110 protein-coding genes and 2 tRNA genes (1 of these 112 only partly in view) are annotated in these 112,056 nt (G+C 68.6%); 69 read left to right on the top strand and 43 right to left on the bottom strand.

Annotated elements, in window-relative coordinates:
- The 3 genes in view from JI746_RS19670 to JI746_RS19660 are tightly spaced (at most 9 nt apart) and all read right to left on the bottom strand, a layout consistent with a single transcriptional unit that may run on beyond the window.
- Positions 1–894, bottom strand: partial view of a sensor histidine kinase gene (locus JI746_RS19670; RefSeq protein ID WP_201691973.1) — the 5' portion only. Its footprint begins 810 nt before the window's first position; 894 of the gene's 1,704 nt are visible here — the first part of the coding sequence; it begins with the start codon at positions 892–894; its stop codon lies off the left edge, out of view.
- 9 nt (positions 895–903) lie between these two features.
- Positions 904–1,146 (bottom strand): PP0621 family protein, encoded by a 243-nt coding sequence (locus tag JI746_RS19665; protein WP_201691972.1) that lies wholly within the window; start codon positions 1,144–1,146, stop codon positions 904–906.
- Complete coding sequence (locus tag JI746_RS19660; protein ID WP_201691971.1) at positions 1,146–1,943, bottom strand: cytochrome C assembly family protein; 798 nt, start codon at positions 1,941–1,943, stop codon at positions 1,146–1,148. The genes JI746_RS19665 and JI746_RS19660 overlap by 1 nt, the downstream gene beginning before the upstream one ends.
- A 62-nt stretch (positions 1,944–2,005) precedes the next feature.
- Between JI746_RS19660 and ffh the strand changes: the two genes are divergently transcribed.
- Entirely contained in the window at positions 2,006–3,370 is a 1,365-nt protein-coding gene (gene ffh / locus JI746_RS19655; protein WP_201691970.1) for a signal recognition particle protein, read from the top strand.
- 248 nt (positions 3,371–3,618) lie between these two features.
- Positions 3,619–4,332, top strand: a complete 714-nt coding sequence (locus JI746_RS19650) for a hypothetical protein (RefSeq protein WP_236599983.1) — start codon at positions 3,619–3,621, stop codon at positions 4,330–4,332.
- 91 nt (positions 4,333–4,423) lie between these two features.
- On the opposite strand, the gene JI746_RS19645 is transcribed toward JI746_RS19650, so the two are convergent.
- The 6 genes from JI746_RS19645 to JI746_RS19620 form a co-directional block, all read right to left on the bottom strand.
- Entirely contained in the window at positions 4,424–5,272 is an 849-nt protein-coding gene (locus tag JI746_RS19645; protein WP_236599982.1) for an outer membrane beta-barrel protein, read from the bottom strand.
- 419 nt (positions 5,273–5,691) lie between these two features.
- Entirely contained in the window at positions 5,692–7,014 is a 1,323-nt protein-coding gene (gene miaB / locus JI746_RS19640) for a tRNA (N6-isopentenyl adenosine(37)-C2)-methylthiotransferase MiaB (protein ID WP_201691967.1), read from the bottom strand.
- 7 nt (positions 7,015–7,021) lie between these two features.
- Positions 7,022–7,465: a hypothetical protein gene (locus JI746_RS19635; protein WP_330893042.1), complete on the bottom strand. Its 444-nt coding sequence runs from the start codon at positions 7,463–7,465 to the stop codon at positions 7,022–7,024.
- A 118-nt stretch (positions 7,466–7,583) separates the two neighbouring features.
- Positions 7,584–8,525 carry a hypothetical protein gene (locus JI746_RS19630; RefSeq protein WP_201691965.1) on the bottom strand — a complete coding sequence of 314 codons (942 nt, stop codon included), beginning with the start codon at positions 8,523–8,525 and terminating at the stop codon, positions 7,584–7,586.
- 429 nt (positions 8,526–8,954) lie between these two features.
- Positions 8,955–10,022 (bottom strand): sensor histidine kinase, encoded by a 1,068-nt coding sequence (locus JI746_RS19625; RefSeq protein ID WP_330893041.1) that lies wholly within the window; start codon positions 10,020–10,022, stop codon positions 8,955–8,957.
- A 195-nt stretch (positions 10,023–10,217) separates the two neighbouring features.
- Positions 10,218–11,186: a plasmid recombination protein gene (locus JI746_RS19620; protein ID WP_201691963.1), complete on the bottom strand. Its 969-nt coding sequence runs from the start codon at positions 11,184–11,186 to the stop codon at positions 10,218–10,220.
- Positions 11,187–11,568: 382 nt separating this feature from the next.
- On the opposite strand from JI746_RS19620, the gene JI746_RS19615 reads away from it, so the two are divergent.
- On the top strand, positions 11,569–12,030 hold the full coding sequence (locus JI746_RS19615; protein ID WP_201691962.1) for a helix-turn-helix domain-containing protein: 462 nt from the start codon (positions 11,569–11,571) through the stop codon (positions 12,028–12,030).
- Positions 12,031–12,034: 4 nt separating this feature from the next.
- Here the strand turns inward: JI746_RS19615 and JI746_RS19610 are convergent, their stop codons facing one another.
- From JI746_RS19610 to JI746_RS19595, 4 genes are all read right to left on the bottom strand, one after another.
- Positions 12,035–12,370, bottom strand: a complete 336-nt coding sequence (locus tag JI746_RS19610) for a hypothetical protein (protein WP_201691961.1) — start codon at positions 12,368–12,370, stop codon at positions 12,035–12,037.
- Positions 12,371–12,436: 66 nt separating this feature from the next.
- A complete protein-coding gene (locus JI746_RS19605) occupies positions 12,437–13,762 on the bottom strand; it encodes a site-specific integrase (RefSeq protein WP_201691960.1) in 1,326 nt (441 codons plus the stop codon).
- A gap of 87 nt (positions 13,763–13,849) precedes the next feature.
- Positions 13,850–13,926: transfer RNA gene (locus tag JI746_RS19600), tRNA-Met, on the bottom strand.
- 102 nt (positions 13,927–14,028) lie between these two features.
- Positions 14,029–14,808 (bottom strand): enoyl-CoA hydratase, encoded by a 780-nt coding sequence (locus JI746_RS19595; RefSeq protein ID WP_201691959.1) that lies wholly within the window; start codon positions 14,806–14,808, stop codon positions 14,029–14,031.
- Positions 14,809–14,908: 100 nt separating this feature from the next.
- Here JI746_RS19595 and JI746_RS19590 point away from each other — a divergent pair, with 100 nt between their 5' ends.
- The 3 genes from JI746_RS19590 (at position 14,909) to paaK (ending at position 17,525) form a co-directional block, all read left to right on the top strand.
- Positions 14,909–15,712 (top strand): enoyl-CoA hydratase-related protein, encoded by an 804-nt coding sequence (locus tag JI746_RS19590; RefSeq protein WP_201691958.1) that lies wholly within the window; start codon positions 14,909–14,911, stop codon positions 15,710–15,712.
- 83 nt (positions 15,713–15,795) lie between these two features.
- Positions 15,796–16,233, top strand: a complete 438-nt coding sequence (gene paaI / locus JI746_RS19585; RefSeq protein ID WP_201691957.1) for a hydroxyphenylacetyl-CoA thioesterase PaaI — start codon at positions 15,796–15,798, stop codon at positions 16,231–16,233.
- Positions 16,230–17,525, top strand: a complete 1,296-nt coding sequence (gene paaK / locus JI746_RS19580; RefSeq protein WP_201691956.1) for a phenylacetate--CoA ligase PaaK — start codon at positions 16,230–16,232, stop codon at positions 17,523–17,525. The genes paaI and paaK overlap by 4 nt, the downstream gene beginning before the upstream one ends.
- 142 nt (positions 17,526–17,667) lie before the next feature.
- Here the strand turns inward: paaK and JI746_RS19575 are convergent, their stop codons facing one another.
- Genes JI746_RS19575 through JI746_RS19560 form a run of 4 tightly spaced genes read right to left on the bottom strand, consistent with a single transcriptional unit; the run spans position 17,668 to position 22,410 of the window.
- A complete protein-coding gene (locus tag JI746_RS19575; RefSeq protein ID WP_201691955.1) occupies positions 17,668–18,777 on the bottom strand; it encodes a DUF3108 domain-containing protein in 1,110 nt (369 codons plus the stop codon).
- Positions 18,756–20,513, bottom strand: coding sequence for a M61 family metallopeptidase (locus JI746_RS19570; RefSeq protein WP_201691954.1), 1,758 nt, complete (start codon positions 20,511–20,513; stop codon positions 18,756–18,758). Before JI746_RS19570 ends, JI746_RS19575 begins: the two co-directional genes overlap by 22 nt.
- The gene (locus tag JI746_RS19565; RefSeq protein ID WP_201691953.1) at positions 20,510–21,283 is read right to left on the bottom strand and encodes a DsbC family protein; all 774 of its coding nucleotides are present in this window, start codon (positions 21,281–21,283) and stop codon (positions 20,510–20,512) included. The genes JI746_RS19570 and JI746_RS19565 overlap by 4 nt, the downstream gene beginning before the upstream one ends.
- The gene (locus tag JI746_RS19560; RefSeq protein ID WP_201691952.1) at positions 21,280–22,410 is read right to left on the bottom strand and encodes an FAD-dependent monooxygenase; all 1,131 of its coding nucleotides are present in this window, start codon (positions 22,408–22,410) and stop codon (positions 21,280–21,282) included. The genes JI746_RS19565 and JI746_RS19560 overlap by 4 nt, the downstream gene beginning before the upstream one ends.
- Before the next feature lie 64 nt (positions 22,411–22,474).
- Here JI746_RS19560 and JI746_RS19555 point away from each other — a divergent pair, with 64 nt between their 5' ends.
- Complete coding sequence (locus JI746_RS19555; protein WP_201691951.1) at positions 22,475–23,335, top strand: MOSC domain-containing protein; 861 nt, start codon at positions 22,475–22,477, stop codon at positions 23,333–23,335.
- 61 nt (positions 23,336–23,396) lie between these two features.
- Positions 23,397–24,491 carry a redox-regulated ATPase YchF gene (gene ychF, locus JI746_RS19550; protein WP_201691950.1) on the top strand — a complete coding sequence of 365 codons (1,095 nt, stop codon included), beginning with the start codon at positions 23,397–23,399 and terminating at the stop codon, positions 24,489–24,491.
- A gap of 157 nt (positions 24,492–24,648) precedes the next feature.
- Here the strand turns inward: ychF and JI746_RS19545 are convergent, their stop codons facing one another.
- Positions 24,649–26,019 (bottom strand): anaerobic C4-dicarboxylate transporter, encoded by a 1,371-nt coding sequence (locus JI746_RS19545; RefSeq protein ID WP_330893040.1) that lies wholly within the window; start codon positions 26,017–26,019, stop codon positions 24,649–24,651.
- Between the two features lie 166 nt (positions 26,020–26,185).
- The gene (locus tag JI746_RS19540; protein ID WP_201691949.1) at positions 26,186–26,656 is read right to left on the bottom strand and encodes a YqaA family protein; all 471 of its coding nucleotides are present in this window, start codon (positions 26,654–26,656) and stop codon (positions 26,186–26,188) included.
- Between the two features lie 121 nt (positions 26,657–26,777).
- Here JI746_RS19540 and dusB point away from each other — a divergent pair, with 121 nt between their 5' ends.
- The 3 genes from dusB to purH are packed head-to-tail and all read left to right on the top strand — an operon-like array spanning position 26,778 to position 29,731.
- Entirely contained in the window at positions 26,778–27,818 is a 1,041-nt protein-coding gene (gene dusB, locus JI746_RS19535; protein WP_201691948.1) for a tRNA dihydrouridine synthase DusB, read from the top strand.
- 49 nt (positions 27,819–27,867) lie between these two features.
- Positions 27,868–28,104, top strand: coding sequence for a Fis family transcriptional regulator (locus JI746_RS19530; protein WP_201691947.1), 237 nt, complete (start codon positions 27,868–27,870; stop codon positions 28,102–28,104).
- Between the two features lie 55 nt (positions 28,105–28,159).
- Entirely contained in the window at positions 28,160–29,731 is a 1,572-nt protein-coding gene (purH, locus tag JI746_RS19525; protein WP_201691946.1) for a bifunctional phosphoribosylaminoimidazolecarboxamide formyltransferase/IMP cyclohydrolase, read from the top strand.
- 228 nt (positions 29,732–29,959) lie between these two features.
- Here purH and hemL read toward each other — a convergent pair whose 3' ends face one another.
- Both hemL and thiD read right to left on the bottom strand, forming a co-directional pair.
- Entirely contained in the window at positions 29,960–31,267 is a 1,308-nt protein-coding gene (gene hemL, locus JI746_RS19520; protein ID WP_201691945.1) for a glutamate-1-semialdehyde 2,1-aminomutase, read from the bottom strand.
- On the bottom strand, positions 31,251–32,177 hold the full coding sequence (gene thiD / locus JI746_RS19515; RefSeq protein ID WP_201691944.1) for a bifunctional hydroxymethylpyrimidine kinase/phosphomethylpyrimidine kinase: 927 nt from the start codon (positions 32,175–32,177) through the stop codon (positions 31,251–31,253). The genes hemL and thiD overlap by 17 nt, the downstream gene beginning before the upstream one ends.
- Before the next feature lie 93 nt (positions 32,178–32,270).
- Between thiD and JI746_RS19510 the strand changes: the two genes are divergently transcribed.
- From JI746_RS19510 to JI746_RS19480, 7 genes are all read left to right on the top strand, one after another.
- The gene (locus tag JI746_RS19510; protein WP_201691943.1) at positions 32,271–32,444 is read left to right on the top strand and encodes a rubredoxin; all 174 of its coding nucleotides are present in this window, start codon (positions 32,271–32,273) and stop codon (positions 32,442–32,444) included.
- Positions 32,445–32,474: 30 nt separating this feature from the next.
- Positions 32,475–32,897 carry a response regulator gene (locus JI746_RS19505; protein ID WP_201691942.1) on the top strand — a complete coding sequence of 141 codons (423 nt, stop codon included), beginning with the start codon at positions 32,475–32,477 and terminating at the stop codon, positions 32,895–32,897.
- Positions 32,898–32,917: 20 nt separating this feature from the next.
- The gene (locus JI746_RS19500; protein WP_201691941.1) at positions 32,918–33,283 is read left to right on the top strand and encodes a response regulator transcription factor; all 366 of its coding nucleotides are present in this window, start codon (positions 32,918–32,920) and stop codon (positions 33,281–33,283) included.
- A gap of 30 nt (positions 33,284–33,313) precedes the next feature.
- Positions 33,314–33,844, top strand: a complete 531-nt coding sequence (locus JI746_RS19495; protein WP_201691940.1) for a chemotaxis protein CheW — start codon at positions 33,314–33,316, stop codon at positions 33,842–33,844.
- 25 nt (positions 33,845–33,869) lie between these two features.
- Complete coding sequence (locus tag JI746_RS19490) at positions 33,870–36,122, top strand: methyl-accepting chemotaxis protein (protein ID WP_201691939.1); 2,253 nt, start codon at positions 33,870–33,872, stop codon at positions 36,120–36,122.
- A gap of 103 nt (positions 36,123–36,225) precedes the next feature.
- Entirely contained in the window at positions 36,226–42,342 is a 6,117-nt protein-coding gene (locus tag JI746_RS19485; protein ID WP_201691938.1) for a hybrid sensor histidine kinase/response regulator, read from the top strand.
- A gap of 125 nt (positions 42,343–42,467) precedes the next feature.
- Positions 42,468–42,830 (top strand): PA2779 family protein, encoded by a 363-nt coding sequence (locus JI746_RS19480; RefSeq protein ID WP_201691937.1) that lies wholly within the window; start codon positions 42,468–42,470, stop codon positions 42,828–42,830.
- A gap of 10 nt (positions 42,831–42,840) precedes the next feature.
- Here the strand turns inward: JI746_RS19480 and JI746_RS19475 are convergent, their stop codons facing one another.
- On the bottom strand, positions 42,841–44,295 hold the full coding sequence (locus JI746_RS19475; RefSeq protein WP_236599978.1) for a cryptochrome/photolyase family protein: 1,455 nt from the start codon (positions 44,293–44,295) through the stop codon (positions 42,841–42,843).
- A 19-nt stretch (positions 44,296–44,314) separates the two neighbouring features.
- On the opposite strand from JI746_RS19475, the gene JI746_RS19470 reads away from it, so the two are divergent.
- Genes JI746_RS19470 through JI746_RS19445 form a run of 6 tightly spaced genes read left to right on the top strand, consistent with a single transcriptional unit; the run spans position 44,315 to position 48,945 of the window.
- Entirely contained in the window at positions 44,315–44,911 is a 597-nt protein-coding gene (locus JI746_RS19470; RefSeq protein WP_201691935.1) for a YqgE/AlgH family protein, read from the top strand.
- Positions 44,904–45,326, top strand: coding sequence for a Holliday junction resolvase RuvX (ruvX, locus tag JI746_RS19465; RefSeq protein ID WP_201691934.1), 423 nt, complete (start codon positions 44,904–44,906; stop codon positions 45,324–45,326). Before JI746_RS19470 ends, ruvX begins: the two co-directional genes overlap by 8 nt.
- On the top strand, positions 45,323–45,844 hold the full coding sequence (pyrR, locus tag JI746_RS19460) for a bifunctional pyr operon transcriptional regulator/uracil phosphoribosyltransferase PyrR (protein ID WP_201691933.1): 522 nt from the start codon (positions 45,323–45,325) through the stop codon (positions 45,842–45,844). Before ruvX ends, pyrR begins: the two co-directional genes overlap by 4 nt.
- A 13-nt stretch (positions 45,845–45,857) precedes the next feature.
- Entirely contained in the window at positions 45,858–46,829 is a 972-nt protein-coding gene (locus JI746_RS19455) for an aspartate carbamoyltransferase catalytic subunit (protein WP_201691932.1), read from the top strand.
- Positions 46,826–48,127 carry a dihydroorotase gene (locus JI746_RS19450; protein ID WP_201691931.1) on the top strand — a complete coding sequence of 434 codons (1,302 nt, stop codon included), beginning with the start codon at positions 46,826–46,828 and terminating at the stop codon, positions 48,125–48,127. Before JI746_RS19455 ends, JI746_RS19450 begins: the two co-directional genes overlap by 4 nt.
- Entirely contained in the window at positions 48,124–48,945 is an 822-nt protein-coding gene (locus JI746_RS19445; protein WP_201691930.1) for a lysophospholipid acyltransferase family protein, read from the top strand. The genes JI746_RS19450 and JI746_RS19445 overlap by 4 nt, the downstream gene beginning before the upstream one ends.
- 89 nt (positions 48,946–49,034) lie before the next feature.
- Here the strand turns inward: JI746_RS19445 and JI746_RS19440 are convergent, their stop codons facing one another.
- Positions 49,035–50,159 (bottom strand): ABC transporter ATP-binding protein, encoded by a 1,125-nt coding sequence (locus JI746_RS19440; protein WP_201691929.1) that lies wholly within the window; start codon positions 50,157–50,159, stop codon positions 49,035–49,037.
- An 82-nt stretch (positions 50,160–50,241) separates the two neighbouring features.
- Between JI746_RS19440 and JI746_RS19435 the strand changes: the two genes are divergently transcribed.
- The gene (locus JI746_RS19435; RefSeq protein WP_201691928.1) at positions 50,242–51,873 is read left to right on the top strand and encodes an ABC transporter permease; all 1,632 of its coding nucleotides are present in this window, start codon (positions 50,242–50,244) and stop codon (positions 51,871–51,873) included.
- Here the strand turns inward: JI746_RS19435 and JI746_RS19430 are convergent, their stop codons facing one another.
- The 3 genes from JI746_RS19430 to JI746_RS19420 form a co-directional block, all read right to left on the bottom strand.
- Positions 51,874–52,104 carry a hypothetical protein gene (locus tag JI746_RS19430; protein ID WP_201691927.1) on the bottom strand — a complete coding sequence of 77 codons (231 nt, stop codon included), beginning with the start codon at positions 52,102–52,104 and terminating at the stop codon, positions 51,874–51,876.
- Positions 52,105–52,382: 278 nt separating this feature from the next.
- Positions 52,383–53,903, bottom strand: coding sequence for an aldehyde dehydrogenase (locus JI746_RS19425; RefSeq protein WP_201691926.1), 1,521 nt, complete (start codon positions 53,901–53,903; stop codon positions 52,383–52,385).
- A gap of 35 nt (positions 53,904–53,938) precedes the next feature.
- A complete protein-coding gene (locus JI746_RS19420) occupies positions 53,939–54,619 on the bottom strand; it encodes a GntR family transcriptional regulator (protein ID WP_330893039.1) in 681 nt (226 codons plus the stop codon).
- 198 nt (positions 54,620–54,817) lie between these two features.
- Here JI746_RS19420 and JI746_RS19415 point away from each other — a divergent pair, with 198 nt between their 5' ends.
- From JI746_RS19415 to JI746_RS19375, 9 genes are all read left to right on the top strand, one after another.
- Positions 54,818–56,065: an ABC transporter substrate-binding protein gene (locus JI746_RS19415; RefSeq protein ID WP_201691924.1), complete on the top strand. Its 1,248-nt coding sequence runs from the start codon at positions 54,818–54,820 to the stop codon at positions 56,063–56,065.
- Positions 56,066–56,095: 30 nt separating this feature from the next.
- Positions 56,096–56,956 (top strand): branched-chain amino acid ABC transporter permease, encoded by an 861-nt coding sequence (locus tag JI746_RS19410; protein WP_201691923.1) that lies wholly within the window; start codon positions 56,096–56,098, stop codon positions 56,954–56,956.
- On the top strand, positions 56,953–57,954 hold the full coding sequence (locus JI746_RS19405) for a branched-chain amino acid ABC transporter permease (protein WP_330893038.1): 1,002 nt from the start codon (positions 56,953–56,955) through the stop codon (positions 57,952–57,954). Before JI746_RS19410 ends, JI746_RS19405 begins: the two co-directional genes overlap by 4 nt.
- 25 nt (positions 57,955–57,979) lie before the next feature.
- The gene (locus JI746_RS19400) at positions 57,980–58,717 is read left to right on the top strand and encodes an ABC transporter ATP-binding protein (protein ID WP_330893037.1); all 738 of its coding nucleotides are present in this window, start codon (positions 57,980–57,982) and stop codon (positions 58,715–58,717) included.
- Complete coding sequence (locus JI746_RS19395) at positions 58,707–59,426, top strand: ABC transporter ATP-binding protein (RefSeq protein WP_201691921.1); 720 nt, start codon at positions 58,707–58,709, stop codon at positions 59,424–59,426. The genes JI746_RS19400 and JI746_RS19395 overlap by 11 nt, the downstream gene beginning before the upstream one ends.
- 10 nt (positions 59,427–59,436) lie before the next feature.
- The gene (locus tag JI746_RS19390) at positions 59,437–60,243 is read left to right on the top strand and encodes an alpha/beta fold hydrolase (RefSeq protein WP_201691920.1); all 807 of its coding nucleotides are present in this window, start codon (positions 59,437–59,439) and stop codon (positions 60,241–60,243) included.
- 39 nt (positions 60,244–60,282) lie between these two features.
- On the top strand, positions 60,283–61,095 hold the full coding sequence (locus JI746_RS19385; RefSeq protein WP_201691919.1) for an alpha/beta fold hydrolase: 813 nt from the start codon (positions 60,283–60,285) through the stop codon (positions 61,093–61,095).
- 175 nt (positions 61,096–61,270) lie between these two features.
- Positions 61,271–61,483, top strand: coding sequence for a hypothetical protein (locus JI746_RS19380; protein WP_201691918.1), 213 nt, complete (start codon positions 61,271–61,273; stop codon positions 61,481–61,483).
- 46 nt (positions 61,484–61,529) lie between these two features.
- Positions 61,530–61,604: transfer RNA gene (locus tag JI746_RS19375), tRNA-Arg, on the top strand.
- Positions 61,605–61,725: 121 nt separating this feature from the next.
- Here the strand turns inward: JI746_RS19375 and JI746_RS19370 are convergent.
- Genes JI746_RS19370 through JI746_RS19355 form a run of 4 tightly spaced genes read right to left on the bottom strand, consistent with a single transcriptional unit; the run spans position 61,726 to position 65,293 of the window.
- The gene (locus JI746_RS19370; RefSeq protein WP_201691917.1) at positions 61,726–62,916 is read right to left on the bottom strand and encodes a vWA domain-containing protein; all 1,191 of its coding nucleotides are present in this window, start codon (positions 62,914–62,916) and stop codon (positions 61,726–61,728) included.
- 10 nt (positions 62,917–62,926) lie between these two features.
- Positions 62,927–63,523: a GNAT family N-acetyltransferase gene (locus tag JI746_RS19365; RefSeq protein ID WP_201691916.1), complete on the bottom strand. Its 597-nt coding sequence runs from the start codon at positions 63,521–63,523 to the stop codon at positions 62,927–62,929.
- Between the two features lie 8 nt (positions 63,524–63,531).
- Positions 63,532–64,446 carry a hypothetical protein gene (locus JI746_RS19360; RefSeq protein ID WP_201691915.1) on the bottom strand — a complete coding sequence of 305 codons (915 nt, stop codon included), beginning with the start codon at positions 64,444–64,446 and terminating at the stop codon, positions 63,532–63,534.
- A 4-nt stretch (positions 64,447–64,450) separates the two neighbouring features.
- Entirely contained in the window at positions 64,451–65,293 is an 843-nt protein-coding gene (locus tag JI746_RS19355) for an AAA family ATPase (RefSeq protein ID WP_201691914.1), read from the bottom strand.
- A 94-nt stretch (positions 65,294–65,387) separates the two neighbouring features.
- Between JI746_RS19355 and JI746_RS19350 the strand changes: the two genes are divergently transcribed.
- Positions 65,388–66,140, top strand: a complete 753-nt coding sequence (locus JI746_RS19350; protein ID WP_201691913.1) for a c-type cytochrome — start codon at positions 65,388–65,390, stop codon at positions 66,138–66,140.
- A 358-nt stretch (positions 66,141–66,498) separates the two neighbouring features.
- Here JI746_RS19350 and JI746_RS19345 read toward each other — a convergent pair whose 3' ends face one another.
- Positions 66,499–66,930, bottom strand: a complete 432-nt coding sequence (locus tag JI746_RS19345; RefSeq protein WP_201691912.1) for a DUF1841 family protein — start codon at positions 66,928–66,930, stop codon at positions 66,499–66,501.
- A 141-nt stretch (positions 66,931–67,071) separates the two neighbouring features.
- Here JI746_RS19345 and JI746_RS19340 point away from each other — a divergent pair, with 141 nt between their 5' ends.
- The 13 genes from JI746_RS19340 (at position 67,072) to JI746_RS19280 (ending at position 80,953) form a co-directional block, all read left to right on the top strand.
- On the top strand, positions 67,072–68,031 hold the full coding sequence (locus JI746_RS19340) for a TAXI family TRAP transporter solute-binding subunit (RefSeq protein WP_201691911.1): 960 nt from the start codon (positions 67,072–67,074) through the stop codon (positions 68,029–68,031).
- Between the two features lie 7 nt (positions 68,032–68,038).
- On the top strand, positions 68,039–70,090 hold the full coding sequence (locus tag JI746_RS19335) for a TRAP transporter permease (RefSeq protein WP_201691910.1): 2,052 nt from the start codon (positions 68,039–68,041) through the stop codon (positions 70,088–70,090).
- A gap of 109 nt (positions 70,091–70,199) precedes the next feature.
- Entirely contained in the window at positions 70,200–71,135 is a 936-nt protein-coding gene (locus JI746_RS19330; RefSeq protein WP_201691909.1) for a dihydrodipicolinate synthase family protein, read from the top strand.
- Positions 71,136–71,142: 7 nt separating this feature from the next.
- Positions 71,143–71,544, top strand: a complete 402-nt coding sequence (locus tag JI746_RS19325) for an OsmC family protein (RefSeq protein ID WP_201691908.1) — start codon at positions 71,143–71,145, stop codon at positions 71,542–71,544.
- 210 nt (positions 71,545–71,754) lie between these two features.
- Positions 71,755–72,456 (top strand): 3-oxoacid CoA-transferase subunit A, encoded by a 702-nt coding sequence (locus JI746_RS19320; RefSeq protein ID WP_201691907.1) that lies wholly within the window; start codon positions 71,755–71,757, stop codon positions 72,454–72,456.
- A gap of 1 nt (position 72,457) precedes the next feature.
- Positions 72,458–73,099, top strand: coding sequence for a 3-oxoacid CoA-transferase subunit B (locus tag JI746_RS19315; protein ID WP_201691906.1), 642 nt, complete (start codon positions 72,458–72,460; stop codon positions 73,097–73,099).
- 15 nt (positions 73,100–73,114) lie between these two features.
- Positions 73,115–74,320, top strand: a complete 1,206-nt coding sequence (pcaF, locus tag JI746_RS19310; RefSeq protein WP_201691905.1) for a 3-oxoadipyl-CoA thiolase — start codon at positions 73,115–73,117, stop codon at positions 74,318–74,320.
- 264 nt (positions 74,321–74,584) lie between these two features.
- Positions 74,585–75,508, top strand: a complete 924-nt coding sequence (locus JI746_RS19305; RefSeq protein ID WP_201691904.1) for an NAD(P)-dependent oxidoreductase — start codon at positions 74,585–74,587, stop codon at positions 75,506–75,508.
- 25 nt (positions 75,509–75,533) lie between these two features.
- Positions 75,534–76,493 (top strand): tripartite tricarboxylate transporter substrate binding protein, encoded by a 960-nt coding sequence (locus tag JI746_RS19300; RefSeq protein WP_201691903.1) that lies wholly within the window; start codon positions 75,534–75,536, stop codon positions 76,491–76,493.
- Between the two features lie 45 nt (positions 76,494–76,538).
- Positions 76,539–77,600 (top strand): maleylacetate reductase, encoded by a 1,062-nt coding sequence (locus JI746_RS19295; protein WP_201691902.1) that lies wholly within the window; start codon positions 76,539–76,541, stop codon positions 77,598–77,600.
- A gap of 91 nt (positions 77,601–77,691) precedes the next feature.
- Positions 77,692–78,966: a serine hydrolase domain-containing protein gene (locus JI746_RS19290; protein WP_201691901.1), complete on the top strand. Its 1,275-nt coding sequence runs from the start codon at positions 77,692–77,694 to the stop codon at positions 78,964–78,966.
- Positions 78,967–79,074: 108 nt separating this feature from the next.
- On the top strand, positions 79,075–80,259 hold the full coding sequence (locus tag JI746_RS19285; RefSeq protein ID WP_201691900.1) for an SGNH/GDSL hydrolase family protein: 1,185 nt from the start codon (positions 79,075–79,077) through the stop codon (positions 80,257–80,259).
- 22 nt (positions 80,260–80,281) lie between these two features.
- Complete coding sequence (locus tag JI746_RS19280; protein ID WP_201691899.1) at positions 80,282–80,953, top strand: OmpW/AlkL family protein; 672 nt, start codon at positions 80,282–80,284, stop codon at positions 80,951–80,953.
- Positions 80,954–81,084: 131 nt separating this feature from the next.
- On the opposite strand, the gene JI746_RS19275 is transcribed toward JI746_RS19280, so the two are convergent.
- Genes JI746_RS19275 through JI746_RS19265 form a run of 3 tightly spaced genes read right to left on the bottom strand, consistent with a single transcriptional unit; the run spans position 81,085 to position 84,351 of the window.
- Positions 81,085–81,726 carry a dihydrofolate reductase family protein gene (locus JI746_RS19275; RefSeq protein ID WP_201691898.1) on the bottom strand — a complete coding sequence of 214 codons (642 nt, stop codon included), beginning with the start codon at positions 81,724–81,726 and terminating at the stop codon, positions 81,085–81,087.
- A 17-nt stretch (positions 81,727–81,743) separates the two neighbouring features.
- Complete coding sequence (locus tag JI746_RS19270; protein WP_201691897.1) at positions 81,744–83,420, bottom strand: FAD-dependent oxidoreductase; 1,677 nt, start codon at positions 83,418–83,420, stop codon at positions 81,744–81,746.
- A 4-nt stretch (positions 83,421–83,424) separates the two neighbouring features.
- Positions 83,425–84,351 (bottom strand): LysR family transcriptional regulator, encoded by a 927-nt coding sequence (locus JI746_RS19265; protein ID WP_201691896.1) that lies wholly within the window; start codon positions 84,349–84,351, stop codon positions 83,425–83,427.
- A gap of 115 nt (positions 84,352–84,466) precedes the next feature.
- Here JI746_RS19265 and JI746_RS19260 point away from each other — a divergent pair, with 115 nt between their 5' ends.
- The 3 genes from JI746_RS19260 to JI746_RS19250 are packed head-to-tail and all read left to right on the top strand — an operon-like array spanning position 84,467 to position 86,960.
- On the top strand, positions 84,467–85,306 hold the full coding sequence (locus tag JI746_RS19260) for an intradiol ring-cleavage dioxygenase (protein ID WP_201691895.1): 840 nt from the start codon (positions 84,467–84,469) through the stop codon (positions 85,304–85,306).
- Positions 85,303–85,614, top strand: coding sequence for a Dabb family protein (locus tag JI746_RS19255; RefSeq protein WP_330893036.1), 312 nt, complete (start codon positions 85,303–85,305; stop codon positions 85,612–85,614). Before JI746_RS19260 ends, JI746_RS19255 begins: the two co-directional genes overlap by 4 nt.
- 2 nt (positions 85,615–85,616) lie before the next feature.
- Complete coding sequence (locus tag JI746_RS19250) at positions 85,617–86,960, top strand: amidohydrolase family protein (protein WP_201691894.1); 1,344 nt, start codon at positions 85,617–85,619, stop codon at positions 86,958–86,960.
- A gap of 22 nt (positions 86,961–86,982) precedes the next feature.
- On the opposite strand, the gene JI746_RS19245 is transcribed toward JI746_RS19250, so the two are convergent.
- Complete coding sequence (locus JI746_RS19245; RefSeq protein ID WP_201691893.1) at positions 86,983–87,195, bottom strand: hypothetical protein; 213 nt, start codon at positions 87,193–87,195, stop codon at positions 86,983–86,985.
- Between the two features lie 81 nt (positions 87,196–87,276).
- Here JI746_RS19245 and JI746_RS19240 point away from each other — a divergent pair, with 81 nt between their 5' ends.
- Positions 87,277–87,918, top strand: a complete 642-nt coding sequence (locus JI746_RS19240; protein WP_201691892.1) for a DUF938 domain-containing protein — start codon at positions 87,277–87,279, stop codon at positions 87,916–87,918.
- On the opposite strand, the gene JI746_RS19235 is transcribed toward JI746_RS19240, so the two are convergent.
- From JI746_RS19235 to JI746_RS19225, 3 genes are all read right to left on the bottom strand, one after another.
- Positions 87,899–88,579 carry an ankyrin repeat domain-containing protein gene (locus JI746_RS19235; protein WP_408004117.1) on the bottom strand — a complete coding sequence of 227 codons (681 nt, stop codon included), beginning with the start codon at positions 88,577–88,579 and terminating at the stop codon, positions 87,899–87,901. The genes JI746_RS19240 and JI746_RS19235 overlap by 20 nt on opposite strands.
- A 1-nt stretch (position 88,580) precedes the next feature.
- The gene (locus JI746_RS19230) at positions 88,581–89,705 is read right to left on the bottom strand and encodes a hydroxyacylglutathione hydrolase (RefSeq protein WP_201691891.1); all 1,125 of its coding nucleotides are present in this window, start codon (positions 89,703–89,705) and stop codon (positions 88,581–88,583) included.
- Between the two features lie 82 nt (positions 89,706–89,787).
- Positions 89,788–90,240, bottom strand: coding sequence for a tellurite resistance TerB family protein (locus tag JI746_RS19225; protein ID WP_201691890.1), 453 nt, complete (start codon positions 90,238–90,240; stop codon positions 89,788–89,790).
- 134 nt (positions 90,241–90,374) lie between these two features.
- Between JI746_RS19225 and JI746_RS19220 the strand changes: the two genes are divergently transcribed.
- The gene (locus JI746_RS19220) at positions 90,375–90,791 is read left to right on the top strand and encodes an RcnB family protein (RefSeq protein WP_201691889.1); all 417 of its coding nucleotides are present in this window, start codon (positions 90,375–90,377) and stop codon (positions 90,789–90,791) included.
- A 396-nt stretch (positions 90,792–91,187) separates the two neighbouring features.
- Here JI746_RS19220 and JI746_RS19215 read toward each other — a convergent pair whose 3' ends face one another.
- The 4 genes from JI746_RS19215 to JI746_RS19200 are packed head-to-tail and all read right to left on the bottom strand — an operon-like array spanning position 91,188 to position 95,538.
- Positions 91,188–92,378 carry an alpha/beta hydrolase family protein gene (locus JI746_RS19215; protein ID WP_201691888.1) on the bottom strand — a complete coding sequence of 397 codons (1,191 nt, stop codon included), beginning with the start codon at positions 92,376–92,378 and terminating at the stop codon, positions 91,188–91,190.
- A gap of 25 nt (positions 92,379–92,403) precedes the next feature.
- Entirely contained in the window at positions 92,404–93,375 is a 972-nt protein-coding gene (locus JI746_RS19210) for a Bug family tripartite tricarboxylate transporter substrate binding protein (RefSeq protein WP_201691887.1), read from the bottom strand.
- Positions 93,376–93,403: 28 nt separating this feature from the next.
- A complete protein-coding gene (locus tag JI746_RS19205) occupies positions 93,404–94,633 on the bottom strand; it encodes a cysteine peptidase family C39 domain-containing protein (RefSeq protein WP_201691886.1) in 1,230 nt (409 codons plus the stop codon).
- 14 nt (positions 94,634–94,647) lie between these two features.
- The gene (locus tag JI746_RS19200; RefSeq protein ID WP_201691885.1) at positions 94,648–95,538 is read right to left on the bottom strand and encodes a polysaccharide deacetylase family protein; all 891 of its coding nucleotides are present in this window, start codon (positions 95,536–95,538) and stop codon (positions 94,648–94,650) included.
- Between the two features lie 200 nt (positions 95,539–95,738).
- On the opposite strand from JI746_RS19200, the gene JI746_RS28245 reads away from it, so the two are divergent.
- From JI746_RS28245 to JI746_RS19185, 3 genes are all read left to right on the top strand, one after another.
- Complete coding sequence (locus JI746_RS28245) at positions 95,739–96,512, top strand: IclR family transcriptional regulator (protein WP_201691884.1); 774 nt, start codon at positions 95,739–95,741, stop codon at positions 96,510–96,512.
- Positions 96,513–96,725: 213 nt separating this feature from the next.
- Complete coding sequence (locus tag JI746_RS19190; protein WP_201691883.1) at positions 96,726–97,514, top strand: class I SAM-dependent methyltransferase; 789 nt, start codon at positions 96,726–96,728, stop codon at positions 97,512–97,514.
- 257 nt (positions 97,515–97,771) lie between these two features.
- Positions 97,772–98,158, top strand: a complete 387-nt coding sequence (locus tag JI746_RS19185; protein ID WP_201691882.1) for a hypothetical protein — start codon at positions 97,772–97,774, stop codon at positions 98,156–98,158.
- Positions 98,159–98,171: 13 nt separating this feature from the next.
- On the opposite strand, the gene JI746_RS19180 is transcribed toward JI746_RS19185, so the two are convergent.
- Complete coding sequence (locus tag JI746_RS19180; RefSeq protein ID WP_201691881.1) at positions 98,172–98,768, bottom strand: hypothetical protein; 597 nt, start codon at positions 98,766–98,768, stop codon at positions 98,172–98,174.
- Positions 98,769–98,978: 210 nt separating this feature from the next.
- Between JI746_RS19180 and JI746_RS19175 the strand changes: the two genes are divergently transcribed.
- From JI746_RS19175 to JI746_RS19115, 13 genes are all read left to right on the top strand, one after another.
- Entirely contained in the window at positions 98,979–99,866 is an 888-nt protein-coding gene (locus JI746_RS19175) for a dioxygenase family protein (protein WP_201691880.1), read from the top strand.
- Positions 99,867–99,922: 56 nt separating this feature from the next.
- Positions 99,923–100,714, top strand: a complete 792-nt coding sequence (locus JI746_RS19170; RefSeq protein WP_201691879.1) for a citryl-CoA lyase — start codon at positions 99,923–99,925, stop codon at positions 100,712–100,714.
- Between the two features lie 10 nt (positions 100,715–100,724).
- Entirely contained in the window at positions 100,725–101,873 is a 1,149-nt protein-coding gene (locus JI746_RS19165; RefSeq protein ID WP_201691878.1) for a CaiB/BaiF CoA transferase family protein, read from the top strand.
- A 69-nt stretch (positions 101,874–101,942) separates the two neighbouring features.
- Complete coding sequence (locus JI746_RS19160) at positions 101,943–103,139, top strand: amino acid ABC transporter substrate-binding protein (protein WP_201691877.1); 1,197 nt, start codon at positions 101,943–101,945, stop codon at positions 103,137–103,139.
- A gap of 14 nt (positions 103,140–103,153) precedes the next feature.
- Entirely contained in the window at positions 103,154–104,014 is an 861-nt protein-coding gene (locus JI746_RS19155) for a branched-chain amino acid ABC transporter permease (RefSeq protein ID WP_201691876.1), read from the top strand.
- Positions 104,015–104,022: 8 nt separating this feature from the next.
- The gene (locus tag JI746_RS19150) at positions 104,023–105,858 is read left to right on the top strand and encodes a branched-chain amino acid ABC transporter ATP-binding protein/permease (RefSeq protein ID WP_236599977.1); all 1,836 of its coding nucleotides are present in this window, start codon (positions 104,023–104,025) and stop codon (positions 105,856–105,858) included.
- Positions 105,851–106,564, top strand: a complete 714-nt coding sequence (locus JI746_RS19145) for an ABC transporter ATP-binding protein (protein WP_201691874.1) — start codon at positions 105,851–105,853, stop codon at positions 106,562–106,564. Before JI746_RS19150 ends, JI746_RS19145 begins: the two co-directional genes overlap by 8 nt.
- Positions 106,565–106,634: 70 nt before the next feature.
- Positions 106,635–107,252, top strand: coding sequence for a nuclear transport factor 2 family protein (locus JI746_RS19140; protein WP_201691873.1), 618 nt, complete (start codon positions 106,635–106,637; stop codon positions 107,250–107,252).
- 121 nt (positions 107,253–107,373) lie between these two features.
- Entirely contained in the window at positions 107,374–108,135 is a 762-nt protein-coding gene (locus JI746_RS19135; protein ID WP_201691872.1) for a sulfite exporter TauE/SafE family protein, read from the top strand.
- 698 nt (positions 108,136–108,833) lie between these two features.
- Positions 108,834–109,067 carry a colicin E3/pyocin S6 family cytotoxin gene (locus JI746_RS27800; RefSeq protein ID WP_201691871.1) on the top strand — a complete coding sequence of 78 codons (234 nt, stop codon included), beginning with the start codon at positions 108,834–108,836 and terminating at the stop codon, positions 109,065–109,067.
- 34 nt (positions 109,068–109,101) lie between these two features.
- Positions 109,102–109,374, top strand: a complete 273-nt coding sequence (locus tag JI746_RS19125; RefSeq protein ID WP_201691870.1) for a hypothetical protein — start codon at positions 109,102–109,104, stop codon at positions 109,372–109,374.
- Between the two features lie 2 nt (positions 109,375–109,376).
- Complete coding sequence (locus tag JI746_RS19120; RefSeq protein WP_236599976.1) at positions 109,377–110,354, top strand: ImmA/IrrE family metallo-endopeptidase; 978 nt, start codon at positions 109,377–109,379, stop codon at positions 110,352–110,354.
- A gap of 557 nt (positions 110,355–110,911) precedes the next feature.
- Complete coding sequence (locus JI746_RS19115; protein WP_201691868.1) at positions 110,912–111,640, top strand: AbiV family abortive infection protein; 729 nt, start codon at positions 110,912–110,914, stop codon at positions 111,638–111,640.
- The last annotated feature ends 416 nt before the right edge of the window (positions 111,641–112,056 follow it).

Here is a 112,056-nt window from a genome sequence, read left to right as displayed (position 1 = left end):
GGTGCGCACGCGCAGGTGCAGGCGTTCGCCGGCCGTGAGTTCCAGCGCGAGTTCGGCGCTCTGTGCCTGCTGCGAGCTGAAGGTGCGCTGGGCGATCGCGGCCAGCGGGCGCCAGCCCGGGCGCGAGACCAGCGCCAGCGATGCCGGGGCCTCGGGCGCCTGCCACGCCAGCAGGTTGCGCGCCGCGGGATTGGCCGCGTGGATGCGCCAGTCCGGCCCGACCACCAGCAGTCCGTCCGTCAGCGTCTCGATCACCAGTTCGTTGACGTGGGCCTGCGTGCGCGCCGCCGACAGGCTGCGGCGGGCGGCCTCCTCCTCGCGCGCCAGGCGCGTGGCGAGCTCGTTGGCGAGCAGCGCGGCGACGAAGTAGCCGCAGCCCGTGAGGCCGGCCTGCACGATGCGGGCGGTGTGGTCCGGGTCCAGCGCCTGCAGCGAGGCGTGGACCAGCAGCAGCAGCGTGGCGGCGGCCGCCGTGCCCAGCCCCAGCAACATCGAGCCCAGCACCGACGCCGTCAGCACCGGCAGCGCGTACAGCGGCGAAAAATTCAGGTTGGCCGCCTGCAGGAAGTGCAGCACCGAAAACGCCAGCAGGTCGACGCCGACGATGTAGACCCATTGCGGATCGAAGGTGCGGCCCGGCGCCACCGGGCGGCCGAAGAATCGCACCGCCAGCGAGGCGGCGAGATAGCCGCCGCACAAGGCGAGCTGCCAGTCGCTCACCTGCACCATGCCCAGCAGGCGCATGCCTCCGAGCAGGATCAGCAGCACCAGGCCCACGCCGATGCGCGCCGTCATGAAGCCGCGCCAGAGGCGCTCGAAGGCCGACGTTCTCGGCGGCTGCGGTACCACCGGCGCGTCCCAGGTCCAGGTGGAATGGCCGGAAGAGGACGCCATGGCCATGCGCTAGCCGCCGGCGCGCAGCCGGTGCTCGTTGCTGCAGTAAAGCAGCCCGCCGGCGCCGGGCACCGCTTCCGAACGGGGCAGGTGCACGCCGCAGACCGGGCAGCTCACCATCTCCTGCGGATCCCCGGGGCGCCGCGGCGGCGGGGGTGGGGGCGGGCGCGACTCGCGGTCGTCGCGGATGCGCGCGTTGCGCCACAAGGTATAGGCGACGAACAACAGCACGATCAGCAGCAGGTACTTCATCAGGTGGCGCGCCTCAGGAGGACTTCCAGCACGAAGCGCGAGCCGACGTAGGCCAGCAGCAGCAGCAGCGAGCCGACGTAGATCACGCGCACGGCCTTGCGGCCGCGCCAGCCGAAGCGGGCCCGACCGAGCAGGAGGAGGGCGAACGCCACCCACGACAGCACCGAGAACACCGTCTTGTGGTCCCAGCGCCAGGCCTGCCCGTACAGCACCTCGGAAAAGAAGATGCCGGCCAGCAGCGTCGCCGACAGCAGCACGAAGCCGGCGGCCGCAAAGCGGAAGGTGAGGCGCTCCAGCGTCAGCAGCGGCAGGCCGGCGTGCGGTTCGGTCGCCTGGCGCATGGTCTGCTCGGTGCGCTGCATCAGCCAGGCGTGGACGACGGCGGCGGCGAACAGGCCGTAGGCCGCGATTCCCAGCGCCCAGTGCAGCGGCAGCCAGGGCGACTCGGCGACGTGCATCGGCGTGCCGGGAAAGGCCAGGGCCAGGAGCACGGCGAGCGAGCCGAGCGCCGTGAGGGCCCAGCGCGCCTTCAATTGCGGAAACATCTGGCGCTCGATGGCGTAGACGGTGAGCACGAGCCAGGCGGTCATCGAGACGGCCGGCGCGAAGCCGAAGCGCGGCGCGTCGCCCAGGAGCCCCCAGGCGAGCGTCAACCCGTGCAGGATCCACGCTGCCAGCAGTGCCCGGCGTGCCGCCTGCTCGCTCAGCCGGGAATGGCCGGCCGCCGGCATCGCGTAGGCCGCGGCCGTGGCGACGGTCAGGGCGACACTGGCCGGAGACACGCTGGATAGAATCATGTTAGAAGTTTAGCCCCTGCCGTTCCGTGCGAACCGGTCACGCGGCACAACCCCACCTCCTCATGGCCTCCGCCCTCTCCGACAAACTATCCCGCCTCGTCAAGCAGATGCGCGGCCAGGCCCGCATCACCGAAGAAAACGTGCAGGAAATGCTGCGCGAAGTGCGCATGGCGCTGCTGGAGGCGGACGTCGCCTTGCCGGTGGTGCGCGACTTCATCGCCCGCGTGAAGGAGAAAGCGCTGGGCAAGGAGGTCGTGGGCTCGCTCAACCCCGGCCAGGCGCTGGTCGGCATCGTGCACCGCGAACTCGTCTCCACCATGGGCGAGGGCGTGGCGGACATCAACCTGGCCGCGCAGCCGCCGGCGGTGATCCTGATGGCGGGCCTGCAGGGCGCCGGCAAGACCACCACCACGGCGAAGCTGGCCAAGCACCTGATCGAGAAGCGCAAGAAGAAGGTGCTGACGGTCTCCGGCGACGTGTACCGGCCGGCCGCCATCGAGCAGCTCAAGACGGTGACGAAGCAGGCCGGCGCCGAGTGGTTCCCGAGCACGCCGGACCAGAAGCCGGTGGACATCGCGCGGGCCGCGGTCGATCACGCGCGCAGGCAGTACTTCGACGTGCTGCTGGTCGACACGGCGGGCCGCCTCGCCATCGACGAAGCGATGATGCGCGAGATCAAGGAACTGCACGCGGCGCTGAAACCCGTGGAGACGCTGTTCGTCGTCGACGCCATGCAGGGCCAGGACGCGGTGAACACGGCCAAGGCCTTCCGCGAGGCGCTGCCCCTCACCGGGATCGTGCTGACCAAGCTCGATGGCGACTCGCGCGGGGGCGCGGCGCTGTCGGTGCGGCAGATCACCGGCGCCCCGATCAAGTTCGCCGGCGTCAGCGAGAAGATCGACGGCCTCGAGGTGTTCGATGCCGATCGCCATGCCGGCCGCATCCTCGGCATGGGCGACATCGTGGCGCTGGTCGAACAGGTGCAGGCCGGCGTCGACATGGAGGCGGCGCAGAAGTTCGCTGCCAAGGTCAAGAGCGGCGAAGGCTTCGACCTGAACGACTTCCTCGCGCAACTGCAGCAGATGAAGCAGATGGGCGGCCTGTCCACGCTGATGGACAAGATGCCGGCGCAGGTGCAGGCCAAGGCCGGCAACGTCGACATGGAGAAGGCCGAGCGCGACATCCGCCGCAAGGAAGGGATCATCTGCGCGATGACGCCCACCGAGCGCCGCAAGCCGGACATCATCAAGGCCACGCGCAAGCGCCGCATCGCCGCCGGCGCCGGCGTGCAGGTGCAGGAAGTCAACCGCCTGCTCAACGAGTTCGAGCAGATGCAGACCATGATGAAGAAGATGAAGGGCGGCGGGCTCATGAAGCTGATGAAGCGCATGGGCGGGGGCAAGGGGATGCCAAAAATGCCGTTCTAGGCCTTCGGCCTGGAACGGCATTTTCGGCCTCCTGCCGGTATCAGGAACCCCCTCTCCCCAGCCCTCTCCCCCGGGGGGGAGAGGGGGCGCATCGTTGAGATGTAGGCCATCGTCGGGGCTGTTTTCGCGGACGTCGCCTACTTGCAGCGAGGCTTGCAGAGCCACACGCTCTCCCTCCGTTTCCCAACAATTTGGGGCTCGGAACAAGGGAGGCGTCCATGCTGTTTTCGGGCTCGAAGACCCGGTCGATGATCCAGGCACTCGTGGGGCAGGGCCTGCTGGCGCTGGTGCTGTCCAGCCCCGGGCTGCTGCCAGCCGCGCACGCTGCGAGCGCGACACCCCTGGGCGCGGCCAAGCTGGCGGACCTGCGCGGCGAGCGGGCCTCGCCGGACGTGCGCCACATCGCGGACTGGGCCGTGGACTCGGGCGACCCGGGCGGGCTGCCGTTCGTGATCGTCGACAAGAAGGACAGCCGCGTGTTCGTGTTCGACGCCGCCGGCCAGTTGCGTGGCGCCAGCCCGGCCCTGGTGGGCGCCGCGCACGGCGACGACTCGGTGCCGGGCATCGGCCAGCGCGCCATCGCGAGCATCCAGCCGCAGGAGCGCACCACGCCGGCGGGGCGCTTCTCCGCGGTCATGGGATTCGGCCCCAAGGGCGAGGACATCCTGTGGGTCGACTACGACTCGGCCGTCGCGCTGCACCGCGTCGTGACGCACAACCCGCAGGAGCGGCGGTTGCAGCGCCTGGCCAGCAAGGTGGCCGCGGAGCGCCGCATCACCTATGGCTGCATCAACGTGCCGGTCTCGTTCTACGACGACGTGGTGCGCCCCACCTTCAGCGGCACGCGCGGCATCGTCTACATCCTGCCGGAGTCGCGCCCGGCGCAGGAGCTGTTCGGCTCCTATGACGTGCGCCACCAGGTGTCGCACGCGAGCGGCATGACGCAGGTGTCGGCGCACTGATTCCCGCCTCGCCTGCCGGCATGAAAAAACCCGCCGCGGCGGGTTTTTCCGTCGGGACCCGCGCAAGCGGGTCTCGTGGCTGCGCCGACCGTCAGTTGCGGAACGGCCGCGTCGGGGGAGGCGGCGGCGGCGGCGGTGGCGGGGGCGGCGGCGGCGCGACCGGCGGCGGCGGAGGCGGCGGCGGGATCACGCGCGGCGGCGGCGGAGGAGGCGGCGGCGGCGGGGGCGGCGGAGGCGGCGGAGCCACCGTGCGCACCGGCACCACGGCGGGCGCGCCGAAGCGCCACACCAGGCCGATCGAGGCCATGTCGATGTCGTCGCGGCCGCGCAGCGGATCGCGCACGCGGTAGCGTTCCCACTCGGCGCGCACGCCCAGCGTCGGCGTGATCGCGTACTCGAGGCCCAGGCCCACCTTCGGACCCCACTTCCTTTCCCGGTCCGAGATGGTCGCGGCGCCGAGGGCACCGCCTCGGGTGGCGGTCGAGCGCGCCTGCGTCCAGGCCGCACCGATGCGGCCGAAGACGGAGAAGCGGTCGAACACCGGCCAGCCGGCCACCAGGTCGATGTTGGCGCCGCGGAAGCGCGTGCTGGCGTCCAGCGTGCCGACGGGCGCGACGGTCGTGAAGCCGAAGTCGTACGTGCCGAGGTGGAAGAAGCCCGCCTCGAAGGCAAAGATCCGATTCAGCTGGTAGCCGCCATACAGCTTGTAGCCGGTGGCCGAGTCATCGTCGCGGAACGACGCCACGGCGGCGGGCGGCACGAGCCCGAAGGTGTCGTCGTTCTCGAACTGCGAGTTGGTGCGGCCCACGTTGCCGCCGACGTACCAGTGTGGCGTGGCCAGTGGCTGCGCCAGTGCCGGTGCGCCCGTGGTCGCGCCGAGCACGGCGAGGGTGACGGCCCCCAACCGGTACCCCATGGAGGAATACTGTCGTGTTGTCAATCGGTTCTCCCATAAGCAAGAGCGGCAAAGTATGTGGATGCCGCTTGTGCGTGTGGGCGCAGACGCACAAAGTCGGTACAAAAACAACGCCCGAATTTGCAACCGGTTTTTGTTGTGCTGGCCGCGGAAGTGAGTTTCCGCCGCGCCTCGTCCCCGGTCGTGACCCACGAGCGCGAGGCGCGCTTCGCCGCCGAAGTGATGCACGAGCTCGTCGGCACCGAGCAGCGTGGACGAGCAGTTCCCGCCTGCGCGGGAATGACGGCTCCGCCTCTCGCCGGGAATGACGGCTCCGCCTCTCGTCGGGAATGACGGCTCCGCCTCTCGTCACCCCCGCGAAGGCGGGGGCCCAGGGCACGCGCGCAGCGCGTGAGTGCTGGATTCCCGCCTGCGCGGTAATGACAACGAGGAGCGCCGCCGCCTCAGCGCACGACCACCTCGCCCCGCAACGAATGCGGCAGCGCCTGCGTGATGCGCACGTCGATCATCTGCCCGGCCAGGCGCTGCGAACCGGCGAAGTTGACGATGCGGTTGCACTCGGTGCGGCCCATCAGCTCGTTCGGATCCTTGCGCGAAGGCCCTTCGACCAGGATGCGCTGCACCGTCCCGACGCGGCTGGCGCTGATGCGGCGGACGTTTTCTTCCAGCACCGCCTGCAGGTGCTGCAGGCGTTCGAGCTTCACCGCGTGCGGCGTGTCATCGTGCAGCTGCGCCGCCGGCGTGCCCGGGCGCGGGCTGAAGATGAAGGAGAAGCTCGCGTCGTAGCCGACGTCCTCCACCAGCTTCATCATCTTCGCGAAGTCGTCCTCCGTCTCGCCGGGGAAGCCGACGATGAAGTCCGAGGACAGCGAGATGTCCGGCCGCACGGCCCGCAGCTTGCGGATCGTGCTCTTGTATTCCGTGGCGGTGTAGCCGCGCTTCATCGCCATCAGGACGCGGTCGCTGCCATGCTGCACCGGCAGGTGCAGGTGGCTCACGAGCTGCGGCACCTTGCCGTAGACCTCGACCAGGCGCTGCGTGAACTCGTTGGGATGACTCGTGGTGTAGCGGATGCGGGCGATGCCGGGGATCTCCGCCACGTACTCGATCAGCAGGGCGAAATCCGCGATCTCGCCCGTGTCGCCCATGGGGCCGCGGTAGGCGTTGACGTTCTGCCCGAGCAGCGTCACTTCCTTGACGCCCTGGTCCGCCAGGCCGGCGATCTCGGTCAGCACGTCGTCGAAGGGCCGCGAGACTTCCTCGCCGCGCGTGTACGGCACGACGCAGTAGCTGCAGTACTTGGAGCAGCCTTCCATGATCGACACGAAGGCGGACGCGCCTTCCACCCGCGCCGGCGGCAGGTTGTCGAACTTCTCGATCTCAGGGAAGCTGATGTCCACCTGCGGGCGCTGCTGGCGCTCGCGTTCGGCCAGCAACTGCGGCAGCCGGTGCAGCGTCTGCGGGCCGAACACCACGTCGACGTAAGGCGCGCGCTCGATGATGGCGGCGCCTTCCTGGCTGGCCACGCAGCCGCCCACGCCGATCAGCACGCCCTTCTTCTTCAGGTGCTTCACGCGCCCGAGGTCCGAGAACACCTTCTCCTGCGCCTTCTCGCGCACCGAGCAGGTGTTGAACAGGATCAGGTCGGCCTGCTCCGGATCCTGCGTGGGCTCGTAGCCCTGCGCCGCGTTCATCACGTCCGCCATCTTGTCCGAGTCGTACTCGTTCATCTGGCAGCCGAAGGTCTTGATGTACACCTTCTTCATGCCGGCCTCATCGCAGCAGGAAGGCGGTGCGGGCGGCCCAGATCAGGTTCAGCAGCTCGGCGAAGCGCTTGTAGCCCTCCCCATCGCCGCTGTACTTGCCGCTGACCTTGCCGTATTCCTCCTCGTTCAGCAGCCAGACCTCGTGCACGAGGCCGGCGCTGTCGCGGCGGTAGACGGTGTACAGGCTCTTGCCGGCGAGGGCGCCGGAGAGCACCAGCATGTTGTTGCGGTCGCGCACGCGGGCGCCGGGCGAGAGGCGGTCTTCCTTGCCGTCGACGGTGATCAGGGGCGGCGTCGCGCTCACGGCGATGATGGCGGGCTTGACGTCCTTCGGCGCTTCGCGCACGAAGTTCTGCGCGAAGGCGACGTTGGCGCAGAGCGAGAGGCCCACGAGGGCGGTTCGGGTCCAGCGGTGCATGGTGTAGATCCAGGGGCTGTGGTGCAGGGCCACTGTGCGGTGTCAGGGCCCGGGGTGTCAACGCGCGCTGTTGCGTGGATGCGAGTGCGTGCGGCAGGAACGGAATTATCCCATGGCGCTGCGCACGGGCGCCCCGTGCCTGCGGCCCGCATCAGGCCGTGAGCAGCTCGTGCAGCGCGTCGACGGCGGGGTAGCCGCTGCAGGGCGCGTCCAGCGGCAGCACCGCCGCGCCGCAGGCGGCGCGCAGCTCCTGTGTCGCCCAGGCGCGGCTCGCCGGACACGGGCACATCAGGTGCATCCACGGGCGCGCGGGCAGGCGGGAGACCAGGCGCGCGACGTCCGCGAGCAAGGAGGAGTGCTGCGCGGATTGCGGATTCACCAGCAGCACGAAGCGGTCGATCCGGCCCAGCCCCAGCAGCTGGATGCCGGTGCCGAGGGCGCGCGGCGACAGCGCCTGCACCCGCGTGCGCAGCGCCGCGCCGGCCTCGATGTCCACGTACGCGGCACCGACGTCGCGGCGCTGCAGGTCGCTGCCCGCGTAGCGCTGGTAGGCGACGCGCGCGCCGAACTCGCTGGCCAGGCCGCGCAGCAGTTCCACCGCCTCGTTGTCCTCGGAGACCAGGGCGACCACTTCGCGCGCACCGACCAGGCCGGGCCGCCAGGCGCCGGGAAGCTGGCAAGGCGCGCAGAGCGACTGCCACACCTGCATCGGCTCGGCGTCCCAGCCGTCCTCGTGCTGCCGCTGCAGGTATTGCAGGCGCCGCAGCATGTCGCCGTGGGGATCCGACATCTGCAGCGAGGCGAGCTGCACCGGTTCCGTCAGGAAGCCCGGGCCGTGGCTGCCGTGCAGCAGGCGCGGCGATGCAAGCCCGAATTCGGCCTGCATCGCGTCGCGCTGGGTCGTGATGGCGGCCGCCGGCCCTTCATGCCACTGCACCAGCCAGCCCTGCGAGGACAGCAGTGCGGTACGCACGCCATTGGCGATGGCCTGCTGCAGCAGCCTGGGGCGCAGGCGCAGCATGGCCTCGACGGCCGAACCGGGCTGCCTCCACTCGCTGGCGCCCAGCATGCGAACGACGGGGGATGGGAACATCAGGCAGGCGGGGGCCGGAGGCGGATACTTCAAGTCTCAAGAAACGGCGGAGCATAGCAAAGCCGCATCGGCACGGGTGCGATGGCGCGCTCGCATTCCGTGCATTCCGCTCGATGGCGGCGTCCGATCGGCAGGTGCGGGATTCCTTCACGGAATCGTTGCTGCGAACGCGCCCTCGTGGGTCGCAAGGCGGCCGCCCAAAGGCAAGTCCGCGGCCGGTGGTCAGGAAACAGCGGGCCAGAGAAAAAGGGTGCATCGCTTTCGCAATGCACCCTTCGTGAGCTGGTGGCGCTTCAGGGAGAGGAGGCCCCCCAATGCCAGAAGCGGTGCCGCTCAGTCGGAAACTCCGAGGCACTGCGTTCGCAGCGGGCAAGAGTTGATCGGACCATTGATTGTGCCAGACGGTGCACCACAGGGCCCGGATGCAGCCTACTTCGCTGGCCCTTCGGACGCCGATGGGCTTGCGTGTCTCCGCACGCTGATCGTGAAGACGCACCCCTTGCCGGGCAAATCTCGCACCGTCAAGGTGCCTCCAACTGCCTCCACATTCTGTCGGGCGATGGAGAGTCCGAGCCCGAGTCCACTTTTGTCCCCATGGCGACGAATGAAGGGCCTGAACATCACCTCGGCTACTCCGGGTGGCAGGCCGCCGCAGCCGTCCTCGACCTCGATCGACACAATCCCATCAGGGGTCGCGTGCGCGTTCAGCGAAACCTCAGTTCCTGGGCGCGTGAACTTGAAGGCGTTCTGCACGAGGTTGATCACCGCTCCGAGAAGAAGCTGACGGTCAGCTTTGATTTCGATATCGGGGTCGATGGTGTTCCGCACGACGAAGGAGCATCCCCGCGCATTCGCGTCGAGCAGGGTGGCGCTTCCTGCATCCGCCAAGAATGGGGCGAGCGGGAAGACTTCCTTATCGTTTGAAAGTGCCGCGCCAAGGCGCACCTCATCCAGCGCATGCTTGACGAGGGAAGTCAGCGCCACCAGGCTGCGTCGCAACACCCCTCCGGTTGCACCCGCGATCGACAACTTGCCGGTTTCGAGGGCCGTCAATGCCAGAGTGGCGGTATGCAGGGAGTTGCGCAATTCGTGGAGGAGAACGCCCTGCCGCTCGTTGGCTTCGTCCGCGTAACGGCGTGCCGTCGCAAGGTCGCGTTGGGCGCTGAACTCACTTACGGCCTCGGCGATGGCATTGTCCAGGCAACGGTTGAGCGTCCTGAATTCATCCGGCGTGAATGGCGCATCCCGCTCGACCGCCATGTCGCTGATGGCCTGACACAGGTCCCCATAGCCGTGCACGACATCATCTACGGAGTAGCCGAGTTCCAGCAGTTGCCTGCCGTGCGCAGTAGCACTCAGACCCATCTCGGACAGCGCACTCGATGAGCCGCCGCCGGATGCACCGGAAATCCGGAGGCTCTCTCCGGACTCGCCTTCCGACTCCGCCTGGAGTGTCCGTGTCAACTGCTCCAGAAAAAGCGGAATCCCGTTCTTCAATTGCTCCGGTGTGGCAGCACGGGGTGGGCGGAGCGCAACCTTTGCCTTGCACCGCTCTATGAGCTCTACGCGATTGTGGATTAAGAATTCGTGCATGACCTCTCCCTTGGCCCACCGCGTGATGGAATCTGAGTGTGCTCCGTTTCCGGACCCATAGATAGCTCTGGCGGAGCGGTGCCCCCACTGGCGCGGGTGCTACCGTGCGGGCGGAGGTCTGGACCTTGGTTGCAATCTGACTCCGCTCGGACGAGCTGGCAGAGGCTTGCGCTCCACGGGGTGGCCCTTGCGGGCGAGCGGCGCGAGAGACGCAGCAGCTCGCATGACCTGCCACCCGTGTTCGTTCCGTTCGTTGATCGAGCGGACCTCCTGTCGCCAGATTGCGAGCTGCTGGCGGTGAGCTCGCATGGCGCGGGCGTGGCCCGACTCGATTCCGAGAACATCCAGCACCTTGGACCAGACCCGCGCCGCAAGCTTGCCCGGCGGCATCGGCGCCTTGGGCGCGGGCGGGAGCGGTGCTCGCTCGGGCATCTTCTTCGCAGCTTGCACGACGCCATAGAACTGCTTCACCTCCGAGTGCTTCGCTTCGCTGCCCGGTTCGCCTCTGCGGATGCCGAGCGGGGCGAGTGCCTCCGCATACGAAGACTGCAATTCGCGCAGCCTCGCACGATCGAAGAGGGCCTTGCTATTCAACTTCCAGCCCGCACCGGCACGCACGCGAGGGACCACGAGGATGTGGCAATGCGGGGTTGACTCGCGACCGGCGCCGTGTAGCACGATGGAGGCGACCTGATCAGGCCATTGGCGCTTCACCCATGCGAGTGTTGCGATGGTCCATGCCTTCAATCGTTCAGGGTCGGCAACTCCCGCTTGCTCCTCTCGTCCTGGCCGAAAGTAGCTAGGACTCGCGCACAGCACCACCTCTCGACAAAGCACAGTCTCGCGGTTCCGGCGCTCAACGCCTTGAAGGAGGTGGCGAGCTGCCTGATACGGAGTCTTGCCCGCTGCAAGGTGCAGCACCAGCGGCCGACCCGCACTCGGGTCGTGGTGCGGGGAGGGCTCGTTCTGCATGTGATGTTCGGACGCGGCGGAGATCGCGGCCATGGTCTTCGCCTTCCTGGCGTGCACGCGGAGCACGGCGTATGCGGGAGCGATCGGCGAAGCCATGAGATATGCATACCGCACCAAAGCCAAGATGACACGACCGCCCGGCAGGTCGGTCTACTCACTACACCGAGCAGGCTCGGTTGTTCGCCCTGCCAGGGGCAGGGATCAACAGCCCCGATGCATGCCAGCACGAACAACGCGACGCGTTGATCGTGCTCGCGAGCGGCAGCGAGCCGACGGCTTCCGATGCAACGAGCGGCACCGCCGCTCGGGATGTCGCTGCTGCACGCCTGTGGGAGGAGTGACGCAACGGCTGCATAAGCCATTGCGTCACTTCCATAGGCATAAAGAGAAAACAACTTTCAGAGGGAGCACTTGACTTCGTCGGTATCGCGTGAGATTCCTATGAATCTTCACGGATACCAACCAGAGGAGGCGAGCAATGAAGACGAAGCAAACGACGCGAGTGAAGCTGCTTGACAGCGATACCGGAGAGGTGATTGATGATGGGGACATGGTCTATGTCCCACGACGACTGCGGATGAAGGAGGGCTGGTTTATGGCGATGCAAGATGGCTTGGCAATGTTGGCGAAGCAGCCGCTTCGAGGTGAGTCGATGCGAGTCCTGTTGTATCTCATGAGCGAAATGGAATTCGAGAACTACGTTCGCCCGACGCACAGCGAAATCGCGGCAGCTTTGTCAATGCAGCGACCGAATGTTTCGCGAGCTATTCGGGAATTGCGTGAGCGCCATGTGTTGATCGATGGCGAACATGGGTCGCTACGGTTGGAGTCTTCGTATGGATGGCGAGGCAAGGTGAAATCGCTTCGCGATCACCAGCAGGTGCAGCAGCGCGAGTGCGAGAAAGAGGCGAAGGCAGACGCCGAAGCCGCGATGGCGTAACGGATCAAGCGTCCAAACGCGAAGGCCGGCACCCACTGCCGGCCTTCTCACTTTCGGCCTGCCGTGCCGCATCGAGCCACGCAGCGGCGACGCGCAGGGCGCATAGAAGGTCGAGGGCATACGGCAACTTTGCTTGCACCTTGCGAATCAACCGGTCAAGGTTGGCGGCTGCCGTAAGGCTGATGTGGGGTCGCAGATGTCGCGATTCGACCAATGCGGCGAGCACAGCACGCAGTGCGTCGATGTGTTCCTGCAAGTCCTCGGCGGGCATCGACTCCATCTGGACGCGCAGCAGGTCCACCGCGAGCAGATCGGGGCTCGGTTCGGGTGCGGTGCTCACTTGCCAGTCCTCCTGAGCACCAGCCTCGCAGCGAGCGGCAGCGGCTGTCAACGCCGCCGGGCAGCGTCAGAGCGTCAGAGGAATCTTGGTGTCGAACAGGTCGATGGTGGACTGCAACGCCATCAACAGCTTCGTGCCCTGGTAGTTCTTGAAATGCGGGCTGCTCAGGTCCACGGCGGTCTGCTCGTAGTGGCCAACGAGTGCCATCAGCATGCCGGGGTTGACGTTCAACTCGGTCATGCGTGTGATGAAGGTGGAGCGGAAGCTATACAACCGCTTGGTGCTCTCGGTGATCCGCAGTTGCGGCAAGTAGCTCTCATTGAAACGCCGAGAGACGTTCTTGCAATAGCCGTTCTTGCTCGGAGACAGGTCGGGGAACAGCATCCCGCCGGGGTCCATCTTCCGCCGCATCTTCACGTATGCAGGGAATCCGGAGTTGCGAATTGCCTTGTGGAAGGGAATCTTGCGGATGCTGTTCGAGTTCTTGCCGGATGCAACGGCGAAGTAGTCAATGCCGCCCTCGCTGCGGATGTTGTCCAATGGCATGCTCGCGAGTTCCTCGGGGCGAGCACCGGAGTAGAGCAGCAGAAGCGGCAACCAGTGGAAGTGAGCTTTCGTCGCGTAGTCGGGATAGGTCTTCGGGTTGAAGATCAACTTCAATTCGCCAGCGGTGAAGGGCTCATACGACTGCACGCCCTTCACCAGCTGCGACTTCTTGCCGATCCGCGTGCCGGTGAACGGGTTCGCATCGGCGAAGCCGTGCCCGATGGCCCAGTCGAAGAACACGGACATGTGTCCGATCTTCGTGTTGACGCGACCCGCTCCTGCGTTCTTCAAGTGAGCTTCCTTGAACGCGAGCACCATGGCCTTGTCGATTTCGCCGCACTTCGGGTTGTTGAACTGGGTGGCGAACTGCTCGTAGGTCGCTTCCTTGTCCTCGATGCCCTTGGCCTTGTGCAGCTTCGAGGTCCGCAGCTCCTTGACGAATGCCTTCGTCGCCGTGCGAAGCACCGGGCCGAGTGTGCGAGGCGCCTCAGGAATTGTCGCCCGAGCCGCGATGGGCTGAGAGATCGGGCCGATGTTGGCGAGCAGCTCCTTGGCCCTTCGCGCGTCGTCGTCGTTGTTGATGTTCTTCAACTTGACGCCGTTGGGCAGCTCCACATCGAATTGCTTGATGCGGCCCTCGGAGAGGGCTTGCTGTATCTCGGCAACGGTCGGCTCGATCCTGCGGTTCATCGCATCCCATTCGTAGTTGAGGCAAGCTGCTCGCATCGTAGCAAGCTCAACATTCTTCGTCCGCAGGGACCGCTTGATGGTTTTCCCGGCGTCGGTGATGCGGAAGTAGAAGGTTCCGTGGCGGTCGCGGTGCAGGTGCGGGACGGCGTTTCGCATGGTCGGCATTGGCCCACCGCTTGGACCACCGGCCTCAGAAGTGAAAAACCCGCCCCAGCGTGTGCTGGTGCGGGTTTCCGGGCTGATTGGTGGCGCTTCAGGGACTCGAACCCCGGACCTGTGGATTATGATTCCATCGCTCTAACCAACTGAGCTAAAGCGCCGAGCCCCGGATTATAGAGGAATTCGGAATCCCGGCGGAGTGCGCCAGCCGTCGCCCGCTGCTCCTGGCAGGCTCTTCGGTCCACGGGCGCACGGGAGCGGGCTCACCGGTGCTTGAACGCCGCCTTGCGCTTGTTCACGAACGCATCCATGCCTTCCTTCTGGTCCTCGGTGGCGAACAGGGCGTGGAACAGGCGGCGCTCGAACATCACGCCGTCGGACAGGCCGCCTTCGTAGGCCCGGTTGACCGATTCCTTGGCCGCGAGCACAGCGAGCTGCGAGTAGTCGCAGATCTGCAGCGCGGCGCCCAGGGTTTCCTCCATCAGCTTTTCCAGCGGCACGACGCGGCTCACGAGGCCGGCCCGTTCCGCTTCGGCCGCATCCATCATGCGGCCGGTCAGCACCATGTCCATGGCCTTGGCCTTCCCGATCGCCCGCGGCAGGCGCTGCGTGCCGCCGGCGCCGGGGATGATCCCGAGCTTGATCTCGGGCTGGCCGAACTTCGCGTTGTCCGCCGCGATGATGAAGTCGCACATCATGGCCAGCTCGCAGCCGCCGCCCAGGGCGAAGCCGCTGACGGCGGCGATCACCGGCTTGCGCACGCTGCGGATCGTCTCCCAGTTGCGCGTGATGTAGTCGCCCTTGTAGACGTCGGCGAAGCCGTAGCTCGCCATCGCGCCGATGTCGGCGCCGGCGGCGAACGCCTTTTCGCTGCCGGTGATCACCATGCAGCCGATCGCCTCGTCGGCGTCGAAGGCCTTCAGCGCGGCGCCGAGCTCGTCCATCAGCTGGTTGTTCAGCGCGTTGAGCTGCTTGGGCCGGTTCAGCGTGAGCACGCCCACCTTGTCCGCTTCCGTGCGCACCTGGATCAATTCGTATGCCATGGCGACCTCCTCTATGTTGGAGCGACTATAACCAAGGGAAACCGTGCCCCGGACGCGCGCAGCGCGGGTGATAGATTCGGCGCCCGGGAAGGAGACCACGATGAGCGAACCCACCGTCCTGTTCGAGGCGCGCGCCAGCGTCGCCCTCATCACGCTGAATCGCCCGCAGGCGCTCAACAGCTTCACGCGCGCGATGCACGAGGAACTGCGTGCCGCGCTCGATCGCATCGCTGGCGACAAATCCATTCGCGCGGCAGTGATCACCGGCGCGGGCCGCGGCTTCTGCGCCGGGGCCGACCTCGCGGAGTTCGACGTCAGCCCGGGGCCGAACCGCGTCGAGCGCGCGGATCCCGGCCCGATCATCGAGCAACTGTTCAACCCCACGGTGCGCAAGCTGATGGAGCTGCGCGTGCCGACCATCGCGGCGGTGAACGGCGTCGCCGCAGGCGCGGGCGCATCGCTCGCCATGACCTGCGACCTGGCCATCGCAGCCTCTTCCGCCGTCTTCATCCAGGCCTTCAGCAAGATCGGCCTGATTCCGGATGCGGGCGGCTCGTGGTTCCTCGTCAAGAAGCTGGGGCTGGCGCGGGCCATGGGCTGCGCCCTGCTGGGCGACAAGGTCGCCGCGCAGGACGCCAAGGAGTGGGGAATGATCTGGGACGTGGCCCCCGAGGGGCAGGACTGCGTGGAAGCGGCCGTCAGGATCGCCCAACGCCTGGCCACGATGCCCACCACCGCCCTGGTGCAGACGCGCAAGCTGCTGCGTGCCGCGGCGACCAGCGAGCTCGATGCGCAGCTCGATCTGGAGCGTGCCACGCAGTCGGCCCTGGGCCGCACGCACGACTACCTCGAAGGCGTCACGGCCTTCCTCGAGAAGCGGCCCGCGCAGTTCAAGGGGGAGTGAGGAATGGCCTCCCACGCTCGCTTGCGCCCGCTGCCCCCCCGAGGGGGACTCGGCCTCCTCGGGGCGGCCCGGCGGAGCCCGGCATGCTGACGCCCGCCGCCCTGGCCGCCCGAGTGGGCGAGGCCATGTTCGCCGCCGACGCCGCGTGCCGGGATTTCCTGCGGATCGAACTGCTCGCCTGCGAGCCGGGGCGCGCCCGCATGCGCATGACGGTGCGCGAGGAAATGCTCAACGGCCACCGGATCTGCCACGGCGGCCTGATCTTCACGCTGGCGGATTCGACCTTCGCCTACGCCTGCAACAGCCACAACAAGGTGACCGTCGCAGCCGGCTGCAGCATCGAGTTCCTCAAGCCCGCGCACCTGGGCGACGTGCTCACCTGCGAAGGCGTGGAGCAGGTCCTGCAGGGCCGCCACGGCGTCTACGACATGCGCGTGAGCAACCAGCGCGGCGAGGTGATCGCCGTGTTCCGCGGCAAGAGCACCAGCATCCAGGGCACGGTGATCCCGGAGGGCGCATGAACACCTTCCCGCTGGAGCCCATCGAGAAGGCGGGCGTCGACGAACTCCGCTCGCTGCAGTTCAAGCGCCTGAAGGCGTCGCTGTGGCACGCCTACCGCAACGCGCCGGCGTACCGGCGCAAGTTCGATTCCGCCGGCGTGCATCCCGACGATTTCAGGAGCCTCGCGGACCTGCGGCACTTCCCCTTCACGACCAAGGCGGACCTGCGCGAGAACTATCCCTTCGGCATGTTCGCCGTGCCGCGCGAGCAGTGCGTGCGCATCCACGCCTCCAGCGGCACGACGGGCAAGCCGACGGTGGTGGGCTACACGCGGGGCGACATCGAGATGTGGTCGCACGTGATGGCGCGCAGCATCCGCGCCGCCGGTGCGCGGCCGGGCGACCTGGTGCACGTGAGCTACGGCTACGGCCTGTTCACCGGCGGGCTGGGCGCGCACTACGGGGCCGAGAAGCTCGGGCTCACGGTGGTGCCCTTCGGCGGCGGCCAGACCGAGCGCCAGGTGCAGCTCATTCACGACTTCCGGCCCGACATCATCATGGTGACGCCCAGCTACGCGCTGGCGATCGCCGACGAATTCGAGCGCCAGGGGCTGGACTCGCGCGAGTGCAGCCTGCGCCTGGGCATCTTCGGCGCCGAGCCGTGGACCAACGACATGCGGCAGAACATCCAGCGCCGCCTGGCGATCGACGCGGTGGACATCTATGGCCTGTCGGAGGTCATCGGCCCCGGCGTGGCCAACGAGTGCCTGGAGACCAAGGACGGGCCGACGATCTGGGAGGACCACTTCTATCCCGAGATCGTGCACCCGGACACGGGCGAGCCGCTGCCGGATGGCGAATTCGGCGAGCTGGTGTTCACGACGCTCACGAAGGAAGCGCTGCCGGTGATCCGCTACCGCACGCGCGACCTCACGCGGCTGCTGCCCGGCACGGCGCGCACCATGCGGCGCATGGAGAAGATCACCGGCCGCAGCGACGACATGATGATCGTGCGGGGCGTGAACGTCTTCCCGACGCAGATCGAGGAACTGATCCTGAAGCAGCCGGTGCTGGCGCCGCACTACCAGTGCATCCTGACGCGCGAGGGCCCGCTGGACCACCTGACGGTGGCCGTCGAAGCGGGCGCCGGCCTGCCGCCCGAACACGAAGACGTGCGCTCGGCGGCGGAGCGCCTGGCGCACGAGATCAAGGTCTACATCGGAACCTCGGCCCACATCGACGTGCGCCCCGCGGGCGGCATCGAGCGCAGCATGGGCAAGGCCAAGCGCGTGGTCGATCAGCGGCGGCTGTAGAAGGCGGACAACCGGAACGCAGAAGCCGCAAAAGTACGCAAAAGCCGCAAAAGGAAACTTCCTCGATGGATGTCCTTTTGCGGTTTTTGCGTACTTTTGCGGCCTTTGCGTTCTGGATGTTCTGGATGTCTGCGGCCCGGATTCACCGCTGCTCGATCCGGTCCACCACCAGGTCCAGCCAGGCCTCGGTGCCCATGATCACCTTGATCTTCACCGGCAGGTACTGCAGGCTGGGCGCGAACCACATTTCGGCGGTGATGTTGCCGCGCGGGTTGACCAGGGCGCGCGGTTTCAGATGGAAGGTTTCGACGTCGCCCATGAGCGGCAGCGACAGCACCTCGCGCTCGGTGACGTCGTAGGTCCACTCGTCGACGCCGCCCGGACGCGCCAGCCACATCTTCACGGTCCGGCCGACGGCGAGCACGTCGCGACCGGTCGCGAAACGCTGCGCCAGTTCCACGAACTGGCTCGCCGTGTCCTGCACGCCGGCGGGCCGCGGCACCGTCGTTCCGTTGCCCAGCACCACCACCTGGTCGCCGAGCTGCGTCACGCGCCGCTTGCCGCCGGTGCGCATCTCCTCGTAGGCCCGCGGGATCAGGCCCGCGGGCGTGACTTCGCCCTGGCTGGTGAGCGTCTGCGTGATCGGCACGACGACGCGGATGGTCACGTCCAGCCGCACCTGGTAGCGGCTGCCGTCCCGTTGCCATTGCACGTGCGCGGTGCCGGAGACCGGGTTGCGGTACTCGCCGGTGACGTCGTAGGTCAGGCGCGTGTCGGTGGGCCACTGGTCCAGCGCTGCGGCTTCGCCGGCCGGTGCGCTCGCCGCCGCCACGGTTGCGGAGGCGGCCGGCTGCGGTGCCGAAGCCGCCGCCTCGGGTGCGGACGCCGGCGGCTCGGGCGCCTGCGCCACGACGTCCTCCGGCGGCGCGGGGGCAGGCTCCGCTGGCTGCGCCACCGGCTCCACGGGCGGCTCCTGCGGCTTCTTCTCGGGGCGCTCCTTCGCGCTGGACGCCGCCGGCCGTGGCTTGGGCGCGGCCGCTGCGCGCGGCTTGGGGACGGGCGCCGGCAAGGTCACCGCCACCACCGGCGGCGGGGCCGCGGGCCTGAGCATGCGCGTGTACATGGGCGGCGCCATGATCGTCAGCCCGGAGATCGCGTCGGCCTGCCGCGCCAGCCATTCCAGCGAGGCGAAGTGCGCCAGCCCGACCAGCAACGCCAGCAGGGCGAGGGTCAGTTTTGCGGGCCGAACCACGCCTGCGCCTGTGCCGGATCGCGCAGCACCAGCCGCCAGGTGGTGATGCCGGACGGGATCGCCAGCTCCAGCCGCAGCAGTCGCCGGTCGCGGGCGACGATGGCCGTGACCTTGCGGTGGCTGCCGGCGTAGAGCAGCAGGTCGTCCAGCTTGGCCAGCCGCCATGCCGTGCCGGCGACTTCGACCGCGAGCCATTCGTCGTTGGCGGCGAAGCCGGCCTGTTCCGCGGCGCCGCCGCGCAGGACGTTCTTCAGCACCACCGAACCCTGCGACTCGCCCACCCGGATCCCGAGGCGCTGCTGCATCTGCGCGGGCTCTTCCATCACCGTGATGCCGTGCTGCTCCAGCAGCTCGCGCAGCGGCAGCTCGCGCGTGCCGTGCACCCACGCGCCCAGTTCGCGCGTGAAGGCGCGGCCACCGAGTTCCTTCAGCACGGCGGCGAAATCCGCCTCCGCCATGGGGCCTGCCTTGCAGCGCAGCCACAGCGCGCGCATCACCTCGTCGAGGTTCGTGTGGCCTTCCAGGCGCAGCGTGAGGTCGAAGCACAGCGCCACCAGCGAGCCCTTGGTGTAGTAGCTGACCGTGGCGTTGGCCGTGTTCTCGTCCTGGCGGTAGTACTTGACCCAGGCGTCGAAGCTCGCCTGCGCCACCGACTGCACTTCGCGCCCGGGCGTCTGCTGCACCTGGTTCACGGTCTTGGTCAGCAGCTTCAGGTAGGTCGCGTCGTCGATCAGCCCCGCGCGACGCAGCAACAGGTCGTCGTAGTAGCTGGTGAAGCCCTCGAAGAACCACAGCAGCTGCGTGTAGTTCTCGCCCGCGTAGTCGTAGTGGGCGAACTCCGCCGGCCGCAGCCGCTTGACGTTCCAGGTGTGGAAGTACTCGTGGCTGATCAGGCCCAGCAGCGTCGTGTAGCCCTCGCCGGTGCGCGCCTCGCCCACGCGCGGCAGGTCGCGCCGCGAGCAGATCAGGGCGGTGGAATTGCGGTGCTCGAGGCCGCCGTAGCCGTCGTCCACCGCGTTGAGCATGAAGACGTAGTGCTTGAAGGGCGGCTTGCGGCGCTCGTGCCAGAAGCGGATCTCCGCCTCGCAGATCTTCTGCGTGTCGGCCACCAGTCGGTCCGCGTCCAGGGATTCGGTGGCGCCGGCGATCACGATGCGGTGCGGCACCCCGCACGCCCGGAACTCCGCGCTGAAGAAGGGCCCCAGCTCCACCGGGCAGTCCACCAGTTCGTCGTAGTTCTCCGCGCAATACGTGCCGAAGCCGCGCTTGCCGGTCTTCAGCGGCTCCAGGCCGGTGGCCGCTTCCCAGTGGGGGTAGGCCCGCGGCGCGACCAGTTCCAGGTCGTGCCGCTCCTGGGCCTGGCCGTGCACCCGCAGGCACAGGCTGGTGCCGTTGAAGAAGCCGCGCTGGGTATCGAGCCAGGCCGCCCGCACGGAGTTGTCGAAGGCGTAGACCTCGTAGGTGAGGACCAGCGGGCTCGAAGGCATGCAGTCGACCTGCCAGCTGGCCTTGTCGACCTGCTGCACGGGGACGGGCTTGCCGTCCTGCCGCGCCGCGAGTCTCTGCAGGTGGCGCGCGAACTCGCGCACCAGGTAGCTGCCCGGGATCCACGCCGGCAGCGAAACGCGCTGCCCCGCCTGGGGCTGCGCGATCGTGAGGGTGACGTGGAACAGGTGGGCGGCGGGATCGACCGCCTCGACCCGGTAATGCGGGCCGTCCGCGCGCGCAGCGATCACTTGGCCGCCAGCATCCTCTCGATGTCCGCGGTGCCGATGGCGCCGGGCACGCGCGAGCCGTCGGTGAAGATCAGGGTGGGGGTGCCGGTGATCTTGTGCTTCTTGCCGAATTCGAGGTTGCGGCTCAGGGCCGTGACGTCACAGCTCGCCTCGGCGTCGCCCGGCGTGTCGTTCTTCAGCATCCAGTCGGACCACGACTTGGCCTTGTCCTTGGCGCACCAGATGTTGCGCGACTTCTTGGTCGAATCCGGACCGAGGATCGGGTACAGGTACATGTAGACCGTGACGTTGTCGATCTTCGACAGGTCGCGCTCGAACTTCTTGCAGTAGGGGCAGTTCGGATCCTCGAACACGGCCAGCTTGCGCTTGCCGTTGCCGCGCACCATGACGAAGGCGTCCTTGGTCGGCAGCGAGTCGAAGTCCACCGCCAGCAGCTTGTCCATGCGCTCCTCGGTGAGGTTCTTGCGCGCCCTGGTGTCGATCATCTGCCCCTGCAGCAGGTAGGCGCCGTCGGCGTCGGTGTAGAACAGGTCGGTGCCCACGCGCACCTCGAACAGGCCGGGCATGGGCGTGCGGCTGATCTCGTCGATGCGACCGATGCTGGGCAGCCGCTCGGTGAGATTCTTGCGCAGCAGCTGGTCCTGCTCCTTGGTGACCTGGGTGGCGGCGTTGGCCACGGTCGGTGCCTTGTCGCCGGGGGCGGCGACGGCGAGGAGCGCGACGGCAGCCAGGACGGCGGCAAGCGTGCCGCGGATCGCATTCGATTTCATGTTCTTCCCGTTCTCAACTGATTCGTGGCATGCCCCATGGCCTGCCGCACCACCCAGCGCTTGACCGGGCCGCTGTGGTCGAAACCCCGCATGCCCCAGTTGCGCAGCAGGGCCCAGGGTTCGGCGGGCTGCGCAAACAACTGCTGCAGTCCGTCCGTGGTCCAGGCCATCGCCAGCACGTCCATCTTGCGCGATCGCTCGTAGCGGCGCAGCAGCTTCACGTCGCCGGGGCTGCGCCAGTATTCCCGCTCGTGCAGCACCTGTGCGAGCTTTTCCGCGTCCGCCAGGCCGAGGTTCAAGCCCTGGCCGGCCAGCGGATGCACGTTGTGCGCCGCGTCGCCGGCCAGCACCCAGCCGGGGCCGCACCAGCGGTCGGCCTGGGCTCGCTGCAGCGGCCAGGCCATGCGTTCGGTGGCCAGCGTCATGCGACCCAGCTCGCTGCCCGAACACGCCGCCAGGCGGGCGCAGAAATCCTCCGCCGACAGGGCCAGAAGCTCGTCCGCGCGCGACTCCTGTACGGACCAGACCAGGGCCACGGAGTTCCCCTGCGCCCCGCCGAGCGGCAGCAGCGCCAGGACGTTGCCCTCCTCGAACCACTGGTGCGCCACGCCACCATGCGGTTTTTCACACTCCAGCCGCGCCGCGATGGCGCGCTGCGGATAGGAGGTGACGTCGAAGTTGACGCCGAATTCGTCGCGGGTGGCGCTGGTGCGGCCTTCGCACACGACGGTGAGAGCCGCCGGACGCGGCTGCGGCAGCACTTCCACCTGGGGCTGGAAGCGCACCGCCTCGCCCAGGCGCGCCAGCAGCGGCTCGACGTCGACGATCCAGGCCAGGGCCTCCACGTCCTCGTCGCCGGCGGCGAAGCGCACCCGCCCGCCGTCGTCGCCGCGCACGTCCATCGCCTGGACGGCGGTGGCGTGCTGTTCGTCCGGCCAGGCGCGCAGCCGCAGCAGCAGGTCGCGCGAGCGGGCGTTCAGGGCATAGGCGCGCACGTCGGAATGCGGCGGCGCGGCCGGCGGCGTGTCGACCAGGCCGACGCGCAGGCGGTCGCGCGCGAGCAGCAGGGCCAGCGTGCGGCCCACCATGCCCGCGCCGCGGATACAGACATCGAGAGGAGCGGCCATGAGGGGGATTGTAGGAGGCGGGCACAATCGCGGGCTGCAACCCATCCCTTCCCCTTCCCGCCCCATGAGCACCGCCCCCGACCTGACCGCCGCCATCGCCCGCCTGTTCGTGTACCCGGTGAAGTCCTGCGCCGGCATCGAAGTGCGCGAGGCCCTGCTGACCGAGACCGGCTTCGACCTCGACCGCGCCTGGATGGTGGTGGACGAGCACGGCACCTTCGTCAGCCAGCGCGAGCTGCCGCGCATGGCGCTGGTCCGGCCGCAGATCCGCCTGAGCGACGTGGTGCTGCGCGCCCCCGGCATGCTGGCGCTGCACCTGCAGATCGACACCGTGGAAGAGCCGGTGAAGGTGCGCGTGTGGGACGACGAGGTGCAGGCCTACGACATGGGCGCGGTGGCGGCGCAATGGTTCTCCGATTTCCTCGGCCGCAAGCTGCGGCTGGTGCGTTTCGATCCGGAGCAGCGCCGGCTGGCCAGCCGGGAATGGACCGGCGACGCGGAGGCGCCCAACCAGTTCCAGGACGGCTACCCGCTGCTGGTGACCAGCACCGCCTCGCTGGACCTGCTCAATGCGAAGCTCGCCGCGGCCGGGCACGGCGACGTCGGAATCGAGCGCTTCCGTCCCAACATCGTGCTGTCCGGGCTGGAGGCGCACGACGAGGACCGGCTGGAGGCGATCCGCATCGCGGCCGACGACGGTGAGGTGCAGCTGCGGCCCGTCAAGCCGTGCTCGCGCTGCACGATCCCGGACGTCGACCCGGCCACGGCGCAGACGGGCCACGCGGTGGGCGACACCCTGCAGGGCTACCGCCGCGATCCGGTGCTGGATGGGGCCGTGACCTTCGCGATGAACGCGATCATCGTGACCGGCGTCGACCGCACGCTGCGCGTCGGGCAGCCGGTCGCGGCCACGATCCGGTTCTAGGAGCCTGGGCCGCCCGGCGGCCCATCGCATACACTTTCCGCCTTCGTTTGCGGGAACTGACATGAGTTTGAAGTGCGGGATCGTGGGGCTGCCCAACGTGGGCAAGTCCACCTTGTTCAATGCCCTGACCAAGGCCGGGATCGCCGCCGAGAACTATCCCTTCTGCACGATCGAACCCAACGTGGGCGTGGTGGAACTGCCGGACCCGCGCCTCGATGCCCTGGCCGATATCGTGAAGCCCGAGCGCATCGTGCCGGCGATCGTCGAGTTCGTCGACATCGCCGGACTGGTGGCCGGGGCCAGCAAGGGCGAAGGCCTGGGCAACCAGTTCCTGGCCCACATCCGCGAAACCGATGCCGTGGTGAACGTGGTGCGCTGCTTCGAGGATCCGAACGTCGTGCACGTGGCGGGTCGCGTGGATCCGGTCTCCGACATCGAGGTGATCCAGACCGAGTTGTGCCTGGCCGACCTGGGCACGGTGGACAAGACGCTGGCCCGCTACAGCAAGGCCGCCAAGTCGGGCAACGACAAGGAAGCGGCGAAGATGGTGCAGGTGCTGCCCAAGGTGCAGCAGGCGCTCAACGAAGGCCGGCCCGTGCGCACGCTGCCGCTCACCGAAGACGAGAAGGCGCTGCTCAGGCCGCTGTTCCTGATCACGGCCAAGCCGGCGATGTTCGTGGGCAACGTCGACGAGAACGGCTATCACGACAACCCGCACCTGGATCGCCTGCGCGAGTACGCAGCGACGCAGAACGCGCCCGTGGTGGTGATCTGCGCCAAGATCGAATCCGAGATCGCCGAGATGGCGGAAGAGGACAAGAAGATGTTCCTGGCCGAGATCGGCCAGGACGAGCCGGGCCTGAATCGCCTGATCCGCGCGGCCTTCAAGCTGCTGGGGCTGCAGACCTACTTCACCGCCGGCGTGAAGGAAGTGCGCGCCTGGACGGTCCCGGTCGGCGCCACCGGGCCGCAGGCCGCCGGCGTGATCCACACCGACTTCGAGCGCGGCTTCATCCGCGCCCAGACCATCGCCTACGAGGACTTCATCGCCTTCAAGGGCGAGCAGGGCGCCAAGGACGCGGGCAAGATGCGCAGCGAAGGCAAGGACTACGTCGTCAAGGATGGCGACGTGATGAACTTCCTGTTCAACGTCTGAGCACGGAGCGCGGGCCGCGTCGTGCGGCCGGGGATGCGGGCACGCGGTAGGCTGGCGGTGACGCGCGAGAGCGCCGGAACCCCAGCGATCCCGGCGCCCGCAGATAGCGCTGGGGTTTCCGGCGCGCGTTGCGCGCGGTCACCACCAGCCTACGTTCTCAGACCAGCCCGCGCAGGGTGGAGAAAATCAACCCCGCCACGCACGACGTGAACACCCCGATCAGCCCCGGCAGGATGAAGCTGTGGTTGATCACGTACTTGCCGATGCGCGTGGTACCCGAGCGGTCGAACTGGATCGTCGCCAGGTCGCTCGGGTACGTCGGCAGGATGTAGTAGCCGTAGGCGGCGGCGGCGAAGGCGACCACGTAGCCGGGCGGCACGCCGATGGCCAGCGCCACCGGCACCAGCGCGCTGATCGCGGCCGCCTGCGAGTTGACGAACTTCGAGACGAGCAGCAGCGCCAGGCCGTAGGCCCAGGGATGCGTCTTCACGGTGTCGGCGAGCGAGGCCTTGAGCTGCGGCAGGTTGCACTCGAACACGGTGTCGGCCATCCACGCGATGCCGAAGACGGCGATCACGGCGATCATGCCGGCGCGGAACACCTCGCTCTTGCCGATCGCGACCGGATCGGTCTTCGTCAGCACCACCATCAGCGCGCCGGCGGTGAGCATGAACATCTGGATGGTGAGGATCATGGAGACCGGCTTGCCGCCGGACAGCGGCCGCAGCGTGTCGAAGGCACCGAGCAGGGCGACCACCACGATGCTGCCCAGGAAGATCCACATGGCCGCCCACTGGCTGGTGGCGAGCTTCCTGCCAAGCAGGGTGGTGGAGTTGCCGTAGATGCGCGCGCGGTTCTCCGGGTCGGCGATGCGGGCCTGGAATTCGGGATCCTGGCTGAGGTCCTTGCCGCGGAACCAGCTGAAGATGCCGATCGCGAGCACGCCGAGCAGCGTGGCGGGAATCGAGATCGACAGCAGCGTCACGAAGCTGATCACCTCGCCGTTCACCGGCGCCTTGGCGAGGAAGGCGGCCAGCGAGACGATCGCCACCGAGACCGGGCTGGCCATGATGCCCATCTGGCTCGCGATGGAGGCGGCGGCCATCGGGCGCTCGGGCCGGATGTCGTTCTTGATCGCGACGTCGTAGATGATCGGCAGCATCGTGTAGACGACGTGGCCGGTGCCGCACAGCATCGTGAGGATGCAGGTGGTGAAGGGCGCCAGGATCGAGACGTACCTGGGGTTGCGCCGCAGCAGCTTCTCGGCCGCCTGCAGCATGACGTCGAGGCCGCCGGAGGCCTGCAGCGTGGCCGACGCGGCGACCACCGCCACGATCGTGAGCATCACGTCCACCGGCGGCTTGCCCGGTGGCAGCTTGAAGAAGAAGGCCAGGATGACGAGGCCCAGGCCGCCCAGCAGCCCGAGTGCGATGCCGCCCTTGCGTGCGCCGTAGAAGAGGCAGGCAAGGACGATGGCGAGTTCCAGCGCGAAGAGCATGACGATGTCCACCCCCGGAGGCCGGGGCACGGTTCCGTGTGTTGTTGAAGGACATCGGCGCCGGCTTCCGGTCTGCAGCCCTTCAGGGGACGTCGACGTGCTGCCCTGGCCGTTTCAGCTTGCGGGCAGCGATTTCATTGTGGGCGCCCTAGGGTTAACCCTATTGACCCGGGTCAAGTGGAGGAGGGAGCCGGCGTCAGTGCGGAAACATCCAGAGCAGCGCCGTCGTCATCGCCAGGTAGCGCAGGAACTTGCCCACCAGCATGTAGCCGGTGCAGGGCCAGAACGGCATGCGCAGCCAGCCCGCCACGGCGCACAGCGGGTCGCCCACCACGGGCAGCCAGGCGAGCAGGCAGGCGCGCGGGCCGAGCCGCTCCAGGAAGTCGAGCGCCTTCATGTGGTGGCGCGACTTGCTGTACTTGTCGACGACGTGGTGGGCTTCGTAGCCCATCCACCAATCGAGCATGCCGCCCAGCGTGTTGCCGGCGGTCGCCACCAGGATGGCGCTCCAGAACAGGTCGGGATTGAGTTTCAGCAGCCCGAACAGCGCGGGCTCCGAGCCGATCGGCAGCAGCGTGGCCGAGACGAAGGCCGCGGCGAACAGCGTGCTCAGTCCGAATTCCGGCAGGGCCAGCAGTGCCAGCAAGGAGTTCAGCCACGTTTGCATGCGCGCGGATGCTAACCGAGTCAAGCTCTTCGCACCTGTAGTCCGGTACGCAATGCGATTTCAGCGCCTGAAATGGCGCGGACCTACAATCGTGCCTCTTTTTTCGGCAGCACCCATCCCCATGCGCATCGGCAAGCACACCCTGGCGAACAACGTGTTCGTGGCGCCGATGGCAGGCGTGACGGACCGGCCGTTCCGCCAGTTGTGCCGCGCGTTCGGCGCCGGGCACGCGGTGAGCGAAATGGTGACTTCGCGCAAGGATCTGTGGAATAGCCTGAAGACCTCGCGCCGCGCGGACCACCAGGGCGAGCCCGGCCCGATCGCGGTGCAGATCGCCGGCACGGACGCGCAGATGATGGCCGAGGCCGCCGTCTACAACGTCGAGCGCGGCGCGCAGATCATCGACATCAACATGGGTTGCCCGGCCAAGAAGGTCTGCAACAAGTGGGCCGGGTCGGCGCTGATGCAGGACGAGCCGCTGGCGCTGGCCATCGCCGAGGCCGTGGTGCGCGCGTGCGAGCCGCTGGGCGTGCCGGTCACGCTCAAGATGCGCACCGGCTGGTCGCACGAACACCGCAATGCGGTGCGGCTCGCGCGCGCCTTCGAGGGCTGCGGCGTGCAGATGCTCACGGTGCACGGCCGCACCCGCGAGCAGGGCTACAAGGGGCAAGCCGAATACGAGACCGTCGCCGCCGTGAAGGCCGCCGTGCGCGTGCCCGTGGTCGCCAACGGCGACATCACGTCGCCCGGGCGGGCGCGCTCGGTGCTTGCCGCAACGGGCGCCGACGCCATCATGATCGGCCGCGCCGCCCAGGGGCGGCCGTGGATCTTCCGCGAGGTGCTGCACTTCCTGGCCACCGGCACGCAGCTCGCGCCGCCACTGGTGGCGGAGGTGCAGCGGGCCCTGCTCGCGCACCTGCAGGACCACTATGCGCTGTACGGCGAAGCCACGGGCGTGCGCAGCGCGCGCAAGCACATCGGGTGGTACGTGCGCGCCCTCCCCGAGGGCGAGGCGTTCCGCGCCCGGATGAACGAAATGGAAGACAGCGCCAGCCAGCTGGCGGCGGTGCAGTCCTTCTTCGACGCGCTCGGCGCGCGGATGGACCGGCTGCCGCCCGCATCGGACGAGGTGACCGAGGCCCTGGCGGAAAGCGGCGCATGAGATTGCCGCAGGGGGTGCGCACGCGGGTGCGCGCCACGGAGAAGAAAGAATGAGCAAGAAACAGATCGAGGACTGCGTGCGCGCCAGCCTGGAGGGCTACTTCCGGGACCTGCGCGGCACCGAGCCCGGTGGGATGTACGAGATGCTGCTGAAGGTGGTGGAGAAGCCGCTGCTGGAGGTGGTCATGGCAAAGGCCGAGAACAACCAGTCGCGCGCAGCGGAATGGCTGGGGCTGAACCGCAACACGCTGCGCAAGAAGCTGATCGAACACAAGCTATTAAAGTAAACGACCTTGCGGGACTGGCCAGAAGCGGCCAGGGCCGCGCTGCACTGTCCCCAACATGAATGCCCTCATCTCCGTCTCCGACAAGACCGGCATCGCCGAACTGGCGCGTGCCCTGCACGAACTCGGCGTGCGCCTGATCTCCACCGGCGGCACCGCCAGGCTGCTGGCCGACCAGGGCCTGCCCGTCACCGAGGTGGCCGAGGTCACCGGCTTTCCGGAGATGCTCGATGGCCGCGTGAAGACGCTGCACCCGAAGATCCACGGCGGCCTGCTGGCCCGCCGCGACCACCCGGACCACATGGCGGCCCTGCACCGGCATGCGATCGGCACGATCGACCTGCTGGTCGTCAACCTCTATCCCTTCGAGAACACGGTGGCGCGCCCCGGCTGCACGCTGGAGGAGGCGATCGAGAACATCGACATCGGCGGACCGGCGATGGTGCGCAGCGGCGCCAAGAACTGGAAGGACGTGGCGGTGCTCACCGACGCATCGCAGTACGCGCCGGTCGTGGCCGAACTCAAGGCCTCCGGCCAGCTCTCGCAGAAGACGAAGTTCGCGCTGGCGGTGGCGGCGTTCAACCGCATCAGCAACTACGACGCGGCGATCAGCGACTACCTCTCCGCCCTGCAGGAGGACGGTTCGCGCTCGCCGTTCCCGGCCCAGGCCAACGGCCGCTTCGTCAAGCTGCAGGACCTGCGCTACGGCGAGAACCCGCACCAGCAGGCTGCCTTCTACCGCGACCTGCATCCGGCCCCCGGTTCGCTGGCGTCGGCCCAGCAGCTGCAGGGCAAGGAGCTCTCGTACAACAACATCGCCGACGCCGATGCCGCGTGGGAATGCGTCAAGGGCTTCGACACGCCGGCCTGCGTGATCGTCAAGCACGCCAACCCCTGCGGCGTCGCCGTCGGCAAGGACCCGCTCGAGGCCTATTCGAAGGCGTTCCAGACCGATCCGACCTCGGCCTTCGGCGGCATCATCGCCTTCAACCGGCCGCTCGATGGCGCCGGCGCGCAGGCCGTGAGCAAGCAGTTCGTCGAGGTGCTGATGGCGCCCGACTTCGCGCCCGAGGCGCTGCAGGTGTTCGCCGGCAAGGCCAACGTGCGGCTGCTGAAGATCGCGCTCCCGCCGGGCGGCGAGCGGCCGTGGGACCAGGGGCAGAACCTGATGGACATCAAGCGCGTCGGTTCCGGCCTGCTGATGCAGACCGCCGACAACCACGTGCTTTCGCTGAGCGACCTGAAGTGCGTCACCAAGAAGACGCCGACCAGCGACGAACTCGAGGACCTGCTGTTCGCCTGGAAGGTGGCCAAGTTCGTGAAGTCGAACGCGATCGTGTTCTGCAAGGGCGGCATGACGATGGGCGTGGGCGCGGGGCAGATGAGCCGGCTCGATTCCGCGCGCATCGCCAGCATCAAGGCGCAGCACGCCAAGCTGTCGCTGCAGGGCACGGCCGTGGCCAGCGACGCCTTCTTCCCGTTCCGCGACGGCCTCGACGTGGTGGTGGACGCCGGCGCAACCTGCGTGATCCAGCCGGGCGGCTCGATGCGCGATCAGGAAGTGATAGACGCCGCGAACGAGCGCGGCGTGGCGATGGTGTTCAGCGGGGTGCGGCACTTCCGGCATTGAGCGGCGCGGGGTTCGTAGGCTGGCGGTGAGCCTTGCGAACCCCAGCGATGCGCGAGCGCAGCGGAGCGCTGGAGGAACACGGACTCCCGAACGCAGAAGCCGCGAAAGTTACGCAAAAGCCGCAAAAGGGACTTCCTTCAATGGATTCCTTCTGCGGCTTTTGCGTAGCTTCTGCGGCTTCTGCGTTCCGGCTGTTGAGGGTGGCCCGTCCCGGCCACCCTTGCGGGATCAGGCCAAACTGCGGAACACGTCCCTCGCCGCCTGCACGGTCGCTGCGATGTCTTCCTCGCTGTGGGCGGCGCTCACGAAGCCCGCTTCGTACAGGGCCGGGGCGATGTAGACGCCGCGATCGAGCAGGCCGTGGAACAGGCGGCCGAAGCGCGGGGCGTCGCTCTGCATCACGCTCGGATAGTTCTGCGGCAACTCCGGCAGCAGGAAGAAGCCGAACATGCCGCCTTCGCAGTCGGCCGCGAACGGCACGCCCGTTTCCGCTGCCGCGGCCTTCAGGCCATCGACCAGGGAGCGGGTCTTCTGCGCCAGGGCCGGGAAGAAGCCGGGATCGGCGATCTCCTTGAGCGTCGCCAGGCCGCAGGCCGTGGCCACCGGGTTGCCGGAGAGCGTGCCGGCCTGGTACACCGGCCCGAGCGGCGCCAGCCGCTCCATGATTGCGCGCGGGCCGCCGAAGGCCGCCAGCGGCATGCCGCCGCCGATCACCTTGCCCATCACCGTCAGGTCCGGCTTGAAGCCGGGCAGCGCCTTCGCGTACACGCTCTGCGCGCCGCCCAGCGCCACGCGGAAGCCGGTCATCACCTCGTCGAGGACCAGCAGCGCGCCGTGTTGCGTGCACAGCTCGCGGCAACGCTGCATGAAGGGCACGCTGGCGCGCACGAAGTTCATGTTGCCCGCAATCGGCTCGATGACGATGCAGGCGATCTCCTGGCCGTGGGTGGCGAAGGCCTCCTCGATCTGCTGCAGGTTGTTGTACTCCAGCACCATCGTGTGCTGCACCACTTCCGGCGGCACGCCGGCGCTGGTCGGGTGGCCGAAGGTGGCCAGGCCCGAGCCGGCCTTGACCAGCAGGGCATCGGCGTGGCCGTGGTAGCAGCCCTCGAACTTCACGATGCGGCTGCGGCCGGTGGCGCCGCGCGCCAGCCGGATCGCGCTCATCGCCGCTTCGGTGCCGGAGCTCACCAGGCGCACCATCTCCACCGAAGGCACGTGCCGCGCGATTTCCTCGGCCAGCTCGATCTCGCGTTCGGTCGGGGCGCCGTAGGAAAAGCCTTCCTGCACGGCGCGCTGCACGGCCTCGAGCACGCGCGGGTGGCCGTGGCCCAGGATCATCGGGCCCCAGGAACCGATGTAGTCGATGTACTTCGTGCCGTTGGCGTCCCAGAAGTACGCGCCCTGCGCGCGCTGCACGAAGCGCGGCGTGCCCCCCACGGCGCGGAAGGCGCGCACCGGCGAATTGACGCCGCCCGGGATCAGCGCACGCGCGCGCTCGAACAGTTGCTGGTTGCGGTCAGTGCTTGGTGTCATGGGCGGGCAGGTCGAAGGCGGTGGGAGTGTCGGTGTCGTCGTCGTCGGCGTCGTCGGCCTCGGGCTGGGCCCAGAACAGGCGATCGGGAACGACGTGGCCCATGCCGGGACGGAAGCCGCCGTCGAGGCAGCGGTCCAGGTAGGCGAGGGCCTCGGTGGCGGCCGCGGCGAGGTCGGAGCCGCCGGCGATGAGGGCGGACAGCGCCGCCGCCAGCGTGTCGCCGGCGCCGGAGAACACGGCGTCGAAGCGCTCGAACTTCTCGCTCGCCAGCACCGCCTGCGGCGTCGCCAGCACGTTGTCGACGAACTGGTCCGGCAGCGGCACGCCGGTCACCAGCGTGTAGGGCACGCCCATCTCGGAGGCCGCCTTGGCGAGGTCGCGCGCGGTCGGACTGCGCTCGCTGCTCCATTCCGGCAACAGCCAGCGCCACAGGGTGCTGTGGTTTCCGACCAACACGGTTGTCTGAGGAAGCATCAATTCGCGAAAAGCGTCTTCGTACAGGTCGGCCGGGCCTTCGTCCCACCAGGACAACGCCGGCATGTACGAAATCACCGGTACGTCGGGATAGTCGGCGGCGATTTCGGCGATGGTGCTCAGGGTCTCGGGCGAGCCCGCGAAACCGACCTTGATCACCTGCACCGGCACGTCCTCGAGGATGGTGCGGGCCTGCTCCGCGACGGCGTCCTCGTCGAAGGCGAAGTGGTCGAAGATCTCGCCCGTATCGCGCACGTACGCACCGCACACGATGGGCAGGGGATGGGCACCGACCGAAGCGATGGCCGTGACGTCCGCCGCGAGGCCGCCGGCACCGCTCGGATCGCTGGCGTTGAACACCATCACGCAGGCCGGTCCGGACTCCTCGGCTTCGGGCTCGGAAGGCCGTGTTTCTATGGGTGTGGAATTAGTCATGGCCCGGGGGAATTTCACTGCCGAAAGCCCGACCGCGATTAGTCAACTGGCCTAGCTAGAATCGTTGCATTCTATTCGAACCCCCTATAAGCTGTGACTGATAGCAAAACGTGGATGTGTCTGATTTGCGGCTGGATCTACGACGAGGCCGCCGGTGCTCCTGAACATGGCATCGCCGCGGGCACACCGTGGGCCCAGGTGCCCATGAACTGGACCTGCCCCGAGTGCGGGGCACGCAAGGAAGATTTCGAAATGGTCCAGATCTGAAAGATCGGGCCGCGCGGCGGGGACTCGGAGATGCCGCGAGCAAGAGCAGTAGGAAATGAGGAGCAGCGTCAATTGAGCACCACGGGACTGAAGGTGCTGGTGATCGATGACAGCAATACGATCCGGCGCAGCGCGGAGATCTTCCTGAAGCAGGGCGGCCACGAAGTGATGCTGGCCGAGGACGGGTTCGACGCGCTGGCCAAGGTCAATGATTACCAGCCCAACCTGATCTTCTGCGACATCCTGATGCCGCGCCTCGACGGCTATCAGACCTGCGCCATCATCAAGCGCAACGCCAGGTTCGCCAACACACCGGTCGTCATGCTGTCCTCCAAGGACGGCGTGTTCGACAAGGCGCGTGGCCGCATGGTGGGTTCGCAGGATTACCTGACCAAGCCATTCACGAAAGACCAGCTGCTGCAGACCGTGCAGCAGTTCGGCCAGCCGAAGTAAGAACAAAGGAGAGATGACCCATGGCCATCCGCAAAGTGCTCGTTGTGGACGATTCGAAGACGGAACTGATGTTCATGACCGACCTGCTGCAGAAGAACGGCTTCTCGGTCCGGACCGCTGAAAACGCCGACGACGCGTTCCGCCGCCTCGGCGAGGACAAGCCCGACCTGATCCTGATGGACGTCGTGATGCCCGGCCAGAACGGCTTCCAGCTCACCCGCGCCATCACGCGCGATCCGCTGTACGCGGACGTGCCGATCATCATGTGCACGAGCAAGAACCAGGAAACCGACCGGGTGTGGGGCATGCGCCAGGGCGCGCGCGACTACATCACCAAACCGGTGGACGCCGCCGAACTCATGGCCAAGATCAAGGCCCTGGGTTGAAGCGGCCGCCAAGCAGTACTTCCTGATCCCATGGCCAACCGCGAAGCCCTCCGCGAGCTGCAAAGCCGGCTCGCCAGCCGGCTGCAGGCTGCCCGTTCCGAGGGTGCCCAGGCCGGCTGGCTCGCGGTGGAAGCCGCGGGCCGCAAGTACCTGTTCCCGCTGAGCCAGGCGGGCGAGATCTTCCCCTTCGCCCCGCCGCAGACGGTGCCGTACACGCACCCCTGGTTCCTCGGCGTGGCCAACCTGCGGGGCGGCCTGTACGGCGTGGTGGACCTGGCGAGTTTCGTCAGCGGCCAGCCGCCGGCGCAGCGCTCCGACCAGGCCCGGGCCGAGTCGCGCCTGATCGCGCTGAACTCGCTGCTCGAGATCAATTGCGCACTCCTGATCGACCGGCTCGCCGGCCTGCGCAACACCGACGCCTTCACTGCCTCGAGCGAAGCCCCGGCCGGATCTCCCGGCTATTTCGGCAGCGGCTACACCGATGCCAGCGGCGCCTTCTGGCAGGAACTGAACCTCCAGGCGCTTTCGCAGCAACCCCAATTCCTGAGCATCAGCGCTTAGTGTCCCCTTGTCGAAGGCAGCATCCATGTCCGCTTTTTCCCTGAAGAACCTCTTCGCCCGGAAGCAGTCCGAGGAGGCCGACCCGTCGGTCACGCAGGAACTGAGCCTGGCGATGCCCGACGCGTCCACGGCCAGCATCGAGGCCGGCAGCACCGTCCATGCCGATGCCGACAGCATCGACGATTCGATCGTCGATGAAGTCGATGAAGCGGAACTGGTTTCCGTCCCGCTGCTGGGCCGCCGCAGCACCACCGCGCACCAGCGCTTCCTGTTCGGCGCGCTGGCCGTCTCGCTGTTCGCGCTCGGCTCCATCGCCTTCATGGCCGTGCGCGAGTCGGACCGCGTCGCCCAGCAGGTGGCCGGCATGGGCCAGTCGCTGATGCAGTCGCAGCGCCTGGCCAAGTCGGTGTCGCAGGCGCTGATCGGCAGCCCCCAGGCCTTCCCCGACGTGAAGGAGTCCTCCGAAGTGCTGGCGCAGACGGTGCGCGGCCTCAAGGACGGCAACGAGGACCTGCGCCTGGTGGCCGTGTCCTCCGACCTGCAGCCGGACATCCAGAAGATCATGCCGCTGATGGAGCGGGCGGAGAAGAACGCCAAGACCGTCATGGGCCAGCAGAAGATCCTGACCCAGGTCGGCGCCGCGCTGCGCACCATCAACCGCCAGTCCTCGGACCTGCTGGAAATCGCCGAGACGGTCTCCTCGCTCAAGCTGCAGCAGGGTGCCCCCGCCGCCGAAATCTCCGCCGCCGGCCAGCTGGTGATGCTGACGCAGCGGATCGGCAAGTCGGCCAACGAATTCCTGACCATGGAAGGCGTGTCGCCGGAAGCCGTGTTCCTGCTGGGCAAGGACCTGAACTCGTTCAAGGAAATCGCGCAGGGCATGCTGGAAGGCAGCCCCGAGCTGCGCCTGGCCGCCGCCCGCGACGAACAGACCAAGGAACGCTTGAAGGCCCTGCTGGACCTGTACGAGCAGACCCGCACGCAGGCCGGCGCCATCCTGGGCAACCTGCAGGGCCTGGTCTCGGCCCGCGAAGCGCAGGCCTCGATCGTCCAGGACAGCGAACCGCTGCGCAAGAACCTGCAGGAACTGCAGGACAAGCTGTCGGCCCAGACCGGCCTGAACTTCTACGCCCTGCTGTCGCTGGTGATCGCCGCCGCGCTGGCCATCGCCTGCTCGGTCGGCCTCGCCTACGTGCAGCTGCTCGATAGCCGCCGCCGCCAGGAACGCGCCGAAACGCAGCGCCAGGAAGCCGAGCGCCAGGAGCAGGAAGCCAAGCGCGTCAACGACGCCAACCAGGCCGCCATTCTTCGCCTGATGAACGAACTGCAGTCGGTCGCCGAGGGCGACCTGACGCAGGAAGCGACCGTGACGGAAGACATCACCGGCGCCATCGCCGACTCGGTGAACTACACGGTGGAAGAGCTGCGCCAGCTGGTGGGCGCCGTGCAGAACACGGCCACGCGGGTGGCGCAGACGACGGCGCAGGTGGAATCGACTTCCACCGAGCTGCTGGCCGCTTCGACCGAGCAGCTGCGCGAGATCCGCGAAACCGGCCAGTCGGTGCTCGACATGGCCATGCGCATCAACTCGGTGTCCGGCCAGGCGCAGGAATCGGCCCAGGTGGCGCGCCAGTCGCTGAAGGCTGCCGAGACCGGCCTGCAGGCCGTGCAGAACGCCATCGGCGGCATGAACGCGATCCGCGACCAGATCCAGGAAACCTCCAAGCGGATCAAGCGCCTGGGCGAGTCCTCGCAGGAGATCGGCGAAATCACCGAACTGATTTCCGACATTACCGAGCAGACGAACGTGCTGGCCCTGAACGCCGCCATCCAGGCCGCCTCGGCCGGTGAAGCGGGTCGCGGCTTCTCGGTGGTGGCGGAAGAAGTGCAGCGGCTGGCCGAACGCTCGGCGGACGCGACGCGCCAGATCTCGGCGCTGGTGAAGGCGATTCAGACCGACACGCAGGACGCCGTGGCCGCCATGGAGCGCTCCACGCAGGGTGTGGTGGAAGGGGCCAAGCTGTCCGACAACGCCGGTACGGCCCTGACCGAGATCGACCAGGTGTCGCGCCGCCTTGCCGACCTGATCGAACAGATTTCGCAATCCGCGTCCCGCGAAGCCGAATCGGCGAACGTGGTGGCCGGCAACATCCAGCACATCTTCGCGGTGACCGAGCAGACCGGCGAAGGCACGCGCTCCACGGCGCAGCAGGTGCGTGAACTGACCCGGATGGCGGAAGAACTTCGCCAGTCGGTGTCGCGATTCAAGATCGCATGACGGAATGACATCGTCGCTGCGCGACGGAGGATGACGAAATGATCCGGCAATCCGGCGTTCGTCATTGAAGCGCAGCGAAGTCACCAGCGAAGCGAGTCATTCAATGCAAGCAGCACAAGAGATCGATCTGGCGAACAACGACCTGGGCCCCCTGGCCTGGGTGCTGGACGAACTGCGCAAGTCCCTCGAATCCGCCTCGTCCGCGCTGCGGCGCTTCGTGCGCGACGCCGCGCAGGCGCGCGGCCAGGATCTGTCGTCGATCGACAGTGGCCAACTGCGCATCGCGCGCCAGCACATGCACCAGGCCGTCGGGGCGCTGGAGATGGTGGGCATGGCCGCCCCTGCGCACATGCTGCGCAGCATGGAGGCGGCGGCGCAGAAGTTCATCGAACGCCCGGAGCTGTGCACCGAAGCGGCCGCGGCCAAGGTGGAGCGCGCGGGCTTCGCCCTCGCTGAATACCTGGAAGCGCTGCTGGGCGGAAAGGACGTGTCGCCCGTGTCCCTGTTCGTCCAGTACAAGGACGTGCAGGACCTCACCGGCGCCGATCGGGTGCATCCCGCCGACCTGTGGGGCATGGACTGGCGCTGGAACGACTTCCCGGCGCCCGCCGCTGCCCACGCGCTGGCCTACGAGCCCGCCGTGCGCGCGCGCATGGACCAGGGCGTGCTCAAGATCGTCAAGGCGGCCGATCCGGCCGCCGGCCGCGAGCTCACCGAGGTGAGCCTGGGCCTGTCGGCGTCGCAGAATGCGCGCCAGCCCAAGGTGTTCTGGAAGGCGGCCGCCGGCTACTTCGAAGCCATCGCCTTGGGCCTGCTGCCCGCCGACGTGTACGTCAAGCGCGCCGCCTCGCGCGTGCTGCTGCAGTACGCCTCGCTCGCCAAGGGCGAGCACGGCGTGTCCGAGCGCCTGGCGCAGGATCTCGTGTTCTTCTGCGCCCAGGCCGTGCCTGCGCGTGCCACCGACGCGCCGGCGCTCGCCGCGGTGCGCCACGGCTTTGGCCTGGCCAATGCGAAGCCGGTGGACTATGCCACCAGCCCCTTCGGCCGCTTCGATCCCATGCTGCTGGCGCAACTGCGCAAGCGCATCGCGACGGCCAAGGAAACGTGGTCCGGACTGGCCGGCGGTGACGCGCACAAGCTCAAGGGCGTGCGCGACCAGTTCCTGCACCTCGGCGAGACGCTGGGCAAGCTCTATCCGGCCAGCGAGCCGCTCGCCAAGGCGATGAGCGCCGCGGTCGAGACGGTGGCCACCACCGCCCGTGCGCCCAGCGCCGAACTGGCGATGGAAGTCGCCACCGCCATCCTCTACCTGGAAGCTGCCTTCCAGGACCTGGACCCCAACGACCAGCAACTCGCCGATCGCACCGCGCGCCTGGCCGACCGCCTGAAGAAGGTCGTGCAGGGCGGTGCGCCCGAACCGCTGGAGCACTGGGTCGAGGATCTCTATCGCCGCGTGAGCGACAAGCAGACCATGGGCAGCGTGGTCGGCGAACTGCGCGGCACCCTGGGCGAGCTGGAAAAGCTGCTCGACCAGTTCTTCCGCAACACCGCCGACAAGACGCCCCTGGGCGATGCCCCGGGCTTTCTTGCGCAGATGCGCGGCGTGCTGTCGGTGCTGGGCCTGGACCAGGCTTCGCAGGCCGTGCTGCGCATGCGCGACACGGTCGAGAACATCATCGTCACCGAGGTCGACGATGAACTGGCGCGCGGCGCCGGCACCTTCGAGAAGCTGGGGAACAACCTCGGCGCGCTCGGTTTCCTGATCGACATGCTGAACTACCAGCCCTCGCTGGCGAAGAAGCTGTTCGTGTGGGACGACGAGCGCGGCGAACTGCGGCCGCTGATGGGTCGCGAGCCCGATGCGGTGCCGTCTGCCATGCTCACCGCGCATGCGGCGGCGCCCGTGCCGGCCCCTGCCGCCGTGCCCGTCGCGCCGCCGGTCGTGCACGCCGCACCGGCCCCGGCCGCCGTGCCGGTTGCCGTCGTCGAAGAAGACGAAGGCGACGCCGAACTGCGCGAGATCTTCCTCGAGGAAGCGCGCGAAGTCATCGGCAACGGCCTGGCGGCGATCGCCGCGCTGGCGGAGGATCCGCGCAACCTGGCCGACATGACCACCCTGCGGCGTGCCTTCCACACGCTCAAGGGCAGCTCGCGCATGGTCAAGCTGAACGAGTTCGGCGAGGCGGCGTGGTCGCTGGAGCAGGTGCTCAACACCTGGCTGGCCGACCAGAAGCCGGCAAGCGAGGAACTGCGCCAGCTCGCCACCGACGCGCTGCAAGGCTTCGGCCGCTGGATCGAGGCGATCGCCACGCGGACCGACGCTGCGTGGAAGGCCGTGGCCTTCCACACCGCCGCCGACGCGATGCGCACCCACAACGCACTGCAGCCCATCGCGCTGCCGCAGCCGGGCCTGGAGCAGGCTGCGGCCGCCGTCGAGGAAGTGCTGCGCGCCGAGCCGATGCTCGACGTGCCCGCGGCGATCGAGCCGCCTGCTGCACCCGTGCCGGCGTTTGCCGACCTGGGCTTCACGCTGGACCTGGATCCGCCCGCCGAGGCAGTGGCGCCGGCCGAACCGGCCATGCCCGAACTTGGCACCGCGGAGTCGGCCTTCGATTTCGACTTCACCGCGCTGGACAAGGTCGACGCCGAGGCCGTGCCCGGGTCGGCCGAGGTCACGGTGCAGGAGCTGAGCGCCGACGAACTGCCGCCGGAATTCGCCGCCCTCGGTGCCACGATGATCCTGCCGCGCGAGCAGGCGAGCCAGCCGCAACCGGAGCCGACGATCGAGGAGCTGCCGGAACTGGCGGCGACGGCCATCCTGCCGAAGCTGGAACTGGACCTCGCGCCCGCGGCGCAGGAGCTGTCGCTGGAGATCGAAGGCATCGACTTCTCCAGCCTGTCGGCCGTGTCGGGCCCGGCGCCGGAAGGCGCCGCGCCCGAGGCCGAAGCGGTGGTGGCCGAGGACTTCGTGTTCGAACTCGCGGCTGAACCCGAGGCGCCGGCGCTGCTGGAGGCGCAGGCGGAAGCGGAAGTCCAGGCGGAAGCGGAACCGGAAATCCAGGCGGAAGCCGAACCCGAAGCCGAAGTCGCGGCGGAAGCCGAACCCGAAGTCCTCGAAGCTGAAGTCCTCGCACCCGAACTCCTCGAGCCCGAAGTCCTGGCCGAAGCCGAACTCGAAGCGCAAGCCGAGTCCGAGCCCACCTCCGCCAAGCTCGACGAGCAGACGAAGGTGATCGGCGACCTGCGCATCGGCATCCCGCTCTACAACGTCTACCTGAACGAGGCGGACGAGTGGTCGCGCCGGCTCGTCACCGAGATCAGCGAGTGGACGCTGCAGATGTCGGAGCGCGTGCCCGATTCCACCGTGGGCTGGGCCCATGCGCTGGCCGGCAGCTCCGCCACCGTGGGTTTCCAGGCGCTGTCCGACATCGCCCGCGCGCTCGAAGGCGCCCTGCAGCACACGCAGTCGCTGGCCGACGGCACGCCGCAGCACGCCCGCACCTTCACCGAAGCCGCCGAGGAAGTGCGCCGGCTGCTGCACCAGTTCGCCGCCGGCTTCCTGAAGAAGCCCGAAGCGCGCCTGCTGCAGGAGCTGCACGCGCTCAAGGAATTCGAAGGCGAGATCCGCTGCGAAGAGCAGGAAAGCTGCTTCGACGAGGACGATTCCGGCTTCGCGACCTCCGTCCCGGCCGAGGAGCCGGTGGCCGCCGCCGCGCCGGTGCGCGCGCCCATCGCGATCACCCTGCCGCCGGCCGCCGCGCTCGCGCCGCTGCTCAAGGCCCACGGCGACGAAGAACTCGACGTCGTCGATGCGATCGATCCGGACCTGTTCCCGATCTTCGAGGAAGAAGGCGCGGAGCTGATGCCCAAGCTGGCCAGCGGACTGCGCGCCTGGGCCGCCCACCCGGGGCAGCGCGAGCCGCGCGACCAGGTGCTGCGCGCGCTGCACACCCTCAAGGGCAGCGCCCGCCTGGCCGGCGCGCTGCAGCTCGGCGAACTGGCGCACCGCATGGAGTCCGAGGTGGAGTTCCTCGGGCACGAGAACATCGCCGCCGTCGACATCGAGGCGCTGCTGCAGCGCTTCGACACGATGCAGGCCCGCTTCGACACGCTGCGTGCCACCGGCGGCTTCGCCCCGGCGGAACCGCAGGCGGTGGAGGAGGCTGCATCGTTCGCGGTGGTCGAGGAGCCCGCCAGCGAGCCGGATGCGTCCAGCGTGGCGGAACAAGCCGCGTCGCCGATCGGGCCGGAGTCCATCGAGGCGAGCGAGCCCGCCGCTGCGCAGCCCGCTGCCCCGGTGGCGCGGATGCCGATCGCGGGGCCGGTGCAGACCGCCCTCACGCCTTCGCGCCAGGCCTCCAACCAGGCCGTGCGGGTGCGCGCCCAGCTGCTGGACCGGCTGGTGAACCAGGCCGGCGAGGTGATGATCACGCGCTCGCGCCTCGAGTCCGAGCTGCGCCAGCTGCGCGGCTCGCTCGGCGACCTCACGGGCAACCTGGACCGCCTGCGCGCGCAGCTGCGCGAGATCGAAGTGCAGGCCGAGTCGCAGATGCAGTCGCGCATGGCGCAGGCCAAGGACACGGCCAGCGGCTTCGACCCGCTGGAGTTCGACCGCTTCACCCGCGTGCAGGAACTGACGCGCCTGATGGCCGAATCGGTGAACGACGTGGCGACGGTGCAGCGCAACATCCAGCGCGTGGTGGAGGCGACCGAGGACGACCTGATCGCCCAGGCCCGCCAGACGCGCGAGCTGCAGCGCGACCTGCTGCGCACGCGCATGGTGGAATTCGACGGCATCTCCGAGCGCCTGTACCGCGTGGTGCGGCTGGCCGCCAAGGAGACCGGCAAGCAGGTCAAGCTGGACGTGATCGGCGCCTCGATCGAGATGGACCGCGGCGTGCTGGACCGCATGACGCCTGCCTTCGAACACCTGCTGCGCAACTGCGTCGCCCACGGCATCGAAGCGCCGGAGCAGCGCAGCGCGCAGGGCAAGGAAGCCAGCGGCAACATCGTGGTGCACGTGCGCCAGGAAGGCAACGACGTCTCGGTGGAATTCCGGGACGACGGCGCCGGCCTCGACCTGCCGCGCATCCGCGACAAGGCGCTGCAGCAGGGCCTGGTCACGGCCGACCAGCAGATCAGCACCGAGGAAGCCGCCAACCTGATCTTCCTGCCCGGCTTCTCGACGGCGGCGCAGGTGACGGAACTCTCCGGCCGCGGCGTCGGCATGGACGTGGTGCGCAACGAAGTCAACGCGCTCGGCGGCCGCATCGAGACCACCACGGAAGCCGGCCGCGGCACCACCTTCAAGCTGGTGCTGCCCCTGACCACCGCGGTGACGCAGGTGGTGATGGTGCGCTCCGGCAAGCTGTCGATCGGCGTGCCGGCCCACCTGGTGGAACTGGTGCGCCGCGCCAGCATCGACGACGTGCAGAAGGCCTATGCCACCGGCACCTTCGAGTTCGGCGGCGAGCAGCTGCCCTTCTTCTGGTCCGGGGCGCTGCTGCAATCCTCGCCGCGCAGCACCGAGCCGCAAGGCAAGACGCTGCCGGTCGTGATCTTCCGCTCGGCCGCCCAGCGCGTGGCCGTGCACCTCGACGAAGTGCTGGGCAACCAGGAAGTCGTGGTCAAGAACCTCGGCCCGCAGCTGTCGCGGCTGCCCGGCCTGGCCGGCATGACCGTGCTGGCCTCAGGTGCCGTGGTGCTGATCTACAACCCGGTGGCGCTGGTGCAGGTGTACGGCGAACTGGCCCGGCAGATGGGCGCCGAGCGCGCCGAAGCCGCCAAGGCGCAGCGCGACGGCCAGCCGGTCAAGCCGGCGACCGTGGCCGCCGCGCCGACGGTGCCGCTGGTGCTGGTGGTGGACGACTCGATCACGGTGCGCCGCGTGACGCAGCGCCTGCTGGCGCGCGAAGGCTACCGCGTCGCGCTGGCGGCCGACGGCCTGCAGGCGCTGGAGCGGCTGGCCGAGGAACTGCCGGCGGTGGTGCTGTCCGACATCGAGATGCCGCGCATGGACGGCTTCGACCTGGCCCGCAACATCCGCGCCGACGAGCGCCTGCGGCACCTGCCGATCGTGATGATCACGTCGCGCATCGCCGAGAAGCACCGCGAGCACGCCAAGGAACTCGGCGTGAACCACTACCTGGGCAAGCCGTACTCGGAAGAGGAGCTGCTCGGCCTGGTCAGGCAGTACTCGCGCGCGGCGGTGACGGCGTAAGCACGCAATCACTTGCTGCAGGCCGCCAGCAGCCTGCAGCAAGTGAAGGCAACTGTTACCTCGCGCGGCCGCTGGCGCCGCCTGCAGGGCCCCTTAGGATGAGCCTCCTTCCGCGGAGGTGACACATGCCAAGGGCAGGCCAGCAGCGATCCCGGGTTCTTGCGTTCCTTCTTGCCGCAGCGCTCGTGGCGCCCGTGCCGCCGGCATGGAGCGGCATGATAGGCGCCGACGCGCTCCCATCCGCCAGCCAGAGCGACATGGAACGCGCGCAGGTCCAGGCCTTCCTCGAGCGCGCCGACCTGCGCGAGCGCCTGCAGGCCATGGGCGTGGGCGGCCTGAACGCCGCCGGGCGCGTGGCCGCCATGACCGACGCCGAAGTCCACATGCTGGCGCAGCGCATCGACGCACTGCCCGCCGGCGGCGCCCTGAGCGACCGCGACATCCTGATCATCGTCGTGATCGCGGTGATCGTCGCCATCCTGCTCTGAGCCGCCTGGCTCACGCCTTCACGACGGCGTAGCGCGCCAGCGTCTGCGCGCGGGCCTGCGCGTGATCGACGATCGGAAGCGGGTAGTCCCGGCCGAGCGAGAGGCCGGCCGCCGCGAGGTCCACCGGCTTCGCCTGCCACGGCGCGTGCAGCAGTGCCGCGGGCAGCTGCGCGAGTTCGGGCACGTAGTGCCGGATGAAGTCGCCCTGCGGATCGAACCTTTCGCTTTGCGTGAGGGGATTGAAGATACGGAACCACGGCTGCGCGTCGCAGCCCGAGGAACTGGCCCACTGCCAGCCGCCGTTGTTCGAGGCGAGCTCGTAGTCGATCAGCCGTTCGGCGAACCAGCGCTCGCCGCGGCGCCAGTCCAGGCCCAGGTCCTTGCACAGGAAGCTGGCCGTCACCATGCGCAGGCGGTTGTGCATGAAGCCGGTGGTGTTCAACTGCCGCATCGCCGCGTCGACCAGCGGGTAGCCGGTGCGGCCCTCGCACCAGGCGGCGAAGCGCGCATCGGCCTGCGCTCCCTGGTCCCAGGCGATGCGGTCGTAGGCGGGCCGGAAGCTCTCGCCGCGGCCCACCTGCGGGAAGTTCGCCAGCACCTGGAAGTAGAACTCGCGCCAGACCAGTTCCTTCAACCACGTGGCCGCACCGGATCCGTCCAGCGCACGCGCTTGCCGCACCAGGTCGCGGATCGAGACGGTGCCGAAGCGCAGGTGCACGCTCAGGCCGCTGGTGGCTGCGAGCGCCGGTCGATCGCGCTGCGCGTCGTAGCGATCGATCCGCTGCAGGAAGGCGCGCAGCGTCTCCTGCGCACCGGTGGCGCCCGGCCGCACGCCCGTCGCGCGCAGGTTGGACGGGGCGAAGCCGAGTTCCTCCAGCCCGGGCACGGCGTGGTCCCATTCGCGGGGACGCGGCGCCAGGCGCCGGGCGTGCGCCGCGACCTCGAACGGCGCCAGGTCGGCAGGGTCGACCCGCGCCAGCCAGGCCCGCGCATAAGGCGTGAACACGGAATAGGGCTGGCCGGCCTGCGTGCGGATCTCGGCCCGCTCGAACACCACGTGGTCCTTGAAGGTGTGCAGGGCGATGCCGGCGCGCGCGAGCCGCTCGCGCACGCAGTCATCGCGCGCCAGCGCCGCCGGATCGTCGTCGTGGTTAGCGAACACCGCCTGCACGCCCAGCTGCGCGGCCAGGCGCGGAATCGCTTCGGCCGCGTCGCCGTGCAGGGCGATGAGCCCGCGCCCCGGGCCGCCGAGTGCCCGCAGGTCGTCGTCGAGCATCGCCGCGGCGTCGCGGATGAACTCGACCCGGCGGTCCGGGCGCGGCAGGCCGTCGAGGATCGCGCTGTCGAAAACGAAAGCAGCATGCACGCTCGCGCAGGCCCGCAGCGCCTGCTGCAGGGCGGCATGGTCGTCGGCGCGGAGGTCCCGGCGGAACCAGACCAGGCCCGCGGAGTAGGGGGTCGCCATCGCCCGTAAAATAGCAGCCATGGGCGACGAAGCTCCGATGAACCTGACGCACCACTTCCTGATCGCCATGCCGGGCCTGCAGGACGCGTCGTTCGCGCGCTCGGTGGTGTACCTGTGCGAGCACAGCCAGAAGGGCGCGCTGGGCCTCGTGATCAACAAGCCCACGGACATCAACCTCAAGAACCTGTTCGAGAAGGTGGACCTGCCCCTGGGCCGCGCCGACCTCGCCAGCACCCCGGTGCTGCAGGGCGGCCCGGTGCAGACCGAGCGGGGCTTCGTGCTGCACGAGGCGGTGCACGCCGAAGGCGCCGAGGCCGACGAATCGGTGTACGCCTCGACGATGACGATCCCCGGCGGGCTCGAGATGACGACCTCGAAGGACGTGCTGGAAGCGATCGCCACCGGGGCGGGGCCGCGCAAGCTGCTGGTGACGCTCGGCTACTCCGCCTGGGGCGAGGGCCAGCTCGAATCGGAGCTGGCGGAAAACAGCTGGCTCACCGTGGGTGCGGACCCCAGCGTGATCTTCGACACCCCGATCGCCGAACGCTACGAGAAGGCGCTGTCGCTGCTGGGGCTGCAGTCCTGGATGCTGTCGCCGGGCGCGGGGCATGCCTGAAAGCCTGCCGTCGCCCGTCGTTCCCGCGCAGTTCCAGACCTTTCTTGCTTTCGATTTCGGCCTCCGGCGCACCGGCGTCGCCGCGGGCAACCGCCTGTTGCGCACCGCCACGCCGCAGCCGACGATCGCCGCCGACAGTGCCGAGGCGCGGCTGGCCGCCGCCGAGGCGCGCGTGCGCGAATGGCAGCCCGACGCACTGGTGGTCGGCGTGCCCTTCCATCCCGACGGCGCGAGCCACGAAAATACGGTGCGCGCGCGCAAGTTCGCGCGCCAGCTGCGCGGCCGCTGCGGCAAGCCGGTCTATGAAGTGGACGAGCGCTACAGCACGACCGAGGCGCTGGCCTCCGGTGCCCGCGATGCCGACGCGGCCAGCGCCTGCGTCATCCTGGAACAATTCCTGAGGAGCCTGCCTTGAATCCCGCCTCCGCCAACTCCGGCGCGCTGTTCCTCGACGCCGAGGGGCTCTACCGCGAACTGCTGCACGGCGTGCAGCGCCTGCTGCAGCCGAACACGCAATTGGTCGGCATCACCTCGGGCGGCGCCTGGATGGCCGAACGCCTGCAGAAGGACCTGGGCCGCCCGGGCGAGGCCGGCGTGATCTCGTCGGCCATGCACCGCGACGATTTCGCGCGGCGCGGCCTCGCACCCACCGCGCAGACGCGGCTGGACTTCGACGTCAACGGCGCCCACATCCTGCTGCTCGACGACGTGCTCTACACCGGCCGCACCATCCGCGCCGTGCTCAACGAACTGTTCGACTACGGCCGGCCCGCCCAGGTCGCGCTGGCGGTGCTGGTGGACCGCGGCGGCCGCGAGCTGCCGGTGCAGGCCGACTACGCCGCCGCGCGCGTGAGCCTGCCGGCCACGCAGGCCCTGGCGCTGGCGCGCGATTCCGGCGGGCTGTTCACTTTCGCGCTCGAGACGGCCAGCTGACCGCCAGAACTCCATGCTCTACAGAAGAAACCCGCAATTGAACAAGAACGGAGAGCTGATCCACCTGCTCTCCATCGAGGGACTGCCGAGGGACATCCTGACGCAGATCCTGGACACGGCCTCCAACTTCGTCAGCATCAGCGACCGCGAAGTCAAGAAGGTGCCGCTGCTGCGCGGCAAGAGCGTGTTCAACCTGTTCTTCGAGAACAGCACCCGCACGCGCACCACCTTCGAGATCGCGGCCACGCGGCTGTCGGCCGACGTGATCAACCTGGACATCGCGCGCTCCTCGGCCTCCAAGGGCGAGTCGCTGCTCGACACGATCGCCAACCTGTCGGCGATGGCGGCCGACCTGTTCGTCGTGCGGCACAGCGAGTCGGGCGCGCCCTATCTCATCGCGCAGCACGTGGCACCGCACGTGCACGTGGTGAACGCCGGCGACGGCCGCCATGCGCACCCCACGCAGGGGCTGCTGGACATGTACACCATCCGCCACTACAAGAAGGACTTCAGCAACCTCACGGTGGCGATCGTCGGCGACGTGCTGCATTCGCGCGTGGCGCGCTCCGACATCCACGCGCTCACCACGCTGGGCTGTGCCGAAGTGCGCGTGGTCGGCCCCAAGACCCTGGTGCCCGGCGACATGGCGCAGATGGGCGTGCGCGTGTTCCATTCGCTGGAAGAGGGCATCCGCGGCTGCGACGTGATCATCATGCTGCGGCTGCAGAACGAGCGCATGAGCGGCGCCCTGCTGCCCTCCTCGCAGGAGTTCTTCAAGCGCTACGGCCTCACGCCCGAGCGGCTGACGCTGGCCAAGCCCGATGCGATCGTGATGCACCCGGGCCCCATCAACCGCGGCGTGGAGATCGACTCCGAGGTGGTGGACGGCAAGCAGAGCGTGATCCTGCCGCAGGTGACCTTCGGCATCGCGGTGCGCATGGCCGTGATGGGCATCGTCGCCGGCAACGTGCGGGAGGCGGCATGAAAATCCTCATTCAGGGCGGCCGCGTCATCGATCCCGCGCGCAACTTCGACGAGACCTGCGACGTGGCGCTCGCCGCCGGCCGCGTGCTGGCGGTGCGCAACATCCCCGAGGGCTTCAGCGCCAACCGCGTGATCGACGCCAGCGGCTGCATCGTCGCCCCCGGCCTGGTGGACCTGGCGGTGCGGCTGCGCGAGCCGGGCCACGAGCACGAGGGCATGCTCGAAAGCGAGATGGCCGCGGCCGTGGCGGGCGGCGTGACCAGCCTGGTCTGCCCGCCCGACACCGACCCGGTGCTGGACGAGCCCGGCTTGGTCGACATGCTCAAGTTCCGCACCGAGAAACTGCACCAGGCGCGCGTGTTCCCGCTCGGCGCGCTGACCCGCAACCTCGCCGGCGAAGAGCTGACCGAGATGGCGGAACTCACCGAGTCCGGCTGCATCGGCTTCACCCAGGCCGAGGCGCCGCTGCAGAACACGCAGGTGCTGCAGCGCGCGCTGCAGTACGCATCGACCTTCGGCTACCCGGTGTGGCTGCGGCCGCAGGACTACTACCTGGGGCGGGGGGTCGCCGCCAGCGGACCGCTGGCCACGCGGCTCGGGCTGCCCGGCGTGCCGGTCGCGGCCGAGACGATCGCGCTGCACACGATCTTCGAGCTGATGCGCATCACCGGCGCGCGGGTGCACGTCTGCCGCCTGAGCAGCGCGGCGGGCGTGGCGCTGGTGCGGCAGGCGAAGCAGGAGGGGCTGAAGCTCACCTGCGACGTCAGCATCAACTCCCTGCACCTGACGGACGTCGACATCGGCTACTTCGATGCGCGCATGCGCCTGGATCCGCCGCTGCGGCAGCAGCGCGATCGCGACGCGCTGCGCGCCGGCCTCGCCGACGGCACCATCGATGCGCTGGTGTCCGACCACACGCCGGTGGACGAGGACGCCAAGACGCTGCCCTTCAGCGAGGCGGAGCCGGGCGCGACCGGGCTGGAACTGCTGCTGGGGCTGGCGCTCAAGTGGGCCCAGGAAGACGGCGTGGCGCTCACGCGCGCGCTGGCCGTGCTCACCAGCGAGCCGGCCCGCGTGCTCGGCTCCTCGCTCGGCACGCTGCAGGCCAGCGCCGGGCAACTGCTCGATGGCGGCGTGGCCGATGTCTGCATCTTCGATCCGAAGGCGGCGTGGAGCGTGGAGCCCGCGCGGCTGCGCAGCCAGGGACGCAACACGCCCTTTGCCGGGCATGAACTGCCGGCGGCCGTGCGCTGCACGATCGTCGGCGGGCAGGTCGCCTACGAGGCCAGGCCGAGTTGAGGCACCTGCGCGCGTCGTGGCGGCTGGGCTGCGCGCTGCTGCATGCGATCGCAGGCTGGCTGACCATCACGCTGCTGTTCCCGCACTGGCCGCAGCAGCGCCGCGATGCGACCGTGCAGGCCTGGGCCCGGCGCATGCTGCACGTGCTGGGCATTCCGCTGCAGGTGAGCGGCGAACCGCCGGCGCAAGGCCCGATGCTGCTGGTGGCCAACCACATCTCCTGGCTCGACATCCTGGTGATCCATGCGGCGCGGCATTGCCGCTTCGTCGCCAAGTCGGACCTGAAGCACTGGCCCCTGCTCGGCACGCTGGCCACCGGCGGCGGCACGCTCTACATCGAGCGCGAGAAGCGGCGCGACGCGATGCGCGTGGTGCACCACATGGCCGAGAGCCTGCAGCGCGGCGAGATCGTGGCCGTGTTTCCGGAAGGGACCACGGGCGACGGCGAGGCGCTGCTGCCCTTCCACGCCAACCTGGTGCAGGCGGCGATCTCGGCGCGGGCGCCGGTGCAGCCGGTGGCCCTGTGCTTCGTCGACCGGAGCAGCGGCGCGAACAGCCCGGGGCCGCTTTATCTCGGCGACGACACGCTGCTCACCTCGCTGTGGCGCACGCTGGCGGGGCCGCCGTTCGTGGCGCAGGTGCGCTTCGGCGAGGCGCAGCGGGATGGGGGGCGGGATCGGCGGCAGTGGGCGCATGACCTGCATGCGGCGGTGGATGCGCTGCGCCACGCCGTCACCCCCGCGCAGGCGGGGGCCCAGGGCACGCGCGCAGCGCGTGGAACAGCGGGAAGCCCTGGATCCCCGCCTGCGCGGGGATGACGGGAAGGGCGCGGGGATGACGGGGAGGGGCGCGGGGATGACGGGTAGGGCGCGGGGATGACGGAGGAGCGCGGCGCGGGGACGCAGGATCAAAGAAGCCCGGGCGTCGAGGTCGCGAACGACGCGATCGGCGGCGCCGCCGCGGCCGCTTCGCGCTGGAACGTGACCACGTGGTCCACCTGCACGCGGATGCCGATCCACTCGCCGATGCGGTGGTCGTGGTGGCTCGGCACGTGGGCGAGCAGCGTGTCGCCCGACGACAGCCGCAGCGTGTAGAGGAATTCCGAACCGCGGAAGGCCTTGCGCACGATCTGCGCCTTCACCGGCGCGTCGTCGTCGTGCACGATGTCGTCGGCCCGCAGCAGCACTTCGCACTGGCCGTAGCCGAAGGCGGCCGGCAGCACGCACTCGCAGCCATCCGTCAGGGGGCCCAGGGCCGTGTGCACGACGACCTGGTCGCCGACGCGCTTGAGCGTGGCGGGCGCGAACACGCCGTGGCCGATGAAGTCGGCGACGAAGCGGGTGGCCGGCCGGTGGTACAGCGTGTACGCGTCGTCCCACTGGTGCAGCCGGCCTTCGTGCATCACGCCGATCACGTCGCCGGTGGCGAAGGCTTCGAGCTGGTCGTGGGTGACGAACAGTGCCGTCGCGCCCGCGGCCTTGAGGATGCCGCGGATCTCGTGCGCCAGCCGCTCGCGCAGGTCGACGTCGAGGTTGGAGAAGGGTTCGTCGAGCAGCAGCAGCTGCGGCCGCGGAGCCAGGGCCCGCGCCAGCGCGACGCGCTGCTGCTGGCCGCCGGAGAGCTCGTGCGGCATGCGCCTGCCGGTGCCCTCCAGGCCGACCAGGGCCAGCACCTCCTCGACCCGCGCCTTGCGCTGCGCGCGCGCGAACCCGCGATCCAGGCCGAAGGCCACGTTATGCTGCACGTCCAGATGCGGGAACAGGGCGTAGTCCTGGAACACCATGCCGATCTGGCGCCGCTCCGGCGGCACGTTCACGCCCGCGCTCGCGACCGCCGAGCCCGACACCAGGATCTGCCCCGCGCTCGCCGGCTCCAGGCCCGCCACGGCACGCAGCAGCGTGGTCTTGCCGCAGCCCGAAGGGCCGATCAGCACGCCGATCTCGCCGGCCGCGAGGCCGAGCGACACGCCTTCGACGGCCGGGCGCGGACGGCCCGGGTAGCGGACGCTCAACTGGCGCAGCTCGAGATGCATGCGACGATTCTAGTTGCATACAATTCTCATTCACTTGACGAATGACAAGCGCCCTGCCGCGCTGCGCCTCCAGACTGTCCCCATGAACCTGCGTCGGCTGGCCGACCTGCCCCTGCTGTTGGTCGCCGGCCTGCTCGTGCTGCCGGTGCTGGCCGTCTTCGCCTCCTGGCTGTCGTGGAACGGCACCAGCGGGCAGATCCTGCGCGAGATGGGCGCCACGGTGCTGCCCGACTACGCGCTCACCAGCCTGCTGCTGTGCGTGGCGGTCGGCATCGGCGCGGCGCTGGTCGGCACCGCCGCCGCTGCGGCCGTGACCCTGTTCGAGTTCCCGGGCCGCCGCGCCTTCGAATGGGCGCTGCTGCTGCCGCTGGCCATGCCGGCCTATGTGGTCGCCTACGCGTACACCGATTTCCTGCAGTTCAGCGGCCCGCTGCAGATGTGGATCCGCGCGCAGACGGGGCTCGAAGGGCGCGTGTTCCCCGAGGTGCGCAACCTGCCCGGCGCGGTGGGCGTGTTCGTGTTCTCGCTCTATCCCTACGTGTACCTGCTGGTGCGCACGGCGCTGGCCGAGCGCGCCGCGCAGCTGATGGAGGCGGCGCGGCTGCTCGGTGCGCCGCTGGCGCGCCGCATCCGCAGCGTGGCCTTGCCGCTGGCGCGCCCGGCCATCACCGCCGGTGTCGCACTGGCGCTGATGGAGACCCTGGCGGATTTCGGCGTCGCCAGCTACTTCGGCATCCAGACCTTCAGCGCCGGCATCTACAAGGCCTGGCTCGCCATGGACAACCGCATCGCGGCGGCGCAGCTGGCGACGCTGCTGCTGCTGGTGGTGGCGGTGCTGCTGGCGCTGGAGACGCGGGCGCAGAAGCGCCTGCGCTTCACCGCCGGCCGCAGCCGCGGCGGGGCGGAGGCGCAGCCGGTGGCGCTGCGCGGCGCGGCCCGCGGCATCGCCTGGGCGGTGTGCGGTGCCCCGGTGCTGCTCGGCTTCGTGCTGCCGGTCGTCTTCATGCTGCGCCCGCTGGCGGCCGACTGGTCCGCGCTGCCCTGGGACCGCTTCCTGCAGTGGTCGTTCAACAGCCTGCGGCTGGGCGGGATCAGCGCGGCCCTGGCCGTGGCCACCGCCGTGCTGCTGGCGTACCGGCTGCGCCGTTCCCCTGGGGGCGTGACGCGCCGGGTCGTCCAGATCGCTGCACTGGGCTACGCGGTTCCGGGCGCGGTGCTGGTGGTGGGCCTGCTGCTGCCGGTCGGCTGGCTGCAGCAGGTCTGGCCGCAGAGCGGCGTCGGCTACTGGATGACGGCCACCGTGCTGGGCATCGTGTGGGCGTACCTCGTGCGCTTCGTCTCGGTGGCCTTGCAGTCGGTGCAGAGCGGCTACGCGCGCATCCCGGCCAGCCTGGACGACTCCGCGCGCATGCTGGGCACCGGTGGGACGGCGCTGCTGGCGCGCGTGCACTGGCCGCTGCTCAAGCGCTCCACCGCCGCGGCGGCGCTGCTGGTGTTCGTGGACGTGATGAAGGAGCTGCCGGCGACGCTGGTGCTGCGGCCGTTCAACAGCGATACGCTGGCGGTGGTGGCCTACCAGCTGGCGCGAGACGAGCGCCTCGGCGAGGCTGCCCTGCCTTCGCTGGCGCTGGTGCTGGTGGGCCTGGTTCCGGTGGTCCTTCTCAGTCGAACCTTGCGCGTGCCGGCAACCGCAGGGGAGGGCGCGCGGGGCTGATCAGACGTCGTCGGTGGCCCACTCCTGGCGGCGCCGCGGCGGCTTGCGGAACACCACTTCGCCGGTGGGCACGTGCACCACGCGGATCTCGCTGTCGGAGGTGAAGCTCTTTGCCGCCAGGCTCACCGCGAGGGCGCGGTCGTGCACCGCGTACTGCTGCAGGCCGTTGGCGGGCCAGAAACGACCGGCGATGGGTTGACTGCTTTCGATCCGGTAATCAGCGGAAGTCATCCAAAGCTCTCCTCGTCGCGTCTGCTGGTTCGTGCTGGTAGCTGGCATGTGGAACCATGCTAGGACGCCTTGGCGACAATGCGAAGACCGTTCGTAGCGAGCAGGGGCCTCACTGTGTAACGGATCGCAATGGTGCGGCGCAATAGCTTGCGTGGGGCGCGCCGCACATCCGTAGGAGAAGTTCGACGCTTAATTTCGCCTACGGAATTCGCGTCTTCCTGCTGCATTGCGACAAGCCTCCACGCGCCATTCGGCACCTCGAGGCCGGTGCCGGGGAACTAATTCAGGCGACGCTGGTTCGCGGTGTCCTGGTACCAGTCGAACGGCGCTTCGTCGAGCCGGACCATCACGCTCTTGGTCTCGAAGTGCTGGTCGAACGATTCGGTGCCGCACTCGCGACCGATGCCCGAATCCTTCACGCCGCCCCAGGGCGAAGCGGGGTCCAGGCGGTGGTGGTCGTTCACCCACACGATGCCGCACTTCAGGCGCGCCGCGACGCGGTGCGCACGCGTCACGTTGCTGGTGCGGATGGCGCCGGCGAGACCGAAGGGGGAGTCGTTCGCCATCGCGATCGCCTCCTCCTCGGTGGCGAACCTGCTCACCGACACGAAGGGGCCGAACACTTCCTCCTGGAAGATGCGCATGCGCGGCGTGACGTCGGCGAACACCGTCGGCTCCACGAAGAAGCCGTCGGCCAGCGACGGATCCGCCGGCACGCGGCCGCCGGCCACCAGCCGGGCCTTGTCTTCCTCCAGGCCGATGCGCACGTATTCGAGCACGCGATTCTGCTGGCGCCTGGAGACCACGGGACCCAGCTGCACGGACGGATCGACCGGGTTGCCGATGCGGATCGTCTTCGCCTTCTCGGCGAGCTTCGCGACGAACTCGTCGTAGATGCTTTCGTGCACGATCTGGCGGCTGCCGCAGATGCAGGTCTGGCCGGCGCCGATGAAGGCGCCGAAGGCGGCGTAGTTGACGGCCTGGTCGACGTCGAAGTCGTCGAACACCAGCACCGGCGTCTTGCCACCGAGTTCCTGCGTCTGGTGCGCGAAGTTGCCGCCCGCCAGCGCGCCGGTGATGCGGCCCGCTTCCGTGCCGCCGGTGAGCACCCATTTGGCGATGCCGCGGTGCGAGGCCAGCGCCTTGCCGGTGGTGGGGCCCAGGCCCGTGACGACGTTGAAGACGCCGGGCGGCAAGCCCGCATCGACGAACAGTTGCGCCAGCCGCAGCGTGGTCAGCGGCGTGTACTCGGAAGGCTTGACGACGGTGGTGCAGCCCGAGGCCAGCGTCGGCGCCAGCGACTTCACCATGATCATCAGCGGATGGTTGAAGGGCGTCGAGTTGCCGACCACGCCCACCGGCGTGCGGATGGTGTAGTTCAGATAGTTGCCGTCCACCGGGATCACGGCGTCGCGGCGCGCGATCGCCAGGCCGGCGTTGTAGCGGAAGAAGTCCGGCAGGCGCGAGATCTGCGCGCGGGTCTCGTTCACCGAGCGACCGTTGTTGGCCGTCTCCAGCGTGAACATCTCCTCCAGGTGCGCTTCGAACACGTCGGCCAGCTTGTTGATCAACTTCGCGCGCGTGCGGTTCGACATCGACGCCCATTCCTTCGCTTCGAAGGCGGCGCCGGCGCTGCGCACGGCGCGGTCCACGTCGGCGTCGCTCGCATGGCTGATGCGCGCCAGCACTTCGCCGGTGGCGGGGTTGAGCACGTCGAGGCGCTCGTCGCTCGTGGCGGGCACCTCCTTGCCGTCGATGAACAGGCCGTGGAACGGCACCCGTGCGTTCGCTGCAGACATTGGGGAGACCTTTCTTGCTGAGACGAAAAGGGGGATCAGCCGGGAACGACCAGGCGCGCGAGCGCCTGCTGCACCCGCTTGCCCGCGGTGGCGATGTGGCGTTCGGCCAGGCGCTCGGCCTTGCGCGTGTCGCGCGCCTGCAGCGCGTCGATCATCACGCCGTGTTCGCGCACGACCAGCTGCGGATCGCCCTGCTTGATGCTGGCGACGCTCACGCGAACGACGCGTTCCATCTGGTCGATCAGGTCGGTGAGCTGGTCGCGCATGCGCGCGTTGCCCGCGACTTCCGCCAGGCTGCGGTGGAAGGCGCGGTTGTATTCGATGAAGCCGCCGGACCACGCCCCGGCCTCGAAGCGGCGGAAGCGGTCCAGCCCCTGCAGGCGCTCGTCGCTGGCATTGCGCACGATGCGCTCCATGCAGGCGCGTTCCAGTGCGGCGCGCAGGTGGAACATGTCGTCGACGTCGGCCAGCGACACCGAGGAGACGCGGTAGCCCTGGCGCGGCAGGGCGATCACCAGGCCTTCGCGCTGCAGGTGCATCAGCGCGTCGCGCACCGGCGACTTGCTCACGCCGAAGCGCAGCGCGAGCTCGCCCTCGCGGATCTCGGCGCCCGGCGGCACGGCGCAGTTGAGGATGTCGGCGCGCAACTGCTCGTAGATCCGCTCCCGCCAGAGGCGGCTGGCGGCTTCGGGGGCGGCGCTGGGCAGGGCTTGCACGGACTCGGAAAGCTTTCGGTTCGGTCGCTCGTGAGATATCACGAACGGCCGCATCTTAGCCATCCCGCGCCCGATTGCGCGCAATCCCCTACGAAGGGTTTGCCCGCATAGCCCCTGCGGCGGCGAGTTTGTACCGTGCGGGCCTGAGATATCACGGCGGAGCGAAATTCGGTCCGCAGCATTCCAAGGAGACAAGGCATGGTCAGCAATCTGGTGTTCCGGGCGTCGGCCGCGGCGATCGTCGCCGCCTCGGCTTTCAGCATGAGCGCCCACGCGCAAGGCGATCCGATCCGGCTCGGCTTCCTCACCATCAAGTCGGGCGCACTGGCGGCCGGCGGAAAGCAGATGGAAGACGGGCTGAAGCTGTTCCTCAAGGAGCGCAACAACACCATCGCCGGCCGCAAGGTGGAACTCTTCACCGCCGACACCGGCGGCCAGCCGGCCATCACCAAAACCAAGGCGCAGGAGCTGGTGGAAAAGGACAAGGTCGACGTCATCCTCGGCCCGCTGGCGGCCTTCGAGGCGCTGGCCATCGACGACTACATCCGCAAGGTGCAGGTGCCCGTGATCTCGCCCTCCGCCGCCGCGGAGGACCTGACGCAGCGCAAGCCCAATCCCTGGTTCGTGCGCGCGGTCGGCACCTCGGCGCAGCCGAACCATCCGCTGGGCGAGTACGCGGCCAAGGAGCTGAAGTACAAGCGCATCGCGATCATCGCCGACGACTTCGCCTTCGGCCACGAGCTGGCCGCCGGCTTCCAGCGCACCTTCGAGGAGAACGGCGGCAAGGTGGTGCAGAAGCTCTGGTCGCCGCTGAACGTGGCCGACTACGGCAGCTACATCAGCCAGATCAAGCCGGACGTCGATGCGGTGTTCGCGGGCTTCGCCGGCAGCAACGGCGTGAAGTTCCTCAAGCAATACAACGAGTACGGACTCAAGGGCAAGATCCCCGTGCTCGGCACCATGACCACGGTGGACGAGGGCGTGCTCAAGATGATGGGCGACGAGGCCGTGGGCGTCGTTTCCTCGGGCTGGTACAGCGCCGGCATCGCCAATGCCAGCAACCGCAAGTTCGTCGACGCGATGCGCCGCGAGTACAAGGAAGACCCGGGCTACTACTCGATGGGCGCCTATGGCGCGGCGCTGATGCTGGAGCAGGCCGTCACCGCGGTGAAGGGCAGGATCGAGGAACGCGAGGCCTTCATGGCCGCCCTGCGCAAGGTGGAAGTGCGCGACGACCCGCGCGGCACCATCAAGCTCGACGCCCTGGGCAACCCGCTGATGGACGTCTACATCCGCAAGGTGGAACGCAAGGACGGCCGCCTCGTCAACAGCGTGGTGAAGACCTATCCGGCGGTGAGCCAGTTCTGGAAGTACGACACCAAGGACTTCCTGGCCAACCCGGTGTACTCGCGCGACTATCCGCCGGCGAAGAACATCGAGAAGTAAGCTGAGCGCGAATCCGGCCGGGACGACGCGATGAACCTGTGGGTGATCCAGAGCCTGAACAGCCTTGCCCTGGGCGGCGTGCTGTTCATCCTGGCGGCGGGCTTCTCGCTGATCTTCGGCCTGATGCGCATCGCCAACCTCTCGCACGGCGCCTACTTCATGCTGGGCGCCTACGTCGGCCTGAGCGTGCTGCGCAGCGGCGCCTCCTTCGTGGTGGCCCTGCTGGCGGCGGGCGTGGCCGTCGGCTGCCTGGGCGCCGTGGTCGAACGCGTGGTGCTGCGGCGGCTGGCGGGCAATCCCCTCAGCCAGGTGCTGGCCACGCTCGGCATCGCCTTCATCATCGCGGACTTCTGCCTCTGGTACTGGGGCGGCGATCCGCAGCCGGTCTCGCCGCCGGCGCTGCTGGCCGGTGCCGTGCGCGTGTTCGGCATGGCCTTCCCCCTCTACCGGCTCGCCGTGCTGCTGATGGCGATCGGCGTCGCGCTGCTGCTCTGGCTGCTGCTGGAGAAGACGCGCATCGGCATGATGATCCGCGCCAGCGTCGACGACATGCAGATGGCGCGCAGCATCGGCATCCCGGCGCCGCTGCTGTACGTGCTGGTGTTCTCGCTCGGCACCGCTCTGGCCGGCCTGGGCGGCGTGGTCGCCGCGCCCATCCTCTCCGTCTACCCCGGCATGGAAGCCGATACCCTGCCGCTCGCGCTGGTGGTGGTGATCCTGGGCGGGCTGGGCAGCCTGTTCGGCGCCTTCGTCGGCAGCTTCGTCGTGGGCTTCATCTACACCTTCGGCCAGGTGCTGCTGCCGGACCTGGCCTACATCATCCTGTTCCTGCCCATGGTGGTGATCCTGGCGGCCCGCCCGCGCGGCCTGTTCGGAAGGATCACGGCGTGAACCGGCAGTCGGTCGCGACGGGCGCGCTGGCGCTGGTGCTGGCCACCGCGCCTTACTGGCTCGGGGGCGACTACTACATCAACCTCGCGACGCAGGTGCTGATCGCGGCGCTGTTCGCACTGAGCCTGAACCTGCTCGTGGGCTATGCGGGACTGGTCTCGCTGGGGCATGCAGGCTACCTGGGGCTGTCGGCGTACACCAGCGCGTGGCTGGTGCTGAACCTGAAGTGGGGGCACCTCGCCGCGGCCGCCGGCGCGCTCGGCTTCACCGGCCTGATGGCAGCGGTGTTCGGCCTGGTGGCGCTGCGCGCCTCGGGCCTGAGCTTCCTGATGATCACGCTGGCGCTGGGGCAGGTACTGTGGGGCCTGGCGTACCGGTGGGCCAGCGTCACCGGTGGCGACAACGGCCTTTCGGGGCTGACGCGGCCGGCGCCCTTCGGCCTGGACCTCAACGACGCCCGCGCCTTCTACTGGTTCGCGCTGGTGGTGTTCGTGCTGGTGTTCGTGGCCGTTCGGGTGCTGGTCCACTCGCCCTTCGGTGCCACCATCCGCGGCACGCGCGACCAGCCGCGCCGCATGAGCACCCTCGGCTACGACGTCTGGCGCATCCGCTGGCTCACCTTCACCGCCAGCGGCGTGCTGGGCGGCGTGGCGGGCCTCATGTACGTCTACTACCAGCAGTTCATCAGCCCGCACAGCCTGTCGCTGGCCGGCTCGGCGGAGATGCTGCTGATGGTGATCGCCGGCGGGCCCGGCACGCTGGTCGGTCCGATCGCGGGCGCGGCGCTGGTGGTGCTGCTGAAGAACGTCGCCAGCGCCTACATCGACCGCTGGATCATGCTGCTCGGGATCGTGTTCGTGCTGATCGTGATGTTCGTGCCGGGCGGCATCGTGCCCGGGCTGCAGCGGCTGTGGACGCGCCTGCGCGCCGGCGTGCCGCGCGTCGATGCGAACGCGGCCCTGGCGGCCGATCCGGTCGCGCTGGAGAAGGCACCGTGAATGTGAACGCCGGGAGGGTCGATCCGTGACGGTGCTGGACGTCCAGGGCCTGACCAAGTCCTTCGGCGGCCTGAAGGTGACGCGCGGCGTCGACCTCGCCCTCGAGGCCGGCGAGCGCCACCTGATCATCGGCCCGAACGGCGCCGGCAAGACGACGCTGTTCAACCTGATTGCCGGCGACCTCTCGGCCGACGGGGGCAGCATCCGGCTGGCCGGCCGCGACCTCACGCGCCATCCCACCGCCGTGCGCGCGCGGCAGGGCATCGCCCGCACCTTCCAGATCCTCACGCTGTTCGGCCGCGACACGCTGGTGCACAACGTGATGCTGGCGCTCATGGGCCGCGCGCCCCTGCGCTGGCGGCCGTGGGGCGCGCTGCGGCGCGAACAGGACCTGCGCCGGCGCGCGCTGCGCCAGTTGGAGGCCGTGGGCCTGGCCGACAAGGCGGACCTGCCGCTGGAGCAGACCTCCTACGGCGAGAAGCGCCGGCTCGAGATCGCGATGGCGCTGGCGCAGCAGCCGGTGCTGCTGCTGCTGGACGAACCCTTCGCCGGTCTTTCGGCGGAGGAGCGCGCCACGGTGCATGCGCTGCTCGCCTCGGTCTCGCGCGAGATCACCGTGCTGATGATCGAGCACGACATGGACGTCGCGCTGGCGCTGGCCGACCGCATCACGCTGCTGCACTACGGCGAGGTGATCACCGCCGGCACGCGCAGCGAGGTCGTCGACGATCCGCGAACGCGGGAGATCTACCTTGGCCACTAGCCTTCTTTCGGTCGACCGCATCAACGCCTTCTACGGCGACAGCCACGTGCTGCACGACGTGTCCCTGGAGGTCTCCTCGGGCCGGCTGCTGGCGCTGCTGGGGCGCAACGGCGCCGGCAAGAGCACCTGCATGCACGCGGTGGTCGGCTTCCTGCCGCCGCGCTCGGGCCACATCCGCATCGGCGAGCGCGAGCTGCAGGGGGCGGCACCGGAGGCGATCTGCCGCCACGGCGTGGGCTTCGTGCCGCAGGGCCGCCGCATCTTCCCCACGCTGACGGTGTACGAGAACCTGGAAGTGGCCGCCCGCCGCAGCGCACCGGCCGCGGGAGCGAAACGCTGGAGCCGGCAGGACGTGCAGGCGATCTTCCCGCGGCTGAAGGAGCGCGAGAAGCAGGTCGCCGGCAGCCTGTCGGGGGGCGAACAGCAGATGCTGGCCGTGGGCCGGGCGCTCATGACCAATCCGCGCGTGCTGCTGCTCGACGAACCTTCCGAAGGCCTGGCGCCCATGATCGTGCGCGAACTGGGCAACGTGCTCGCCGAGCTGAAGAAGGAGATCTCCATCCTGCTCGTGGAACAGAACCTCGGCCTGGCGATGAAGCTGGCCGACGACGTGGTGCTGCTCAATACCGGCCGGGTGGTGTTCGCGGGCACGCGCGAGGAGTTCGAGCAGCGCCAGCCCGAGCTGCAGCGGCACCTGGGCGTGCACTAAGGAGCACCGGATGAAGGAAATGGAAGCGCGCGTCGATCGCTACACGCTGCGTTACGTGGAGGAAGGGCAGGGCCCGGCGGTCGTCCTGATCCACGGCCTGGCCGGCGACCTCGGCGCCTGGACGGCGCAGCTCGCGCTGCTGGCGCCGCACTTTCGCGTCGTCGCGTTCGACAACCGCGGCGCCGGCCGCAGCACGCAGGTGGACGAGCCGGTCAGCACGCGCGACCTGGCGGCCGACACGCTGGGCCTGATGGACCACCTGGGCATCGCGCGCGCGCAGGTCGTCGGCCGCTCCATGGGCGGCGCGATCGCGCAGCACATGGCGCTGATGGCGCCGCAGCGCGTCGCCTCGCTGGTGCTGTGCGCCTCGTTCGCGCGGCTCGATCCGCTCGGGCGGCGCGTGCTGTCCAACATGCGCGAGGCGCTCGAATGGCGCGGCAGCTGGGCCGACCACGCGCGTCACTCGGTGCAGAACTTCGTCTCGGCGGGCTTCTTCAACACGCACCCGGAGCAGGTGGCCGCCATCGAACGCCTGCTCGGAGGCGAAACGCGGCTGCCGGCCTGCTACAGCCGGCAGAACGAGGCCTGCCAGGCGCACGACACGAGCGGCGAACTGGCCCGCATCACGCAACCGGCGCTGGTGATGGCCGGCGGCGCCGACCCGATCTGCTCCCCGACGGCCACCCGCATCCTCGGCGAAGGCCTGCCGAACGCGCGCACCGAGATGTTCGACGACGCCAGCCACTTCTTCCTGATGGAGCAGCCCGAGCGCTTCAACCGCCTGCTCCTCGACTGGCTGCAGCGCCACGCCGCCTGAAGCCGCACCCCCTACCACGCAAGGAAACGAAAGGCCCCCATGTCCCCCACTCCGCAAGCCCCCCTGGGCGAGGAACTGCGCATCGCCGTCGGTGACGAAACGGTCACCGCGCGCGTGCTGGGCGCTGGGCGGCCCATCGTGCTGGTGCACTCGCTGCTGGCGGATCGCACCAGCTTCGAGCCGCTCGCCACGCTGCTCGCCGCCACCCATCGCGTGTTCATGCTGGACCTGCCCGGCTTCGGCGGCTCGCACCCGGTGACCGGCGGCCTCGAAGCCGTGGCCGACCGCACCGCGGATGCGATCCGCGGCCTGCGGCTGGAGCAGTCGCCCATCCTGCTCGGGAACGGCTACGGCGGCTTCGTCGCCCTGCTCACGGCGATCCGCCATCCCGCCATCGCCGCGCGCCTGGTGCTCGCGGATTGCGGTGCCGCCTTCTCCGAGCCGGGACGCCAGGCCTTCCGCAACATGTCGGCCGCCGCGGCCGCCAAGGGGCTGGCGGCGATCTCCGGGGTGGCGATGCGGCGCCTGTTCGCACCCGCCTTCCAGGATGCGCATCCGGAACTGATCGAGCAGCGGCGCGCGCGTTTCGTGGCGGTGCACCCCGAGACCTTCCACGCGGCCTGCGAGGCGCTGGCTTCCCTGGACCTGCGGGCGCAGGCACGCGGCGTGCACCTGCCCGCTCTGGTGCTGGTGGGCGAGCAGGACGAGGCCACGCCGCCCGAGATGGCGCGCGAGCTCGCAGAACTGCTGCCGCAGGCGCGCTTCGTGCTGCTGCCAGGTTGCGCGCACGTGCCGCAGCTGCAGGCGCCGCAGCAGTTCCTCGCCGCGATCGCGGACTTCATCGGCCGCTGATGCCGGCTGCATGCGGCGCTGCAGCATCGCAGCGGCGCCGCGTCCGACCTGGGGCGGCATGTTGTGGGCGGCGCCGTCCATCCCGCTTCTCACGGCGCGTGTAGTAAGTTGCCTACAATGCCGTTCGCCGCGCTTGCCTACTCTGGGAACAGACCACAGCACAGTCCGCACCCCCATGCAACTGCCCTTCGCGCCCCGCCGAGCCGCCCTGCCCCAGGGCGCGTACGCGGAGTGTTCCCGCGAAGGGCGCGATTGCGAGTGCTCGCGCCGGCTCACCGCGCTGCTGCTGTTCCCCCGCCTCAACGCGCTCCCGGGCGCCTGGCTCCTGCTCCTCACGGCCGCCTGCAGCTTCGTCGCGATCCGGGCGCTGGAGATGGGCTACTTCTGAGCCCCGGCGCGGAAGGGCTGCGCGCCCCGCCATACAATGGCGGCCCGCCGCCGTAGTTCAATGGATAGAACGAGCGCCTCCTAAGCGCTAGATACAGGTTCGATTCCTGTCGGTGGTACCAGCGGCGCTGGCGCGCCGCTGCACCATCGACAGCTGTCGGTGCGAACTTTCAGGAACCCCCTCACCCCAGCCCTCTCCCCCGGGGGGGAGAGGGGGCGGAGCGGTGGCGAGAACGGGCAGCGCTATTTGACCAGGAGCCGCATGGCCTCTTCGAGGCCCTTGATAGTGAGCGGGTACATGCGGTGGTTCACCAGCTGCTGGATGACGGAGATGCTCTGACGATATTGCCAGACGCCCTGCGGCTCGGGGTTGATCCAGACCAACTTCGGGAAGGCGCTGGTCAGGCGCTGCAGCCATTCGGCGCCGGCTTCCTCGTTGTTGTATTCGACGCTGCCGCCCGGCTGCAGGATCTCGTACGGGCTCATCGTCGCGTCGCCGACGAAGATCAGCTTGTAGTCCTTGTTGTACTTGCGGATGATGTCCCAGGTCGGGAACTTCTCGCTGAAGCGCCGCCGGTTGTTCTTCCACATGAAGTCGTAGACGCAGTTGTGGAAGTAGTAGAACTCCAGGTGCTTGAACTCCGCCTTGGCGGCGGAGAACATCTCCTCGACGCGGTGGATGTGTTCGTCCATCGTGCCGCCCACGTCCATCAGCAGCAGCACCTTCACGTTGTTGTGCCGCTCCGGCACCATCCTGATGTCGAGCCAGCCCGCGTTGGCGGCGGTGGACTTGATGGTGTCGTCGAGGTCCAGTTCCTCCTCGGCGCCTTCGCGCGCGAACTTGCGCAGCCTGCGCAGCGCGATCTTGATGTTGCGCGTGCCCAGTTCCTGGCTGTCGTCGTAGTCCTTGTAGGCGCGCTGGTCCCAGACCTTCACCGCGCTCTTGTTGCGGCCCTTGTCCTGCCCGATGCGGATGCCCTGCGGGTTGTAGCCATGCGCCCCGAACGGCGAGGTGCCGCCGGTGCCTATCATCTTGCTGCCGCCCTCGTGGCGTTCCTTCTGCTCCTCGAAGCGCTTCTTGAGCGTCTCCATGAGCTCGTCCCACCCCATCTTCTCGATCTTCGCCTTCTCCTCCGGCGAGAGTTCGAGCTCGAGGTTCTTGCGCAGCCACTCCAGCGGGATGTCCTTCGTGAAGTCGGCGATCAGCTCCACGCCCTTGAAGTAGGCCGCAAAGGCGCGGTCGAACTTGTCGTAGTGCTTCTCGTCCTTCACCAGCGCGGTGCGGGCGAGGTAGTAGAAGTCGTCGATGCTGTACGCGCCGTCGCTGGCCGGGCCGACCACGCCTTCCTTGAGCGCCTCGACGAGCGTCAGGTATTCCTTGACGGAGACCGGCAGCTTGGCGCTGCGCAGGGTGTAGAAGAAGTCGATCAGCATCGTGATCTCCTCAGTCGCGCGGCCGTGCCAGCTGGTAGCGCAGGTGGGCCTTCACCTCCGGCCACTCGCCCGCCGCCAGGCTGTACATCACGGTATCGCGCACCGTGCCGTCGCGGCGCAGCGCATGGTGGCGCAGCACGCCGTCCTTCTTCGCGCCCAGGCGCTCGATGGCGCGCTGGCTCGCGAAGTTGTAGTTGTCGGTGCGCCAGCCCACCAGTTGCGCCCCCAGCGTCTCGAAGGCGTGCTGCAGCAGCAGCAGCTTGGCGGTGGTGTTGACGTGGGTGCGCTGCCAGGACTTGCCGTACCACGTGTAGCCGATCTCCAGCCGCTCCACCGCCGGCACGATGTCGTGGTAGCGGGTGCTGCCGATCACGCGGCGGCTGGGCGCATCGACCACCACGAAGGGCAGCATGTGGCCGTCCTCGCGGCCCTGGAGCGCGGCGGCGACATAGGCGGCCGTCTCGCCTGGCGCCGGCACGGAGGTCACGCGCAGGTTCCACAGTTCGCCGTCATGCGCAGCCGCTTCGAGAGCCGCCACGTGGTCCGCCGTCAGCGGCTCCAGCCGCAGGTCGGCTTCGGCGAGCGTCACGGGCTCGGGCTTCTTCATCGCGCGCCTCAGGTGCCCTTGTTGTAGCTGGCCGCGGTGCTGCTGCCGCCCCAGCCATCGGCCTGGAACGTGAGCTTCACCGGCACTTCCTGGCCGCAGGCGCGGAAGGTCCAGAACTCGCTCCAGTGGCCGCGCACGAGGTAGCTTTCCGCCACCAGGGTGCCGGTGAGCGGCAGGAATTCGGCGCCCTGGATCTCGCCCGCGCTGACGGACCTGAGCTGCACGTCCTCGCAGGTCTTGCCGCCGGCCTGTTCGCGGTAGCCCTGCTGCGCGGCGGCGGCGGCTTCACGGTAGCTTTCGAGGAACACGCGGGCGGACGCCTTCGTTCCGGCGCCGTCGCGGGCGATCGCATCGGCTTCGCGGGCGAAGCGCTCGATCACGGACCCATGCTCGCCATTGCGGATCAACAAGGCGGTGAGCGCGCCCAGGCGCGACACGTTGCGCGGTGCCAGCGTGTCGTGGAAGTAGGCGGCCAGCAGCGGGCCGGCGCCGGGGTAGTTGCGGCCGGCGGCAAAGCCCAGGCCCTCGATCGCGTCGACCTGCTCGCGCCGCTGCTCCAGGGTGCGCGTGGCGAGCTGCCGGTAGCGCTCGGGATCGATGCGGCCTTCGCGCAGGAACTGGTTGGCCGGATCGTTCTGGAACGCCAGGTACAGCATCAGGCCGCCGGCGGGCTCGCCCTTGGAGAGCGCCCAGCGTGCGAACACGCGGGCCTCCTCGAAGCGGTTCGTGCTCGGGATCGCGCCGGCAAGCACGCATTCGGCGCGGCGCGCGGCCTCGCGTGGGTCGGCCGGCGCCATGGCGATGGTGGCGCAGAGCCGCTTGAGCTCCTCGTTCGGGGCGCGCGGTGCGGCCGCGGTCTGTGCCTGCGCGCCGGCGGCGAGGCAGGCGGCGGCGAACAACAGGGAACGGACAGCGCGCTGCATGGCTTCAGCGGTTGTGGCGCTGCATGAACACCAGCTTCTCGAACAGGGTCACGTCCTGTTCGTTCTTCAGCAGGGCACCCACCAGCGGCGGGACGGCCACCTTGTCGTCCTTGCTTTGCAGCGCTTCGATCGGGATGTCCTCCGCCACCAGCAGCTTCAGCCAGTCCAGCAGCTCGGAGGTGCTGGGCTTCTTCTTCAGGCCCGGCAGGTTGCGCACGTCATAGAAGGTCTTCAGGGCCGCCGCCAGCAGTTCCTTCTTCAGCCCGGGAAAGTGCACGTCGACGATCTGCTTCATCGTCTCCGCATCGGGGAACTTGATGTAGTGGAAGAAGCAGCGGCGCAGGAAGGCGTCGGGCAGTTCCTTCTCGTTGTTGGAGGTGATGAACACCAGCGGCCGGTGCGTGGCCTTCACGAGTTCGCGCGTCTCGTAGACGTAGAACTCCATCCGGTCCAGTTCGCGCAGCAGGTCGTTCGGGAACTCGATGTCGGCCTTGTCGATCTCGTCGATCAGCAGCGCCACCGGCTGGTCGGCGGTGAAGGCCTGCCACAGCACGCCCTTGACGATGTAGTTGTGGATGTCCTTGACGCGCTGGTCGCCCAGCTGCGAATCGCGCAGGCGGCTCACCGCGTCGTATTCGTACAGGCCCTGCTGCGCCTTGGTGGTCGACTTGATGTGCCACTGCAACAGCGGCATCTGCAGCGCCTCGGCCACTTCCTCCGCCAGCATCGTCTTGCCGGTGCCCGGTTCGCCCTTGACCAGCAGGGGCCGCTTCAGGGTGATGGATGCGTTCACGGCCAGCATCAAATCCTGCGTGGCGACGTAGTTCTGGGAACCTTGGAACTTCATGGATGCGGGGGGATGGGAGGGCGAGGGGGTGAGGGCCCCTTATAATCGCCGGTTGATCGTAAGAAACTGACCTCCGTCAGATTGTGCGCGCAAAATGAAGAATCTGTTGACCACCGTTTTTGCCCTATCTGTCGCTTGCGTGACCTCGCTGGCGGCCTCGATGGCCGAGGCGCAGACGCCCAATGCGGGCGCGAGCGGCAACCCCGGTGTACCGGCGGTTCCGGGTGCCACGGGCCCCGGCCCGGCGAAGGCCGTTGCCAGCCCCAAGTCCCTCGAAGCGAAGACGGCCATGTGCTTCGGCTGCCACAACATCAAGGGCTACCAGTCAAGCTTCCCCGAGGTGTACAAGGTGCCGATGATCGCGGGGCAGAACGCCAAGTACATCGCCTCGGCATTGAACGCGTACAAGACCGGCGACCGCAAGCACCCGACGATGCGCGGCATCGCCGAGACGCTGAGCGAGCAGGACATCGCGGACATCGCGGCCTTCTACGAGAACCTCGGCAAGGACGAACGCCAGGCCGCTCCCGAAAAGCAGCACGAGCCCGATTCGCAGGTCGCCGGCCTGATCCAGAAGGCCAACTGCGCGTCGTGCCACGGGGCCAACTTCTCCAAGCCCATCGATCCCAGCTACCCGAAGATCGCCGGCCAGCATTCCGACTACCTGTTCCAGGCGCTGCGGGCCTACAAGACCGAGAACAATCCCGCCGTGGGCCGCAACAACGGCATCATGGGCGCCATCGCCAAGCAGTTCTCCAACGCGGAACTCAAGGCCATCTCGCAGTACCTCGGCTCGCTCGATGGCGAAGTCGCGACGATCCCGGAGCCGCGCTTCCACCACCGTTGACGGCGTCCGCGCGCTTGCGCGGTGAGGACTCCCGACGAAAGCGGCCACTGGCCGCTTTCGTGTTTCTGTTCGCCGATGGCGGGAGGAAACTCTGTTGTCTGCGGCCCCTTCCAATGGCGACGCGAAATAGTGCGGCTCGTGCGACCGTCGCAGGGGACAGCCGTCTCCCGCCCGCACACCGCAGGACCAGGACGGGTCCCTGTCCGACTCGGCGACATAAGGGGGAGGCGCGGGCGCGACGCCAGCTTCGCGCCAGTTTCTCAACCGCGCCGGAGGACAGTCGCAGAGGCGGACAGGGAGCCGTCCTGGTCCGGTCCGGAGGCAACCGCCGGAACGCCAGCTATCGCTTTGCGAGGCCTCAGCGCGTCGCGCGCCGCTGCACGCACTCCACGTACGCCTGGCCGTCGGGCGGCCTGCCGGAGCGCTGGCTTTCCCACAGCATCTGGCCGAGGCACTCCATCGCCTCGTGGTGCGCATCGTGCAGCGAGTTGCGGCGCGCGGCCAGCAGTTCGACCGCCTGCCGGATCCCGCGCGGCTGGTCGATCGAGCACTGCTCGCTGATCGACAGGTGCATGGACAGGTGCAGGAAGGGATTCGCCTGGCCGCCCGATCCGTCGTAGACCCGGGCGACGGCCGCCTGCGCGTCCTGCATGTCCGGGTCGTATTCCGGATGCTCCTTGAGCCATTCGCTCGCCAGTGTCTCGAGCGCATCGAGCAGCTCACCGGCGCGGGCCTTAGCGTGCACGCTGCAGAAGAAGCGGCGCACGTCTTCCTGGGACGGGTTGAACATGCTTTCAGGTTAGCACGCCAACAGGGGTGCACCGTTCCGGGGTGCTGGAAACCCCCCACACACCTGCCCCTGCCTCACTGACAGAATGAACGCGCCCGGCCGCGTACCCGCAGCCGGAGTGTCAACACCACGGAGACAAGCATGAAGTTCCTCAGGACCGTCTTCCTCGGCCTGATCGCCGCGTTCGCGGTGGTCATGGCAGCGCAAGCCCAGAACATCTCGATCGCCACCGGCGGCACCGGGGGCGTGTACTACCCCATGGGCGGCGGCCTCGCGGCCGTGCTGTCCAAGTACGTGCCGGGCATGCAGGCCACGGCCGAAGTCACCGGCGGCTCGGTCGACAACCTCAAGCTGATCGGCAGCGGCAAGCCGTACGTCGCCTTCAGCATGAGCGACGCCGCGCAGGACGCCCTCAACGGCGAGGACAAGTTCAAGGGCGGCAAGGTGCCGGTGCGCACGCTGATGGTGCTGTACCCGAACCGCATGCACGTCGTGACGGTGGAAGGCAAGGGCATCGCGAAGTTCGCCGACCTGAAGGGCAAGCGCGTGTCGACCGGCTCTCCCGGCAGCGCCACCGAAGTCATGGCCTTCCGCCTGATCGAAGCCGCCGGCCTGGACAAGGACAAGGACCTCAAGCGCGAGCGCCTGGGCGTCGCCGAATCCGTCAACGCGATCAAGGACGGCAAGATCGACGCCTTCTTCTGGGTCGGCGGCCTGCCCACCGCGGCCGTGTCCGACCTGGCCAACACCCCCGGCAACAAGATCAAGATGATCGACCACGCGGAGCTGGTGCCCGCCATGAACAAGAAGTACGGCAACCTGTACGTGCAGGACGTGATCCCCAAGAGCGTGTACCGGGGCATGGAAGCCGACAACCACCAGGCCACCGTGCAGAACATCCTGGTGGCGAATGCCAGCATGGACGACAAGACGGCCTACAACATCGTGAAGGCCGTGTTCGACCACAAGCCCGAGATCGTGGCCGTCCACAAGGAAGCCGAGAACTTCAAGCTGGAGAACCAGAAGAAGGACGCGACGCCGGTCCCGTGGCACCCGGGTGCCGTCAAGTACTTCGCCGAAAAGGGCATCAAGCTGAACTGATGCGGCGATGAGCGATCACCAGGCAGAGCGGGCGCAGCTGAGCGCCGACATCGAGGCGGCGGCACTGCGCAAGGCCGAGGAGTACATCGAGCAGGAGGAGGGCGCGGCGAACAAGCTGAAAGGCGGGCTCGCCATCTTCATCACGCTGACTGCGGTGGTGATGTCCGTCTTCCACCTGTACACGGCCTATGCGATCGTGCCGACGCAGACGCTGCGGCCGGTGCACGTCTCCTTCGTGCTCTTCCTGGTGTTCCTGGTCTTCCCGATCTCGGCGCGGTGGCGCCACCGCGTGATGTGGTGGGACTGGATCGCCGCGCTGCTGGCGATCGCGGTGGTCGTCTATGCGATCCAGGGCGGCGACGACTTCACCGACCGCAACACCTCGCCGCTGCCGATGGACATCGTGTTCGGCGTGGCGCTGATCGCGCTGGTGCTCGAGGGCATGCGCCGCACCTCGGGCTGGATCATGCCGGTGATCTGCATTTGCTTCCTGCTCTATGCGCTCGGCGGCCCCCTGCTGCCCGCGCCCTGGACGCACAAGGGCTACGAAGTCGGCCGCCTGGTCGGCGTGATGTACATGACGCTCGAGGGCATCTTCGGCAGCGCCGTGGACGTGTCGTCCTCGCTGATCATCCTGTTCACCATCTTCGGCGCCTTCCTGCAGTACTCGGGCGCCGGCAAGTTCTACCTCGACTTCTCCTTCTCCGCCATGGGCGGCAAGCCCACCGGCGCCGGCCGCACGGTGGTGCTCGCCTCGTTCCTGCTCGGGGGGCCCTCCGGCTCGGGCGTCGCCACCACCGTGACGCTCGGCTCGGTCGCCTATCCCATGCTGCAGAAGGTGGGCTACGAGAAGAATGCCGCGGGCGGGCTGCTGGCCGCCGGCGGCCTCGGCGCGATCATCTCGCCGCCGGTGCTGGGCGCCGCGGCCTTCCTGATCGCCGAATTCCTGAAGATCTCCTACCTGGATGTGCTGCTGATGGCGTGCATCCCGACGGTGCTGTTCTACTTCGCGCTGTTCCTGATGGTGGAGATCGACGCGCGCAAATACGGCATGCACGAGACGGTGTTCGAGAAGGTCGACACGGTCTGGCACCTGACGCGGCGCTACTGGTTCCACTTCCTGTCGCTGGTCTCCATCGTCTTCTTCATGCTGTGGGGCTTCTCGCCCGTGCTGTCGGTGTTCTGGGCCACGGTCGTGTCCGGCCTCACCAGCATGCTGCGGCGCGACACGGCGCTGATCCCGTACGACATCTTCCGCGGCCCCGGCGTGCTCAGGCGCCTGTGGAACTCGCCCTTCATCAAGGCCATGGAAGGCGGCTCCATCGGCGTGCTGAACGTGGCGACCACCTGCGCCGGCGCCGGTATCATCGTGGGCGTCGTCACGCTCACCGGCCTGGGCCTGAAGTTCAGCCAGATCGTGATCGACTATGCCGGCGGCTCGCTGCTGCTGACGGCGATCTTCACCTCGCTGGTGGTGTGGATCATCGGCCTGGCGGTCCCGGTCACGGCCTCGTACATCATCTGCGCCGTCATCGCCGCGCCCGCGCTCATCAAGCTGGGCGTGCCCGACTTCGCGGCGCACATGTTCATCTTCTACTACGCGGTGCTGTCCGAGGTCTCGCCGCCGACGGCGCTGTCGCCGTTCGCGGCGGCAGCGATCACCGGCGGCGATCCGTACAAGACGACCTTGCAATGCTGGAAGTACACCGTGCCGGCGTTCCTGGTGCCCTTCATGTTCGTGCTCGACCCGAGCGGGCAGGGCCTGCTGCTGATGGGGTCCACCAAGGCGCTGGCGAATGCCAACTGGTGGTCCATCGCCGAGGTGACGCTGACCTGCGGGCTCGGCATCGCCGCGCTGGCGGCGGGCTTCCAGGGCTGGGCGCTGCGCCGCACGACCAAGGTCGAGCGCGTGCTGCTGCTGGTGGCGGGCGTGCTGCTGGCCTATCCCGGCTGGATGGCCGACCTGGCCGGCATCGCGGGCGTGATCGCCGCGATGGCCATGCAGCTGTTGCGCCGCGAGGCGCCGGCGGCAGGCGAGAATCGGCCCACCGTCACCTGATTGGACGTCATCCCCGCGCTTGCGGGGATCCAGGGCTCCCCGCAAGCGCTGCGCGCGTGCCTCTGGGTCCCCGCCTGCGCGGGGACGACGGATTGTCCCGAAAGCACGAATGAGCCAACTCGATCGCGACGCCAAGGGCGTCTACCTCATCACCGTCACCCCGTTCACCGACAGCGGCGCGCTGGACCTCGCCAGCACCGACCGCATGGTGGATTTCTGCCTGGAGGCCGGCGTCACCGGCCTCACCGTCCTGGGCATCATGGGCGAGGCCACCAAGCTCACGATCGAGGAATCGCGCGTCTTCGTCCGGCAGGTGCTGGCGCGCGTGAACGGCCGCGTGCCGGTCGTGGTCGGCGCCTCGGCGCCCGGCTTCGCCGCGATGAAGGAACTGACCGATGCGGTCATGGACCTCGGCGCCTCCGGTGTGATGGTCGCGCCGCCTTCGAGCCTGCGCACCGACGACCAGATCGTCTCCTACTTCCAGATGGTCGGCGAGACGCTCGGTGCCCAGGTGCCCTGGGTGCTGCAGGACCACCCGGTTTCCACCGGCGTGCAGATGGCGCCCGCGGTGATCCTGCGCATCCTGAAGAATGCGCCGACCTGCGTGATGCTCAAGCACGAGGACTGGCCGGGCCTGGCCAAGCTCTCCACGATCCGCGCCGCGGGCGAGAAGGGCGAGATCCAGCGCGTGTCCATCCTCACCGGCAACGGCGGCGGCCTGTTCCTGCCGGAGGAACTCACGCGCGGCGCCGACGGCGCCATGACCGGCTTTGCCTATCCCGAGATGATGGTCGACGTGGTGGCGGCGCATGCGCGCGGCGAGCGCGAACGCGCGCACGACCTCTTCGATGCCTACCTGCCGCTGGCCCGCTACGAGCAGCAGGCCGGCGTCGGCCTGGCCGTGCGCAAGTTCCTGTTCAGGGAGCGCGGCGTGATCGCCTCGGACTTCGTGCGCAAGCCCGGCCCGAAACTCTCGGCGCAGGATGTCGACGACATCCGGTTCCTTGTGCAGCGCCAGGAAAGGCGCCTGCGCCAGATCGAGTGAGGACATCATGACCCAGTCTTCCGCCCCCGTGCAGGGCCGCAGCATCGCGGGCAGCACCGCCGTCGACCTCTCGCTGAAGGACGAGCGCTGGCGCGCCGACCTCTCCGCGTCCATGGGCGGCTCCGGCCAGGACCCCGATCCGCACGACCTGCTGGACTCCGCCCTGGTCGCCTGCACCATCCTGACCGTGCAGATGTACGCGAAGCGCAAGCAGTACCCGCTGGAGAGCGTGCAGGTGAGCCTCGTGCACGACGAGGACGATGCGGTCTACCGCATGGACCGGCGGATCACCCTGGGCGGCGCGCTGTCGCAGCAGCAGAAGGACGACCTGCTGCGGGTGGCGAATGCGTGCCCCTTGCACAAGGCGCTGCACAAGAAGTTCGAGATCACGACGGCGCTGGCTTCGTAGGGGCTGCTGGCGGCTCGATGCGCGGATTCGGATTCGTAGGCTGGCGGTGACGCGCGTCAGCGCCGGAACCCCAGCGCTTGGCGCATCGCTGGGGTTCGCGCTACGCGGCTCACCGCCAGCCTACCTCTCCCACCGCATCCCGCAAGCTCCACCAGGCACCAGCCCGATAATCGAATCATCCGGGCCACGGGCCCACTCCAAGGACCACGCATGATCAACAAGATCGTGGCCTCGATCGCCGAGGCCCTGGCGGACGTGCGCGATGGCAGCACCGTCCTGATCGGCGGTTTCGGCACGGCCGGCATCCCGGCCGAACTGATCGACGGCCTCATCGCACAGGGCGCGAAGGACCTCGTCGTCGTGAACAACAACGCCGGCAACGCCGAATACGGCCTGGCCGCGCTGCTCAAATCGGGCCGCGTGCGCAAGGTGATCTGCAGCTTCCCGCGCCAGGTGGACAGCTGGGTCTTCGACGAGCTCTATCGCAGCGGCAAGCTCGAACTGGAACTGGTGCCGCAAGGCAACCTGGCCGAGCGCCTGCGCGCCGCCGGTGCCGGCATCGGCGCCTTCTTCTGCCCCACGGGCTACGGCACCGAGCTGGCCAAGGGCAAGGAGACGCGCGAGATCCAGGGCAAGCAATACGTGCTGGAATATCCGATCCACGGCGACGTCGCGCTGATCAAGGCGGAGGCCGGCGACCGCTGGGGCAACCTGGTCTACCGCAAGGCCGCACGCAACTTCGGCCCGGTGATGGCGATGGCGGCGAAGACCACGGTGGCCAGCGTGCACGAGATCAGGGAACTGGGCGAGCTCGATCCTGAAGCGGTGGTCACGCCCGGCATCTTCGTCCACCGCATCGTCAGGATCCCGCGCGTCGCCACCCAGGCCGGCGGATTCAGGAAGGCAGCCTGAGATGGCGTACCAGAAACGCAGCAAGGACGCACTGGCCAGGCGCGTGGCGCAGGACATCTTCGACGGCGCCTACGTCAACCTCGGCATCGGCATGCCCACCTCGGTGGCGAACCACATTCCGGCCGGCCGCGAAGTGATCCTGCAAAGCGAGAACGGCATCCTCGGCATGGGGCCCGCGCCCGCCGAAGGCAGCGAAGACTACGACCTGATCAACGCCGGCAAGCAGCCCGTGACGCTGCTGCCGGGCGGCGCCTTCTTCCACCACGCGGACTCGTTCGCGATGATGCGCGGCGGCCACCTCGACATCTGCGTGCTCGGTGCCTTCCAGGTTTCGGCGACGGGCGACCTCGCCAACTGGAGCACCGGCGAGCCGGGCGCCATTCCCGCGGTGGGCGGCGCGATGGACCTGGCCATCGGCGCCAAGGAGACCTGGGTGATGATGGACCTGCTGACGAAGAAGGGCGAAAGCAAGGTGGTCGAACGCTGCACCTATCCGCTCACAGGTATCGGTTGCGTCAAGAAAATCTACACGGAGCTGTGTACGCTGGCGTGCACGCCGCAGGGGCTCGCGCTGATCGACAGCGTCGAGGGCCTGTCGCCCGCCGAACTCGAACGACTCGTGGGCCTGCCGATCGCGGCCTGATCACCGGAGACTGACATGACGAGACAAGCCTTCATCTGCGATGCGATCCGCACGCCCTTCGGCCGCTACGGCGGCGCCCTGTCCTCGGTGCGCACCGACGACCTCGGCGCGATCCCGCTCAGGGCGCTGATGGCGCGCAACCCCAAGGTCGACTGGCAGGCGCTGACGGACGTGCTGTACGGCTGCGCCAACCAGGCCGGCGAGGACAACCGCAACGTGGCCCACATGGCCAGCCTGCTCGCCGGCCTGCCGGTCGACGTGCCCGGCGCCACGATCAACCGCCTGTGCGGCTCGGGCCTGGATGCGGTGGGCACGGCGGCGCGCGCCATCAAGGCCGGCGAGGCCACGCTCATGATCGCCGGCGGCGTGGAGAGCATGAGCCGCGCGCCCTTCGTCATGCCCAAGGCGGAGTCGGCCTTCGCGCGCACCAACGCGGTGTACGACACGACCATCGGCTGGCGCTTCGTCAACAAGCTGATGAAGGAGAAGTACGGCGTCGACTCGATGCCGGAGACGGCCGAGAACGTGGCGACCGACCACAGGATCGAGCGGGAGGCGCAGGACCGCATGGCGCTGGCTTCGCAGCTCAAGGCGGTGGCGGCGCAGAAGCGCGGCTTCTTCGACGCCGAGATCACGCCCGTGACCATCCCGCAGAAGAAGGGCGAGCCGGTCGTCGTCGGCAAGGACGAACATCCGCGCGAGACTTCGCTGGAGGCGCTGGCGAAGCTCAAGGGCGTGGTCAAGCCGGACGGCAGCGTCACGGCCGGAAACGCCAGCGGGGTGAACGACGGCTCCTGCGCGCTGTTGCTGGCCGACGAAGCGACGGCCGCGAAGAACGGCCTCACGCCGCGCGCGAGGGTGGTCGGCATGGCCACGGCCGGCGTGCCGCCGCGCGTGATGGGCATCGGGCCCGCGCCGGCCACGCAGAAGGTGCTGGCGCTGACCGGCCTGAAGCTGGAGCAGATCGACGTCATCGAGCTGAACGAAGCCTTCGCGGCGCAGGGCCTGGCGGTGCTGCGCATGCTGGGGCTGAAGGACGACGATGCGCGCGTCAACCCGAACGGCGGCGCGATCGCGCTGGGGCATCCGCTGGGCGCGTCGGGCGCGCGGCTGGCGACGACGGCGGTGAACCAGCTGCATGCGGGCGGCGGCCGCTATGCGCTGTGCACGATGTGCATCGGCGTCGGTCAGGGGATCGCGGTGATCCTCGAGCGGGTCTGAACTGAAATCCTCCCTCCCCCCTGGGGGAGGGTCGGGGTGGGGGCGCTCGGGTCTTCACTCCCTCCCCCTCCGGGGAGAGGGTAGGGGTGAGGGGGTGCGGCGCCTGATAGGGCAACCCTCACCCCAGCCCTCTCCCGCAAGCGGGAGAGGGAGCAAGTCCCCCTTTTGCTCCCGCCGGAAAACTGAATTCCGCCGCCCTCCTTGCCAGCCCTGCGCCCGCGCAACACACTGCCGCGACCCTGACACCACGAGGAACGCGAAGGCATGGCGAACCGGATCGGATGGATCGGCCTCGGCCGCATGGGCGAGGCCATGGTCAAGCGGCTGCTGGCGGCCGGCCACGGCGTCAGCGTGTGGAACCGCACGCGCAGCAAGGCCGAACCCCTGGGCGCGTACGGCGCGGAGATCGCCAGTCACAAGACCGATCTCGCCGGCTGCGCCATCGTCTTCACGATGGTGTCCACCACCGAGGACCTGAAGGAAGTCCTGTTCGCGCAGGGCGGGCTGGTGACCGGCACGAAAAAGCCGCGGGTGGTGGTCGACAGCTCCTCGATCTCCCAGGAAGGCTCGGCCGAGATCCGCGCCCGCCTCGAAGGCATGGGCGTGGCCTATCTCTGCGCACCGGTCTCCGGCAATGCCAAGGTGGCCAAGGCCGGCAAGCTCCTGATCGTTGCCTCGGGTCCGAAGGCGCTGTACGACGAGGCCGCACCCTACCTGCAGGCCATGGGCCGCAAGGCCATGTGGGTCGGCGAGGGCGAACTGGCGCGCATCTGGAAGATCGCCCACAACACCATGTTCGGCGTGGTGATCCAGAACCTGTGCGAGATCACGGTGCTGGCCGAGAAGGCCGGCATTCCCCGCCACGTGTTCCTGGAAAGCATCAACGACTCGGTGCTCGGCTCCATGTACACCCGCTACAAGACGCCGGTGCTCACCAACCTCACCTTCGACCAGGTCACGTTCACGCCCAGGCTGCTGCTCAAGGACCTTGACCTCGGCATGGGCGCGGCCCGGGCGCACGGCGTGGCGATGCCGGCCGCGGCCGCGACGCGCGAGTCGGTGGCGCGGCTGGTGGGCCGCGGCTACGACCACATCGACTTCGCCGTGCTGCTGCAGGAACTGGCGCGGGACGCCGGGCTGGAGCTCGCCAGCGAGAACGTGCCCGTCGACGACGGCCTGGCGTCCTGACCGCGATTTTCGAAGGAGACACGCCATGCAGAAGATGCTCGCCTTCCTGGCCGCAGCGCTCCTCACCGGCGGCGTGGCCGCGCAGGGCGCCTGGCCCGCCAGGCCGATCCGGATGGTGGTGCCGTTCACGGCAGGCAGCGGCACCGACATCATCGCCCGCACGGTCGGCGACGCCATGGCCAGGAGCCTGGGCCAGCCGGTCGTGATCGACAACAAGCCGGGCGCCGGCGGCACCATCGGCGCTGGTCTGGTGGCGAAGAGCGAGGCCGACGGCTACACGGTGCTGATCCACTCCTCGGGGCACGCGCTCAATCCGGCCCTCTATCCGGCGCTCGCCTACGACACGGTCAAGGACCTGACCGGCGTCACGCCCCTCGCGGCCCTGCCGAACGTGCTGGTCGTCTCGCCGGCCAGGGGCTGGAAGTCGGTGGCGGACCTCGTCGCCGCCGCGAAGGCGCACCCCGGGCAGATGAACTACGCGTCGGCCGGCATGGGCAGCGCCACCCACCTGAACGCCGAGAAGTTCCGGCTGCGGGCCGGCCTGGACGCGCAGCACGTCCCCTTCAAGGGCACGCCGGAGGCCTTGAGCGACATCATCGGCGGGCGCAACGACTGGTTCTTCGCGCCGCTGTCCTCCGCGCTGCCGCTGATCAAGGACGGCAAGCTGCAGGCCCTGGCGGTGAGCACTGGCCAGCGCTCGCCGGCGCTGCCCGAGGTGCCGACCACCGTGGAGGCAGGCATCGCGGATTCGGACTACACCTTCTGGGTGGGCATGATCGTGCCCTCGGCCACGCCGCCGGCGGTGGTCAAGCGCCTGCATGACGAGGCGCTGAAGGCCCTGAACTCGCCGGAGGTGAAGGAGCGTCTCGTCAAGCTCGGCGCCGAAGCCTTCACCATGCAGCCCGAGCAGTTCAATGCCTACATCCGCACCGAGATGGGCGCGGCCGCGCAGATCGCGAAGGCGGCCAAGCTGAAGGCGCAGTGAGGCGATGCACCGGCTGCAGCGGTGCGCGCACGGGCGGGAGCTGACATGAAAGAGTTCGTCTACAACGGCCAGCCCGGGCGCGTCGTCTTCGGCATCGGCGCGCTCTCGCGCCTGGGCCGCGAGATCGAGGCGCTGGGCGCGCGGCGCGCCCTGGTGCTCTGCACGCCGGAGCAGCGTGGCTCCGCCGAACGCGTCGCGCAGATGCTGGGCGGCAAGGCCGCGGGGATCTTCGACCGTGCCGTGATGCACGTACCGATCGAGACGGCGCGCGGGGCCCGCGAGCTCGCGCGCAAGCGCGATGCCGATTGCGCGGTCGCGGTCGGCGGTGGCTCCACCACCGGCCTCGGCAAGGCGATCGCGCTGGACTCGGGGCTTCCCATCCTCGCCATCCCCACCACCTACGCCGGCAGCGAGATGACGCCGATCTACGGCATCACCGAAGGCGGGTTGAAGAAGACCGGCCGCGATGCGAAGGTGCTGCCGCGCACGGTGATCTACGACCCGGAGCTCACGCTCACGCTGCCCGTCGGCCTCAGCGTCACGAGCGGCATCAATGCGATCGCGCACGCGGCCGAGGGGCTGTACGCGGTGGACGCCAATCCGGTGATGGACCTGATGGCGGAGGAAGGCATGCGCGCGCTCGGCGCGGCGCTGCCCGGAATCCGCAGCAACGCGCAGGACCTCGAGGCGCGCTCGCAGGCGCTCTATGGGGCGTGGCTGTGCGGCGTGGTGCTGGGCAACGTCGGCATGGCGCTGCACCACAAGCTGTGCCACACGCTGGGGGGCAGCTTCAACCTGCCGCACGCCGAGACGCACACCATCGTGCTGCCGCACGCGCTGGCGTACAACGCGCAGGCCGCCGCGCCGGCGATGCAGCGCATCGCGCGGGCCCTGCAAGGCGATAGCGCGGCGCAGGCCGTGTACGACCTGGCCAGGGACAACGGCGCCCCGGTGGCGCTGCGGGAGATCGGCATGCAGGCGCAGGACCTGGATCGCGCCTGCGGGATCGCGCTGCAGAACCAGTATCCGAATCCGCGCCCGCTGGAGAAGGCGGCCATCCGCCAGTTGCTGCAGGATGCGTTCGAGGGGCGGCGGCCGGACGCATAGTCCGGGCTTCCGCTGTGCTGGAGTTCGCGCTGCGCGGCTCACCGCCAGCCTACGGGCCGGACCGCCGGCCCACAGACATGCAGGAGAGTCCATGAGCGAAGGTTTCCTCGAATTCGACGGCGTCCGCTACCTCGATGGCCAGTCTTCCGACCCGCGCCGCCTCGGCTGGATGGAGGGCACGCCGCCGCCGGCGGACCAGCAGATCCGCTTCGCCGACGATCGCTTCCTCGACTTCCCGCAGATCCGCTGGACCCTCTCGCACATGCGCGAGCTGGTGCCCACGGTGAACGTCTGGCGCGGCGACGGGCCCGCCAGCCGGTTCGACGAAGCCGGCGGCAGCGACGCGGCGACCATCGACAAGCTCGCCTTCACCGACCTGGACGGCCGCGAACGCCGCTGGGATGCGTCGCTGGCCGACGCCTACACCGACGGCATCCTGGTGCTGCACCGCGGCCGGCCCATCTACGAGCGCTACTTCGGGGCCTTGCAGCCGCACGTGCCGCACAGCTGCTTCTCGATCACCAAGTCCTACGCCGCCACGCTGGCCGCGACGCTGGTGCACGAGGGCGTGCTGGACGCGGAACAGCGCATCCCGCACTGGCTGCCCGAAATGCGCGGCACGGCCTACGACGACGCCACGCTGCGCCAGGTGATGGACATGCAGATCGGCGTCGCCTACTCGGAGATCTACGCCGACCCCAAGGCGCACATCTGGGATTACGCGCGTGCCGGCGGCCTGCGGCCGCGCCCGGCCGGCACCTCCGGCGCGGCCAGCTTCTACGAGTACCTGCCGACGCTGCGGCCCGAAGGACGGCACGGCGAGGCCTTCGCGTACAAGACCGTCAACACCGAGCTGATGGCGTGGATCATGAAGCGCGTGACCGGCCAGCCGCTCGCGCAGATGTTGTCGGAGCGCCTGTGGGCGCCGCTCGGATGCGAGCAGGACGGCTACCTGGGCGTCGATCCCACGGGCGTGCCCATGGGCGGCGGCGGCCTGAGTGCCACGCTGCGCGACCTGGCGCGCTTCGGCGAACTGATGCGGCGCGAGGGCGAGTGGAACGGCCGCCAGCTCGTGCCCGCCGCCGTGGTGGCCGACATCCGCCGCGGCAGCGATCCGGCGAAGTTCGCCAGGGCCGGCTACACGCTGCTGCCGGGTTATTCCTATCGCAGCATGTGGTGGGTTTCGCACAACGCGCTGGGGGCCTTCGAGGCCCGCGGCATCCACGGCCAGCGGCTGTACGTCGCGCCCGCGGCCGACCTGGTGGTGGCCCGCTTCGCCTCGCACCCGGTGGCCAGCAGCGCCGCCAACGACCCGATCACGCTGCCGGCGCTGCTCGCGCTCGGGCGCATGCTGCGCGAGCGCTGAGGCCTTTACCGGCCGACGCGCGCAAACCCTCATGCACGGCGCGGCGCGCTGCCGGTATGCTTTGCCGTTCTCAAAACGAACGACCGTTCTATTTTCTGGAGATCAAAGATGCATGAAAAGGGAAGACGTCACCTGCTGGCCGCGGTCATTGCAGCGGTCGCGCTGCTGGCCGGCTGCGGCGGCGGCGACGACGATGTCGCCCCCAAGGTCGCGGTTTCGCGCGTGGTGGTGGCCGGCGACAGCCTCGCCGACGTGGGCACTTTCGGCGGCATCAAGTTCGGGGTGCAGAACTCCGCGGATCCGGCGAATGGCTTCCCCGGGTTCACGCAGATCGTGGCGCAGAACTTCGGCGTGAACGGCCAGTGCAATTTCTTCCTGTTCAACGGGACGACCTTCGTGCCCAACAGCCGCGCGGGCTGCACCAACTTCGCGATCGGGGGCGGGCGGGTCGTCGTGCCGGCGGCCGAAGGCGGAGCCTCCAATCCGCAGTCGGTGCCGACGCAGCTCGCCACCGCCGCGCAGGTGGTCGGCGGCCGCTACACGGCCACGGACCTCGTCCTCGTGGTCGGCGGCGGCAACGACTCCGGCGACCTGCTGCAGGCTTTCCTCGGCGCGGGCACGGGAGCGGCCGGCGTGGCGAACTACCAAGCCTTCCTGGCGCAGCAACTCAGCCCGCAGACGATTGCCGCGACCCTGCCGCAACCGAATGGCGCGGCGGCGGCGGCAGTGCTCTACATGAAGACCCTGGCCGACACCTACTACGACGCGGTGAAGGTGAACGCGCTGGACAAGGGCGCAACGCACGTCGCCGTGCTCGACGTGCCCGACATCAGCCTGACCCCGCGCATCCAGGCCGTGCTGACCGGTGTGGTCGCGCCCGCGAACGGCGGGGGCGCCGCCGGCGCTGCCGCCGCGGCAGCCGTGCAGGCCCTGATCCGGCAATGGACCGATGCCTTCAACACCGAACTGCGCGCACGGGTCGCCGGCGATACGCGGGTGGCCGTCGTTCCGTTCAACGCCGACTTCACCGAGGAAGTGACGCACGCGGCGGACTTCGGCCTGAGCAACGTGAGCACTCCGTCGTGCCGGGTGGTCGGTGTCGAATTCTTCGACAGCCCGGCGGAAGCCGCGCGCTGCACCAGCGCGGCGCTCGACGCCAACCCGCCCGCAGGGCTGGCGCCTGGCTGGTGGCGGACCTGGGCCTTTGCCGACGGCTTCCACCCCACCCCGTTCGGGCACCAGTTGCTCGCCGCCTCGGTGAACCGCGCGCTGGCGCGCGCCGGCTGGCTGTGACCGCCGCTTCAGGAGAATAACGATGCAACAGAAGAAATTCATCCTGGCCGCGGCGCTGGCGCTCGCCGCGCTCGGCGCCCAGGCCCAGACCGCCGGCACCTGGTTCGGCGGCGTCGGCCTCACGCGCATCGCGCCCGACACGGACAGCGGCAACCTGACGGCGCCCTCGGCGCCCGGCACGCAGGTCGACGTCGGGGCGGACACCAAGCCGTCCCTGTTCGTGGGTCGCATGCTCACGGACCACGTCTCCGTCGAACTGCCGATCGCGCCGTCGTTCAAGTCGAAGATCCGCGGTGCGGGTGCGATCAGCGGCGTGGGCACGATCGGCACCGTGCGCTCGCTGCCGATCACGCTGTTCGCGCAGTACCGCTTCCTGGAGCCGACGGCCCGCTTCCGTCCCTACGTGATGCTGGGGCTGACGTACGCGTACTTCTACGGGGAGCGCGGCTCGGCCGCCCTGAACGGCGTGAACCCGGCCAACCCGCCGGGCGGCAACACGCAGCTCGACGTGGACTCGCGCTTCGGCCTGACGCCGGGGCTGGGCGTCACGGCGTCGATCAACGAGCGCTGGTTCGTGGACCTGCAGTACGCGAAGTCCTTCCTCAAGACCAAGACGACCCTGTCGACCGGGCAGACGATCTCCACCAAGCTGAATCCGAACGTGTACCGGATCGCGGTGGGCGTGCGGTTCTGAGCGCGGGGGCTCCCCGCTTTTCGTAGGCTGGCGGTGGAGCGCCAGCGAAACCCCAGCGTTTTCGTGCTTGCGCGAAGCGCTGGGGTTCGCGCTGCGCGGCTCACCGCCAGCCTACGAGGGTCGCGCCGCTTTTACTTCGCCAGCACCACATGCAGCGCCGCCTCGGTGCCCACATGCCGCGTGCAGCGAAAACCCAGCGCCGGCAGGTCGATGCCCGCCAGCAGCGCCTCGCCGCGCCCGAGCAGGGTCGGCGAGATCACCAGGTGCATCTCGTCGACCAGCCCGGCCTGCAGGTACTGCCGCACCGTGGACGCACCGCCGCCGATGCGCACGTCCTTGTCCTGCGCCGCCTCGCGGGCACGCTCCAGCGCCTCGTGGATGCCGCCGGTGACGAAGTGGAAGGTGGTGCCGCCTTCCATCTGCAGCGGCGCGCGCGCGTGGTGCGTCAGCACGAACACGGGCACGTGGTAGGGCGGGCTCGGCCCCCACCAGCCTTTCCACTCCTCGTCCGGCCAGGGGCCGCGCACCGGGCCGAACATGTTGCGGCCCAGGATCCAGGCGCCCTTGCCCTGCAGGGATTCGCGCGCGAAGTCGTCGTCGGTGCCCGTGGTGCCGCCCTCCTTCCCCTGCATCGCGCGGAAGGTGCGGGTCGGGAAGAACCATTCGTGCAGCGATTCGCCGCCCACGCCCAGCGGGTTCTGCAGGCTCTGGTCGGGGCCGGCACCGAAGCCGTCGATGGACACCGCAAAGGCCTGGACCTTGACTTTCGACATGGACACCTCCGTCTGCGCTACCAGGAAAAGCCGATCGCCCTGCGCAGGATACGCTCGGCGCCGCGGGCCTGCGCGCCCCGCCAGGCCACGATCTGGTCGGGCCGGATCAGCGCCAGCGGCGCTTCGTACAGATCGCGCAGCGCCGGGGCGCCATGGTGCACCACGTGCAGGTCGATGCCCAGGGCCCGCGCCGCGCTTTCGAACGGCGCCGTGGAAGGCACGTCGGGCCCCAGCGCCAGCAGCGTCCATTCGCGGTGGAAGGTGTCGAACAGCGAGCGGCCGTCGTCCAGCCACGCATGCGGCGGCCTTCCACCCGGGCGCGCCGTGGGGACGTAGTGGTTCGCTTCGTCCGCCGGCGCTGCGCTGCCTTCCGCCACGATCAGCGGCGAGCGCTCGTAGCGGCCGCCGAAGGTCACGCCGGGGATGTTGAATTCGAGCCGCACGTGGGCGTCGAGGTGCAGCGAAGCTTCGTGCCGGGCGACGTCGCCCGCAGGGCCGTCCTCCTCCAGCACGGGCCGGGCGGGGAACAGCCCCACCGAATCGGCGAAGTGGCGGGCATAGCCGGTGTTGCGCACCGCCAGCGGCCTGCGTTCGATCTCGTAGCTGTCCAGGAGCGCCGGCGGGTTCAGGCCGCGCACCGCGCTCGCGAGCTTCCATCCGAGGTTCACCGCATCCTCGACGGCGGTGTTGTAGCCCAGGCCCCCGGTGGGCGTGAACAGGTGAGCGGCGTCGCCGGCGATGAACACCCGTCCGCGCTGGAAGGACTGCGCGACCAGGGAGTGCCCCGCCGTCCAGGTGCCGCAGGACAGCACCTCGATGGGGATCTCGCACCCGAGCGCCTGCGCGAACACGCGCCGCGCATCGGCCGCGGTCCAGCGCTCCGCGTCCTCGCCTTCGTGCACGGCGGCATGGAAGGCGAACTCCGACTGGCCATCCACCGAGGCCATGAAGGCGCGCCGCTGCGCGTTCACCGACACGTACATCCAGGCGCGGGCATGCGGGAACACTTCGTAGAAGCCCGGAGCACGCAGGTAGACAGCGAACATCTGCCCACCCATGAAGTCGCGCCGCACGCCGGTGGCGCCGCCCCAGGCGATGCCCAGCGCATTGCGCACCAGGCTGCGCGACCCATCCGCCCCCACCAGGTACTTCGCCCGCACCCTTTGTCTTCCTCCCTCCCCCCCTGGGGGAGGGGTGGGGTGGGAGCTCACCATGGCGCGCACCTCCTCCCCCACATCCTCGAACTCCACCAGCTTCCACCCGTACCGGATGTCGTTCGTCGCATACGCCTGCGCGTGCCGGCGCAGGATGGCTTCCACGAATTTCTGCGACACCCGATGCGGCAGTTCCGCCGCGCTCCAGGCCCCGCCCATCGTGCGCACGTTGCGCACGGCCTGCGCCGCCGTGGGCAGTGCCAGCCGCGCCAGTTCCCATCCCGTGTAGCGCGTGAAGTACGCGATGTCGGTCGGATGGTCCGGCGGCAGGCCCTGCGCGCGCACCTCGTGGGCGAAGCCGAGCCGGCGGAAGTGCTCCATGGTGCGCGCCTGCGTCGCATTGGCCTGCGGGTTGAAGGCCGTGCCCGGCTTCATGTCCACCAGCAGCGTGCGCACGCCGCGCCGTCCCAGCTCGTTGGCCAGCATCAGCCCGCAAGGGCCGCCGCCGGCGATCAGGACGTCGGTCTCGATGTCCTGCATGCCTTCAGTACCCGAAGCGCGCCGTCCACTTGCGCTCGTAGTCCATGCGGTCGAAGTGTTCGGCGATGAAGTCGATGAAGGTGCGGACCTTGGCGCTGAGGTGCTTGCGGCTCGGGTACGCGAGGTTGACGGTGAGCCGCGGCAGGTCCCACGCGTCCAGCACCGGCACCAGCCGGCCGGCCACGATGTCCTCGTAGAGGATGTAGGTCGGCTGCACCAGGATGCCGTGGTCCTTCAGCGCCGCCGCGCGCAGCACCTGGCCGTCGTTGGACTCCAGCACGCCCTTGATGGCGACCGTCGTGGTCTCGCCGTCGCGCGTGAAGCGCAGTTCGTGCGGGTTGTGGGCGTAGGTGTAGACCAGCAGCGCGTGCTGCGCCAGGTCCTCCAGGACGCGCGGCGTGCCGGCGCGTCCCAGGTAGCCCGGCGACGCGGCGAGGATGCGGCGGGTCTCGGCCAGCCGCCGGATCGTGATGTTCGAGTCCGGTTCGAACTCGCGCGTGCGGATCGCGACGTCGATGTTGTTGTCGATCAGGTCCAGGTAGCGGTTGGCCGTCTCGACGTGCACCGTCACGTTCGGGTAGCGCCTGGCGTATTCCGGCAGCAGCGGTGCGATGTGGTGCATCGCGAACGAGAGCGAGGCGGTCACCCGCAGCGTGCCGCCGGGATTGAGCGTGGACGCGTTGACGGCCGATTCGGCATCCTGCAGTTCGGCGAGGATCGCCTTGCTGCGGCGCAGGAACTCCTGCCCCGTCTCGGTGAGGTACAGGCGGCGGGTGTTGCGTTCCACCAGGCGCGCGCCCAGGCGTTCTTCCAGCGCGCAGAGGTGGCGGCTGGCCGCCGCGTTCGACAGGCCCAGTTCCTCCGCCGCACGGCTCAGGCTGCCCGTCTCGGCCACCTGCACGAACAGCGCCATCTCGGTCCAGCGGTCCAAGCCAGTCTCCTGCTTTCTTGCGCACGGCGGAAAACTCATTTGCCGCGGCGGTCTTTCGCAAATTATGGGGCCGTCCTAGAGTCCGCCACGGAGTCCTCCCCAGGAGACCTGTCGCATGCGCAACCTCACCCAGGACAACATCACCCAGGCCGTGATCGCCCGCTTCGCGGCGACGCCGGATGCACGCCTGAAGGAGATCATGACCAGCCTGGTGCAGCACCTGCATGCCTTCGCGCGCGAGGTGAAGCTGACCGAGGACGAATGGATGCAGGGCATCCGGTTCCTCACCCGCGTCGGCCACATCACCACCCCGCAGCGGCAGGAGTTCATCCTGCTGTCGGATACCTTGGGGCTGTCGATGCTCACCGTGGCCATGAACCAGGACAAGCCGGCCGGCTGCACCGAGGCCACGGTGTTCGGCCCCTTCTACGTCGAGGATGCGCCCACCTACGACCTGGGCGAGGACGTGGCCAACGGCGCCGCGGGCATCCCGTGCCAGGTGCGCGGCACCGTGCGCGGCCTGGGCGGCGAGCCGGTCGCCGGCGCGGAGATCCACGTCTGGCAGGCCGACGCCCAAGGCAAGTACGACGTGCAGCGCGAAGGCCTGGCGCAACACCAGGCACGCGGCGTGCTGCACGCCGACGGCAAGGGCCGGTACCACTTCCGCTCGATCCTCGCCGAGGCGTATCCGATCCCCGACGACGGCCCGGTCGGCGACCTGCTGGAGGCCACGAAGCGCCATCCCTGGCGGCCGGCGCACCTGCACTTCATGATCCAGGCGCCGGGCTACGAGACGCTGATCACGCACGTGTTCCGCAATGGCGATCCGTACCTCGATTCGGATGCGGTGTTCGGCGTGCGCCAGTCGCTGATCGCCGACTGGGTGCGGCAGCCGGACGGAACGTACCTGGTCGAATACGACTTCGTGCTCAACCCCCGGAAGGACGCCGCGTGATCCGCCACATCGTGATGTGGAACGTGCGCGGCGCCACGCGCGAGGAGAAGCAGGCCAACGCGGAGCGCCTGCAGCGCAGCTTCCACAGCCTGCGCGGGCGCGTACCCGGCCTGCTGCACCTGGAGATCGGCATCGACAGCAGCCGCATCGACTACGCCTGCGATGTCGTCCTGGTGAGCGCATTCGAATCGCAGGCGGCGCTCGACGCCTATGCGCAGCACCCGGAGCACCTGCGGGTGAAAGCCGAACTCGCCGACCTGCGCACGCAGCGCCACCAGGTGGACTACGAAGTGCGGACCGAGGCGTGACGATGAAGAAAACCCTGCTGCGCGGCGCGACGATCATCACGATGGACCGGCAAGGCGAACTGCCGGCCGGCGACATCCTCATCGAGGACGACCGGATCGCCGCGATCGCACCTTCCCTGCAGGCGGACGACGCCGAAGTGGTGGACCTCGCCGGCCAGATCGTCATCCCCGGACTGGTCAACGCCCACATGCACACCTGGCAGACCGCGCTGCGTGGCGTCGCCGCCAACTGGACGCTGCTCGAGTACTTCCAGAAGATGCATGCCGGCCTGGCCACCGCCTTCGGGCCGGAGGACCTCTTCATCGCCACCCGCATGGGCGCATGGAACCAGCTGAATTGCGGCACGACCACGCTCGCCGACTGGTGCCACAACAATCCGACGCCGGAGCACAACGACGCGGCGATCGAGGGCCTGCTGTCCACCGGCATCCGCGCGGCCTTCTTCCACGGCACGCCCAAGCCCGACCCGAAGCCTGGCCAAGTGCCGTTCTGGGAAGTGGCGCATCCGCGGCGGGAGATCGAGCGGCTGCTGAAGAAGCACGCGGCCCATCCGCTGCTCGCCATCCATGCCGCGGTGCTGGGCCCGCACTACGCCACGCTCGAAGTGGCGATGCACGACTTCCGCATGGCGCGCGAGCTGAGGCTGATCGCCTCGCTGCACCAGGGCGGCGGCGCGGCGCGCACGCCCGACGGATGGGAGCGCCTGGAAGCGGCCGGACTGCTGGCGCCCAACATCAACATCGTGCACGGCCACGCCTTGTCGGATGCGCAATTGCAGCGCTTCTGCGAGCTGGGAATGAGCTTTTCGGCGGCCGCGGAAAGCGAGATGTCGCAGGGGCACGGTCATCCGCTCACCGGGCGGCTGCGCCAATTCGGGCGGGCGCCCTCGCTCGGCGTGGATCTCGAAAGCGTGCTGTCCGGCGACATGCTCACGCAGGCGCGGGTGGCGCTGGGCATGCAGCGCAGCCTGGACAACGTGGGCTGGCGCGCGCAGCACGGCACCATCCCGCCGACCTCCACGATCACCACGCGCGAGGCGCTGTCCTGGGTGACGGTCGAAGGCGCGCGCATGCTGCAACAGCTGGATCGCATCGGCACGCTGGCGCCCGGCAAGCAGGCAGACCTCGTCGTGATCCGCGCGACCGACCTGAACATGCAACCCGTGCACGACGCGGTGAGCAGCGTCGTGTTCCAGGCTTCGCTGGCCAACATCGACAGCGTGATGGTCGCCGGCCAATGGAAGAAGCGCGCCGGCAGCCTGCTGGCCGGCGACCTGTCGGACGACCTCGAACGGCTGCGCCGGTCGGGCGAGAAGATCACGCGCGCGATGGGCCTCGCGCGCTGACCTTGATGGGAGAGGGGGCCGCTTACTTGCGCGGCGCCATGATCCCCAGCATCAGGTCGGTGTTGAGCTTCGCCAGTTGCTGGATCAGCGCCCACTGGCCCGACATGATCTGGGCGAACTGCGGATTGGTCGGATTGGCCTGCCCCGACATCGCCAGGGTCGCCGTGGTTTGCGCGATCTTCTGCTGTTCCGCCACGATCTGCTTGATCGCCTCGTTGTATTCATCCAGGGTCATGGGGTCTCCAGTACCGGGAACGATCCCGCCCCCCATCGTAGCCCCTGTGGGCGAACATCGGCGATGATCGGCGATATCGCCATGGACCTGCCCCACAGCCCCGCCGCCGAGCGCAACAAGGAGCCCATCCTCGCGGTCCTGCGCGCCATCCTGCCCCAGCGCGGCAGCGCGCTGGAAATCGCATCGGGCACCGGCCAGCACGTGGCCTGCTTCGCTGCCGCCCTGCCGGCGTGGAACTGGCAGCCGACGGAGGCGGACGCCGGCATGCTGCCCGTGATCGCCGAGCGCGTGGCGCAAGCCGGGCTGCGCAACGTGCACCCGCCCGTGCTGCTGGACGTGATGGCGCCGCAGTGGGCGTCCAAGACCGCGCCCTTCGCGGAGCGCTTCGACGCCATCCTGTGCGCCAACATGCTGCACATCTCGCCGTGGCCGACCTGCGCCGCGTTGATGCAGGGTGCCGCGCGCCACCTCGCACCCGGCGGCGTGCTGGTCACCTATGGCCCTTACTTCGAAGACGGCGTGCCGCCGGCGCCCAGCAACGAGGATTTCGATGCGAGCCTGCGCGCGCGCGACCCGACGTGGGGCATCCGTCGGCTGCAGGACGTGCAGGCCGAGGCCGCGCGTGCCGGATTGACCTTGCGCGCCCGCCATGCGATGCCGGCGAACAACCTGCTGCTGGAGTTCGTCGTCTCTGCCGATGCCGCTAGCGGGCGCCAGCCCTGACGAGCAGTTGCGCCACTTCCGTCTGCCCGCGCCGGCGCGCGTGCTGCAGCGGGGTGACGCCATCGCGGTCGGCGAGGTTCAGGTCTGCCTTGTGCGCCACCAGCATGCGCACGATCTCCTGGTGCGCGGGGCCGCCGTTGCCCAGGATCACGGCCTCCAGCAGGCAGGTCCAGCCGAGGTTGTTCACGTGGTTCACGTCGATGGACGTGGTGAGCAGGAAGCGCACCGTGTCGACGTGACCGCGTTCGCAGGCGGGGATCAAGGCGTTGCCGCCGAAGCGGTTGGGAAGCTTCAGGTCGGCGCCGGCCGCCAGCGCGGCGCGGACGATCTCGGTGTAGCCGCGCGCGCCGGCCAGCAGGAAGGCGCTGTCGCGCTGCGGGTCCTGCGCGTTCACGTCGGCACCGCGCGCGATGAGCGCCCGCACCACCTCGACGTGCTTGCCGGCCGTCGCCGCCAGGACGGCCGTGCGGCCGTTCGCATCGCGCTGCTCGACGTCCGCGCCGGCACGCAGCAGCGCCTGCACCTGGGGGAGATCGCCTCGCGCGGCGGCTTCCACCAGCGGCGCCTGTGCCTGCGCGTGGGCGAGCGGCGAAAGCAGCGTGATGCTGCCGGCGGCCAGCAGCAGCCGCCGGTAGGGCGAACCCGAGCGTTCCCGCGGCACGCTATCGGCCCGACATCTCGTGCAACGTCTGCATCGTCGCGAACACGTTGGCCCACTTCGAGGGCGGCTCGAAGCCCTCGCCGCAGTCTTCGCCGACGCGCGTCGAGTCCACCAGCGTCACCGCATCCGTCATCGCCTGGCTGAACTTCTGCTCGGTGGCGAACCCGAGCTTCTGCTTCAGCGCGACGTTCGCGTCGGCCTGCACGCCCGCCTTGGTGAGGATGAACTTGTCGAAGTACTGCTTCTGCGCATGCAGCGTGACGTTCTGCTCGCGCAGGTAGGCCTGCAGCTTGTCGTCCTTGAACGGGTAGGGCAGGCCGGGCCAGAACGCGTTGAAGAGGCCGTCCCAGTGGTTCGGGAAGTAGTGCTTCGGCCGCACGATCGGGATCACCATCTCCGCCACCGGCCTGCCGCCCGTGCCTATCCACGCATCGACCTGCGTGAGGCCGGCGTCGCGCATCGCGGCGCGCAGGTTGTTCAGCGGCGAGCCGTGGTTCACGCCGTCGACCATGACGCCGGCGCGGAAGCCGCCGTTGACCGGATCGGGCACCGGCGGGCGGTACAGCTCGCGCGCGAAATGCTGGATCGGGTTGCTCGCGTCGCCGCTGTGGTTGAAGCGCACGACGCGCATCGTGATGCCGTCGCCCAGGTCGAACTTCTCGCCCCCGCTCACGCTGCGGCAGCCGGCGGCGGGCACGCCCTGGGACACGGCCTGCATGCAGGTCGACACGCCGCCTATCATCGGGGCGCCGGTCAGCTTGACCCAGGTGGGGGAGTCCCAGCTGTGGTCCCAGTGGCTTTGGCCGACCAGCAGCAGGTCCAGCTTCGCGGGCCCGAGCGCCGCTTCGCGCACCTTGCGGATCGCGTCCGTATCGACGGCCTGCGCGCCGCGGGTATAGGCGTACTGGTCGTTCGGCAGTCCGGGCGGCGGATAGAAGCTCGCCTGCGGCAGGCGCGTGAAGTAGCCATCCATCCAGATGCGCTTGCCGCCGAAGTTCATCTCCCAGTTGGCAATCGACATCCAGGTCAACTCGACCCTGGGGGTCTGGGCCTGGGCCTGCGCGGGCGAAGCGGCGAAGGCGGCGACGACAGCTGCGAACGCGAGCGCGGTGATTCTGCGGGTCATGGGCACTCCAGTCGTGGCGGGACCCGCAGCGTAGGAGCGAGGCCGCTGCGGTGCGCTGGAGAAAACCCTAGCAGCGCACGCCCTAAGGAGCCGCTTCCTTCGCGTGCAGCTTCGCCGCGATGTACTCGCCGTGCGTCACGTGCAGCAGGCCGGCGACCTTGGAGATGATGTGGCTCTCGCCGGCGTCCGCGCTGCCGTCCACGTACGCCATGCGCCACATCAGCTCGATCACCTCGATCTTCTGCGGATGCGTGAGGCGGTCGTTGAGGACGGAGGTGAAGGAAAAGAAGTCGTTGCTGCTGCGCGAGCGCTCTTCGGCGGCGGCCAGCAGTTCGCGCACGTCGGCCTCGTCCATCGAGAACCTGTCGCGCAGCACCTGCATGGCCGCGGCGCGTTCGGCCGCATTCATGCCGAGGTCGGCCCGCATGGCCTCCACCAGCAGCACGGCAGTCGCCAGTTCGGTGCTGACGGCGGGCTCGGAGGAAGAGGGGGGCGCGACAATGGCGCGCAGGAAATCTCGCAGCGCAGGAATCACGGCTTCATTGTGCGGCGCTGTGAACCTCCGATTGCGTCGTGGATACACAGGCTTGCAACTCTCTACCGCCACTTCGCCCGTGCCTCACATGCCGCGGCGAGGATGAAGCTTCGAACTTCAGGAGAAATCGAAGCATGAACACGAAGATCATCGTCACTGGCCTCGTTGCCGCATCGCTGGGCTTCAGCTCGGTGTCGTTCGCGCAGCCGTCGCATCACCACGATCGTCGCGATGGGCGCGAGGCGCGGCACGATGTGCGCGACGCGCGCCGCGACCTTCGCGAGGACCGTCGTGAACTGCGCCACGACCGCCGCGAACTGCGCCAGGAGCGGCGCGAGGCGCGCTACTACTACAACGCCCGCGGGCCGGAGTTCCGCCGCGGCGGCCACCTGCCGCACGAACTGCGCGATCGCCACTACGTGGTGAGCGACTGGCGCGGGCACCGCCTGGCCGCGCCGCCCCGCGGCTACCAGTGGGTGCAGGTGGGCTCGGATTACGTGCTGGTGGCCATCGCCACCGGCCTCATCGCCAATCTGATCCTGAGCCAGTAAGGGGTCTCGGCTCCCTGAGAGGTGGCCGGTACGGTTCCGCCCTGCGCGGGCGGTGACGGATCTCAGCTCCCTAAGTGGCGGCCGGTATCGCGTAGGCTGGCGGTGAGCTTTGCGAACGCCAGCGGTGCGCGAGCGACGCGAGCGCTGGGGTTTCGCGCGCTGCGCGGCTCACCGCCAGCCTACGGATCCGCCCTGCGCGGGCGGTGACCGCGGGGTCGTGCGGCCGCTTCGCGCCCCTCTCACGTCATCCCCGCGCAGGCGGGGATCCAGAAGCGCGCCGCCGGCGCGCTCTCCGGAAGCCCTGGATTCCCGCCTTCGCGGGAATGACGGGAACTCACACGCCTTCGTGGGGAATGACGGATACCGGCCGTCTCGCCTCCGCGGAACCGACGTCGCCTACCCCGGATAGTGCGCCAGCTTCGTCTGGTCGATGCCGAAGACGTCGCACAGCCAGTCGATCATCAGCTCCTGGCCGATGGTCGGGTTGTCGTGCTGGCAGTGTTCGGCGCCGGTTTCCTCTTCGCTCGTGAGCCGCAGCGTCGCCTTCACGCCGTGCCTCGTCGCGTAGTCGTACACCGTCTTCACCGCATCCACACCGAGCACGTCATGCCCGCCGTGGATGATCAGGTAAGGACACTTCATCTTGTCCAGCACGCCTTCGAGCTTGAACGGCTTCGCGATCTCCGTCGCCTCGGCCATCGTGTTCGCGCCGAACACCCACTTGATGTGGCCCGCCAGGCCATGGTTGTCGTCGCGCGTCTTCCAGCGCTCGTGGATGTCCCAGATCGCGCCGTGCGAGATGCAGGCCGCCAGCCGCGGCTCCATGGCCCCGGCCCGCGCCGCGTAATAGCCGCCCAGGCTCGAGCCGCTCATCGCGATGCGGGAGGCGTCGACGTCACCGCGCTGCGCCAGCCAGTCGATGCACTTGCCGATCGGCACCTCGTAGTCGTGGCGCGTGGTCAGGCCGTGCCGGCGCAGGGCCCCGCCCTGCCCGGGGCCGTCGACCAGCAGCACCGAGATGCCGCGCTGCAGGGCGCCGCGGCCGGTCATGAACCAGAGTTCGTCCTTGAAGGAGTCGAGGCCGCCGACGGAGATCAGCACCGGCTGGCGATCGCCGCCGTTCGCGGAGCGGATGAAGTAGCCGGGCAGCGGCTTGCCCGGCTCGTACGGGATCTCCACGATCTCCGCCTTCGGCGTGAGCTGCTGCATGAACTTGTGCGAGGCCTTCTCGCAGCGGTCGAAGGTCGCCAGCCGCCGCGGGTCGTCCGCCTTCAGCCAGAACTCCGCCTCGCGGAAGTAGTTGGCCGCGCGCAGCCAGCAGTTCATCGCCGTGCGCACGTGCTTGTGCGCAATGGCCTCGTCGCCCCGCGCGTCGTTGCGCTCGCCGATGTGCATCCATTCGCGCCACCAGCTTTCGGCATCGTGCGCCACGATCCTGCTGCCGGCCTGGAACACCTCGCTGACCGCGCCGCCCCCTTCCTGCGTCTCGCCCAGCCCGCGGCGGAACTGGTAGGAGAACCAGAAATCGTCGTGCCAGTGGTGCCAGCCGAAGGGTTCGTAGCTCGGGGCCTTGTTCGTCTCGCTCATGTCTCTCCTTTGCGTATGCCCGGGTTCACTGCGGCTGGTAGCCGATGTCCTTCACCAGCCGGGCGAACTTGTCGTTGTCGCTGCGCAGCAGCCGCCCGAAGTCTTCCGGCGTGCCGGTGGAGGGGATCAGGCCCAGCGTGCCCATCGTCTTCTGCACGTCCGGCTGCCCGATGGCGTGGTTGATCTCCTCATTGAGCTTCTTCACGATCTCCGGCGGCGTGCCCGCCGGCGCGACGAAGCCGAACCAGCCGGGCGCCGCATAGCCCTTGACGCTCTCGCCGATGGTGGGCAGGTTGGGCAGCTTGGGGTCGCGGCTGGGATGCGTGATGCCCAGCAGCTTGAGCTTGCCGGCCTCGATCAACGGCGCCACGCTGGTGTACGAGGTCACGCCGAGGTCGAGCCGGCCGCCGGTCAGGTCCGTCACCACCGGGCCGTTCCCCTTGTAGGCGACGTTGAGGAACTTGAAGCCCGACAGATGCGCCAGCATCTCGAACGACATGTGCGGCAGCCCGCCGTTGCTGGTGGTGCCGATGGTCATCTTGCCCGGGTTGGACTTGGCCCATTGGATCATCTCGTTGACGTTGGCGAACGGTGCGTCGGGCCGGGCGACCAGCGCCAGGTAGTTGATCGCGCCCAGCGCCACCGGCGCGAAGTCCTTCAGCGGGTCGTAGGGCAGGCTCTTGTAGGTGGCCGGCGCGAGCGCGAGGTTGGTCACCAGGCCCACCCCCAGCGTGTAGCCGTCCGGCGGCGACTTGGCCGTGAGGTCCAGGCCGATCTGGCCGCTGGCGCCCGGCTTGTTGTCGATCAGCACGGGCTGGCCGAGGCGCTCGCTGATCTTGTTGCCGATCAGGCGCGCGATCACGTCGGGCCCGTCGCCGGGCGTGTACGGAACCAGGATCCGGATCGGCTTCGAAGGCCAGGCCTGCGCGCCGGCGGAGCCGGCGACCAGCAGCGCGGGCAGGGCCAGCGCCGCCGCCGCGATCACTCTTCTCTTCATGGCTTTGACTCCTTGCGGTGTTGGGGCTTCACGCCAGCGCGGGCTCGGGCTGGCCGAGGCGGCGCACCTCGCCCCAGCCTTCGCGCATGGCGGCGAGCGCGGAGAGTTCGAGCTGCGCGATGCAGCGCACCAGCTCGCCGGCCTTCATCAGGTCGGTTTCGTAGCGCAGGGTCTGGAACAGCTCGGACGAGCGGCTCATGCAGGTGGCGGCGCGCGTCGCCGCGGTGGCATCGAGGCCGCGCAACGCGAGTTCCGCGGCCACGCGCTGCAGGTAGCCGGCGGCGGCGCGGCGGCCCAGCACTCCGTGGTTCGGAATGTTGCCGGTGACGAACAGCGGCCGCCGTTCGCCCATGGGCGAGAGCGCATCCTCCACCTCGCCGCGCAGCACCGCTTCGGCGAAGCGCGCCATGCCCGGGGCGCCGGTCTCCCAGTGCGGGATCTGCCACTGGTTGCCGAACAGCGCATAGGGCTTCGGATAGTCGCCGGCCAGGATCTTCAGGTTGCGCCGGAAGCTGTCGCGGATCGCCGCGGCGATGTCCCAGTCCGGATCGCGCCGCGGCTCCACCCACACCATCAGGTAGGGGCCGTAGCCGTCGTGCAGGCTCCACTCGCCGCCCCAGGGGTGGTGGTGGGCCCAGGCGTGGTACTGGTCGTCCTGCCGCTGCCCGGCCTCGGCCCAGGCCTGCCGGAACACGGAGATGGGGCACTCGTAGCGCGCATGCTCGGCGAGGTCGTTGGGCTCCCAGATCACCACCACCTGCCGCTGCAGGTCGTAGCCGGCGACCACCACGTGGTGACCGAAGCCGGAGCTCTTCATCGTTTCCTTCTGGAACGCGATGCGCGGCGAGCTCATGGCGCCAAAGGGCAGCAGCAGGCTGTAGTGCAGGCCCACCTGGACCGGGATGCCGCGGTCGATGAGGGCGGTGAGCTTCGCGAAGGCTTCGTCGAAGCCGCCTTCCGGGTCTTCCTCCCAGTGGCTGCGAAAGCCCAGGATGCGCGGCGTGTATTCCCAGATCTCGTGGAACGCGCCCTTGCCGCCGTTGAAGGCCGGCGCGCCCCAGGCGGGACACCAGCGGAACGAGAAGCCGTCGCCGCTGGTGCCGTCGGCGAACAGCACGTCGTCTTCGCCGAAGTGGCGCAGCTGGCCCAGCATGCCGGTGAAGTAGCAGCGGCCCGCGTTGGCCTGCTGCGGATAGCCCCGCGGGCCCAGCCACGTCATGGAGAAGTAGCTGGAGGCGTAGGAAGTGATCTCGCGCATGCGCGTCTCCTCGTTCAGGCGGTCTGGCTGCGGTACCAGTCGAGGATCTGCTCGCCCGTCCACATCACCACGCCGGGATGCGCGAGGATGTGGTCGTACAGCATCTCGAGGTACTTGATGCGGTGGGGCACGCCCGTGAGGTACGGGTGGATGGAGATGGCCATCACACGCGGCGCCTTCGCGCCTTCGAGGTACAGGCGGTCGAACTGGTCGCGGCCGCGCCGGAAGATCTCGTCCGAGGGCTGCTGCTGCACCGCGCTGATCACCACGTCGTTGACCTCCACCGTGTACGGCACCGAGATCACGTTGCCGGCGCGCGTGCGGATCGGCACCGGCTGTTCGTCCAGCACCCAGTCGGCGACGTATTCGATGCCCGCTTCGGCCAGCAGGTCGATGGTCTCGTCGGTCTCCGTCAGGCCCGGGCTTTCCCAGCCGCGCGGCTTGCGGCCGGTGAAGTCGCTGATCGCCTTCACCGTGTCGGCGATGGCGGCGGCCTGGTCTTCGACGCGGTGCATCGGCCGCTGCACGAAACCGTGGCCCATGAACTCCCAGCCGGCCTCGCGCGCCGCGCTGCAGGCTTCGGGGTAGACGGTGCAGGCGGAGCCGTTGACCGCGAAGGTCGCCTTCAGCGAGCGGGCCTGCAGCGTCTCCAGGAAGCGCCAGAAGCCCACGCGCATGCCGTATTCGTGCCAGGACCAGTTCGGCACGTCGGGCAGCAGCGGCTGCCCCATCGGAGGTGGCAGCACGGCGCGCGGCATGCCCGCCAGCGGGCTCCAGTTCTCCACGTTCACGATGGTCCACACCGCGACGCGGGCGTCGCCCGGCAGCTTGAGCGGCCGGCGCCGGTGGATCGGTTCGTAGGTCACGCGCTCGCGCACGCTGCTGCCGCTTTCCCTGCTGGTCATGGGCTGCCACTCCTTTCCGGGTGCGTCGCATGCTAGGAGCGCCGGCCGCGGGCTGTCAAAGGAAGGGCGGCACCGTTCCCATTTAATGGGAACAGGCCTCACGGCCGGCGGCGCCGTGGCGCTCGGAAGAAGCACTCTGAAGCAGACGGGCGCGCGGGTGCGCCGGACTAGAATCCGTCCCGCTATCTGGGAACGCCCACGTGACCGCCACCTCCTCCACCGCTGGCTCCGCCCAGACCGTGGGTCGCGCCATCCAGCTGCTGCGGCTGGTCGCCTCCAGCCAGGCGCGGCACCTGCGCCTGGTCGACATCGCGGAGATGGCGGCGCTGGACAAGTCGACGGCCCACCGCCTGTTGCAGCGCCTGGTGCAGGAACGCATGCTGGTGCGCGATGCGGGCCACCGCGGCTACCGGCTCGGGCCCCTGCTGTACGAGCTGGGGCTGGCGGCGCTGCCGGAAACGAGCCTGCGCGAGCTGTCGCAAGGCGCGCTGCAGCAACTGGCGCGCGGCACCGGCGACATGGCCTTCCTGGTGGTGCGCAGCGGCTTCGAGTCGGTGTGCCTCGATCGCATCGCCGGCAACTTCGCGATCCAGACCATGACGCAGGGCGTGGGCGACCGGCATCCGCTCGGTGTCGGCGCCGGCGGCCTGGCGATCCTGGCGGCGCTCGGCGAAGCGGAGGTGAAGGTGGTGCTCAAGGCCATCGCGCCGCAGTTGCGCCGCTACCGCCTGACCGAGCGCGCGCTGCGCGAGCGCCTGGTGGCCGCGCGCGAACGCGGGCCCGCGCTCGACGAAGGCAGCGCGGCGCTCGACGTCACCGCCATCGGCCGGCCGATCCGCGACCGTGCCGGCGCGCCGCTGGCGGCGGTGTTCGTGGCCTCGATCCGCAGCCGGATGACGGAAGTCCGACTGCGGGATGTGGACAAGCGCCTGGTCGCCTGCGTGACGGCGATCGAATCGGCGCTGCCCCGGTAGGCCTTTCGTCCTTCTTCCGCCCCCGCCCGTCCCTGGCGCTCGGACGAATCCTAGGGACCCTCGGCCCGGGGGGGAGGGCGAATCGGAATGTTCCGAGCGTTTCTTCAGTGGACGCTGATGTTGCCGCCTGGGCGATGGGCGCACAGTACTTCCCATGGAGGGAGATGCAGCCCACCGCAACAAGACGGACCGGACCGCCAAGGAGTCGGACTTATGAACACCCTGAACGCATTGATTGGCCTTTTCGTGGTGCTGGCCTGCACCGGCATGTTCTTCTTCGCGACCACGCGCGGCACCCTGATCGTGCGCGACCTCACGGGCGGGCGCCACACGCCGGAATCGCACGTGTACCCGATCTACTCCCGGATGGGGCTGATCAAGGTGGTGGACTTCCAGCCGATCATCTCCGCGATCCTGCTGTTCCAGTACCCGCGCCTCGTGACCAAGATCGTCAACGGCCTCAAGGCCACCAACCTCAAGGGCAAGCAGGTGCTGATCACGTCCTGCGCGTTCGGCAACGTGATGCCGCGCACCATCGCGGCCTCCATCGGTTCGGGGGCGAGGAAGGTGGTGGTCGCCGACATCATCCGCAACGAACTGCAGCACGCCCGCAGCAAGCTGGATCACCAGTTCGGCAAGAAGATCGATTACGTGGAGTCGGACGCCACGTCGATGAAGCTCAAGGAAGGCTTTGCGGACGCCAACATCATGTTCTTCCTGCTGCACGAACTGCCGCACGACCTGAAGATCAAGGCGCTGCAGGAAGCCGGCCGCATGCTGGCCAAGGGCGGCAAGCTGTACCTCGGTGAGTTCCACAAGCCCGGCTCGCTGTTCTTCCAGTTCCTGAGCTGGACGTACTTCAAGGTGTTCGAGCCCCTGGGCCTGGCCCTCTGGGACAGCCACGACCCGGTGGCGCTGCTGCAGGACATGGGCGGCTGGAGCGTCGAGCGCCAGACCTTCTTCTTCGGCAATTTCCAGATCGTCACCGCGACGAAGCTGTAAGCCAGCACACGCGCCAGCGACAAAGGACGCCATCACCGGCGTCCTTTTCCTTTTTCGGGGCTCAGCGTGGGCGCCTGCCTACACGGCTTGTCGGACCCATCCGGCGGGCAGGGTGCGTGACACTTGCGCACCGGCAGGCGCGCCTCCGTCGCGCTTTCAAGCCGGGCCAGCCTGGGTCGTGGTCGCGTGTCCCACTCCCGCGGTATCGCTGGCGCAGTACCTTGTGGCGTGCGCAGTGCAGATAAGGGATCCAGGCCATGCAGATGCTGTCGGAGTTCGAGAAGTTCGGGGATGACCGTTTCGGTGCCCGGCCCCGCGACGAAGCCGCGGGGGGAACGGGTGCCAAGCCGGCGGGTCCGGAACTGCTGGGCTCGGCGAAAGCGCCAGTCGCCACGACCGAGGGTCGGGGCGACCGCCACACCATCAGCCTCACCACGGCCTACGGCGAAGTCGTGGCCGAGGAGGACGTGGCCGATGCCGATTACGGCGCCGCGCTGCGCCGCATCTACGACGAGGCCGTGCCCCGTGCGAACGCGATCGTGGTGCTCGATGGCGTGATGCACACCCGCAACTCCTTCCTGGAGTTCGTGCGCGAATTCAACGACTGGGCCGCGCGCCAGCGCGGCACGACGGCGGCGGCCTGAGCCGCCGCGCTGCTCACCGCGATGGCGTGGCCGGCGGTGGGGGCGGCACCGGCGCCGGCAGGAAGTTGGGCGATCCGCCCGTGAATCCGGGGAAGGTGCCCGTGAAGCCGGGCGAAGGCTGCGTGACCGGCGGTACCGGCGTGGGCACCGGGATGGCCGTGACGTCGACCGGCACCTCCGTGCCCGGGGCCGCGCCTGCCGTCGCCTGCACCGGCGTCGTCTGCGCCAGCGTGGACAAGGCATCGAGCAGCGGCCGCTTCTGTTCCTCCAGTTCGCGATAGCGGGCGTAGAGGCGGTCGCCTTCAGCCTGCAACTCGTTCATGCGCTGGGTGCGCGCGTTGTCGTCGCGCTGGAGATCGTCGACGCTGGGCGGCGGGGTGAGCGTGGAAAGGCGGTAGATCGGCAGCCTCTGCAGCGCCAGCCGCTCCTCGTTGCGCCGCATCTCCAGCACCATCTGGAACTGCTGGTAGACCGCGACCTGCTCCTGCGACAGGCGGTTGAGCGCGCCTTCGACCCGCTGCGTCTGCTGCGCGATCGCGGCGGCCGTCTGCGCGAATCCGGCCGGAGCGGCGAACAGGGCGACAGCCAGGGCAATCCAGCGCAAGCTCATGGAGCCTCCTTGACGGCGGGGACGCGATCAATGTAGCACGGCCTCCGCATCTGGAGCGTAGGTCCGCGCCGCGCGCGCCGGCGCCCGCGCCGGGCCCGGCTCAGGGTCGGCCCGGATTGTGATCGGCCGCGCCGGTCGTGACAGTCGAAACCCATCACTTTCGCCGCGGCCGCCCCTTCGCGGACCGCTGCCGCGCCCAGGAGACCCACGATGGCCCAACTCGAAGTCAGCGATTTCGCGCAGGCGGTGATCGACCGCATGGCGGAATGCAAGGACCCGCGCTTCCACCAGATCATGAGCTCCCTGGTCAAGCACGCGCACGCCTTCATGCGCGAAGTCGACCTGACCCCGCAGGAATGGATGGCGGGCATCCAGTTCCTCACGGCCACCGGCCAGAAGTGCGACGACAAGCGCCAGGAATTCATCCTGCTGTCGGACACCCTGGGCCTGTCGATGCTGGTCGTGGCGCTGGACCAGGCGCGCGGCGCCCGCGCACTGGCGGACCAGCCCGGCGAGAAGCCCACCGAGGCCACCGTGCAGGGCCCGTTCTTCTGGGCCGGGGCACCGCAGCTGGAACTCGGCGCCGACATCGGCGAAGGCCATCCCGGCGAGCCGACCTACTACCACGGCCGCGTGACGGACACCTTCGGTCAACCGATCGCGAACTGCGAAGTCGACGTGTGGTCCGGCGACGCCGACGGCCTGTACGACATGCAGAAGGGCGACAACATGAGCCTGCGGGCCCAGTTCCGCACCGACCAGGAGGGCAACTACCGCTTCTGGTCGATCAAGCCCACGTTCTATCCGGTGCCGGGCGACGGGCCGGTCGGCACGATGCTGGACAGGATGGGACGGCACCTGAACCGGCCCGGGCACATGCACATGATGCTGCAGGCGCCCGGCCACGAGCGGCTGGTCACGCACATCTTCGTCAAGGACAGTCCGTATCTCGACTCGGATGCCGTCTTCGGGGTGCGCAACAGCCTGATCGTGGAGTTCCCGAAGCATGCGCCAGGGCGGGCGCCGGACGGGCGGCACATGAACAAGCCGTATTACACGGCGGAGTACGATTTCCGGCTGGTGCCGTCGGCGGCCTGAGCGCTGGGGTTCGCGCTTCGCTGCTCACCGCCAGCCTACCTACCCAAAGGCAAGGGATGAAGATCGGCAAGGCCACCGTGCCGCGCTCGGCGATCACCACGTCCAACGCGGACACGATCGTCGTGCGCGGGCAGGATCTCTCGCGCGACCTGATCGGGCAGGTGAACTTCGCCGACTACTTCGTGTTCCTGCTCACCGGCCGCAAGCCGGACGCGGCAACCAGCGCGGTCGTCAACGCCACGCTGGTGGCGATCGCCGACCACGGGCTCGTGCCCAGCGTGCAGGCCGCCCGCATGACCTATGCCGCGGCGCCCGAGGCGCTGCAAGGCGCCGTGGCGGCGGGCATCCTGGGTTGCGGCTCCGTCATCCTGGGCGCCTCGGAAACGGCGGGGCGGATGTTCGTCGAGATCGACACCGAGGCGCAGCGACACGGCGGCGACCTGCGCGCGGCCGCCACGGCGGTGGTGAGCGCCCGGCGTGCAGCCAGGCAGGCCATCCCCGGCTACGGCCACCCGGAACACAAGCAGCGCGACCGGCGGGTCGACGCCTTGTTCGAGGTGTCGCGGCGCGCCGGCGCCGGCCAGCACTTCATCGAGATCGCGCAGGTCGTCGAGGAGGTGATCCCCGGCATCGTCGGCAAGGACCTGAAGCTGAACGTGTCGGCGGCGATCCCGGCCGTGCTGCTGGGCGTCGGATTCCCGGTCGGTGCGCTCAAGGGCGTGCCGATCCTGGCCCGCACCGCGGCCCTCATCGCACACCTGAACGAGGAGCAGAGCGATCCGATCGGCTTCGCGCTGTCGTACCAGGCCACGCGCGAATTCGAATACACGGGCGAGATGCCCAAGTGAGGACCCCTGCATGATCAAGGTCCTCGAAGGCGTGCGGGTGCTGGAGCACGGCACCTTCATCACCGGTCCGGCGGCCGCGATGCTGCTCGCCGACCTGGGCGCCGACGTCGTGAAGGTGGAACTGCCCGGCACGGGGGATCCGTTCCGCGCCTTCAAGGGCGGGCTGTATTCGCCGCACTACCAGACGGTCAACCGCAACAAGCGCAGCGTCACGCTGGACACGCGCAAGCCGGAGGACCTGGAGAAGTTCGACGCGCTGGTGCAGGATGCGGACGTCTACATCCAGAACTTCCGCCCTGGCTTCGCCGAGCAGATCGGCGCCGGCTTCGAGCGCCTGCGCGGGCTCAATGGCAAGCTGGTGTACTGCGCGATCAGCGGCTTCGGTGCCAGCGGCCCCATGGCGCGTCGGCCCGTGTACGACAGCGTGGCGCAGGCGGCGAGCGGCTTCCTGGGCCTGCTGGTGAATCCGGCCAATCCGCGCGTGGTCGGTCCCGCCATCGCCGACATGCTGACCGGCTTCTACGCCGCCTACGGCGTCCTCGGCGCGCTGGTCGAGCGCGAGAAGCACGGCACGGCCCGCCGCGTGGACCTGTCCATGTTCGAGGCCATGACGCATTTCAACCTCGATGCGTTCACCCACCTGTTCTCGGCGGGCGAGGTGATGGGCCCTTACAGCCGGCCGAGCGTCTCGCAGTCGTACGTGCTCGAATGCAGCGACGGCAAGTGGCTGGCGCTGCACATGTCCTCGCCGGAGAAGTTCTGGCAGGGGCTCGCCAGCGCGATGGAAAAGCCGGACCTGTTCGACGACGAACGCTTCGCCAGCCGCGAGGCGCGCATCTCGCACCAGGAGGCATTGACGGAGGTGCTGCGGCCGGTCTTCCTGCAGCGCGATCGCGCCGCCTGGTGCGAGCGGCTGGCGGCCCATGACGTGCCGCATGCACCCATGTACACCACGGCGGAAGTGCCGGACGATCCGCAGGCGCAGCACCTGCAGCTGTTCGTCGAGGCGCAGCATCCGGCGGGCGGGCGCTTCCGCACCGTGCGTTCCCCCGTCTCCTTCGACGGCCAGCGGCCGCTGGAGGTGACGGCGCCGCCGCTGCTGGGGGAGCACAACGAGGCATTGAACCAGGGCTGGAAACCACGACCGCTCTCACCGTAGGCTGGCGGTGACGCGCGGCAGCGCCGGAACCCCAGCGATTCGGGACAGCGACACAACCAGGAGACAAGCATGACCTTCACCCGCCGCCGCATCCTTTCCGCCGCCGGCGCCGCGCTGGCACTGCCCGCGCTGGCGCAGACGCCCGCCGGCCAGCCGATCCGCATCGGCAGCACGCTGGCGCTGACCGGGCCGCTTTCCGCCACGGCGCTCACGCACAAGCTGGTGGGCGAGATGTACGTGGAGCAGTTGAACAAGCGCGGCGGCCTGCTCGGTCGCCGCGTCGAATGGATCGTGAAGGACGACCAGTCCAAGCCCGACCTGGCCCGCACGCTCTACGAGCAGCTCGTGACCAGCGACAAGGTCGACCTGCTGATGGGCCCTTACGCCACCGGCGCGATCCTGTCGGCCATGGGCGTGGCGCAGCGCTACGGCAAGGTCCTGATCCACCACACCTTCGGCATCCCCGCGATGGCCAAGTTCGACATGCAGTTCCCGGCCTGGGCGCTCGGCCCCGACCCCGGGCAGACCGTGCCGAACACGGTGTTCGACATGCTGGCCGCGTCGAAGAAGCCGCCCAAGACCATCGCGGTCGTCACGAGCAAGTTCCCCTCGGTGCACTTCATGTCGCTGGGCGGCCGCGAGGTGGCGAAGAAGCGCGGCCTGAAGGAAGTGCTGTTCCTCGAATGGGACTTCGGCAACCGCGACTTCGGCCCGATCGCCGCGCGCATCAAGGATGCGAAACCGGACTTCGTCTGGATGGGCGACATCGGCCTGGAAGGCAACATGCTGCTCGATGCGATGAAGAAGATCGACTACACGCCGCCGCTGCATTTCCACACCTATCCGGCGCCCGGCCCGATGACCAAGTCGCCCGAGGGCGACGGCGCCCTGGCCCTGACCATCTTCGAGGAGCATCCGCCCTTCACCAACCACGGCGAGGCGGCGGCCTTCGTCAAGACCTTCAACGAGCGCGCCGCGGCGGCCGGCCTGCCGGACACGCACGTGGAAGTGCAGGCCGCTGCTTCGTACTCGGCGTGGCAGATCCTGGAGGCGGGCGTGCGCGGCGCCAACAGCCTCGACGACAAGAAGATCGCCGAGTTCCTGAAGAAGAACCGCATCGACACCATCCAGGGACGGCTGCGCTTCGACGGGCCCAACAACTACGGCGACGACCTCATGAAGATCAAGCAGGTGCAGGGCGGCACCTGGAAGGTCGTGTGGCCGCAGTCCTTCGCGGCTCCGGGCGCCTCGCTGCAGATGCACTGAGCGGCGCGAGGACGATGCAGCTCCCCAGCTTCAACCTCCTCGCCCAGGCCATCCTCTCCGGCATCTTCATCGGGGCGCTGTATGGCCTGATCGGACTGGGGCTGGGGCTCACCTGGGGGCTGCTGCGGCAGATCAACCTGTCGCACTTCGGCCTGGTGTTCCTGGGCGGCTACCTGAGCTACCAGATGGCCGGCGCGTGGCATGTGGACCCGCTGCTCGCGCTGGTGCTGGTGCCGCCGCTGTTCTTCCTCATCGGCGTGGGCATGCAGTGGGTGCTCTCGCGCTTCGCCATCACGCCCTTCAATTCGCTGCTGGTCACCTTCGGCATCACGGTGGTGATCGAGGCCGGCATCCAGGGCATCTGGACGGCCGACTACCGCAAGCTGGAGTCGCCCTACAGCGCGATGAAGTTCATGGTGGGCAGCCTCTACGTGCCGATCCCCGAACTGCTCACGCTGGTGCTGGCGCTGGGCATCTCCTTCGGCGTCTGGGCGGGCATGCGCTACACGGACCTCGGCAAGGCCTTGCGCGCGATGGCGGAGGACGGCCCGATCGCCGCCGCCTTCGGCATCGACTCGCGCCTGCTCTCGCTGGTGCTGGCCGGCGGCTGCGCCGCGCTCGCGGGGGTCGCAGGCGTGTGCCTGGCGCTCACCTTCACGCTCACGCCCTCGCAGATCTTCGCCTGGGTCGGCGTCGTGTTCGCCGCCGTGATGCTGGGCGGGCTCGGCAGTGCGCTGGGGCCGCTGGTGGCCGGCGTGATCATCGGCGTGAGCGAGGCAGTGACGATGGCGGTGGCCTCGCCCTCCTGGGCGCCGATCGTGTCGTTCTCGCTGCTGATCCTGATGCTGCTGTTCCGCCCGGGTGCCGCGCGATGAAGCGCACCATGCTGGCCATCGTAGTCGTGGGCCTGCTGCTCGCGAGCCTTCCCTGGCTGGGGGTGCCTTCGTTCTACGAGTCCATCCTCTACCTGGTGTGCCACTGGATGGTGCTGGCGCTGTCGTGGAACATCCTCTCCGGCTACTCGGGGTACTTCTCGTTCGGGCACGGCGCCTTCTTCGGCATCGGCATGTATGCCACGGCGGTGCTTGCCGGAAAGCTGAACTGGCCCTTCCTCGCGACGCTGCCCTTCGCCGCGCTGCTGCCGGCGCTGCTCGGGCTGCTGCTCGGGTTCGTCGTGTTCCGCGTCAAGGCCGTGCGCGGCGAGCTGTTCGCGCTGCTCACGCTGGCCGTCACCTTCGTGGTGGCCACCATCATCCTGAACACGCCGATCGATGGCGGCCCGGGCGTGTACCTGAATGCGGTGGACGTGCCCAAGCTCGCCCCGACCGCATCGGGGTCGATCTACCTGATGGTGCTGGCGGCGGCGGTGGTGACCTTGCTGGTGGCCTATCGCGTGCAAGCGTCGCGCCTGGGCATCGGCCTGTTCGCGATCCACGACGACGAGGACGTGGCGGAGGTGATGGGCGTGCCCACCTTCCGCTACAAGCTGGTCGCCTTCGCGCTCTCGTGCGCGCTCGCGGGCGTGGCGGGCGGCATCCATGCGCTGTTCGTGCAGTACGTGACGGCGGGCGAGACCTTCAACATCACGGTGCCGCTGACGGTGGTGCTCATGAGCGTGCTGGGTGGCACGCGGCACTGGGCGGGGCCGGCGATCGGGGCGACGGCGATCACCGGGCTGCTGTACTTCTTCACCGCGGGGGATCACGCGGTGGCGGGTCGCGCGGCAGTCGGGGCGATCCTGGTGCTGGTGATCCTGTTCATGCCGCAGGGGATCCTGGGACACTTCCGGCGGCGCCGGCCGAAGACGGCGGATGCGGCTGTGACGGCAGGCGAAGCCGCGAAACCGGGCGAAGCCGTAACCACAGGCGAAGCCGCAAGAGCGGGCGAGGCCGCGACCACAGGCGAAGCCGCAAGAGCGGGCGAAGCCGTCATCCCGGGAACTGCCCGGGACCCAGAACCGCCGCGAGCGGCGGCCCGCACGACCCCTTCCGCGCCCCTCCTCGAAGTCCGCGCCCTCTCCAAGGCCTTCAAAGGCGTGCAAGCCCTAGACAAGGTGAACCTGCAGGTGCGCCAGGGCGAGATCCTCGGCCTGCTCGGCCCGAACGGCTCCGGCAAGTCCACGCTGATCAACGTCGTCAGCGGCCACTATCCGCTCTCCGGTGGCGAGATCCTGTTCGACGGCCGCAATCTCACCGGCGCCCCCGCGCACCGCATGGCGCACGCGGGCATCGCCCGCACCTACCAGATCCCGCGCCCGTTCGCGCACATGACGGTGCTGCAGAACGTCTCGCTGGTCGCCATGTTCGGCTGCGCCTCGCTGCCGCAGAAGCAGGCGGTGCGCGAGGCGTGGAAGTGGCTGGAATTCACCGGCCTGCAGGCGCGCGCCCATGCGCTGCCCGAAGACCTGAACCTGCACCAGCGCAAGTTCCTCGAACTCGCGCGGGCGCTGGCGGCGCGGCCGCGGCTGGTGCTGCTGGACGAAGTGCTGTCCGGCCTCACGCCCGGCGAGATCAACGAGGCCATCGAGCTGATCCGCCGCATCCGCGACCAGGGTGCGACCATCGTGTTCGTGGAGCACGTGATGCGCGCCGTCATGGCGCTCACGGACCGCATCGTGGTCCTGAACCACGGCAAGCTGATCGCCCAGGGCGAGGCCGCGGAGGTCATGAAGGACAGCGAAGTGGTCAACGCCTATCTCGGCAAGCCGGCCTATGCTTGACGTCGCAAGGCTGCAGGTGAACTACGGCGCCGCGCCGGCGCTGTGGGACGTCTCGGTGAACGTCGCCCGCGGCGAACTGGTGTGCGTCGTCGGCCCGAACGGCGCCGGCAAGAGCACGCTGATCAACGTGATCGCCGGCCTGCATCGCGCGCGCGCAGGCCGCCTCGTGTTCGAGGGCGAAGACATCACGCAGCTGCCCAGCCACCGCTTCTGCGCCAAAGGCATCGCCATCGTGCCCGAGGGCCGGCGGCTCTTCACCGGCATGACGGTGGAAGAGAACCTGGCCCTGGGCAGCTTCCTGCCGCAGGCGAAGGCCCGGCGCGCGGCTTCGCTGGAACAGGTGCTGGCGCTGTTCCCGGCGCTCGAGCAGAAGCTGGCGAGCCCCGCCGGCGCGCTCTCGGGCGGGCAGCAGCAGATGGTGGCGATCGGCCGTGCGCTCATGAGCCGGCCGCAACTGCTGCTGCTGGACGAGCCTTCGCTGGGCCTGGCGCCCGCCGTGGTGCTGGACATGTTCAAGGCGATCCGCGAGATCAATGCGCAGGGCACGTCCGTGCTGCTGGTGGAGCAGAACGTCGCGATGGCGATGGAGATCGCGCGGCGCGCCTACGTGATGGAAGAGGGCCGGATCGTGGCGGAAGGAACGCCCCGGGACCTGCTCTCGCGGCCGGAGATCCAGAAGGCTTATCTGGGCCTGGAGGCGGTGTAGCCGCGGCCTCCCTTGACCGTCATTCCTGCGAAGGCGGGAATCCAGGGCTGCCGCATTCGAAGGAAACACGATGGACAACTCTCTCACCGACAAGCTCCTGATCCGCGAACTCGTCGAGCGCTGGGCCGTCTGGCGCGATGCCGGCGACTGGGAGCGCTTCGCCACCGTGTGGCACCCCGACGGCGTGATGATGGCCACCTGGTTCCAGGGGCCGTTCCGCGACTTCATCCGCGTCACGCAGGAAGGCTGGGACAAGGGCGTGAGCATCCTGCACTTCCTGGGGGGCTCCGCGATCGAGGTGAACGGCGACCGCGCGATCGCGCAGACCAAGATGACGATCTCGCAGCGCGGCATGGTCGAAGGCACCAACGGCCCCGTGCTGTGCGACGTGGTCTGCACCGGCCGCTTCCACGACTTCATCACCAGGCACCAGGGCGAATGGAAGGTGCTGCACCGCCAGCCGATCTACGAGAAGGACCGCATCGACCCCGTCGACCCCAGCGCGCAGCTCAAGCTCGATCCGGACCTGCTCTCCTCGATGCCCGAGGGCTATCGCCACCTCGCCTATATCCAGACGCGCATCGGCTACAAGGTGAAGATGGACATGCCGATGCTCAAGGGCGCGCAGGTGCAGGAGCTGTACCGGCGCGGCGCGAGCTGGCTGGCGGGCGGCGCGCTGGAGCGCTGAGCGTGCGGGGCACCTACCGTCGCCGGATGCTGCTGGCCGCCGCGAGATGATGCGGCTGGTCTGATCTCTTCCTCCCCCGTTTCGGCGCAGGGCTGGGGTGGGGCGCTCCCCGCTAACGAACTTGAATCTCCCACTCATCACCGACGGCCTCTTCTACGCCGTCTCGATTCCCGCCGTGATCCTCCTGGGCGTGAGCAAGAGCGGCTTCGGCGCCGGCTTCGGCTCGCTCGCCGTGCCGCTGATGGCCATGGCCGTGACGGTGCCGCAGGCGGCGGCCATCCTGATGCCGGTGCTGTTCGTCCTCGACTGCATGGGCCTGGCTGTTTATCGACGCGACTTCGACTGGCGGCTGCTGAAGTTCCTGCTCCCCTTCGGCCTGCTCGGCACGGTGGTGGGCACGCTCTCGTTCCGCATGCTCGATGCGAAGCTGGTGGCGGGCATCGTCGGCGTGAGCACGCTGGTCTTCCTCGCGCAACGCGTGCTGTTCCCGCCCAAGGCCGACAGCCCGCCGCCGCCGAAGTGGCTGGGCGCGATCCTCACGACCGCGGCCGGCTTCACCAGCTTCGTAGCGCACAGCGGCGGGCCGCCGATCAATGCCTACGTGATGCCCCTGCGCCTGCCGCCGGTGGTGTTCGCGGCCACCATGTCGGTGTTCTTCTTCACGATCAACATCGCAAAGTGGATCCCCTACGGCTGGCTGGGACTGCTGGACGTGCGCAACATGAGCACCTCCCTCGCGCTGCTGCCCTTCGCGCCGATCGGCGTCTTCATCGGCGTGAAGGTCGCGCGCAGGATTCCGCCGGTGATGTTCTATCGGTTGATCACGGTGGGGATGTTGCTGACGGGGGTGAAGTTGGTGTGGGATGGGTTTCTGGGACGGTAGGGACGCGGCCGGGGAGGCGATCGTCCGGCGCGCACAGGAGCGGCCTTCGCCACTTCGCGGTGTAGCTCCATGCACCGGCCGTTGCGCGGTGGAGAGCGCGTCGTTTGCGTCAAGTCGCCGGCGGCTTGGCGGGGGATCTCTGGACGCAGTCGCGGCCGGAGTTCTGGCCAGAGCAGGTGCAGAAACGCGAGAGGGTGTACGCGTGAGGGCAATTCCGTGATTGTTGCGCGTGCTCAACACTCATCGAACTGTTGATGTACACGAGCGGAGTCCGCCATAGCATGCAAGGGATGCTCTGCCGGGGTGAGGGAGCATACGCTCGAATAGTCCCACCCGGCAGTCTTATCCCGCATCGTCGTGCAACGTAAACTGCGGAATATGTTGACCGACCGCTCCAATGGTCTTATCGCGCGTCCGGAACCAAATCTGGTGGAATCTCAGGGACTTACCGTCGCCTCCTTGTTGTTCTTATCCAGCGGGTGCGGGGTATGGGCGGCAGTGGTGCCGTCGAAATTACGTTAGGAGGCACCGTCCTGCTGCTCCTAATCAACCCGCCTTTCGCCTCACTGTGAGGATCGCTCGCCCGTCAACCGCCGCCGAGAGGGCTCGTTCGGCGTGGGCAAGCCCCGCGGCCGAGTACCAGCGCTGTGGTAGCCGAAATTCAGAGCTGCGGCACAATGGGGTAGCTAGGAGAAGCTGTGGCAGCAAAACCCATTCCGAAGCCGTGCTTTCTCGATCAATGTGTACCCGTCGGTGCGCGCAATGGAGAAAAGCGCTGGCGCTCGCCCGACGGATCCAGAATCTATACGTGGGATTCACTGCACGGTGAGATCGAAGCTTTCAACGCGCGAGGACGCCACGTCGGCGTACTCGACGCAGAGACGGGCTTCTTGGTCAAAGAAGCCGTGAAAGGGAGAAAGATCGATGTCTAACTTTGTACAGCAGTGCATACTTGGGAAAGCGCTGATGGAAGACATCGATGACTTCATCGATGAATGGCATGAGGGCGCGAGCAATCTTCCGCTTCACACCTTCTTGGGGATGCGAAAGTCCGAGTACGGGCTATGGGTCAGTATGCCGGAGGTGCTGCCTTTCATCATCCGCGCACATAAAGAATCTACCTCCGTCGAAGACGAGCTGGACCGTGTCGACGACGTGGCAGCAATCGCCCGATCAGACGGGCTTGCAAAGAGCAAGCAAGTTGTGGCGTGGCTAAAGAAGCAGGGACTGTGGGAATAGACTTGAAGCCCGAGGTCAACCTCGGGAGACGGCTAGTTCAGAAGAGGAACTTGAAGCCGCCAGTTGACGTCGCCGCAATAGTGGGTGAATACGCGGAACTTCTCTTCAAGCCGTTCCCTTTTATTGGGGTAGATGGCCTTTCTGTGAATCTCAAGGTTCCTGGTAAGAAGACAAAGGTCATTGTCAATTCTCTGAACCCTGAGGTCAGACAGCGCTTCACATTAGCGCACGAACTTGGCCATATCCTGATTCCGTGGCATGTCGGAACTATCGCAGACTCTCTCGAGCCCAGTGAGGTCGATGACTCTTTAGCGTACTGGCAAATGGAACTTGAGGCGAATACATTCGCCGCTGAAGTTCTTATGCCAGCTCACTGGCTTGTACCGCAACTAGCGGGGAAGGCAAATCTAGCGCGGGCGCATGCAGATGTCACGCACATCTGCCAAGTGTCGCCCATGGCCGCGGCGCGCCGGATCTCAGATCTCACACCTGATCACGTGGTGTATGCGACTGAGAGAGATGGGCAAGTCGAGTTCTCTGGGCGCTCGAGTAGCACGCTCGCGAGTTCTATCCCATGGGGGGCGGAGTGGCCGACGGAGCCGTACCCATATGCGGTCTCCTACGATGTGCGGCCGCTACAAGGAGGACGAAGGGCGCACTGGTGGAGGTTGCCAAAGGAGCTCGATGTTCAGTCCAGTGACACTCGTGAGTGGCGCGAGATTCTTTCCACGATCGTCAGCGACTTGGGACTATCTGGCAAAGCTGCAGAGAAATTCAAAGCCTCCGTCAGTGGCGTTCTTGCATACGCCAACTCTGCTACAAAGCAGTCGGCTGACTACTCCATTCAACGTGTGGCCGCTGCAGCATTTCAACGCCTGCAGGATCGCGACGAATACCGAGAGTTCGTGAAGCACGAGCTCTTCAACGCATTCTTGCTCAGAAAGTCAGAGGAGCTTTATGAGCGTAATCGAAAAGAATGATCAACGCGCGCTCGCGAACCACGCCGCGTCAAGGAGGTCCCGCGCACTTGCCTCCTAACAGGTCGTTCGACGCGGACACGCACCGGCAAGGCGCCGCAAGCCGTGCGCGGAAGCATACGTCTTGCGGCGCCTTGCCGGTGCGCGCCGGTCAACTCCGACGTTTTGCCGCAGTCCGCTGATCTCTTGGGTTTGCAGCGGCCACGCGCTTGCGCAGCGAACTGCCCGCTGGGTACGTCATTCGTGGTGTGGCACAAGTTGCGGCTCTTGCGAGCGCCTCGAACCGCTGTCGGGGAAGGTGCGCGCCGGGATTTCAGGCACTCGCGAGCTGTGCGCCTTGTTCGTACGTTCAGGACCGCTGTCGGTTCAAGGCAACCGCAGTATCGAGCGCAGTCGCTGGCGCCCAGCGGGTGCAGAATCCCGGCCCCAAGCGAATGCTGCTCTCGTTTTTCCCGGGGCTGGCAGCTCAAAATACCGCGCCCTCTTCAGAGGTCCTGGCATAACAGGCCGGTCGAGACGGACACCCAGCGGCAGGGCGCCACGAGGCGCAGCTGGGAATCATGCACCTCGCGGCGCCCTGCCGCTGGGTGCCGCTCACCTTCACGTTAGGCTGCACTTTGGCCAATCGGACGACCCTGTCGAAGCGTAAGTACCGGCAGCTCGCGTTGAAGTCGCTGAGAAACGCTCTTCGCCTGCTCCGCGACGCAATTGCGCTGTACGAGAGTGGGTCGTTCCCAACTGCGTTCCAACTTGCGGTCTTAGCCATGGAGGAGTATGCGAAGGCGAAGTGGGTGGACCATGTCTACGAGGCCTCGATCACGAATGGCGGCTTCGGCGGCGAGGAATTTGAGCAATCCTGGCTGAAGTTGCTCTATCTGCACCCGACGAAACAAGAGGCCTTCGTAGGGCGCGAGTACTTCGAGTTTTCCCCGAAGCTCCTGAAAGCTGCTGCGGACGGTAGTCTGGAGCGGAAGAAGCAAGCCGCAACGTACGTCGGTCTCCCGAAGAAGGGAAAAAAGGTCGATGTGAACGCGCGAGTGTCCACCCCTCAATCTATTCGGCAGGCTGATGCCAAGCAGATGATTTCCTTGATTGCGCGGGAAGTGCGCGACGTGTACCGTCTCATCGAGCGCGCGGACTCGTACTTCTTCATCGAAGAACTCAACGAGGTTCTAATCTCGCATGAGGCGATGTGCGCATTCGGCTGGAAGCATGGCTCGGGTCTGAAGTCAGTTCGCTTTCGGCTTAACCACGGCATGAAGAAGCCGACGTTGCGGAAAGTGGCCTAAGCGATGGTTCAGCCTAACTGGTCGGTCGACGCGGACACGTTGCGGCAAGGGGCCGCACAGTGCCGTGGGAAATCTTGCACCGTGCGGCCCCTTGCCGCAACGTGCCGGTCACCTTCACGTTAGACCTCACGAACCATGCCCGTTACGAACTACGACCCAGAACGCGCCCCGAATCCTCGGGAGTGGCTTGCCTTACCGGAGCACGACCGAATTCGCCTTGTCAAGATGTACCACAGCGGTGCGCGCATCAAGGTCCCTGGGGCGGAGGCTCACGCCATGTTTCACGCAATCGTTGTCACCGACCGCCGTATAGGAGCCACTTCGTGATCGGCATGTAGGAGCCAGTTGCCGACCGGCGTAATGGAGCCACTGCGTGATCGCCGTATTGGAGCCAGTCGCGGATCGGCATATTGGAG

Source organism: Ramlibacter alkalitolerans (assembly GCF_016722765.1).
In the GTDB taxonomy this organism is placed as follows: domain Bacteria; phylum Pseudomonadota; class Gammaproteobacteria; order Burkholderiales; family Burkholderiaceae_C; genus Ramlibacter; species Ramlibacter alkalitolerans.
Note: the sequence above shows the minus strand (reverse complement) of the source record. Positions and strands in the feature narration are given on the sequence as shown.

Bases quoted from the DNA above. Each gene is read 5' to 3' on its own strand.
- JI746_RS19555 (WP_201691951.1), top strand. From the start codon at position 22,475: ATGAGCACCGCCCCCGACCTGACCGCCGCCATCGCCCGCCTGTTCGTG.
- JI746_RS19440 (WP_201691929.1), bottom strand. From the start codon at position 50,159: ATGCATCTCGAGCTGCGCCAGTTGAGCGTCCGCTACCCGGGCCGTCCG.
- JI746_RS19500 (WP_201691941.1), top strand. From the start codon at position 32,918: ATGGCCATCCGCAAAGTGCTCGTTGTGGACGATTCGAAGACGGAACTG.
- JI746_RS19250 (WP_201691894.1), top strand. From the start codon at position 85,617: ATGAAGAAAACCCTGCTGCGCGGCGCGACGATCATCACGATGGACCGG.
- JI746_RS19530 (WP_201691947.1), top strand. From the start codon at position 27,868: ATGAGCAAGAAACAGATCGAGGACTGCGTGCGCGCCAGCCTGGAGGGC.
- JI746_RS19430 (WP_201691927.1), bottom strand. From the start codon at position 52,104: ATGACTTCCGCTGATTACCGGATCGAAAGCAGTCAACCCATCGCCGGT.
- JI746_RS19335 (WP_201691910.1), top strand. From the start codon at position 68,039: ATGAGCGATCACCAGGCAGAGCGGGCGCAGCTGAGCGCCGACATCGAG.
- paaI (WP_201691957.1), top strand. From the start codon at position 15,796: ATGCTGACGCCCGCCGCCCTGGCCGCCCGAGTGGGCGAGGCCATGTTC.
- JI746_RS19270 (WP_201691897.1), bottom strand. From the start codon at position 83,420: ATGCAGGACATCGAGACCGACGTCCTGATCGCCGGCGGCGGCCCTTGC.
- JI746_RS19435 (WP_201691928.1), top strand. From the start codon at position 50,242: ATGAACCTGCGTCGGCTGGCCGACCTGCCCCTGCTGTTGGTCGCCGGC.
- JI746_RS19205 (WP_201691886.1), bottom strand. From the start codon at position 94,633: ATGCGCGAGATCACTTCCTACGCCTCCAGCTACTTCTCCATGACGTGG.
- JI746_RS19490 (WP_201691939.1), top strand. From the start codon at position 33,870: ATGTCCGCTTTTTCCCTGAAGAACCTCTTCGCCCGGAAGCAGTCCGAG.
- JI746_RS19240 (WP_201691892.1), top strand. From the start codon at position 87,277: ATGGACCTGCCCCACAGCCCCGCCGCCGAGCGCAACAAGGAGCCCATC.
- JI746_RS19365 (WP_201691916.1), bottom strand. From the start codon at position 63,523: ATGAAGAAGCCCGAGCCCGTGACGCTCGCCGAAGCCGACCTGCGGCTG.
- JI746_RS19210 (WP_201691887.1), bottom strand. From the start codon at position 93,375: ATGAAGAGAAGAGTGATCGCGGCGGCGGCGCTGGCCCTGCCCGCGCTG.
- JI746_RS19605 (WP_201691960.1), bottom strand. From the start codon at position 13,762: ATGCGAAACGCCGTCCCGCACCTGCACCGCGACCGCCACGGAACCTTC.
- JI746_RS19355 (WP_201691914.1), bottom strand. From the start codon at position 65,293: ATGAAGTTCCAAGGTTCCCAGAACTACGTCGCCACGCAGGATTTGATG.
- JI746_RS19165 (WP_201691878.1), top strand. From the start codon at position 100,725: ATGATCAAGGTCCTCGAAGGCGTGCGGGTGCTGGAGCACGGCACCTTC.
- JI746_RS19385 (WP_201691919.1), top strand. From the start codon at position 60,283: ATGTCCCCCACTCCGCAAGCCCCCCTGGGCGAGGAACTGCGCATCGCC.
- JI746_RS19220 (WP_201691889.1), top strand. From the start codon at position 90,375: ATGAACACGAAGATCATCGTCACTGGCCTCGTTGCCGCATCGCTGGGC.
- miaB (WP_201691967.1), bottom strand. From the start codon at position 7,014: ATGAAGAAGGTGTACATCAAGACCTTCGGCTGCCAGATGAACGAGTAC.
- JI746_RS19450 (WP_201691931.1), top strand. From the start codon at position 46,826: ATGAAAATCCTCATTCAGGGCGGCCGCGTCATCGATCCCGCGCGCAAC.
- JI746_RS19650 (WP_236599983.1), top strand. From the start codon at position 3,619: ATGATCCAGGCACTCGTGGGGCAGGGCCTGCTGGCGCTGGTGCTGTCC.
- JI746_RS19370 (WP_201691917.1), bottom strand. From the start codon at position 62,916: ATGCTGATCGACTTCTTCTACACCCTGCGCAGCGCCAAGCTGCCGGTC.
- JI746_RS19425 (WP_201691926.1), bottom strand. From the start codon at position 53,903: ATGTCTGCAGCGAACGCACGGGTGCCGTTCCACGGCCTGTTCATCGAC.
- JI746_RS19485 (WP_201691938.1), top strand. From the start codon at position 36,226: ATGCAAGCAGCACAAGAGATCGATCTGGCGAACAACGACCTGGGCCCC.
- ychF (WP_201691950.1), top strand. From the start codon at position 23,397: ATGAGTTTGAAGTGCGGGATCGTGGGGCTGCCCAACGTGGGCAAGTCC.
- JI746_RS19260 (WP_201691895.1), top strand. From the start codon at position 84,467: ATGCGCAACCTCACCCAGGACAACATCACCCAGGCCGTGATCGCCCGC.
- JI746_RS19475 (WP_236599978.1), bottom strand. From the start codon at position 44,295: ATGGCGACCCCCTACTCCGCGGGCCTGGTCTGGTTCCGCCGGGACCTC.
- ffh (WP_201691970.1), top strand. From the start codon at position 2,006: ATGGCCTCCGCCCTCTCCGACAAACTATCCCGCCTCGTCAAGCAGATG.
- JI746_RS19505 (WP_201691942.1), top strand. From the start codon at position 32,475: ATGCCGCGAGCAAGAGCAGTAGGAAATGAGGAGCAGCGTCAATTGAGC.
- JI746_RS19340 (WP_201691911.1), top strand. From the start codon at position 67,072: ATGAAGTTCCTCAGGACCGTCTTCCTCGGCCTGATCGCCGCGTTCGCG.
- JI746_RS19190 (WP_201691883.1), top strand. From the start codon at position 96,726: ATGAACACCCTGAACGCATTGATTGGCCTTTTCGTGGTGCTGGCCTGC.
- JI746_RS19230 (WP_201691891.1), bottom strand. From the start codon at position 89,705: ATGACCCGCAGAATCACCGCGCTCGCGTTCGCAGCTGTCGTCGCCGCC.
- JI746_RS19360 (WP_201691915.1), bottom strand. From the start codon at position 64,446: ATGCAGCGCGCTGTCCGTTCCCTGTTGTTCGCCGCCGCCTGCCTCGCC.
- pcaF (WP_201691905.1), top strand. From the start codon at position 73,115: ATGACGAGACAAGCCTTCATCTGCGATGCGATCCGCACGCCCTTCGGC.
- JI746_RS19185 (WP_201691882.1), top strand. From the start codon at position 97,772: ATGCAGATGCTGTCGGAGTTCGAGAAGTTCGGGGATGACCGTTTCGGT.
- JI746_RS19155 (WP_201691876.1), top strand. From the start codon at position 103,154: ATGCAGCTCCCCAGCTTCAACCTCCTCGCCCAGGCCATCCTCTCCGGC.
- JI746_RS19295 (WP_201691902.1), top strand. From the start codon at position 76,539: ATGAAAGAGTTCGTCTACAACGGCCAGCCCGGGCGCGTCGTCTTCGGC.
- JI746_RS19285 (WP_201691900.1), top strand. From the start codon at position 79,075: ATGCATGAAAAGGGAAGACGTCACCTGCTGGCCGCGGTCATTGCAGCG.
- JI746_RS19150 (WP_236599977.1), top strand. From the start codon at position 104,023: ATGCTGGCCATCGTAGTCGTGGGCCTGCTGCTCGCGAGCCTTCCCTGG.
- JI746_RS19320 (WP_201691907.1), top strand. From the start codon at position 71,755: ATGATCAACAAGATCGTGGCCTCGATCGCCGAGGCCCTGGCGGACGTG.
- JI746_RS19175 (WP_201691880.1), top strand. From the start codon at position 98,979: ATGGCCCAACTCGAAGTCAGCGATTTCGCGCAGGCGGTGATCGACCGC.
- ruvX (WP_201691934.1), top strand. From the start codon at position 44,904: ATGCCTGAAAGCCTGCCGTCGCCCGTCGTTCCCGCGCAGTTCCAGACC.
- JI746_RS19540 (WP_201691949.1), bottom strand. From the start codon at position 26,656: ATGCAAACGTGGCTGAACTCCTTGCTGGCACTGCTGGCCCTGCCGGAA.
- JI746_RS19180 (WP_201691881.1), bottom strand. From the start codon at position 98,768: ATGAGCTTGCGCTGGATTGCCCTGGCTGTCGCCCTGTTCGCCGCTCCG.
- thiD (WP_201691944.1), bottom strand. From the start codon at position 32,177: ATGACTAATTCCACACCCATAGAAACACGGCCTTCCGAGCCCGAAGCC.
- JI746_RS19560 (WP_201691952.1), bottom strand. From the start codon at position 22,410: ATGGCCGCTCCTCTCGATGTCTGTATCCGCGGCGCGGGCATGGTGGGC.
- paaK (WP_201691956.1), top strand. From the start codon at position 16,230: ATGAACACCTTCCCGCTGGAGCCCATCGAGAAGGCGGGCGTCGACGAA.
- purH (WP_201691946.1), top strand. From the start codon at position 28,160: ATGAATGCCCTCATCTCCGTCTCCGACAAGACCGGCATCGCCGAACTG.
- JI746_RS19345 (WP_201691912.1), bottom strand. From the start codon at position 66,930: ATGTTCAACCCGTCCCAGGAAGACGTGCGCCGCTTCTTCTGCAGCGTG.
- JI746_RS19410 (WP_201691923.1), top strand. From the start codon at position 56,096: ATGAACCTGTGGGTGATCCAGAGCCTGAACAGCCTTGCCCTGGGCGGC.
- JI746_RS19290 (WP_201691901.1), top strand. From the start codon at position 77,692: ATGAGCGAAGGTTTCCTCGAATTCGACGGCGTCCGCTACCTCGATGGC.
- JI746_RS19200 (WP_201691885.1), bottom strand. From the start codon at position 95,538: ATGACCAGCAGGGAAAGCGGCAGCAGCGTGCGCGAGCGCGTGACCTAC.
- JI746_RS19330 (WP_201691909.1), top strand. From the start codon at position 70,200: ATGAGCCAACTCGATCGCGACGCCAAGGGCGTCTACCTCATCACCGTC.
- JI746_RS19590 (WP_201691958.1), top strand. From the start codon at position 14,909: ATGAGCGAACCCACCGTCCTGTTCGAGGCGCGCGCCAGCGTCGCCCTC.
- JI746_RS19660 (WP_201691971.1), bottom strand. From the start codon at position 1,943: ATGATTCTATCCAGCGTGTCTCCGGCCAGTGTCGCCCTGACCGTCGCC.
- JI746_RS19125 (WP_201691870.1), top strand. From the start codon at position 109,102: ATGGAAGACATCGATGACTTCATCGATGAATGGCATGAGGGCGCGAGC.
- dusB (WP_201691948.1), top strand. From the start codon at position 26,778: ATGCGCATCGGCAAGCACACCCTGGCGAACAACGTGTTCGTGGCGCCG.
- JI746_RS19145 (WP_201691874.1), top strand. From the start codon at position 105,851: ATGCTTGACGTCGCAAGGCTGCAGGTGAACTACGGCGCCGCGCCGGCG.
- JI746_RS19245 (WP_201691893.1), bottom strand. From the start codon at position 87,195: ATGACCCTGGATGAATACAACGAGGCGATCAAGCAGATCGTGGCGGAA.
- JI746_RS19215 (WP_201691888.1), bottom strand. From the start codon at position 92,378: ATGAGCGAGACGAACAAGGCCCCGAGCTACGAACCCTTCGGCTGGCAC.
- JI746_RS19595 (WP_201691959.1), bottom strand. From the start codon at position 14,808: ATGGCATACGAATTGATCCAGGTGCGCACGGAAGCGGACAAGGTGGGC.
- JI746_RS19160 (WP_201691877.1), top strand. From the start codon at position 101,943: ATGACCTTCACCCGCCGCCGCATCCTTTCCGCCGCCGGCGCCGCGCTG.
- JI746_RS19455 (WP_201691932.1), top strand. From the start codon at position 45,858: ATGCTCTACAGAAGAAACCCGCAATTGAACAAGAACGGAGAGCTGATC.
- JI746_RS19315 (WP_201691906.1), top strand. From the start codon at position 72,458: ATGGCGTACCAGAAACGCAGCAAGGACGCACTGGCCAGGCGCGTGGCG.
- JI746_RS19665 (WP_201691972.1), bottom strand. From the start codon at position 1,146: ATGAAGTACCTGCTGCTGATCGTGCTGTTGTTCGTCGCCTATACCTTG.
- JI746_RS19300 (WP_201691903.1), top strand. From the start codon at position 75,534: ATGCAGAAGATGCTCGCCTTCCTGGCCGCAGCGCTCCTCACCGGCGGC.
- JI746_RS19415 (WP_201691924.1), top strand. From the start codon at position 54,818: ATGGTCAGCAATCTGGTGTTCCGGGCGTCGGCCGCGGCGATCGTCGCC.
- JI746_RS19620 (WP_201691963.1), bottom strand. From the start codon at position 11,186: ATGGCTTCGCCGATCGCTCCCGCATACGCCGTGCTCCGCGTGCACGCC.
- JI746_RS19305 (WP_201691904.1), top strand. From the start codon at position 74,585: ATGGCGAACCGGATCGGATGGATCGGCCTCGGCCGCATGGGCGAGGCC.
- JI746_RS19280 (WP_201691899.1), top strand. From the start codon at position 80,282: ATGCAACAGAAGAAATTCATCCTGGCCGCGGCGCTGGCGCTCGCCGCG.
- JI746_RS19325 (WP_201691908.1), top strand. From the start codon at position 71,143: ATGACCCAGTCTTCCGCCCCCGTGCAGGGCCGCAGCATCGCGGGCAGC.
- JI746_RS19630 (WP_201691965.1), bottom strand. From the start codon at position 8,525: ATGTTCCCATCCCCCGTCGTTCGCATGCTGGGCGCCAGCGAGTGGAGG.
- JI746_RS19495 (WP_201691940.1), top strand. From the start codon at position 33,314: ATGGCCAACCGCGAAGCCCTCCGCGAGCTGCAAAGCCGGCTCGCCAGC.
- JI746_RS19275 (WP_201691898.1), bottom strand. From the start codon at position 81,726: ATGTCGAAAGTCAAGGTCCAGGCCTTTGCGGTGTCCATCGACGGCTTC.
- JI746_RS19470 (WP_201691935.1), top strand. From the start codon at position 44,315: ATGGGCGACGAAGCTCCGATGAACCTGACGCACCACTTCCTGATCGCC.
- JI746_RS19565 (WP_201691953.1), bottom strand. From the start codon at position 21,283: ATGAAATCGAATGCGATCCGCGGCACGCTTGCCGCCGTCCTGGCTGCC.
- hemL (WP_201691945.1), bottom strand. From the start codon at position 31,267: ATGACACCAAGCACTGACCGCAACCAGCAACTGTTCGAGCGCGCGCGT.
- JI746_RS19480 (WP_201691937.1), top strand. From the start codon at position 42,468: ATGCCAAGGGCAGGCCAGCAGCGATCCCGGGTTCTTGCGTTCCTTCTT.
- JI746_RS19390 (WP_201691920.1), top strand. From the start codon at position 59,437: ATGAAGGAAATGGAAGCGCGCGTCGATCGCTACACGCTGCGTTACGTG.
- JI746_RS19380 (WP_201691918.1), top strand. From the start codon at position 61,271: ATGCAACTGCCCTTCGCGCCCCGCCGAGCCGCCCTGCCCCAGGGCGCG.
- JI746_RS19615 (WP_201691962.1), top strand. From the start codon at position 11,569: ATGAAGACGAAGCAAACGACGCGAGTGAAGCTGCTTGACAGCGATACC.
- JI746_RS19115 (WP_201691868.1), top strand. From the start codon at position 110,912: ATGCACCTCGCGGCGCCCTGCCGCTGGGTGCCGCTCACCTTCACGTTA.
- JI746_RS19350 (WP_201691913.1), top strand. From the start codon at position 65,388: ATGAAGAATCTGTTGACCACCGTTTTTGCCCTATCTGTCGCTTGCGTG.
- JI746_RS19140 (WP_201691873.1), top strand. From the start codon at position 106,635: ATGGACAACTCTCTCACCGACAAGCTCCTGATCCGCGAACTCGTCGAG.
- JI746_RS19170 (WP_201691879.1), top strand. From the start codon at position 99,923: ATGAAGATCGGCAAGGCCACCGTGCCGCGCTCGGCGATCACCACGTCC.